This is a genomic window from Streptomyces shenzhenensis (assembly GCF_003688995.1).
Taxonomy (GTDB): domain Bacteria; phylum Actinomycetota; class Actinomycetes; order Streptomycetales; family Streptomycetaceae; genus Streptomyces; species Streptomyces shenzhenensis_A.
In genome coordinates, this window is the sequence record NZ_PENI01000012.1 from 1 (window position 1) to 115,343 (window position 115,343).

The 115,343-nt window shown below is 71.3% G+C and carries 88 protein-coding genes, 1 tRNA gene and 2 pseudogenes (1 of these 91 running past the window's edge); 48 read left to right on the forward strand and 43 right to left on the reverse strand.

Features of this window, described 5'->3' with window-relative positions; translation table 11 throughout:
• Positions 1 to 220 precede the first annotated feature (220 nt).
• Complete coding sequence (locus CTZ28_RS47070; protein ID WP_220795362.1) at positions 221 to 658, reverse strand: NAD(P)-dependent oxidoreductase; 438 nt, start codon at positions 656 to 658, stop codon at positions 221 to 223.
• A gap of 25 nt (positions 659 to 683) precedes the next feature.
• Positions 684 to 944: pseudogene (locus tag CTZ28_RS49560) on the reverse strand (NAD(P)-dependent oxidoreductase); the annotation flags it as partial.
• Here CTZ28_RS49560 and CTZ28_RS48380 point away from each other — a divergent pair.
• The gene (locus tag CTZ28_RS48380; RefSeq protein WP_121891113.1) at positions 826 to 1,200 is read left to right on the forward strand and encodes an SDR family NAD(P)-dependent oxidoreductase; all 375 of its coding nucleotides are present in this window, start codon (positions 826 to 828) and stop codon (positions 1,198 to 1,200) included. The pseudogene CTZ28_RS49560 and the gene CTZ28_RS48380 sit on opposite strands and share 119 nt — an antisense overlap.
• A gap of 81 nt (positions 1,201 to 1,281) precedes the next feature.
• Here the strand turns inward: CTZ28_RS48380 and CTZ28_RS19680 are convergent, their stop codons facing one another.
• From CTZ28_RS19680 to CTZ28_RS19690, 3 genes are all read right to left on the reverse strand, one after another.
• The gene (locus tag CTZ28_RS19680; protein WP_121890958.1) at positions 1,282 to 1,524 is read right to left on the reverse strand and encodes a hypothetical protein; all 243 of its coding nucleotides are present in this window, start codon (positions 1,522 to 1,524) and stop codon (positions 1,282 to 1,284) included.
• Between the two features lie 45 nt (positions 1,525 to 1,569).
• Complete coding sequence (locus CTZ28_RS19685) at positions 1,570 to 2,709, reverse strand: inorganic phosphate transporter (RefSeq protein ID WP_121890959.1); 1,140 nt, start codon at positions 2,707 to 2,709, stop codon at positions 1,570 to 1,572.
• A gap of 224 nt (positions 2,710 to 2,933) precedes the next feature.
• Positions 2,934 to 3,905, reverse strand: coding sequence for an alpha/beta hydrolase (locus tag CTZ28_RS19690; protein WP_121890960.1), 972 nt, complete (start codon positions 3,903 to 3,905; stop codon positions 2,934 to 2,936).
• Between the two features lie 416 nt (positions 3,906 to 4,321).
• Here CTZ28_RS19690 and CTZ28_RS19695 point away from each other — a divergent pair, with 416 nt between their 5' ends.
• The 5 genes from CTZ28_RS19695 (at position 4,322) to CTZ28_RS19715 (ending at position 10,093) form a co-directional block, all read left to right on the forward strand.
• Positions 4,322 to 6,196 carry an amidohydrolase gene (locus CTZ28_RS19695; RefSeq protein WP_259471713.1) on the forward strand — a complete coding sequence of 625 codons (1,875 nt, stop codon included), beginning with the start codon at positions 4,322 to 4,324 and terminating at the stop codon, positions 6,194 to 6,196.
• Positions 6,197 to 6,335: 139 nt separating this feature from the next.
• Positions 6,336 to 6,998, forward strand: coding sequence for a hydrolase (locus tag CTZ28_RS19700; protein ID WP_121890962.1), 663 nt, complete (start codon positions 6,336 to 6,338; stop codon positions 6,996 to 6,998).
• 54 nt (positions 6,999 to 7,052) lie between these two features.
• Positions 7,053 to 7,577 (forward strand): DoxX family protein, encoded by a 525-nt coding sequence (locus tag CTZ28_RS19705; protein WP_121891114.1) that lies wholly within the window; start codon positions 7,053 to 7,055, stop codon positions 7,575 to 7,577.
• Positions 7,558 to 8,295 carry a YoaK family protein gene (locus tag CTZ28_RS19710; protein WP_121890963.1) on the forward strand — a complete coding sequence of 246 codons (738 nt, stop codon included), beginning with the start codon at positions 7,558 to 7,560 and terminating at the stop codon, positions 8,293 to 8,295. The genes CTZ28_RS19705 and CTZ28_RS19710 overlap by 20 nt, the downstream gene beginning before the upstream one ends.
• A gap of 64 nt (positions 8,296 to 8,359) precedes the next feature.
• The gene (locus CTZ28_RS19715; RefSeq protein ID WP_259471697.1) at positions 8,360 to 10,093 is read left to right on the forward strand and encodes an MFS transporter; all 1,734 of its coding nucleotides are present in this window, start codon (positions 8,360 to 8,362) and stop codon (positions 10,091 to 10,093) included.
• A gap of 109 nt (positions 10,094 to 10,202) precedes the next feature.
• Here the strand turns inward: CTZ28_RS19715 and CTZ28_RS19720 are convergent, their stop codons facing one another.
• The 4 genes from CTZ28_RS19720 to CTZ28_RS19735 form a co-directional block, all read right to left on the reverse strand.
• A complete protein-coding gene (locus CTZ28_RS19720; protein ID WP_121890964.1) occupies positions 10,203 to 10,691 on the reverse strand; it encodes a (2Fe-2S)-binding protein in 489 nt (162 codons plus the stop codon).
• Positions 10,688 to 11,620, reverse strand: coding sequence for an FAD binding domain-containing protein (locus CTZ28_RS19725; RefSeq protein WP_121890965.1), 933 nt, complete (start codon positions 11,618 to 11,620; stop codon positions 10,688 to 10,690). Before CTZ28_RS19725 ends, CTZ28_RS19720 begins: the two co-directional genes overlap by 4 nt.
• Entirely contained in the window at positions 11,617 to 13,893 is a 2,277-nt protein-coding gene (locus tag CTZ28_RS19730) for a xanthine dehydrogenase family protein molybdopterin-binding subunit (RefSeq protein WP_183154474.1), read from the reverse strand. Before CTZ28_RS19730 ends, CTZ28_RS19725 begins: the two co-directional genes overlap by 4 nt.
• Before the next feature lie 201 nt (positions 13,894 to 14,094).
• Positions 14,095 to 15,027, reverse strand: coding sequence for a pirin family protein (locus CTZ28_RS19735; protein WP_121890966.1), 933 nt, complete (start codon positions 15,025 to 15,027; stop codon positions 14,095 to 14,097).
• Positions 15,028 to 15,072: 45 nt separating this feature from the next.
• On the opposite strand from CTZ28_RS19735, the gene CTZ28_RS19740 reads away from it, so the two are divergent.
• The 5 genes and pseudogenes from CTZ28_RS19740 to CTZ28_RS19760 all read left to right on the forward strand — a co-directional run bounded on the left by CTZ28_RS19740 (position 15,073) and on the right by CTZ28_RS19760 (position 19,027).
• Positions 15,073 to 15,270 carry an SsgA family sporulation/cell division regulator gene (locus CTZ28_RS19740; protein WP_121890967.1) on the forward strand — a complete coding sequence of 66 codons (198 nt, stop codon included), beginning with the start codon at positions 15,073 to 15,075 and terminating at the stop codon, positions 15,268 to 15,270.
• Between the two features lie 160 nt (positions 15,271 to 15,430).
• Positions 15,431 to 15,820 (forward strand): annotated as a pseudogene (locus CTZ28_RS19745) (Dps family protein); the annotation flags it as partial.
• A 61-nt stretch (positions 15,821 to 15,881) separates the two neighbouring features.
• Positions 15,882 to 17,249: a cytochrome ubiquinol oxidase subunit I gene (locus CTZ28_RS19750; protein WP_121890968.1), complete on the forward strand. Its 1,368-nt coding sequence runs from the start codon at positions 15,882 to 15,884 to the stop codon at positions 17,247 to 17,249.
• Complete coding sequence (locus CTZ28_RS19755; protein WP_121890969.1) at positions 17,242 to 18,498, forward strand: cytochrome d ubiquinol oxidase subunit II; 1,257 nt, start codon at positions 17,242 to 17,244, stop codon at positions 18,496 to 18,498. Before CTZ28_RS19750 ends, CTZ28_RS19755 begins: the two co-directional genes overlap by 8 nt.
• Before the next feature lie 85 nt (positions 18,499 to 18,583).
• The gene (locus CTZ28_RS19760) at positions 18,584 to 19,027 is read left to right on the forward strand and encodes an ATP-binding cassette domain-containing protein (protein WP_310887615.1); all 444 of its coding nucleotides are present in this window, start codon (positions 18,584 to 18,586) and stop codon (positions 19,025 to 19,027) included.
• On the opposite strand, the gene CTZ28_RS19765 is transcribed toward CTZ28_RS19760, so the two are convergent.
• A complete protein-coding gene (locus tag CTZ28_RS19765; protein ID WP_121890970.1) occupies positions 18,984 to 19,607 on the reverse strand; it encodes an FMN reductase in 624 nt (207 codons plus the stop codon). The genes CTZ28_RS19760 and CTZ28_RS19765 overlap by 44 nt on opposite strands.
• Positions 19,604 to 20,701, reverse strand: a complete 1,098-nt coding sequence (locus CTZ28_RS19770; RefSeq protein ID WP_121890971.1) for an LLM class flavin-dependent oxidoreductase — start codon at positions 20,699 to 20,701, stop codon at positions 19,604 to 19,606. The genes CTZ28_RS19765 and CTZ28_RS19770 overlap by 4 nt, the downstream gene beginning before the upstream one ends.
• Positions 20,702 to 20,905: 204 nt before the next feature.
• Here CTZ28_RS19770 and CTZ28_RS19775 point away from each other — a divergent pair, with 204 nt between their 5' ends.
• Positions 20,906 to 21,766 (forward strand): NmrA/HSCARG family protein, encoded by an 861-nt coding sequence (locus CTZ28_RS19775; protein ID WP_121890972.1) that lies wholly within the window; start codon positions 20,906 to 20,908, stop codon positions 21,764 to 21,766.
• Between the two features lie 169 nt (positions 21,767 to 21,935).
• On the opposite strand, the gene CTZ28_RS19780 is transcribed toward CTZ28_RS19775, so the two are convergent.
• From CTZ28_RS19780 to CTZ28_RS19805, 6 genes are all read right to left on the reverse strand, one after another.
• Complete coding sequence (locus CTZ28_RS19780; RefSeq protein ID WP_121890973.1) at positions 21,936 to 22,166, reverse strand: hypothetical protein; 231 nt, start codon at positions 22,164 to 22,166, stop codon at positions 21,936 to 21,938.
• A gap of 26 nt (positions 22,167 to 22,192) precedes the next feature.
• Positions 22,193 to 22,642, reverse strand: coding sequence for a DUF5709 domain-containing protein (locus tag CTZ28_RS19785; RefSeq protein WP_183154486.1), 450 nt, complete (start codon positions 22,640 to 22,642; stop codon positions 22,193 to 22,195).
• Between the two features lie 151 nt (positions 22,643 to 22,793).
• A complete protein-coding gene (locus tag CTZ28_RS19790; protein WP_259471699.1) occupies positions 22,794 to 23,765 on the reverse strand; it encodes a helix-turn-helix domain-containing protein in 972 nt (323 codons plus the stop codon).
• Entirely contained in the window at positions 23,759 to 24,799 is a 1,041-nt protein-coding gene (locus tag CTZ28_RS19795; RefSeq protein WP_121890975.1) for an AraC-like ligand-binding domain-containing protein, read from the reverse strand. The genes CTZ28_RS19790 and CTZ28_RS19795 overlap by 7 nt, the downstream gene beginning before the upstream one ends.
• A gap of 73 nt (positions 24,800 to 24,872) precedes the next feature.
• On the reverse strand, positions 24,873 to 25,859 hold the full coding sequence (locus CTZ28_RS19800; RefSeq protein WP_121890976.1) for an alpha/beta hydrolase: 987 nt from the start codon (positions 25,857 to 25,859) through the stop codon (positions 24,873 to 24,875).
• A 69-nt stretch (positions 25,860 to 25,928) separates the two neighbouring features.
• Positions 25,929 to 30,221 (reverse strand): AAA family ATPase, encoded by a 4,293-nt coding sequence (locus tag CTZ28_RS19805; protein WP_121890977.1) that lies wholly within the window; start codon positions 30,219 to 30,221, stop codon positions 25,929 to 25,931.
• Positions 30,222 to 30,317: 96 nt separating this feature from the next.
• Here CTZ28_RS19805 and CTZ28_RS19810 point away from each other — a divergent pair, with 96 nt between their 5' ends.
• A complete protein-coding gene (locus tag CTZ28_RS19810) occupies positions 30,318 to 33,239 on the forward strand; it encodes an ATP-binding protein (RefSeq protein WP_259471700.1) in 2,922 nt (973 codons plus the stop codon).
• A 144-nt stretch (positions 33,240 to 33,383) separates the two neighbouring features.
• On the opposite strand, the gene CTZ28_RS19815 is transcribed toward CTZ28_RS19810, so the two are convergent.
• The 5 genes from CTZ28_RS19815 to CTZ28_RS19835 all read right to left on the reverse strand — a co-directional run bounded on the left by CTZ28_RS19815 (position 33,384) and on the right by CTZ28_RS19835 (position 44,478).
• A complete protein-coding gene (locus tag CTZ28_RS19815) occupies positions 33,384 to 34,133 on the reverse strand; it encodes a hypothetical protein (protein ID WP_259471701.1) in 750 nt (249 codons plus the stop codon).
• Positions 34,134 to 34,352: 219 nt separating this feature from the next.
• Positions 34,353 to 35,429 (reverse strand): M4 family metallopeptidase, encoded by a 1,077-nt coding sequence (locus tag CTZ28_RS19820; RefSeq protein WP_121890978.1) that lies wholly within the window; start codon positions 35,427 to 35,429, stop codon positions 34,353 to 34,355.
• A gap of 116 nt (positions 35,430 to 35,545) precedes the next feature.
• Complete coding sequence (locus CTZ28_RS19825) at positions 35,546 to 35,842, reverse strand: hypothetical protein (RefSeq protein WP_121890979.1); 297 nt, start codon at positions 35,840 to 35,842, stop codon at positions 35,546 to 35,548.
• Positions 35,843 to 36,077: 235 nt separating this feature from the next.
• Positions 36,078 to 43,013 carry a glycoside hydrolase domain-containing protein gene (locus CTZ28_RS19830; protein ID WP_121890980.1) on the reverse strand — a complete coding sequence of 2,312 codons (6,936 nt, stop codon included), beginning with the start codon at positions 43,011 to 43,013 and terminating at the stop codon, positions 36,078 to 36,080.
• Between the two features lie 622 nt (positions 43,014 to 43,635).
• A complete protein-coding gene (locus CTZ28_RS19835; RefSeq protein WP_121890981.1) occupies positions 43,636 to 44,478 on the reverse strand; it encodes a helix-turn-helix transcriptional regulator in 843 nt (280 codons plus the stop codon).
• Positions 44,479 to 44,602: 124 nt separating this feature from the next.
• On the opposite strand from CTZ28_RS19835, the gene CTZ28_RS19840 reads away from it, so the two are divergent.
• Together CTZ28_RS19840 and CTZ28_RS19845 are read left to right on the forward strand one after the other, a co-directional pair.
• Positions 44,603 to 45,343 (forward strand): SDR family oxidoreductase, encoded by a 741-nt coding sequence (locus tag CTZ28_RS19840; RefSeq protein ID WP_121890982.1) that lies wholly within the window; start codon positions 44,603 to 44,605, stop codon positions 45,341 to 45,343.
• Entirely contained in the window at positions 45,343 to 46,209 is an 867-nt protein-coding gene (locus tag CTZ28_RS19845) for an SDR family oxidoreductase (protein WP_121890983.1), read from the forward strand. Before CTZ28_RS19840 ends, CTZ28_RS19845 begins: the two co-directional genes overlap by 1 nt.
• Positions 46,210 to 46,312: 103 nt before the next feature.
• On the opposite strand, the gene CTZ28_RS47075 is transcribed toward CTZ28_RS19845, so the two are convergent.
• Positions 46,313 to 46,453 carry a hypothetical protein gene (locus CTZ28_RS47075; protein ID WP_183154475.1) on the reverse strand — a complete coding sequence of 47 codons (141 nt, stop codon included), beginning with the start codon at positions 46,451 to 46,453 and terminating at the stop codon, positions 46,313 to 46,315.
• A 15-nt stretch (positions 46,454 to 46,468) separates the two neighbouring features.
• Between CTZ28_RS47075 and CTZ28_RS47080 the strand changes: the two genes are divergently transcribed.
• From CTZ28_RS47080 to CTZ28_RS19885, 9 genes are all read left to right on the forward strand, one after another.
• The gene (locus CTZ28_RS47080) at positions 46,469 to 46,624 is read left to right on the forward strand and encodes a hypothetical protein (protein ID WP_183154476.1); all 156 of its coding nucleotides are present in this window, start codon (positions 46,469 to 46,471) and stop codon (positions 46,622 to 46,624) included.
• Between the two features lie 289 nt (positions 46,625 to 46,913).
• A complete protein-coding gene (locus CTZ28_RS19850; protein ID WP_121890984.1) occupies positions 46,914 to 48,272 on the forward strand; it encodes an MFS transporter in 1,359 nt (452 codons plus the stop codon).
• Between the two features lie 87 nt (positions 48,273 to 48,359).
• The gene (locus CTZ28_RS19855; RefSeq protein ID WP_121890985.1) at positions 48,360 to 49,166 is read left to right on the forward strand and encodes an alpha/beta fold hydrolase; all 807 of its coding nucleotides are present in this window, start codon (positions 48,360 to 48,362) and stop codon (positions 49,164 to 49,166) included.
• Complete coding sequence (locus tag CTZ28_RS19860; protein WP_121890986.1) at positions 49,163 to 50,794, forward strand: FAD-dependent monooxygenase; 1,632 nt, start codon at positions 49,163 to 49,165, stop codon at positions 50,792 to 50,794. The genes CTZ28_RS19855 and CTZ28_RS19860 overlap by 4 nt, the downstream gene beginning before the upstream one ends.
• A 20-nt stretch (positions 50,795 to 50,814) precedes the next feature.
• Complete coding sequence (locus tag CTZ28_RS19865; RefSeq protein ID WP_121890987.1) at positions 50,815 to 52,917, forward strand: hydantoinase/oxoprolinase family protein; 2,103 nt, start codon at positions 50,815 to 50,817, stop codon at positions 52,915 to 52,917.
• 11 nt (positions 52,918 to 52,928) lie between these two features.
• The gene (locus tag CTZ28_RS19870; protein ID WP_121890988.1) at positions 52,929 to 55,253 is read left to right on the forward strand and encodes a hydantoinase B/oxoprolinase family protein; all 2,325 of its coding nucleotides are present in this window, start codon (positions 52,929 to 52,931) and stop codon (positions 55,251 to 55,253) included.
• A gap of 83 nt (positions 55,254 to 55,336) precedes the next feature.
• Positions 55,337 to 55,981, forward strand: a complete 645-nt coding sequence (locus tag CTZ28_RS19875) for a TetR/AcrR family transcriptional regulator (protein ID WP_121890989.1) — start codon at positions 55,337 to 55,339, stop codon at positions 55,979 to 55,981.
• Between the two features lie 85 nt (positions 55,982 to 56,066).
• Positions 56,067 to 56,885: an alpha/beta fold hydrolase gene (locus CTZ28_RS19880; RefSeq protein WP_121890990.1), complete on the forward strand. Its 819-nt coding sequence runs from the start codon at positions 56,067 to 56,069 to the stop codon at positions 56,883 to 56,885.
• Positions 56,886 to 56,892: 7 nt separating this feature from the next.
• Positions 56,893 to 57,762, forward strand: coding sequence for a VOC family protein (locus CTZ28_RS19885; RefSeq protein ID WP_121890991.1), 870 nt, complete (start codon positions 56,893 to 56,895; stop codon positions 57,760 to 57,762).
• Positions 57,763 to 57,857: 95 nt separating this feature from the next.
• Here CTZ28_RS19885 and dmpG read toward each other — a convergent pair whose 3' ends face one another.
• The 3 genes from dmpG to CTZ28_RS19900 are packed head-to-tail and all read right to left on the reverse strand — an operon-like array spanning position 57,858 to position 60,643.
• Positions 57,858 to 58,868: a 4-hydroxy-2-oxovalerate aldolase gene (gene dmpG / locus CTZ28_RS19890; protein WP_121890992.1), complete on the reverse strand. Its 1,011-nt coding sequence runs from the start codon at positions 58,866 to 58,868 to the stop codon at positions 57,858 to 57,860.
• A complete protein-coding gene (locus CTZ28_RS19895; protein WP_121890993.1) occupies positions 58,865 to 59,827 on the reverse strand; it encodes an acetaldehyde dehydrogenase (acetylating) in 963 nt (320 codons plus the stop codon). The genes dmpG and CTZ28_RS19895 overlap by 4 nt, the downstream gene beginning before the upstream one ends.
• Positions 59,828 to 59,836: 9 nt before the next feature.
• Complete coding sequence (locus CTZ28_RS19900) at positions 59,837 to 60,643, reverse strand: 2-keto-4-pentenoate hydratase (RefSeq protein ID WP_121890994.1); 807 nt, start codon at positions 60,641 to 60,643, stop codon at positions 59,837 to 59,839.
• Between the two features lie 70 nt (positions 60,644 to 60,713).
• Between CTZ28_RS19900 and CTZ28_RS19905 the strand changes: the two genes are divergently transcribed.
• Entirely contained in the window at positions 60,714 to 61,463 is a 750-nt protein-coding gene (locus CTZ28_RS19905) for an IclR family transcriptional regulator (RefSeq protein WP_121890995.1), read from the forward strand.
• A gap of 85 nt (positions 61,464 to 61,548) precedes the next feature.
• Complete coding sequence (locus tag CTZ28_RS19910; protein WP_121890996.1) at positions 61,549 to 64,317, forward strand: helix-turn-helix transcriptional regulator; 2,769 nt, start codon at positions 61,549 to 61,551, stop codon at positions 64,315 to 64,317.
• Positions 64,318 to 64,404: 87 nt separating this feature from the next.
• On the opposite strand, the gene CTZ28_RS19915 is transcribed toward CTZ28_RS19910, so the two are convergent.
• The 3 genes from CTZ28_RS19915 to CTZ28_RS19925 all read right to left on the reverse strand — a co-directional run bounded on the left by CTZ28_RS19915 (position 64,405) and on the right by CTZ28_RS19925 (position 73,662).
• The gene (locus CTZ28_RS19915) at positions 64,405 to 64,956 is read right to left on the reverse strand and encodes an HdeD family acid-resistance protein (RefSeq protein WP_121890997.1); all 552 of its coding nucleotides are present in this window, start codon (positions 64,954 to 64,956) and stop codon (positions 64,405 to 64,407) included.
• A 266-nt stretch (positions 64,957 to 65,222) separates the two neighbouring features.
• Positions 65,223 to 66,443, reverse strand: coding sequence for an FAD-dependent monooxygenase (locus CTZ28_RS19920; RefSeq protein ID WP_121890998.1), 1,221 nt, complete (start codon positions 66,441 to 66,443; stop codon positions 65,223 to 65,225).
• A gap of 4 nt (positions 66,444 to 66,447) precedes the next feature.
• Positions 66,448 to 73,662, reverse strand: coding sequence for an amino acid adenylation domain-containing protein (locus CTZ28_RS19925; protein ID WP_121890999.1), 7,215 nt, complete (start codon positions 73,660 to 73,662; stop codon positions 66,448 to 66,450).
• Between the two features lie 322 nt (positions 73,663 to 73,984).
• Here CTZ28_RS19925 and CTZ28_RS19930 point away from each other — a divergent pair, with 322 nt between their 5' ends.
• The 4 genes from CTZ28_RS19930 to CTZ28_RS19945 all read left to right on the forward strand — a co-directional run bounded on the left by CTZ28_RS19930 (position 73,985) and on the right by CTZ28_RS19945 (position 75,894).
• The gene (locus CTZ28_RS19930) at positions 73,985 to 74,242 is read left to right on the forward strand and encodes a hypothetical protein (protein WP_147481169.1); all 258 of its coding nucleotides are present in this window, start codon (positions 73,985 to 73,987) and stop codon (positions 74,240 to 74,242) included.
• Between the two features lie 50 nt (positions 74,243 to 74,292).
• Complete coding sequence (locus CTZ28_RS19935) at positions 74,293 to 74,718, forward strand: DUF308 domain-containing protein (protein WP_121891001.1); 426 nt, start codon at positions 74,293 to 74,295, stop codon at positions 74,716 to 74,718.
• A gap of 64 nt (positions 74,719 to 74,782) precedes the next feature.
• Positions 74,783 to 75,487: an AI-2E family transporter gene (locus CTZ28_RS19940; protein WP_147481170.1), complete on the forward strand. Its 705-nt coding sequence runs from the start codon at positions 74,783 to 74,785 to the stop codon at positions 75,485 to 75,487.
• Positions 75,481 to 75,894: an alpha/beta hydrolase gene (locus CTZ28_RS19945; protein WP_259471702.1), complete on the forward strand. Its 414-nt coding sequence runs from the start codon at positions 75,481 to 75,483 to the stop codon at positions 75,892 to 75,894. The genes CTZ28_RS19940 and CTZ28_RS19945 overlap by 7 nt, the downstream gene beginning before the upstream one ends.
• A 130-nt stretch (positions 75,895 to 76,024) precedes the next feature.
• Here CTZ28_RS19945 and CTZ28_RS19950 read toward each other — a convergent pair whose 3' ends face one another.
• Positions 76,025 to 76,876, reverse strand: a complete 852-nt coding sequence (locus tag CTZ28_RS19950) for a helix-turn-helix transcriptional regulator (protein ID WP_121891003.1) — start codon at positions 76,874 to 76,876, stop codon at positions 76,025 to 76,027.
• Between the two features lie 157 nt (positions 76,877 to 77,033).
• Here CTZ28_RS19950 and CTZ28_RS19955 point away from each other — a divergent pair, with 157 nt between their 5' ends.
• The 9 genes from CTZ28_RS19955 (at position 77,034) to CTZ28_RS19995 (ending at position 85,952) form a co-directional block, all read left to right on the forward strand.
• On the forward strand, positions 77,034 to 77,912 hold the full coding sequence (locus CTZ28_RS19955; protein ID WP_121891004.1) for an alpha/beta hydrolase: 879 nt from the start codon (positions 77,034 to 77,036) through the stop codon (positions 77,910 to 77,912).
• Between the two features lie 91 nt (positions 77,913 to 78,003).
• Complete coding sequence (locus CTZ28_RS19960) at positions 78,004 to 78,393, forward strand: PPOX class F420-dependent oxidoreductase (RefSeq protein WP_121891005.1); 390 nt, start codon at positions 78,004 to 78,006, stop codon at positions 78,391 to 78,393.
• Positions 78,394 to 78,573: 180 nt separating this feature from the next.
• Positions 78,574 to 78,816 (forward strand): hypothetical protein, encoded by a 243-nt coding sequence (locus CTZ28_RS19965; protein WP_121891006.1) that lies wholly within the window; start codon positions 78,574 to 78,576, stop codon positions 78,814 to 78,816.
• Positions 78,817 to 78,971: 155 nt separating this feature from the next.
• Positions 78,972 to 80,450 carry a glycoside hydrolase family protein gene (locus CTZ28_RS19970; RefSeq protein WP_121891007.1) on the forward strand — a complete coding sequence of 493 codons (1,479 nt, stop codon included), beginning with the start codon at positions 78,972 to 78,974 and terminating at the stop codon, positions 80,448 to 80,450.
• The gene (locus CTZ28_RS19975; protein WP_121891008.1) at positions 80,447 to 81,796 is read left to right on the forward strand and encodes an ABC transporter substrate-binding protein; all 1,350 of its coding nucleotides are present in this window, start codon (positions 80,447 to 80,449) and stop codon (positions 81,794 to 81,796) included. Before CTZ28_RS19970 ends, CTZ28_RS19975 begins: the two co-directional genes overlap by 4 nt.
• An 8-nt stretch (positions 81,797 to 81,804) precedes the next feature.
• On the forward strand, positions 81,805 to 82,761 hold the full coding sequence (locus tag CTZ28_RS19980; protein WP_220795363.1) for a carbohydrate ABC transporter permease: 957 nt from the start codon (positions 81,805 to 81,807) through the stop codon (positions 82,759 to 82,761).
• A 5-nt stretch (positions 82,762 to 82,766) separates the two neighbouring features.
• Positions 82,767 to 83,660, forward strand: a complete 894-nt coding sequence (locus CTZ28_RS19985; protein WP_121891119.1) for a carbohydrate ABC transporter permease — start codon at positions 82,767 to 82,769, stop codon at positions 83,658 to 83,660.
• A 68-nt stretch (positions 83,661 to 83,728) separates the two neighbouring features.
• Positions 83,729 to 84,847, forward strand: coding sequence for a glycoside hydrolase family 172 protein (locus tag CTZ28_RS19990; RefSeq protein ID WP_121891010.1), 1,119 nt, complete (start codon positions 83,729 to 83,731; stop codon positions 84,845 to 84,847).
• 67 nt (positions 84,848 to 84,914) lie between these two features.
• Positions 84,915 to 85,952, forward strand: a complete 1,038-nt coding sequence (locus tag CTZ28_RS19995) for a LacI family DNA-binding transcriptional regulator (RefSeq protein WP_220795365.1) — start codon at positions 84,915 to 84,917, stop codon at positions 85,950 to 85,952.
• Between the two features lie 695 nt (positions 85,953 to 86,647).
• On the opposite strand, the gene CTZ28_RS20005 is transcribed toward CTZ28_RS19995, so the two are convergent.
• From CTZ28_RS20005 to CTZ28_RS20015, 3 genes are read right to left on the reverse strand one after another with little or no spacing between them, the layout of a single operon-like run.
• Positions 86,648 to 87,553 (reverse strand): carbohydrate ABC transporter permease, encoded by a 906-nt coding sequence (locus CTZ28_RS20005; protein ID WP_121891012.1) that lies wholly within the window; start codon positions 87,551 to 87,553, stop codon positions 86,648 to 86,650.
• On the reverse strand, positions 87,550 to 88,425 hold the full coding sequence (locus CTZ28_RS20010; RefSeq protein WP_121891013.1) for a carbohydrate ABC transporter permease: 876 nt from the start codon (positions 88,423 to 88,425) through the stop codon (positions 87,550 to 87,552). The genes CTZ28_RS20005 and CTZ28_RS20010 overlap by 4 nt, the downstream gene beginning before the upstream one ends.
• Positions 88,426 to 88,442: 17 nt before the next feature.
• Positions 88,443 to 89,783 carry an ABC transporter substrate-binding protein gene (locus CTZ28_RS20015; RefSeq protein ID WP_121891014.1) on the reverse strand — a complete coding sequence of 447 codons (1,341 nt, stop codon included), beginning with the start codon at positions 89,781 to 89,783 and terminating at the stop codon, positions 88,443 to 88,445.
• A 366-nt stretch (positions 89,784 to 90,149) separates the two neighbouring features.
• Between CTZ28_RS20015 and CTZ28_RS20020 the strand changes: the two genes are divergently transcribed.
• The 3 genes from CTZ28_RS20020 to CTZ28_RS20030 all read left to right on the forward strand — a co-directional run bounded on the left by CTZ28_RS20020 (position 90,150) and on the right by CTZ28_RS20030 (position 94,126).
• On the forward strand, positions 90,150 to 91,151 hold the full coding sequence (locus tag CTZ28_RS20020; RefSeq protein WP_121891015.1) for a LacI family DNA-binding transcriptional regulator: 1,002 nt from the start codon (positions 90,150 to 90,152) through the stop codon (positions 91,149 to 91,151).
• Between the two features lie 91 nt (positions 91,152 to 91,242).
• Positions 91,243 to 92,622, forward strand: coding sequence for a glycoside hydrolase family 172 protein (locus CTZ28_RS20025; RefSeq protein WP_121891016.1), 1,380 nt, complete (start codon positions 91,243 to 91,245; stop codon positions 92,620 to 92,622).
• Between the two features lie 22 nt (positions 92,623 to 92,644).
• Positions 92,645 to 94,126, forward strand: coding sequence for a glycoside hydrolase family 32 protein (locus tag CTZ28_RS20030; protein WP_121891017.1), 1,482 nt, complete (start codon positions 92,645 to 92,647; stop codon positions 94,124 to 94,126).
• A 512-nt stretch (positions 94,127 to 94,638) separates the two neighbouring features.
• On the opposite strand, the gene CTZ28_RS20040 is transcribed toward CTZ28_RS20030, so the two are convergent.
• Positions 94,639 to 95,343, reverse strand: coding sequence for an SDR family NAD(P)-dependent oxidoreductase (locus tag CTZ28_RS20040; RefSeq protein WP_121891019.1), 705 nt, complete (start codon positions 95,341 to 95,343; stop codon positions 94,639 to 94,641).
• 78 nt (positions 95,344 to 95,421) lie between these two features.
• On the opposite strand from CTZ28_RS20040, the gene CTZ28_RS20045 reads away from it, so the two are divergent.
• Positions 95,422 to 95,826, forward strand: a complete 405-nt coding sequence (locus CTZ28_RS20045; protein WP_121891020.1) for a winged helix-turn-helix transcriptional regulator — start codon at positions 95,422 to 95,424, stop codon at positions 95,824 to 95,826.
• Here CTZ28_RS20045 and CTZ28_RS20050 read toward each other — a convergent pair.
• From CTZ28_RS20050 to CTZ28_RS20070, 5 genes are all read right to left on the reverse strand, one after another.
• A complete protein-coding gene (locus CTZ28_RS20050; RefSeq protein ID WP_310887617.1) occupies positions 95,811 to 97,289 on the reverse strand; it encodes a glycoside hydrolase family 32 protein in 1,479 nt (492 codons plus the stop codon). The two genes, CTZ28_RS20045 and CTZ28_RS20050, sit on opposite strands and share 16 nt — an antisense overlap.
• A gap of 48 nt (positions 97,290 to 97,337) precedes the next feature.
• Entirely contained in the window at positions 97,338 to 98,210 is an 873-nt protein-coding gene (locus tag CTZ28_RS20055; protein WP_121891022.1) for a carbohydrate ABC transporter permease, read from the reverse strand.
• Position 98,211: 1 nt separating this feature from the next.
• On the reverse strand, positions 98,212 to 99,138 hold the full coding sequence (locus CTZ28_RS20060) for a carbohydrate ABC transporter permease (RefSeq protein ID WP_183154477.1): 927 nt from the start codon (positions 99,136 to 99,138) through the stop codon (positions 98,212 to 98,214).
• Between the two features lie 83 nt (positions 99,139 to 99,221).
• Positions 99,222 to 100,523: an extracellular solute-binding protein gene (locus tag CTZ28_RS20065; protein ID WP_259471703.1), complete on the reverse strand. Its 1,302-nt coding sequence runs from the start codon at positions 100,521 to 100,523 to the stop codon at positions 99,222 to 99,224.
• A gap of 144 nt (positions 100,524 to 100,667) precedes the next feature.
• Entirely contained in the window at positions 100,668 to 101,702 is a 1,035-nt protein-coding gene (locus CTZ28_RS20070) for a LacI family DNA-binding transcriptional regulator (protein WP_259471704.1), read from the reverse strand.
• Positions 101,703 to 101,967: 265 nt separating this feature from the next.
• Between CTZ28_RS20070 and CTZ28_RS20075 the strand changes: the two genes are divergently transcribed.
• Entirely contained in the window at positions 101,968 to 104,898 is a 2,931-nt protein-coding gene (locus CTZ28_RS20075) for a GH32 C-terminal domain-containing protein (protein WP_121891025.1), read from the forward strand.
• A gap of 73 nt (positions 104,899 to 104,971) precedes the next feature.
• On the opposite strand, the gene CTZ28_RS20080 is transcribed toward CTZ28_RS20075, so the two are convergent.
• The 4 genes from CTZ28_RS20080 to sucC all read right to left on the reverse strand — a co-directional run bounded on the left by CTZ28_RS20080 (position 104,972) and on the right by sucC (position 109,050).
• A tRNA-Leu gene (locus tag CTZ28_RS20080) sits at positions 104,972 to 105,056 on the reverse strand.
• A gap of 193 nt (positions 105,057 to 105,249) precedes the next feature.
• Positions 105,250 to 106,812, reverse strand: a complete 1,563-nt coding sequence (locus tag CTZ28_RS20085; RefSeq protein WP_121891026.1) for an aldehyde dehydrogenase family protein — start codon at positions 106,810 to 106,812, stop codon at positions 105,250 to 105,252.
• Between the two features lie 195 nt (positions 106,813 to 107,007).
• On the reverse strand, positions 107,008 to 107,907 hold the full coding sequence (sucD, locus tag CTZ28_RS20090) for a succinate--CoA ligase subunit alpha (protein WP_121891027.1): 900 nt from the start codon (positions 107,905 to 107,907) through the stop codon (positions 107,008 to 107,010).
• Between the two features lie 15 nt (positions 107,908 to 107,922).
• Positions 107,923 to 109,050: an ADP-forming succinate--CoA ligase subunit beta gene (sucC, locus tag CTZ28_RS20095; RefSeq protein WP_121891028.1), complete on the reverse strand. Its 1,128-nt coding sequence runs from the start codon at positions 109,048 to 109,050 to the stop codon at positions 107,923 to 107,925.
• 144 nt (positions 109,051 to 109,194) lie between these two features.
• On the opposite strand from sucC, the gene CTZ28_RS20100 reads away from it, so the two are divergent.
• The 4 genes from CTZ28_RS20100 to CTZ28_RS20115 all read left to right on the forward strand — a co-directional run.
• Positions 109,195 to 110,877 carry a thiamine pyrophosphate-binding protein gene (locus CTZ28_RS20100; protein ID WP_121891029.1) on the forward strand — a complete coding sequence of 561 codons (1,683 nt, stop codon included), beginning with the start codon at positions 109,195 to 109,197 and terminating at the stop codon, positions 110,875 to 110,877.
• An 11-nt stretch (positions 110,878 to 110,888) separates the two neighbouring features.
• The gene (gene frc, locus CTZ28_RS20105; RefSeq protein WP_121891030.1) at positions 110,889 to 112,121 is read left to right on the forward strand and encodes a formyl-CoA transferase; all 1,233 of its coding nucleotides are present in this window, start codon (positions 110,889 to 110,891) and stop codon (positions 112,119 to 112,121) included.
• Between the two features lie 4 nt (positions 112,122 to 112,125).
• Positions 112,126 to 114,327 (forward strand): acetate--CoA ligase family protein, encoded by a 2,202-nt coding sequence (locus CTZ28_RS20110; RefSeq protein ID WP_259471705.1) that lies wholly within the window; start codon positions 112,126 to 112,128, stop codon positions 114,325 to 114,327.
• Between the two features lie 116 nt (positions 114,328 to 114,443).
• Positions 114,444 to 115,343, forward strand: partial view of an OFA family MFS transporter gene (locus CTZ28_RS20115; RefSeq protein ID WP_121891031.1) — the 5' portion only. The gene runs 489 nt beyond the window's last position; only the first 900 of its 1,389 coding nucleotides appear in the window; its start codon is at positions 114,444 to 114,446; the stop codon falls past the right edge of the window.

The window sequence follows — 115,343 nt, forward strand, 5'->3', positions numbered from 1 at the left end:
GGTGCCGGGCGGCGAAGCGAGGCAAGCCACGAGACGGCAGCCGCCTGATAGCCACACCCAGCACCCCTGGGCGACCCAACCCTACGAATGGCTCGACCAACCCGATCAAGACGGTAGAGCCGCCTGACGGCGGTGCGAGCGGCACCGACCCCAGAGGCAACAGCAGCAGGCCCGGCTCCGGGAGCGGCGCCCCGCTGAGCCGGCCCGCCTCACACCCGGCCTATACGAGGTCGAGGAGGGGTTCCCCCGCGAGGGCCCGGCGTGCGCGGGCGACGGCGCCGTCCTGCAGCGCGCCGAGTGATGTGGCCGAGCGCCAGGCGATGTGCGGCGTGAGGATCGTGTGGGGTGCGTCGCGGAGCACATGTTCCGCGGGCAGCGGTTCCTCCGCGAAGACGTCGAGCGCCGCGCCGGCGATGTGTCCCGAGCGCAGTGCTTCGGCGAGTGCCTGCTCGTCGACGAGTCCACCGCGCGAGACGTTCACGACGACGGCACCGCGGCGCATACGCCGCAGCACCGCACCGGACACCAGATGGCGTGTCCGGTCGGTGAGCGGGAGATGGAGGGAGACGACATCCGACTCTTCCAGGACCTGGGGCCAGCGGTGCGGCGGGAACCTGGGAGAACGACGCGAAGGGGTCGTAGGCGTGTACCCGGGCACCGAGCCCGGCCCATGAGCCGGCGACGATCCGGCCTATGCGTCCCATGCCGACGACGCCCACCTGCAGTTCGGTCGACTTGGGTGTGTCATAGGCGAGTTGCCCGGCCCATCGGCCGTCCCGGACGGCCGCCTGCCCCTGCGGGAGGCGCCTGCTCAGGGCGAGTCCCATGGCGAGGGCGTGGGAGGCCACTTCCTCGGTGGAGGCGTCCGGGACGATCGAGACCGGGACGCCGGCCGCCGCTGCCGCGGCGACGAGTTCGAGCCGGAACTCCTGCGCGGTGCGCATGATGACGCGCGCCGCGGCTCTGGAGTACGTCTCCGACGGCATCCGGGTCAACGCCGTGTCACCGGGCCTGGTGATGACGCCCATGGCCGAGGAGGAGGGCGAGGAGTCGAACAGGGCGTTCGCCGCCGCGACCCCCATGCAGCGCGGCGCTCGCCCCGAAGAGGTCAGCTACGGCGTCCTCTTCCTCGCCAGTGACGAGGCCAGTTACATCACCGGCACCGACCTGTTCATCGACGGCGGCTACACCGCGCAGTGAGCCCGGGCCGGGCCCCTGGGCGACTGCGCGGTCTCCCCCGCCCTGCCGCGGCAGGCGCGGAGCAGCGCCCGGCAGCGGCCCTCAGCCGGGGACGATGAGGTCGATGCCGTACGCGGCCACCGCCAGGCACGCGGCGAAGCACAGCACCGCGGCGCCCGCGGCCACCCGCGCCGGTCCGCCGCCCGCCGCACCGCCACGCAGGCCGCGCAGGCCGCCAGCGCGGCTCCAGGCCGCGATGGCGAGCGAGAACAGCACGACCACCGCGATCGTGACGCCGAAGCTGGCCAGGGACACCTCCCCGAGGTTGTCCCACCTGATGTCCATCTCGCGCTCCTTCTGCGCCTGCGGGAACCCTGCGGACCGCGGTGATCACAGGGCGGACGGGCCGGTGAGTGCGTGTTCCCGGGGCGGCACGTCGTTGACGTTGTCCGGGTTGACCGGGCGGCGCCGGGACAGCACATAGAAGCCGGTCGCGGCGGCCACGGCCACACCTGCCACGACGGCCACCCCCAGGTCGCCCTGGTCGGCCACCCAGGCCGCGACCCCGCCGACCGCCGCCGCGGCCGGCAGCGTCAGGACCCAGGACACCGCGATCCGCCCGGCGACACCCCACCGCACCATGGCCAGCCTGCGGCCGAGCCCCGAACCCAGGATGCCGCCGGTGCACACCTGTGTGGTGGACAGCGCGAACCCCAGGTGCGACGAGGACAGGATGACCGCCGTCGCCGTCGTCTCGGCGGTGAAGCCCTGCGGGGGCTGGATGTCGGTCAGGCCCTTGCCCATGGTCCGGATGATCCGCCAGCCGCCCACGTACGTGCCCAGGGAGATCGCCATCCCGGCGGTGAGCACCACCCACCACGGCGGCTGTGCGCCGTGCGGGAGGAAGCCGGTGGAGATCAGCGCGAGGGTGATGACGCCCATGGTCTTCTGTGCGTCATTGGTGCCGTGGGCCAGGGCCACGAGGGAGGCCGATCCGACCTGGCCCGCGCGGAAACCCCGGTCGACCCGGTGCCGGGCGGTCCGCTGGGTGATCTTGTAGGCCAGATACGTCGCGATCAGGGCCACCCCACACGCCAGGATCGGTGAGGCGATCGCGGGAACCACGATCTTCTCCAGCACCTGGGCGAACTGGATGGCCGAGCCGCCCGCGCCCACCCACACCGCCCCGATCAGTCCGCCGAACAGAGCGTGCGACGAACTGGACGGCAGCCCGAAGAGCCAGGTCGTCAGGTTCCACAGGATCGCGCCGACCAGACCGGCGAAGATCATGACCAGGGAGACCCTGGAGTCGTTGACGAGCCCGTTCGAGATCGTCGAGGCCACCTGGGTGGAGAGAAAGGCGCCGGCGAGGTTCAGCACACCGGCGACCGCGACGGCCACGCGGGGCTTCAGCGCCCCCGTCGCGATGGAGGTCGCCATGGAGTTGGCGGTGTCGTGGAAGCCATTGGTGAAATCGAAGGCCAATGCCGTCAGGACGACCGCGATGAGCAGGAAGGAAAAGCTTTCCACCGCCGACGGCCTCCCACTCGGTAGGTCGTACGAGTAGCTGAACGTCCGTGTGACCGCATGTCTTTCGCTATCCATCCTGACGGGGCCGCCGCGGCCCGCAACCCGAGCGCCCGGCCCCGCGTGCACCCGGTCGGGCACGCCAGGTGATCAAGGACTGGCGCGGCGGCCCGCCCGCGACGAGGGCCACGGCCCCGAGGCCGTGGCCCTCGTCCGTTCCCCCGGACTCAGGCCGTGTGCAGGGCCGCGTGCAGCGTGCGGACGGCCAAGGCGATGGCGGCTTCCGCGGCGTGGGTCTCACGCAGGGCGTTCAGCATCACGAAGTCGTGGATGATGCCCTGGAAGCGCACCGCGGTGACCGGCACACCCGCCGCGCGGAGCTTGGCGGCGTAGGCCTCCCCCTCGTCGCGCAGCACGTCGGCCTCGCCGGTGATGACCAGCGCCGGGGGCAGGCCCTGCAGCTGCTCGGTGGTGGCGCGCAGCGGGGAAGCGGTGATCTGCGCCCGCTCCGCCTCGTCGGTCGTGTACTGGTTCCAGAACCACTGCATGCCGTCGCGGCGCAGGAAGTAGCCGGTGGCGAACTGGTGGTACGAGCCGGTGTCGAAGCTCGCGTCGGTGACCGGGTAGAACAGCACCTGCTGGGCCAGCGGGATGCCGCCGCGCTCCTTGGCCATCAGGGTCAGCGCGGCCGTCATGTTGCCGCCGACCGAGTCACCGGCGACGGCCAGCCGGGTGCCGTCGAGGTCCTTGGTGGCGCCCTGCTCCACGACCCACTGCGCGACGGCGAAGTTCTGCTCGATGGCGACCGGGTAGCGGGCCTCGGGCGACAGGTCGTACTCGGGGAAGACGACCGCGGCGTGCGCGCCGACGGCGAGTTCGCGCACCAGCCGGTCGTGGGTGTGGGCGTTGCCGAAGACCCAGCCCGCGCCGTGGATGTAGAGGATCACCGGCAGGGTGCCCGCGGCGCCGGCGGGCCTGACGATGCGGGCGCGGACGGCGCCCGTCGGACCACCGGAGACGGTGATCCACTCCTCGTCGATCGCCGGCTTCTCGATCTCGCCGGACTGCACCTCGTCGACGGCCTTGCGCCCCTCCGCCGGGGTCAGGTCGAAGAGGTAGGGCGGGTTGGCGGTTGCCTCCGCGAACGCGGCTGCCGCGGGTTCCAGCACCGGCTCGACCGGCGCGAGGGCATCAGACATGTACATCTCCTGCGATTTCGTCGGGCGCGGCGGTCGTTCCCGGGAAACGTTCCGGATCGTCACGCTGGACATTCCGGCGCCGCTGTTCCGCACGGTAAGTCCCCGGTGCGCGGGCCGGTTGTCCGCAAGCGCACGTCCTGTGTCCCCACAGCGCACGGGGTTTCCCGGCCTGTCCGGCGGTCGCCGGGCGAGCGATCCACGGCGCCCGGCAGCCCGTGCGCTGTGCGCGAGGGTCCGGTGCGCTGACGGGACACACGCCGGCGTGCGCCGCGCCTAGCGTCGGCTCGGCGTCGCGGCTCTCCCCGGAATCCGACGGCGAACACGCACGCCGCCATCGCTCTTCACGTCCGCCGGGCCGGAACACGGCGGGCATCGAAGTCGCTCCTACCGGAGGGGGTCCTGCACACGTGTCTCCAATGCCGGTCGGCGGACTGGTTCCCCAGGCCACCGACGATGCCGCGGAGCTCGTCGTCCGCAACGCAAGAATCCATACCGGGGATCCGCACCGTCCGCGGGCCGAGGCGCTCGCCGTCAAGGACGGTGTCATCACGGTCGTCGGTGACGACCAGGACGTGGCACCGCACATCGGAGCCGCCACGAACGTGGTGGACGCGCTCGGCCGGCGGATGGTCCCGGGGCTCAACGACGCCCATCTGCACGTCATTCGTGGCGGGCTCAACTATGTGCTGGAGCTGCGCTGGGACGGGGTCCCCACGCTGCGGCAGGGCCTGGCGATGCTGCGGGACCAGGCCGCGCGCACCCCGAAGGGCCAGTGGGTGCGGGTGGTGGGGGGCTGGTCGGCCGAGCAGTTCGCCGAACGGCGGCTGCCGACCGTCGCGGAGCTGAACGCCGCCGCCCCCGACACACCGGTGTTCGTCCTGCACCTGTACCAGTCCGCCGTCCTCAACCGGGCGGCGGTGAAGGCCGCCGGATACGGCAAGGACACCCCCGACCCCAGAGGCGGACAGATCGTGCGCGGGCGGGACGGGGAACCGACGGGCATGCTGCTGGCCGCGCCCAGCGCCCTCGTCCTCTACTCGACCCTGGCCAAGGCGCCGGTTCTGGCGGAGGCGGACCAGAAGATCTCGACCCGGCACTTCCTGCGCGAACTGAACCGGTTCGGACTGACCTCGGCGATCGACGCCGCCGGCGGGTTCCAGAACTTCCCCGACAACTACAGCACCGTCATCGAGCTGGCGAAAGCGGGCCAGTTGTCGTTGCGCATCGCCTATCACCTCTTCCCGCAGACCGCGGGCCAGGAGATCGCCGACCTCGCCCGCTGGATCGAGATGGCCCGTCCGGAGGACGGGGACGCCTGGCTGCGCCTGAACGGTGCGGGCGAGAATCTCATCTGGGCGGCGGCCGATTTCGAGAACTTCAACCAGCCGCGTCCCGAACTCGGGGACTACGAGGCGGAATTCGAGAAGGCGGTGCGGCTTCTCATGGCGCACGGCTGGGGATTCCGGCTGCACGCCACCTACGACGAGACCATCCGCCAGGACCTCGCGGTCTTCGAGAAGCTGGCCGCCGAGGGGCTGTTCCCGGTGGGGAACCGGTGGTTGTTCGACCACGCGGAGACCGTGTCCCCGCAGAGCCTCGACCGGGTCGCCGCGCTCGGCGGCACCGTGTCCGTCCAGAACCGGCTGTCGTTCCAGGGCGAGGCGTTCCTGCGCCGCTACGGCCCCGGCCGGGCCGCCGACGCCCCGCCGATCCGGGCGATGCTGGAGCGCGGGCTGGCCGTGGCCGCCGGCACGGACGCCACCCGGGTGTCCACCTACAACCCCTGGGTGGCCCTGCACTGGCTGGTCGGCGGCCGCAACGTCGGCGGCCTCGTGCTCCGTCCGCGGTCCAACCGGGTCGACCGGCAGACCGCACTGCGGATGTTCACCCGGGCCGGCGCCGAGCTGACCGGCGAGGCGGAGGTCAAGGGCGTGCTGCGACCGGGGTGTTACGCCGACCTCGCGGTGCTGTCCGACGACTACTTCACCGTGCCCGAGCCGGAGATCGCACACATCGAGTCGCTGCTCACGGTCACCGGCGGCCGGATCGTCTACGCCGCCGGCGAGTACGAGGGGCTCGACGAGGAACTGCCGCCCGTCAGCCCCGGCTGGAGCCCGGTGGCCCACTTCGGCGGCTACCAGGCGTCGCGGCCGTACTCCGCAGGTGTGCGCCAGGCCGAGTCGCTCGGCGAGGCCGTCGCCGAGTCGGAGCAGCACCGCGCGTGGCGCGTACGGCGCGGTCTGTTCCCGGAGGCCGGCGACACACCCTTCGACCCCTGCTTCGCCCTCTAGGGCCTCTCGTCGAACTCCTGGAGGGGGCCGGGCCGCGGGCCGGCCGCTCCGGGACACCGCTCAGCGAACCGTCCACCGGGCGGTTCCCGCCCGACGCGGACATCCGTCCGCGCCACCACTCATGGAAAGGCACCCTCTCATGGCCGACATCGCCGAGGTCACCGCGTCCCCCAGCCCCGACCTGCTGACGCCCGACAACTGTGCGGTGCTGTTCGTGGACCACCAGCCGCAGATGTTCTTCGGCACCGGCAGCGGCGACCGCACCGCGATCATCAACTCCGCCGTGGGGCTGGCCAAGGCGGCCAAGGTGTTCGACGTCCCGGTCGTGCTGAGCACCGTGGCCGCCGAGTCCTTCTCCGGGCCGATCATGCCTCAGCTCGCGGAGGTCTTCCCCGGCCAGGAGATCGTCGACCGCACCACGATGAACGCCTGGGAGGACCCCGCGTTCGTCGAGGCCGTCAAGGCGACCGGCCGCAAGAAGATCGTCATAGCCGGGCTGTGGACCGAGGTCTGCGTCGTCCTGCCCGCGCTGTCCGCCCTCGCCCAGGGCTACGAGGTCTACGTCGTCACCGACGCGTCCGGCGGCGTCAGCCCGCAGGCCCATGAACACGCCGTCCAGCGCATGATCCAGGCCGGCGCCGTCCCGGTCACCTGGGTGCAGGTGCTGCTGGAGCTGCAGCGTGACTGGGCCCGCGGCGAGACGTATGTGCCGGTGACCGAGGTCGTCAAGCAGCACGGCGGCGCGTACGGGCTCGGCCTGGTGTACGCCCAGGCCGTCATCGGCGCCCACGCCGCCGGCTGATCCGGGCCTGCGCAGACGGCGGTCAAGGACCGATTTAGGAACAGGCAGGAAGTGATGGACGCGGGACTGTTGGTCCTCCGGCTGGTGGCGGGACTTCTCATCGCCGGCCACGGAGTACAGAAGGTGAGCTTCCGGCTGGGGGGCCACGGCTTGGCAGGCGGAACCGAGGAGTTCCGTCACGACGGGTTCCGCGGCGGCCGGCTGACCGCTGTCGTCGCGGGAGGCAGTCAGATCGGCGCCGGCCTGTTCCTGGCCGCGGGTCTGCTCACGCCCCTCGCGGCGATGGCCGCCATGGGCGTGATGACGGTCGCGGGCACCGTCAAACGGCCCAAGGGCCTCTGGGTGCAGAACGACGGCTACGAGTACCCGCTGGTCCTCGTCGTCGTCTCCGCGGCGCTGGCCCTCACCGGGCCCGGCCGGTGGTCCCTGGACGACGCGCTGGGCGTCACTCCGTGGCCGCTGTGGGTCGCCCTCGCCGTGATCGTGATCGGACCCGTCAGCGGGCTGCTGACCCGCCTGGTGCTGCGCCGTCAGCCCGCGACCTCGGAAAGGAAGCCCCATGCGCAGACTGCTGACTGACGCGGCCCGCACGCTGGCACCGCCCCGCGAGGACCGCCATGGCCCGCTGCCTCCGCTGATGCTGACGCTGACCGTGGTCACCGGTCTTGTCGACGCGGTGAGTTACCTGGCGCTCGGACGTGTCTTCGTCGCCAACATGACCGGCAATGTGGTGTTCCTCGGGTTCGCGCTTGCGGGCACCCCCGGCCTCTCCGTGCTCGCCTCCGTCGTCGCCCTGGTGTCGTTCCTCCTCGGCGCGCTGGCCGGCGGCAGGCTGGGGACCCGATTCGCCGCGCACCGCGGACATGTGCTGCGAGCGGCCACCGCCGTGGAGGCGGCCCTGGTCGCCGTCACCGTCGCCGTCACGGCCGTCGCCGGTGGTCAGGTCACCACGGGCGTCCGGTACACGCTGATCGTGTGCCTCGGGCTCGGTCTGGGTCTCCAGAACGCGGTCGCCCGGCATCTCAAGGTGCCCGACCTCACCACGACCGTGCTGACGCTGACCCTCACGGGGCTGGCAGCGGACTCCGCCCCTGCGGGCGGTGCGGCGCCCGGGCCCGGCCGCCGGACCCTGTCCGTGCTGGCGATGCTGTTCGGCGCCCTGGTCGGTGCGGTGCTCGTCCTGCACGGCCATCTCGCGCTCACCCTGGGCCTGGTCCTGCTGCTCCTGCTGCTCGTCTCCGTGGTGACCCACCGCCTGTCCGACACCGATGCCGACTGGATACGGCCGCCGTCCTGAGGAAGCGGCACCCGTACCCACCGGACGGGCGGCCCTGCGCCGGCGGGGCGCATCCCGTGCGCTCGTGGTCAAGAGCCTGCCCTCTGCCGGCCGTACGGTCACCACCGACTGTGCCCCCGACCCGGTCTGGACGAGCATGAGCATCCCGACGTCACCGCCCGCACCCGCCGCGACCGACTCCCCGTGGGCACCGCTCGCGGCGCGCCTCTTCCGGGCGCTGTGGATCGCCCAGTTGGTCTCGAACACCGGCAGCTGGATGCAGACGGTGGGCGCCCAGTGGCTGCTGGTCGGCGACGGCGCCGCACTGGTCACGCTCGTGCAGACCGCCTCCAGCCTTCCCGTGGTGCTGCTGGCCCTGCCCTCCGGTGTGCTCGCCGACCGCTTCGACCGGCGTTCGGTGCTGCTCGCCGCCCAGTTCGCGATGCTCGCGGTGTCCGCTGTGCTGGCCGTGCTGGCGTTCACGGACGCCCTGTCGCCGACGGCGCTGCTCGTCCTCACCTTCCTGCTGGGGTGCGGCACCGCGCTGATGGGCCCGGCGTGGCAGGCGATCCAGCCGGAACTGGTGGAGCGCCGGCAGCTCGGTCAGGCGGCGGCCCTGGGCGCGGTGAACATGAACCTGGCCCGCGCCGTCGGTCCCGCACTCGGCGGGGCGGTGGTCGCGGCGGCGGGCGCCGGCTGGGTCTTCGCCTTCAACGCGGTCTCCTACCTGGGCATCGCGGCCGTTCTCGCCGTGTGGCGGCGCCCGAGCGCGGACGCCGCCCCTGCCGCGGTCAACGAGGGGATGCTGGCCGCCCTGCACGCCGGCCGCCGCTATGTGTGGAACGCGTCCGGTGTGCGCCGAGTCCTCCTGCGTACGCTCCTGTTCATCCCCGGCGGCGCCGCGCTGTGGGCCCTGCTGCCCCTGACGGCGAGCAGTTCCCTCGGCCTCGGCTCGGGGGGATACGGGCTGCTGCTCGCGGCGGTGGGCGTGGGGGCGGTGGCGGGGGCCTTCGCACTGCCCCGGGTGCGTCGCACGCTGGGTGCCAACGGCACGCTCGCAGCAGGCGCCGTGGTGTTCGCCGGGGTACTCGCGGTCCTGGCGCAGGTCCGCACACCGTGGCTGGTCGCGGTCGCCCTGCTGCCCGCGGGCCTCGCCTGGATCGCCGTGCTGTCCACGCTCAACGCGGCCGTGCAGACGCGGCTGCCCGGCTGGGTCAGGGCCCGGGGACTCGCCGTCTATCTCCTCGTCTTCCAGGGCGGTCAGGCGCTGGCGGCGCCCCTGTGGGGTGTGGTGGCCGCCTGGGTCGGTCTCAGCGCCTGTCTGCTGATCGCCGGTGCCGTGATGCTGCTCAGCGCCGCCAGCGTGCGCCGGTGGCCGCTGTACGACGCCGCGGAGATCAACCCGTCGCCGTCCGACCACTGGCCCACTCCTCCCCTGGTGTTCGAGCCGGGACAGGCGGACGGACCGGTCCTCGTCACCGTCGTCTACCGCGTCCCCGCGGACGACCGGGCCGAGTTCACCGACCGCATGCACCGTGTCGCGGCTTCCAGGCGCCGTACCGGTGCCCTTGACTGGGGCCTCTACCAGGACGGCAACGACCCGGAACGCTTCGTGGAGACGTATCTGGTCGTCTCCTGGGCGGAACACCGCGCCCAGCACCATGTGCGGCTGACGGCCACCGACCGCCGCCGCGAGGAGCGGGCCCGTGAGCTCCTCGCCCCCGGGACCGTGCCCGAGGTGACCCATGCCTTCGACACCGCGTCGGGTCCCGTGGTGCCGGACCGGGCGGGCCCACACGCCCCGAGCCACGACACCTGAGCCCACCCGTCAGCACGCAGCGCACCGATACCCGCCGCGGTCGTGCATGCCGCCGAGCGGGTCGCGCGGCAGCCGGTGGGCGTGGACGTCGATGGCTCCGGCCCGGATGTCACCGTTCATGAGCTTGCTCCCGCTGCTCCTGGGCGGCGCGTGTGATGGCGCGCCGGATGGGTTCGTAGCCGGTGCACCGGCAGATGTTGGAGCCGACGACCTCGGCGACGGCATCGGGCTCGGCGCCCAGGTCGGGATCGGCCTCCAGCGCTGCCGCGGCCGCCATCAGGAAGCCGGGTGTGCAGAAGCCGCACTGGAGGGCGTGTTCGGCCGAGAACGCCCGTTGCAGCGGGTGGGGTGCGCCGTCGGGTCCCGCGAGGCCCTCGACCGTACGGACGGAGCCGCCGTCGCACTGCACGGCAAGCACCAGGCAGGAGCGGACCGGCCGGCCGTCCATGAGGACGGTGCAGGCCCCGCAGATGCCGTGCTCGCAGCCGAGGTGTGTACCGGTGAGGCCCAGGTCGTCGCGGAGGACGTCGGCGAGCAGGCGCCGGGGCTCCACGTCGAGGGGGTGTCCGGTGCCGTTCACCGTGAGCGTGATCTTCATCGGTGGTCTCCCTCGGGTGCGGCGAGCCGGGCGCGCAGGTCCGTCGCCGCCTCGCGCAGGGTTCTGCCGACCAGGACGGCGACGGCCTGCCGCTTGTACGCGACGTCGGCATACGGTTCGGCGACCGGCACGGCGTCCTCCTGGGCGGCGACCCGGCCGGCGCGGGCGAACGGATGGGTGTCGGGGAGCCGGCGCCCCGCGGGCAGCGGGCCGAACTCGGCGCCGAGCAGCGTCCGTTCGGCGGCGCGGGCGCGTACCGGGCGGTCGGCGGAGTTGACCAGTCCGATCCGTGCGTCGCCGATCACGCCGTCGTGCACCGTGAGGGCCGCCGCGACGGCGACCTGGGCGAAGCAGAAATGGGTACGGCGGTGCTCGATGAAGCCGACCCCGGTGTGCTCGCCGAGCAGCGGCATACGGACGGCGGTGATCAGCTCCCGCGGCCCGCGTGCGGTGCGGTACGGCCCGAGGAAGTAGTCGCGGGCCGCGAGGGCACGGGGTCCTTCGGGGCCGGTCACCTCCACGGTGGCGTCCAGGGCGACCCCGACGGCGCACCATTCCGAGGCGGGATGGGCCCAGCCGAAGCTGCCGGCCATGGTTCCGCGGGAACGGATCGGCGGATGGGCGATGTTGACCACGGCCCGGGACAGCAGGGTGCCGAGCGGGCCAGGTACGGCATCGGCCGCTTCGAAGGCCGCGTGCCGGATCAGGGCGCCGACGCGCAGTTCGCCGTCCTCGACGCTCATGCGGTCGAGTTCCGGGATGCGGTTGATGTCGACGACGAGCTCCGGCCGGCTGCGTTGCAGGTGCATCTCCAGGATCAGGCTCTGTCCGCCGGCGAGCACCTGGGCCTCGCGCCCGGGGTCGCCGAGTGCCTCGACGGCCTCGGCGACCGTGCGGGGCGCCACGTAGTCGAAGGTTGCGGGTTTCACCGGGTGCCTTCCTCGTGTTTCGGGGCCCGCGCCGCGCGCCAGACGCGGTCCGGGGTGAGCGGCATCTGCAGCAGGTCGGGGTCGGCGATCCGCAGGGCGTCGGCCACGGCGTTGACAAGGGCGGCGGGTGTGCCGATGCAGCCCGACTCCCCCGCTCCCTTGGCGCCCAGCGGGGTGCCGGGGCTGGGGGTGCGGGTCTCCTTGACGACGATGGGCGGGATCTCCGTGGACGTCGGGAGCAGGTAGTCCAGGAATCCGTCGGCCAGATTCGGTACCCCGTCGGCGCCGAACGTCATGCCTTCGTAGAGGGCCTGGCCGATGCCCTGCACGGCCGATCCGACGGCCTGCCCGTGCACCACCGCGGGGTCGAGGACCACTCCGCAGTCGTCGACGGCCACGAGCCGCAGGACGTGCACGGTGCCCAGGTCCGGATCCACCTCGGTCACCGCCGCGTGCGCTCCGAAGGGGAACGCCATCCCGGCCTCGTACCGGTCCTCGACGCGCAACGGGCCGGTGGACTTCACCAGATCGCCGAGGCCGGTGGCCGCCGCACCGTCGTGGGCGGGGTGCACGGTGCCGTCCGCCCATTCGATCTCGTCGACCGGCAGGCCCCACAGGTCCGCCGCCCGGGCGCGGGCCTCCTCGATCAGCCGGGTCGCGGCGTGCTGGAGCATGGCGCCGGCGACCTGGGCCGACCGGCTGGCGAAGGAGCCGAGGCCGTCGGGCTGTTCGTCGGTGTCGCCCTCGACGAGGCGTACCTGTGCGTCCGGGATGCCGAGGACCGTGGCGACCAGGGCGGGGAAGACGGTCTCGTGCCCCTGGCCGGTGGAGGCCGTGCCGCAGCGGGCGGTGACGGTGCCGTCCTCGTGCGCCTCCAGGCTGCCGAACTCGTGCAGGCCGCCGGGCTCTCCGCCGGAGCGCTCCACATAGCAGGAGACCCCGATGCCGAGCGGCAGCGCGTCCGGGTCCGCGCGGCGGCGGGCCTGCTCCGCGCGCCATTCCTCGTAGCCGAGTGTCTCCAGGGCCAGGTCCAGGGCGGCGGCGTAGTTCCCGCTGTCGTAGCGGCGTCCGGTCGGTGTCGCGTACGGGAAGGCGGCGGGCGGGATGAAGTTGCGCCGGCGCAGCTCGATCGGGTCGATTCCGAGCCGGCGGGCGAGCAGGTCCATCGTCCGCTCGATGGCGCTCGCCGCCTCGGGGCGGCCGGCGCCCCGGTACGGATAGGTCACCATGGTGTTGGTGAGCACCGAGCGCACGGTCGCGTGGACGTGCGGGGTGGTGTACGCGCCGGTCGCCATCCACGCCGTCTGCATGGGCAGTCCCACGCCGAGGTGCGGGTAGCCGCCGATGTCGGCGTCGATCGTCAACTCGTAGGCGAGGAGCCGGCCTTCGGCGTCGGCGGCGAGGCGGACCGACTGGTCCTGTCCCCTGCCCCGGGTGGCGACGAACATCGACTCCCGGCGGTCCTCGATCCAGCACACCGGCCGCCCGAGCCGCACGGCCAGGTGGGCGACGACCACGAACTCGGGGAAGGTGGCGCTCTTGGACCCGAAGGCGCCGCCCGTGTCGGGGACGACCACCCGGATCCGGTCGGTGGACCAGCCGAGCAGTGCGGCCAGTTCCCGCCGCAGCCGGTGCGGCATCTGGTGCCCCGACCACACGGTCAGCCAGTCCCCCTCGGGTACGGCGAGGACGGCGCGGCATTCCATGGGGCTGGGCAGCAGCAGTTGCTGGCGGTACCTGGCCTCGACCACGGCGGCGGCGTCCCGCCAGACGGACGGGTCGATGGGCTGTCCCGCCTCGCCGCGCAGGACGGTGTTGCTCAGTCCGTCGAACAGGCGGACGGAGTCGTCCAGTGCCGCGGCGGGTGTCACCACGGCGGGCAGCGGGTCGATCGTGGCGGTGACCTCGGCGGCCCCGTCCTCGGCCCGGTACCGGTCCGCTGCGAGGACGACCGCGAGCGCCTCACCCGGGTAGCGCACCCGGTCCTTCACGAGGGCGGGCCACTCCCGGCCGGCGACGGCGTCCTCCGTGGCGAGTCCGGCCAGCAGGGTGTAGGGAACCGGGGGGAGGTCCGGCAGATCGGCGGCCGACCAGGCGCCCGCCACCCCGGGCACCTCACGGGCCGCCGTACAGTCGACGGCTCGTAGTGCGCCGTGGGCCACCGGGCTGCGCACGAATGCGGCGTCCAGACATCCCGGAACGCTGATGTCGGCGACGTACCGGCCTTTCCCGGAAAGCAGCCGCTCGTCCTCGCGCCTCGTCCATTGCTCCACAACAACACCCCGTTCGTGTCTTTGCGGGAATTGACGTCATTCCGGCGGAACACCACACCCGTGTCACCACACGCGTGGAATTCAGCCGCTTCGACATTAACCGGGGCGGAAGCGGCGGAGCGAGCGACAGGCGGGCCCGTGCCGTGCGGACGGAAGTGGTGCGCCGCCCGCACCGGCCGGCGGCCGGATCCTCGGCCGGGGTCAGTGATCCGTCGGATTCCTGCGCGGTTTGATGCTCGCGTGGGGCAGGACCGGCGCGGGAAGACGGTCGCCGGGATAGCCTTCGACGGCGCCGAAGCGTTCGGTGGAGTTCTGCCAGTCCTCGCGGGCTTTCACGATGTCCTCGTGGCTCCGGCCGATGAAATTCCACCACATCACGATCTCCTCCCCGAACGGCGCTCCGCCGAGCAGGACCGTCCGTGCGGGGCCGTCCGAGTCGTTGGTCAGCGTCAGCGTCTCGGGGCCCGGGTGGACGTAGCCCAGTTCGGCGGAGCGCAGGGGGACGTCGGCCAGCCGGACGTCGCCCCGGTCGACCAGGAGACCGTGCTCGAAGCCGGGGTCCACGGCGAGGGTGACGGCCGCGTGGGGCGCGAGCACGATCTCGGCGCCGAGCAGGGGGGTGAAGGCCGGCACCGGTGAGGTGACGCCGACGAGCGAGCCCAGGAAGACCCTGATCTCCGCCCCGTCGAGGTGTACCGGTGCGGGGACGTGGTGCCGGAAGTCGCGTGCGGTGTGCCGGTGCTCCTCGGGCAGCGCCACCCACAGCTGGACGCCGTGCAGGACGGTGGTCCGCGGGGTGGAGACCTCCGAGTGGGCGATGCCGTGTCCGCCGGTCATGAGGTTGAGCTCACCGGGCCGTACGAAGGCGTGGCTGCCCAGGCTGTCCCGGTGCTCGATCTCCCCGCTGAACAGCCAGCTGACCGTCTGGAGTCCGGTGTGCGGATGCGGGGCGACGTCCATGCCGCCGGTCTCGGAGACGTCGTCGGGACCGTAGTGGTCCGCGAAGCACCAGGCCCCGATCAGGGTCCGGGCGCGCTGGGGCAGCGTACGCCGCACGGTCATGGCCCGTGGGCCGCCGAGGGGCACATCGCGCGGGGTCAGCACCTCGACGGGCCTCGTCTCGACATTGCTCATGATGGACCACCTCTCAGCCGAGTAATTGTTTCACATTCAACCATCATGGGGTACCGGGCCCACCCGCGCGTCCGCATCCTGCTCAGGAGCCGGCACGGGGCGGCGGTCCTCAAGATCGCGCCCCGCGCCGTCACGGCCTTTCTGCACCGCGCCGACACGCTGGTCCCACCGGGCACCGAACACCGCCACCTGGACCTGGACCTGCACCACATCGTCCACCGGCTCACGGCCGGCAGCGAGTGACCCACCGGCCCGTCCGGAACCCGGTGCGCTGACGGACACCTGCGCGTGCGCTCCCGGGCAACGCGGCCGCCGGTCCGGCCCCTAGCGTCGACCGCGCACGTTCGGCACCACATCGCAGGAGGCACGTCATGACCACCGGCTCCACGCCCACGGGCAGTCAGCCATGGTTGCACCGCGCGGCGCGACCTTCTACCAGCTCCACCTGCTGCTGGACAAGCACGCGGGCGAGCAGCTGGAACTCGTCGACACCCTCGCCGAGCGCGTCCAGACCCTGGGCGGCGTCGCCGTGGGCGATCCCCGGCACATCGCCGAGATCACCTCGATTCCGCGCCCGCCGGACGGTGTGGAGGAAGTACCGGCCATGCTCTCGCGGCTGCTCGAGGCCCACGAGGTCATCCTGACGCAGGCCCATGACGCGGCCTCCCGCACCGCCGAACTGGGCGACGACGGCACCAACGACCTGCTGGTCTCGCAGATCATCCGCACCGGCGAACTCCAGGCCTGGTTCCTGGCCGAGCACCTGGTCGACACCCCGCTGGTGCGTTCCTGAACCAGGCCCGACCACCGACGGCGCCGACACCTGTCAGGACCGCCGCTCCCCGGGAGTACCCATGGCTTCGCCCGCCGTCGTCGAACTGTCCCGATGGCAGTTCGCGATCACCGCGATCTTCCATATGACCTTTCCCGCGCTCACCGTCGGGCTCTCCGTGCTGCTCGCCGTCGTGTACACGGTCCACGTACGCACGGGAAACCCCCTGTACCTGCAGATCTTCCGGTTCTGGAAGAAGATCTTCGCCGTCGGTTTCGGCCTGGGCGTCGTCGCGGGCACGGTGATGACCTTCGAGTTCGGCCTGAACTGGGGCACATACGCCCACGCGGTCGGCCCGGTCGTCGGGGTCACCATCGGGATGGAGGTGATCACCGCCTTCTTCCTGGAGGCGGGGTTCATCGGCCTGATGCTCTACGGGGACGGGCGGATCCGCCCGCGCACCATGGCCCTGGCCAGCTGGACGGTCGCCTTCGGAACCCTGCTGTCCACCACCTGGATCCTGTCGGCGAACAGCTGGATGCAGGACCCGGTCGGCTACCGGAAGGCCGACGGCCAGTTCCAGGCCGAGGACTGGGCGCGCATCCTGTTCAACCCCGCCTTCGCCCACCGCTTCCCGCACATGCTGCTGGCCGTGCTGATCAGCGCGGCCTGGTTCGTCGCCGGCGTCTCCGCCTGGTACCTGGTCAAGCGGCGCGCCTCCGCCGAGCCCATGGCCCGCCGCTGTCTGTCCCTCGCCCTCGGCGTCCTCGGTGTGCTGATGCCGGTGCAGCTGTACGTCGGGGACGGCACGGCGGTGTTCATGGGCGAGCACCAACCCCCCAAGCTGGAGGCGTTCGAGGGCAACTGGACGAGCGACAACAACGGCTACAACCTGCTCGTCGTCCCCGACACGGACCGGGGCGAGAACCGCTTCCACCTCGCGATCCCCCGTCTCGGCTCGGTCATCGCCCAGGACCTCGGCGGGACGAGGACCACACCGGGACTGCTGCAGACCCCGGCCGACGAACGCCCCAGCATGTGGACCGCCTTCTACGGCTTCCGCGCGATGTACTTCACCGCGCTGCTCATGTTCGGCACGGCCTTCGCGGGCGTGGTCCTGCGCATGCGGCGGCGCCTGTTCGACTCACCGCGGTTCCTGCGCTGGCTGGTGTGGATGACCCCGGCCGGGATCATCGCCATCACCGGCGGCTGGATCGTCGCCGAGACGGGCCGCCAACCATGGGTCGTGTACGGGCAGTTGCGCACCGCGGACGCGGTCTCCCACCTCTCCACGGCCGAAGTCGCCGCAAGTCTCGCCGGCTTCGTGCTGCTCTACGTCACCCTGCTGGCCGTCTGGGCCCGCTACATCGTCCGTACGGTCAAGGCCGGCCCCGAGGCGCTGCCCGCGGGACCCGCCTCGCCCGACGTACCGGAGGCCCGCGTTGCTTGAGTACGCCGCCTACGCCCTGGTCCTCTTCTCGCTCGGCATGTACGTCGTCCTCGACGGCTACGACCTCGGCGTGGGCATGCTCAGCCTGGCGGCCGGGCCCGAGCGCCGGCGGGAGTACGGCGAGATCGTGGCCACCGCCTGGGACGCCAACGAGAGCTGGCTGATCCTGGTCGGTGTCGTGCTCTGGGCCGGTCTGCCCGGCGCCTACGCCGTGCTGCTGCCCGGTGTCTACCTGCCGCTCATCGGCATGCTGATCGCGATCATCCTGCGCGGACTGGGCCTGGAGCTGCACAGCGCGGCCGGCCGCTACCGGCGGGGCTGGGCCCTGTTGTTCGGCGGCGCCTCGCTCGCCGTCACCGTGTGCCAGGGCCTCGTCCTGGGCGCCGTGCTCACCGGCCCGCACCTGCGGAACGGCGCCTTCGACGGCGGGGCCCTCGACTGGTTCAGCCCCTACGGCGTGCTGTGCGCCCTCGGCCTGGTCATCGTCCATCTGCTGGCCGGGGCCGCCTGGCTGCAGGACAAGACCGAGGGGTGGTCGCGGTCGCGGGTCCGCCGCGTCGGACGGTCCCTGCTGCTCGGCGCCGGGGTCATGGCACTGGTGCTCGGCCTGGCGCTGCGCAGCGCGGACCCGCAGCAGTTCCCGCTGCACCAGCCGGTGCGGGCCGTGCTGTTCTGGCTCGCCGTCGCCGTCGCCGCGGCGGCCGGTGCCGTCGCCTGGTACGGCTTCGGCCGCGGCCCGGACTGGCGGCCGTTCGCGGCCGTGGCCACCATGACGGCCAGTGGGCTGCTGGGACTGGCGGCCCTGACCGTGCCGGTCGTCGTACCGCCCGGTCTGACCGTCCATCAGGTCGCGAGCCCGCACTCCTCCCAGCTCTTCCTGGTCCTGGGGGTCGGCCTGTGCATGCCGTTCGTGCTGGCCTACAACATCTACGCGTGGCACAGTTTCCGCGGCAAGTACCGCGCTCCGGTGGACAGTCCCGTACCGCCGCCGCCCGCCAGGACCCGCACGCCCGCACCCGCTGCCACCGGCGATCCGCGGACACTCGTGCGCCGCGTCCTGCTGACGGTGCTCGGTGTCCTGGCCGCGGCCCTCCCCCAGGATGTGTTCGGCGGCGTCTCCGCCCTGATCGGGCCGATCGGCGTCACGGTGCTCGGCTGCGCCGCGCTGGCCGCCTGGATCGTCGGCGACCACCGTGACGCCCGCGCCGGCTGCTTCGACGCGGACACCGGGGCGGAGACCCGCTCGTGAGCGGCACCGCCGTACTCCCGGACGCACTGGCCGCGGAGCGGACCGAGGACCCGGTCCCCGCGACGACTGGCTGGCCGACGACACGGTGGCGGCCAATCTGCGGCAGGCGGCGCCCGCCGCCGGCACCGCCGCCCTGCGGGCCGTCCTGGAGGTGGTCGGCCTCTCCGCGCTACCGCTCGACACCTCGGTGGGCCCCGGCGGGCGCCTGCTGTCCCAGGGGCAGCGACGGCGCCTCGCCACCGCGCGCGCCGTACTGCGGCGTCCCGCGGTGCTGCTGCTCGACGAGCCCACCGCGGGGCTGGACCGGCCCACCGCCGAGGCGCTGCTGACCGCGCTGTTCCGGGAGCTGCCCGAGACCTCGGTGGTGATCGCCGTACAGGAGCAGCACCTCGGCCTGCCGGCCCGGCAACCGACCGCGGTCGTCCGCCTGGGCGGGACCGCGGACCGGTCCGACGGCGGTACGGCAGCGCCTCTCGGGGCCGGGCTCAGTCGAAGCGCAAATCGGAAAGCTGCCGTTCGAGCGCAGTGACGTCGTCCTCGGGGTCCTCGGATGCCGGCCCGGCAGGACGCGCGGCCATCAGGGCGGCCAGCTCGCCGCCCGCCCGCCGGATGCGCCCGGGCAGTCCGTCCGTGTACGCGTCACCGCCCGACCCCCAGTCCTCGGACGCCGCGTACACCGCGGTCGGCACGACGGCCGCGCGCAGGTAGGAGAACAGCGGGCGCAGCGCGTGCTCCAGGACCAGGGAGTGGCGGGCCGTACCGCCGGTCGCGGCGATCAGCACCGGCTTGCCGGTCAGGGCCGCCGGATCGATCAGGTCGAAGAAGGACTTGAACAGTCCGCTGTAGGAGGCGGTGAACACGGGGGTGACCGCGATCAGGCCGGCGGCGCCCGTCACCGAGTCGATCGCGGCGGCCAGCGGGGGCGGTGGGAAACCGGTCACGAGGTTGTTGGCGACGGGGACGGCCAGTTCACGCAGTTCGACGACCTCGGTCTCCAGGTCGAGGCCCCGGGTGGCGAGTTCGCCGCCGGCCGCCTCGGCGAGACGGTCTGCCAGCAGCCGGGTGGAGGACGGGGTGCTCAGCCCCGCGGACACGGCGACGAGCTTCATGCGGCGCTCTCCCCCTTCGAGGCCGCCGCGGCGGCGACCCGGGCCGCGTGCGTCGGCGCGTCCGGCACCTCGGCGGGGCGCCCCTTCGCGAACTCCTCGCGCAGCACGGGCACCACCTCCTCGCCGAGCAGGTCGAGCTGCTCCAGCACGGTCTTCAGGGGCAGGCCCGCGTGGTCCATCAGGAACAGCTGCCGCTGGTAGTCGCCGACGGTCTCACGGAAGGACAGCGTCCGCTCGATGACCTGCTGCGGGGAGCCCACCGTCAGCGGAGTCTGCTCGGTGAAGTCCTCCAGGGACGGTCCATGGCCGTAGACCGGGGCATTGTCGAAGTAGGGGCGGAACTCCCGCACGGCGTCCTGCGAGTTCTTCCGCATGAAGACCTGACCGCCGAGACCGACGACGGCCTCTTCGGGGCTGCCGTGCCCGTAGTGGGCGTAGCGCCGCCGGTACAGCTGGACCATCCGCCGCGTGTGCTCGGCCGGCCAGAAGATGTTGTTGTGGAAGAAGCCGTCGCCGTAGTACGCCGCCTGGTCGGCGATCTCCGGCGAGCGGATCGAGCCGTGCCAGACGAACGGCGCCACGCCGTCCAGCGGGCGGGGCGTGGCGGTGAAGCCCTGCAACGGGGTGCGGAACGTGCCCTCCCAGTCCACCACGTCCTCGCGCCACAGCCGGTGCAACAGCCCGTAGTTCTCCCGGGCGAGCGGAATGCCCTGCCGGATGTCCTGCCCGAACCACGGATAGACGGGCCCGGTGTTGCCGCGCCCCAGCATCAGGTCGACCCGGCCGTCCGCGAGGTGCTGGAGCATCGCGAAGTCCTCGGCGATCTTCACCGGGTCGTTGGTGGTGATCAGGGTCGTGGCGGTGGACAGGATCAGCCGCTCCGTGCGCGCGGCGACGTAGCCGAGCATCGTGGTCGGGGACGACGGCACGAACGGCGGGTTGTGGTGCTCGCCGGTGGCGAAGACGTCCAGGCCCACCTCCTCCGCCTTGAGTGCGATGGCGACCATCGCCTTGATGCGTTCGTGCTCCGGCGGAGTACGGCCTGTGGTCGGATCGGTGGTCACGTCCCCGACCGTGAAGATGCCGAACTGCATGGGTCCCTCTTCTTCCGGCAATCGTGTGCGGTGGGGAACGCTAGGCGCCGGCCGGCCACTCGTCATGACTGTGCGTGCACGGGTACGGGCCCTTCAGCGCCCTCCTCCCGCATGTCGGCACCGTGCGCTGTCGTCCGGCACGGATGATGGCCGCCGGGGCCGGCTGCCGATCCGCTGCCCCTGTGCTGGGAAAGGAGCTCTTCGATGGTCGATGAAGTCGATGAATCGGTCTTGGTGCTTGCGGCGACCGGTGGACAGGGCCGGGCGGTGGTCGACGCGCTGCTGGCCCGTGGGGCCCGGATCAGGGCGCTGGTCCGCGACCCCGGCCGAAGTGCCGCGCGGGAGCTGGCCGGCCACGGCATCGACGTGGTGGCGGGTTCGCTGAGCGATCGAGGATCGCTCGCCGCTGCCATGCGGGGGGTGGCCGGTGTCTTCGCGTTCACCACGCCCTTCGAGGCCGGTGTCGAGGCGGAGGTGGCGCAGGGGCGGGCCATCCTCGCCGCCGCGAGGCAGGAACGCGTGCCGCATCTCGTGTTCAGTTCGGTCGCCGGGGCCGACCAGGACAGCGGGGTACCACACTTCGAGAGCAAGGCGCGCATCGAGGCGGAACTGACCGCGGGCGATGTCGCGTACACGATCCTGGGGCCGACGTACTTCTTCGACAACGCGCTCGGTGGCGCGCGGCGCATCCTCGACGGCGTTCTCGATCTGCCGCTGCCGCCCGACCGGCCGCTGCAGCAGCTCGCCCGGCCCGACCTCGGCGCGTTCGCGGCGGAAGTGCTGCTCAACCCCGCTCCGTACCTCGGGCAGCGCATCGAACTGGCCGGCGACGCCCCCACGCCCACGCAGATGGCGGCGGCGCTCGGCGCGGCGCTGGGACGGGACGTCCGCCATGAGCGCGTACCGCTGTCGGCCATCGGCAATCCGGACATGCACGCGATGTGGGCGTTCCTGAACGGGCCCGGCTATCGCGTCGACCTCCCCGCGCTCCACGCCGCCCACCCGGAGATCCGCTGGACCGGCTTCGCCGACTGGGCACAGCGCACCTGGTCGGCGGCCGGCTGAACCGACCGCGCGCCCGCGTCGCGGGATTCACCCCGGGCGGCCCCTCGGGCACGCGCCCGGGTCCGGGCGCGGCGCCGCCGTCGGCCGCGTGAGGCTTCGCGTGCGGCGCTCGGCCGACCGGGGTGCCGCCGCGGACGACGCCGCCCGGAAGCACCGGGAGCGCCCCGAGCTAACGCGGCTCCACGCCGAGATCCGTGTCGACGTCATAGCCCGGTTCGCCCTGGCCGGCCGTCGGATGAGCGATGTCGGCCGCCAGGTCGAATGCCGCCCCGTCGATCGCGTTCTCCAGCGCGGACTCCTCGTGCTCGGACCGAACACGGCGATGATGCTCGGTCACCTTTTCCACGAGGTGCCGAAGATGCGGGTGCCGGTCAGCCGGATTCGGCTCTGCCGTGTCCATGCGGTGGTCCTCTCTGCGGGCAGGAATCAGCGGGTCCCGGAATCGGGAATCACATGCATCGCGGCCTCTTCCGCCGACGCACCGGCGCCGTCCAGGCCGATGTCGGATGCAAAGAGGTCGGACTCGGTGTTCTCGTGGCTGCCCTCGTCCGGCGCGACGAGGCGGCCGGCGCGCTCGTCGCCGACCTCGTGGTCGCGGGGCTCACCGGCCATGCCCCAGGTGTCCCCGATACCGTCGCCCTCGGGGACACCGACGTCGGGCACCTCCTCGGCGAGGCGCTCGTCCAGGCTCTCGCCTCGCCACCGCTCCGCCGCCGTGACACCGGTGTGCTCCACGCCCCAGGGTTTCTCCGGGGGCGAATAGCCCTCGTCCAACGCCTCGTCGCCGCCTCGGTGGTCGAGGGTGTCCGACGCGTCCAGCAGACCGGCGTCGTCCTGCACCTCCGACCCGTCGGGCTGGTAGACGTCGTCACCCATCGTCTCGCCGGTCAACTCCGGTCACCGTCCTCGTCCGGTTTCGGGTCCTTCCACCGGAACCCCGCGAACCGAAGGGTAGGCGGCGGGCCGGGGAGCGATCGTGCTGACAGCGCCCCGGTTCTTGTCGTTCCGGGAACAGCGCGCCCAGGTGTCAGGTCTCCTGCTGCGCACGGCGCCACTGCACCGGCGACATCCCGTATGCCGCGCGGAATGTCCGGCTGAAGTGGGACGGGTTGGTGAAGCCCCAGCGTGCGGCCACCGCCGCGATCGACCTGTGGGCCGCGCCGTACTGGGCGAGTTCCTCGCGTGCCGCCTCCAGCCGCTGCGTCCGTATCCAGGCGTTGACCGTGGTGCCCTGCGTCTGGAAGAGCCGGTGCAGATAGCGCAGCGAGATACGGTGCCGGTCGGCGATGTCCTGCGGAGTGAGTCCGGGGTCCTGCAGCCGGTCCTGGACGGATGCCGTGATCCGCTCCCACAGCGCCGGCGCGGGCCGCCTGCCCACCTGTTCCAGGGCCAGGGTGCCCAGGACCTCCGCGGCCATCCGCGCGAGTTCGCCGCGGCGGGCCGCACGGGCCCCGGCGACCTCGTCGACGAGCCCGCACAGCAACGGCAGCAGCAGAGCCGCCGCGCCCCCACCGGCCTCGTCCACCACGGTGGCCGTCAGCGCGGACAACTGCCCTTCCTCCAGCCGGAGCAGGGCCCGGGGCAGCATGAGGACCCGGGCCCGCTGCCGCCTCGGCAGCACGATCCGGTACGGGCGCCGCGCGTCGTGGAACGCCAGCAGTCCGGGCCGGAGCTCGGCGGTGCGGCCGTCCTGCAACAGCAGTGCGGTGCCCTCCAGCTGCAGACGCGCCAGGATGTGCGTGCGGTGATCGGCGGCCACCGAGCGGGCGCTGCGCAGGATCGTCCCCGGGCCGGACTCCTCCGTGGCGATCTGGAGGGCGCCCAGGCGCTCGGCGGTCAGTTCGGCGGCCCACGGGCGGCCGCCCTCCACGGCGACCTCGACGTCCACGAAGACCTCGGACAGCGCGCGTTCCCAGGCGGCGACGCGGTCGTCCGGAGGCAGGCCCCGGGTGGCGAAGGACACCCCCTGGCCGGGGACGGTCAGCGATCCCGTCAGCACCGCGCCTCTCCCGCCGCGCGGCTCGCCCGCTCCCGGTCGAGCCACTCCGAGGGAGACAGGCCGAAGGAACTGCGGAAGGCCCTGCTGAACCGGGCGGCGCTGGTGAAACCCCAGCGTCGCGCCACCTGGCCCAGGCTGACGGATCCCGGTGCCCGTACGGCGAGCTCCCTGCGGCACTCGTGCAGGCGCAGTTCGCGGATCCACCGGCACACGGTGGTGTCCTCGGCCTCGAACAGCCGGTGGAGATAGCGGACCGAGATGTCGTGGGCGTCGGCGATGGCCCGGGGGGCCAGGCCGGGGTCCGACAGGTGCCAGCGGACGAAGGTCTTGATCCGCAGCAGCAGCACCCGGTCGGCATCGGGCAGGACGGCGGGGTCCTCGCCCAGTCGGTCCGCCGCCGTGATCGCCATCAGGTCGATGACGCTCTCGGCCAGTCGCTCGGCCACCGGCGCCGCGTATGTCTCGGAGGTGTCCGCCAGCCGTTCCAGCAACGGGGCGAGAAGGGCGGGCAGACCGCCGCTCGGGCGCACGGCCGACCCGGTGAGCTGCCGTAGCTCGGCCTCCGACCGCCCGAGCAGGGCCCGCGGCACCGCGAAGATCTTCAGCCGGAAGCGTTCGGGGAAGGTGGTGCGAAAGGGCCGGACGGTCTCGAAGAACCCGATGTCGCCGGCCCTCAGCTCCGTGGTGCGGCCGTCCTGTTCGACCTGGGCCCGGCCGGTGCTCTGGACCGCCACGAAGACGTCCCGCCCGTCGCCGCGTGCGATGAGGCGCGGCGACCGGTGGACGCGGCCCGGGTCGCACTCCACCGTGGTGATCCGCAGGTCACCGAGGTGGCCGGTGCGCAGGGCCGCGTCATAGGTACGGCCTTCGGTGGCGATGTCCATCCCGACCAGGGTCGCGAGCACGGCATCGTGCCAGAAGTCCAGGCTCTCGCACGGCGGAACCGAACGGGTGCTCAGCACGCGGGCTCGCGGACTCGCGAGGGGCGCGGGGCACCGGCGTCTCTTCTCGGCGGAGTCGATGACGGTTGGCATGCTTCGAGCATGCCGGGGCGGCGCCGGCCGGCGCATCAGTCGGTCGACTGGTCCCCGGCCCGCGCCGCGTGCCTCAGTGCATCCGGGCCCGCAGGAAGGCGCACCCGGTGCCGAGAGCCGCCCGAGTGGGCGCGCTGTCGTGCAGGGTGTGCAGCGCCACGAAGTCATGGATCGTGCCGAGGAACCGTACGGCGGACGCCTCGACGCCGGCCGCGCGCAGGTTCCGCGCGTACTGCTCGCCCTCGTCCCTGGCCACGTCGGCCTCGGCCGTGACGACCAGCGTCGGCGGCAGCCCCACCAGGTCCTCTCCCGGTGCCCGCAGGGGTGCGGCGGTGGGCTCGTCCCGCAGTGCCGGGTCCGTGATGTAGCGCTCCCAGTACGCGCGCAGCGCCCGGCGGGTGAGCAGATAGCCGGTGGCGAACTGCCGCTGCGAGGGGCTGTCGCAGCGGGAGTCGGTGAGCGGGTAGTAGAGCAGTTGTGCGCTGAGCCGCGGCCCGCCCCGGGACTTCGCCAGCATGGTCACCGCGGCGGCCAGCGTGGCTCCGGCGCAGTCACCCGCCACGGCCGGCCGGCGCGCGTCCAGACCGAGCTCGTCGGCCTGGGTGACGGCCCAGGTCAGCAGGGCGTAGCACTCCTCGAGCGCCACGGGATAGCGGACCTCGGGGGTACGGCTGTACTCGGGGACGACGGCGCACACGCCCGCGCCGTCGACGAGTTCGCTGATGAGGCGGGCATGGGTCTGCGCGTCGCCGAGCGTCCACCGGCCGCCGTGGAGGTACAGGAGCGCGGGCAGCGGGCCGGTCGCGCCGGCCGGGCGGACGGTCCAGAATCCGAGCAGCCCGGAGGGGCCGATGGCGGCCACGCGGTAGACGGCCTCCACGTCGAAGTCCTCGAACCGGTCCACCTGGGTCTCCCGCAACGCCTGCCGCGCCGTCTCGGGCCCGAGGTCGTCGAGGGACGGGGGTGCGGCGGACGCGGCTACGACGCGCTGCACCACGGGGTCGAGGAGGACGGCAGCGGGGGAATCACCGCCCGGTCGGTGCCCGGGGACTCCCGGCATCACGTACTCCCCTCCGGCTGGGCCGCACTGCTCGTCGGCAGGTCCGCACGGAACCGGCCGGTCTGCGCCTCACCTGTCCTGAAGGAGGTCACGCAGTTGCTGGCGACGGCTGATGCCGAGCTTCGGGTAGACGTTGTACAGGTGGGAGCCCACGGTACGCGGCGAGAGAAAGAGCTGTTCACCGATCTCACGATTCGAAAGGCCGCGCGCGGCCAGCTGGACGATCTGCCGCTGCTGTGCCGTCAGTTGCTCCAGCAGGCCCGAGGTGTCGGGGGTGGGTGCCGCTCCGCTGGCGCGCAGTTCACGGGCGGCGGACGCGGCGAGGGCGCCCGCGCCGAGACGTTCGGCGGTTTCCAGCACGGTGGTCAGCTGCTGGCGCGCCTCGCGTGTCCGGCGGCAGCGCCGCAGCCAGATGCCGTAGCCGAGGCGGGCGTGGGCGCGTTCCCACGGCCATCGGTTCGCCTCGTGGTTGACCAGGGCGAGGTGGAAGTGCTGCTCGGCGTCCTCGTCCGGGTCGACCAGGGCGGTGGCGTGGTGCAGGAGCAGCGTCATCCTGGTGCTCGGGCGATCCCCCTGCGCCGCCCGTACCCGGGTGAGCACCGGCATGACCTCGTCGGACCGGCCGACGCGCTGGGCCGTGACCGCGAGTTCGGCGATGCTCCGGGGCGACAGGACGGGGTGCAACGGCGAACCGTCGGCGGTGAACAGCTCGCGCAGGTGTCGCCAGCCGCCGTCCCAGTCCCCCAGCCCGATGGAGGCGAGGCCTCGCGCGCGCAGCAGGCGTGCGTGGGTGGCCCGGTTCTCGTCCAGGCAGACGCCGCGCCAGACCGCGGGCGTGAGCCAGGGCTCCGGTGGGACGGTTCCGCGGAGCGCCTGCAGCGCGAGGGCCTGCGCCTGAAGATCCGCCTGCAGACGTGGCAGGCGCAGCACCGTGGCCTCGGCCGTGGCCTCCTGGATCAAGGTCTCCGCCTCGGTGAACCAGCCGATGCTCAGGAAGGTGTCCACGAGGGCGAGGACCGTCCAGCCGCGGACGCCGAAGGCACGGGAGGTTCGCAGCTGGGTGTCTCTCTCGCGGAACTGGCCCAGGTACACGTCCGCCTCGTCCGCGAGGTAGGCCGCCGAGAGAACCGCGGTCCGGCAGGCCGGACCGTACGGCCGACGAGGGCTCGCGGACTGCGCCCGAGCCACCGCACTGACCAACACGTCCAACGCCTGCTGGGTACCCGCCCCATCGAGACACCCCAACAACCCAACCCCGGCCGCCCCCCACCGCACGCCACGATCGGTTTCCCGGACGGGACCGCACTCCCAGGCGGGGCCGGTCTCTTGGGCGGGGTCAGTCCCCCAGGCGGGCTCGGTTTCCCCGGCTGGGCCGGTCCTCCGGGCGGGGCCACTCTCCCTGGCAGGGCCGGTCTCCCCGGCGGGGTCGCTTTCCCGGGCTGGGCGGGCCTCCCCGACGGGGTCACTCTCCATGACAAGGCCGGTCCCCCGGACATGGTCGGCCTCCCGGGCTGGGCCGGTTCCCCCGGCGGGGTCCGTCTCCCAGACCGGGTCGGTCTCCCGGGCACGATCGGCCTCCCCTACTGGGTCCGTCCCCCAAGCCGGGTCCGTTCCCCGGGCGGGGTCCCCGGCTGGGCCGGTCCCCCGGGCACGATCGGCATCCCAAGCTGGGCCGGCCTCCCCCTCCCATACGGAGGCGCTCTCCCTGGGGCCGGTCCTCCGGGGGTGGTCGGTTCCCCAGGCCGGGCCAGTTTTCCGAGCAGGGTCCGTCTCCCAGACGGGGTCGGTCTCCCGGGCACGGTCGGGCTCCCAGGCTGGGTCCGTCCCCCAAGCTGGGCCGGTTCCCCAGGCGGGGTCACTCTCCCAGGCTGGGCCAGCCCCCCGGACACGGTCGGCATCTCCGGCGGGGCTAGTCCCCCAGGCCGGGCCGGTTTCCCGGACAGGGTCGGTTTCCCGGGCGGGGTCGGTCCTCCGGACGGGCCCACCCTCCCTGGCAGGGCCGGTCCCGCGGGCGCGGTCGGCCTCCTCGGCGGAGCCGCTCTCCCAGGCTGAGGCGGTTCCCCGCGCGGGATCACTCTCCCTGGCAGGGCCGGTCCCCCAGGCAGGCCCGGTTTCCCCAGCGGGGCCGGTGCCCCGAACACGGTCGGTTTCCTGGCCGGGGTCCGTCTCCCCCCGGGCGGGGTCGGTCCCCCAGGCAGGCCCGATTTCCCCAGCGGGGCCCGTGCCCCGAACACGGTCGGTTTCCTGGCCAGGGTCCGTCTCCTCCCAGGCGGAGCCGCTCTCCCGGGCCGAGGCGGCCTCCCCGGCAGAGGGATCACTCTTCCTGGCTGGGTCGGTCCCCCGGGCAGGGCCGCTCTCCCTGGCAGGGCCGGTCCCCCAAGCGGGCCCGGTTTCCCCAGCAGGGCCGGTGCCCCGAACACGGTCGGTTTCCTGGCCAGGGTCCGTCTCCTCCCAGGCGGAGCCGCTCTCCCGGGCCGAGGCGGCCTCCCCGGCAGAGGGATCACTCTTCCTGGCTGGGTCGGTCTCCCAGGCACAGCCGGTCCCCCGGGCGGGGCCACTCTCCCTGGCGCGGTCGACCTCCCTGGCGGGGCCGGTCCCCCGGGCGGGGCCGCTCTCCCTGGCGGGGCCAGTCCCCCGGGCGCGGTCGGCCTCACCAGCGGGGCCGGTCCCCCACGCAGGGTCGCTCTCCCTGGCGGGGTCGGTCCCGCAGGCTTCGGCAGCCTCCCCGGCGGGGGCCGTCTCCCAGGCTTCGTCAGCCTCCCCGGTGGGGGCCGGCTCACGGGCCCGAGCCCGGGCGTGCAACGTGGTCAGGGTTGTTCTGTGTTCTGGCAGGCCCGACTGGGCTGCGATGGCCGCTGCCATTGCCGTCACCGCCAGTGCGACGGGCCGGCCGACCGCCGGGAACTGCTCCGAGGCGTCCACCAGCAGGTCGAAGGCCGCCCGCTGGGACGACTCCAGGGACAGGATCGAGGCCAGGGCACCGGCCGCCGCGCAGACCAGTTCCGGCTCCCCGGAGTCCTGGACGAACCGGCCGTACAGGTCCCGCACCCAGCCGGGATCCCCCACCGCCTGCGCTGCCCCCAGAGCCGCGGCCAGCCGGCGGGCGCGCTCCCGCCGCCCCGGGCTGAGCCGGGCCGCCTGCTCCAGGGCACGCGCAGTGCCCAGGACGTCCCCGTGCCGCCACGCGGAGTCTTCGAGCGCGGTGGCCACGGACTCGCTGGCCCGCAAGGTGGCGGCGGCCAGATGGCGGGCCCTGTTCTCCGGCCGCGTGACGGTCTCGGCGAGGTCCCGATGGGCCTGCTGCCGCTCGCCCGCGGGACGCCGGGAGAACGCGGCCGACCGCGCCAGCGGATGCCGGAAGTCCAGACGGTCCTCGACCAGCGTGACCAGGCCGGCCGCCTCCGCCGGGGCCCACACCGCGAGGTCGTCGGTGTCCAGGGCGGCCATGAGGGTGGCGACGCTCTCCCCCGGCCCCGCGGCCGCGGCGTACAGCAGGGCCCGTCCGGTCTCAAGGGGAAGCGCGTCGAGCCGTGCCGCGAAGGCGTGTGCCGTCGACGGGCGCAGCGCAGGTGCCCCGCCGACGCCTGCCGGCCGGGCGGCCATGGGCACCCGGCGGCTCAGTTCCACCAGGGCCAGGGGGTTGCCTTCGGCCTCCTCCAGGATCTCCAGCCTGCGCCGGCCGGCGGGCGCCGCGGGCTGTCGGTCCAGCAGGGCCGCGGCCGCGGGGGCGCTCAGCGGGCCCAGCTGCAGGCTCTCCATGGCGGGCGGCAGGCCGGGCGGTGCCGCCTCGCCGCACGCGGTGAGCAGCACCCTGACCGGGCGGCCGGCCAGGAGCCGGATGCCCGCGCAGAGCGCGTCGAGGAAGGCACGGTCGCAGGCGTGGACGTCGTCCACGCACAGCAGTACCGGCCGGGACGAGGCGAGCCGGCCCAGCAGCGCCAGTACGGCGGCCTGCACCTGCGCGTCGTCCGGCGCGGTGTCGTGGAGGGCGGGGTTCAGGGCGGCGCTCAGCACCTCGCCGTGCGCGGCGGGCAGGCCGGGCAGCTCGTCCAGGACCGGTGCCAGCAGCTGCTGCAGACAGGCACGGGCGTGCCGCTGGTCCGCCGCCCAGCCCTGCGCGGACAGGACGAGCGTGCCGTCGTCGGCGGCCAGTTCCCGGGCATGGCGCAGCAGGGTCGTACGCCCGATTCCCTCCTCCCCGAGCAGCAGCAGCGCCTGCGGGCCGCCGGGCCTGCGCGTCACGCACTGGAGGATGCGCTCGATCTCGCCGTCCCGGCCCAGTGGACGCGAGGCCGCCGTGCGGCAGGCTGGTCGACGGGCGGCTTCCTCGCCCGCCGCCGACCGGGATGGGGGGACGTTCATGCGTGTACTCCGGACCTGCTCGGCTGCCCAGGGCTGTGGACCTGTTCCCTGGCCGGGTCCATCATCGGGAGCACGGGACCGCGGCGCTTCTGTCACATGACCAGTCTTCCGCCGTTTCCGGTGCCGGCCGGCACCGGAGTCGCGGGCGGCCGGCGTACCGCAGACCGCGAGCCGGCGGCCGGTACGGACCCTGTCGTCCGCGGCTGGCAGGATGACCAGCTCATGGTCACCGGCTGGAGGAGAACGACCGTGGTGCACATCGGCCCCGATTACCCCGCCGATCCGGGCATCCTCGGCAGGGCCGCCGAGCTGTCCCGCCTGGAGGGCCTGCTCGGGTCGGTGGACGGCACCGGCCCGCAGGTGCTGGTGCTGGTCGGGGAGCCGGGAGCGGGCAAGAGCACCCTCGTCGACTGGACGGCCGAGCAGGGCCGGGCCCGGGGCCTGCGGACCCTGCGGGTGCGGGGCAGCGAGGGCGAGGCCGGGCTCGGGCTCTCGGGCGTCCACCAGCTGCTGCATCCGCTGCTCCCCGGTGACGCGCTGCCGGCTCCGCAGCGGGCGGCCCTCGACCGTGCCTTCGGCGTCCCGGCGACACCGCACGAGGCGGCCCTCGACCAGATGTCGCTGTGCATCAGCGTGCTCGCCCTCATCGACGACGCCGCCGCACGCCGGCCGCTGCTCCTGCTCGTGGACGACGTCCAGTGGCTCGACCTCGGCTCGGTGGACGTGCTGGGCTTCCTCGCCCGGCGCCTGGAGGGCAAACCGGTGGTGCTGCTGCTCGCCGCCCGCGAGGAGGCCGTACCGGCCCGCTTCGACCGGGACTTCCCCCGGGTGACCGTGGGCCCGCTGAGCAGGACGGCGGCAGGTCTGCTGCTGGACGCGCAGCCGCACCCGCCCCGCGGCAGGGCCCGCACCCAGATACTCCAGCAGGCCGCCGGCAACCCGCTGGCCCTGATCGAGCTGCCCCGGGCCCTCACCCGGGGCCGGACCGGCACGGGCCAGGACGGCGGGGCGGCGCTGCCGCTCACCGCACGGCTGGAGAACCTGTTCGCCGCCGACCTCCCCGGCCTGCCCGAGCCCACGCGTGAGGCACTGCTCCTGGTCGCCGCCGCCGGCACCGGGCACCTCGCCGACCTGCTGCGCGCCGCCCCGGCGCTGGACGTCGTCCGGGCGCTTGACCCGGCGGAGCGCGCCGGGCTGGTGCGGATCGAGGACGGTCAGGTGCTGCTGCGCCACCCGCTGGTGCGCTCGGCCGTCTACCAGGCGGCTTCCTTCGCCGAGCGCCGGCACGCCCATCTCGCCCTGGCCGCCGCGCTCGCCGGGGAACCGGACCGCCGGGCCTGGCACCTGGCCGCCGCCGCGACGGACCAGGACGCGGAGGTCGCCGACGCCTTGGCGGAGAGTGCCGAGCGCGCGCGTGCCCGGGGCGGGTACGCGGCGGCCGCGTCCGCGCTGGAACGCGCCGCGGAGCTGACCCCGGAACCGACGCTGCGCGCCCGGCGTCTGCTGATGGCCGCGCAGGCGGCCATGTACGCCGGCCATCCGCAGTGGGTCAGCGAGATCAGCGGCCGGGTCGGCGACCTGACCGAGGACGCGCGGCTGCGTGCCGAGGCCTCGCTCCTGGGCGGCTGGGCCCTGGGCGTCACGCTCCGCCACGAGGAGGCGCTGACGCTGCTGCTGGGCGTCGCCGAGGCCACCGCCACCTCGGCCCCGAAGCTGGCGCTCGGCGCCCTGAGCACCGCCGCGACGTCCGTGTACAACTCCGGGATGCCGTTCCACCGGGCCGAACTGCGGCGGATCGGCGCGCTGATCGATACGGCCGACGATCCGGCCGGGCTCGCCTGGTCCGCGGCCGTCATCGACCCGCACCGCCAACGGGTCCGGCTCCTGGGGCTCTTGAAGGATGCGCTGGCCGTCGTGTCGGAGGACTCCCTGGGGGACCTCACGGCGCTCGACGGCGCGGCCTGGATCCTGGACGAGACCGAGCAGGCCGTACGCATGCTCGGGCGGACCCTGGACGTCATACGGCGGGCCGGCAGCGCGGGCACCAACGCGACCATCACGCAGACGCTCGCTCTCGCCCTGTTCGAGAACGGTTCGTGGACGGCGGCCCAGGACGCGGCGGACGAGGCGTTCTGGATGGCGACCGAAGCGGGAGCCGACAACGTGACCCTGGGCTCCTGCATCCTCCAGGCCACCCTGCGCGCGCTGCGGGGGGACCATGCGACCGCGCGGGAGCAGGCCCTGGAAGCCGTACGGGGCGTGGATCTGCGCAGGTCCCTGAGCCTCCAGGTGCGGCACCGGCACGCCCTGGGAATGGCCGCGTTCGTCGCCGGTGAGCACGCCGACGCCTACGAGCAGTTGCGCGCGACGTTCACCCGCGACTTCCGCCCGGCCCCCGTCCACTACCACGCCTCGCTCTACTGTCTGGGCGACCTGGCCGCCGCGGCGGTCCGTGCCGGCCGGCGGGAGGACGCGCGCTCGGTGGTCGAGGCCGTCGAACACAGCCTGGAACCCGACAGGTCGCCCCGGCTGGCCGCCGTACTCCACCGGGCCGCCGCCCTGCTGAGCGACACCGAGGACGCCGAGAAGCACTTCGCCGCCGCCCTGGCCGATTCCGTCACCGACTGCTGGCCCTTCGAGAAGGCGCTCACCCAGCTCGACCTCGGTGAGTGGCTGCGCCGACGGCGCCGCAGCGCCGAGGCGCGCCCGCACCTCAGCGCGGCACTGGAGTGCTTCCAGCGGCTCGACGCCCGGCCCTGGGCCGATCGCACCGCCGCGGAACTGCGGGCGGCGGGTGCTCCGGTGGCGGCGACGACCAGTGCGGCGGGCGAACTCACCGCGCAGGAACGGCAGATCGCCGAACTGGCGGCGCAGGGCCTGACCAACCGCGACATCGCGGCCCGGCTGTACCTCTCGCCCCGCACCGTCGGCTACCACCTGCACAAGATCTTCCCCAAGCTGGGCATCAGCGCACGGGCACAACTCCGCGACGCCCTTGCGCAGGATCCGCCGCAGTGACCGGTTGCGGGGCATTCAGGACGGAGTAGCGTTGACTGAACGGATGCTGCCTGACCTGGAGGTAGGCAATGTTTGTCCGACTGCTGCGGCGTCGTGTGCCGCGTAGCCTCGTCCTTCTCGGCAACGGGCGGTTGATCCGAGGTTTCAGCGGCAGCCACTACGACGGTCACGGATACCAGGGCTGACGCCGTCCCCAAGTCGAAAGGCCCCGCCGCAGTATCTGCTCCACTGCTCGGCATCGGCGCGCCACTGCTCGCGGAGCCGGTCCTTCGCGCTCAGCGGGACCCGTTCCCCCATGGCGTGGAACTCGGCGCCGAGCAGGTAGAAGCCGACGTCGCTGTGGTTCTCGAGGCTGATGTCGACCGGCACGGCGAATTCCCTGCGGTCCTGACTCAGCACGGGCTTCCCCACGGTCATCTTCACGAGGGGCTTCGCCCCGCGCTGGTACGGCTGGTAGAGGTACTGGTAGCCGAAATTGGCCACCGCGAGCCCCGAGGAGACGACCAGTGCCGCGGCCACCCGCTTCGGAGCGGGGATCACGACCGATGTCCGCCACACCGCGAAGACGGCCCATGCGGAACCCGCGGTGAGCACGCCCCACAGCACCCGGTAGAACGTGGAATCGCCGTCCTTGAGTGTCTCGAACAGGAGCATGGCGTTGGTCAGCAAGGCCGCGACCGTGCCGATCAGCGCGACCATTCCGGAGTAGGGGAAGCTGTTCCTGAACCAGTGGTCCACGACCGCGACGGCGCCCAGCAACGCGGTGGCCGCGACCAGGACGAGGATGGCACCGGTGATGCGGCCCGTGTAGGTCAGTGCCTCGCCGAGGTCTTCGATGCCGAGCCGAGCCAGCAGCAGCGCTGTGAGAAGGAGAACCAGCGTGATCACTACCATGGCTGCCGGTGACCGTCCGGTGCGCTTCGGGATCCGTCGCACCGGCGGGTGCCCCGCGCGAGGCCCGCGGGGAGGCCTCATGTGATCACCTCCCGACGCCGCAGGCCGTGCGCGAGTACACCAACTGGACCCACGGGATGTCTCCTTCGACCGTCACATCGCGGAGCACCATCGTCCGCGACGATCATTCGGATCACCAGCGGGACGACTCCGGACGGCCTACACCCCCGTGGGTACGCCGACCGCGTCCCATGCCTGGAGTACCGCATCGTGCTCGTGCGGCCCGTAGGTGCCGGCGGTGTCCACCGTCAGCCGTGCGAAGGACGCGAAGTCGGCGTCGCCGACGAGCATGCCGCCGGTGAGCACGTCGTACCAGATGCGGCCGGCGCGATCCCAGGCGTGGCCGCCGAGCCGGGTCGCGGCGAGGTAGAAGGCGTGGTTGGGGATGCCCGAGTTGCTGTGCACACCGCCGTTGTCGGCGAAGGTCTGCACATAGTCGTTCATATGGGCGGGCTGCGGATCCTTGCCGAGTTCGTCGTCGTACGCGGTGCCGGGCGCCCGCATCGAGCGCAGCGCGACGCCGTGTACCCCGGGGCGCAGCAGTTCCTCCCCGATCAGCCAGCTCGCTTCCTCGGCCGTCTCACCCTTGGCGTACTGCTCGACCAGGGACCCGAACACGTCGGACAGGTGCTCGTTCAGGGCTCCGGACTGACCGAGGTACGCCAGGTTGGCGGTGTACTGGGTGACGCCGTGGGTGAGCTCGTGGCCGATGACATCGGGGGACTGAGTGAAGTCGCCGAAGATACGCCCGTCCCCGTCGCCGAAGACCATCTGCTCGCCGTCCCAGAAGGCGTTGTCGTAGCCTCGGCGGAAGTGAACGCTGGCATCCAGCGGGAGGCCGGACCCGTCGATGGACGAGCGGGACAGGGTCCGCAGATAGAAGTCGAAGGTGGCTCCGAGGCCGTCGTAGGCGTGATTGACCGAGGTGTCCGGTACATCGGCCTCGCCCTCCCGGCGTATGCGTCTGCCGGGCAGCTCCTGCCGGTGCTCGACGTCGCACACGGTGCGGTCGGGGTGGTCGGGGGCGCGCCTCGGCGGGGCGGCGGTCGGGCCGATCTCGGCCGTCAGCCTCCGTTGGACGCGTTGTGCCGCGTCGAGCGCAAGGGTGTGACGGGCGGGCTCGTGCACGGCCGGGTCCTCAGCTCGGGCCAGCCGGTTGAGCAGAAACGGTGGCACGATCGCACACGGCGTCACAGCCGCGGACCTGAGGGAGGAGCCTCGGATGTCGTGGGTCATGGCAGGTGCTCCGATCGGTGCGGATGGCGCACCGCGCGTGCTGTAGAAACAGTTTCCGTCCGCCGCCAGGGGCCTGCAACTCCGGCCCTGCGGGCGCGTCGAGCACCCATCGGTTGTCACCTGTCGTGCGGCTGCGCGGGCTTCGTCCAGTCGGGGTCGGCCCAGCGGCCCGGCTCCGTCGCATCGGGCAGATCCGGGCGGTACGCGGGGTCCCGCTCCCGGCGGAGCCGGACGCTCGCGTGCACCAGGGCATGCTCGGGTACCCGGCGCGAACGTCGGCCGGCGAGGATCCAGAGCGGGCCGTTGTGGTGGATGGCCGCGGCGGCGAACTCGTCGGTCACCGCACAGGTCTCGGCATACGCGCCGGGGCGGAGGAACGTCCGGCCCGCGGTGCCGAGTGCCCCCGTTCTCATCGTCCGCCCGGGTCCTGAGGTGCGCGAGCCCGAGGGTCCGGGTGGGACCGCGGGCACGGCGCCCGCCCCTCGCGCAGGTCCCGCGAGAGATGCCCGCCGCCCGGGGGTGGAACGGCGAACCGCCGCCGCCGTGAACGGACTTGCCGTCATGGCGGCGGCGGTGCGCCGTACGAGGATCAGCGGGATCCCGCCGCGGCCCTACGGGGCACGGCGGGTCCTGCGGTCATGTCGTGGCCTACGCCCAGGGGATCCCCCGGGTGTCCGCCCACTCCGTCGCCGGCGACCACAGTCCGGCGCCACCGGCGGAGCCTGCTCCCTGGCCTCCGCGGCCCCACGTGCCGGGTCCTCCGGCGCCACCGTCACCGCCGTGACCACCGGCCGCGACCGGCCGGTGATCGCGGTCCGTGCGCTGGAACCCGACCGTATAGGTCCGGGTGACCGTACCGCCCGACGAGGTCACCGTGATGGTGCGGGTGGTGAACCGGGAGTTGGCCGACGAGAGGGTGGAGCTGCCGTCGGTGACCTTCACCCGCGCGCCGGGCTCGGCCGGCACGGCGGAGACGGCCGGGATCCTCGCGTTCTTCGGCCAGTCGACGACGTACGTGGTCACGTCGGGATCGAACCCGTCGATCGCGACGCCCCCCACGGTGATCGCGTCGGCGTCCGCGACACTGCCCTTCGTGGCGTCCGAGAAGTTCGTCACCGTGACCGACCCGTCGGTGTCGACGACCACGTCCGCCGCCATCGCCGCCGCCAGGTTGATCCGCTGCCAGCTCGCCTCGCCGTCCGCGGTGAGGTCGAGCGGGTACCCGGAGTCCGTCGCGGTCTGCTCGAGGATCTCCGTGCGCTGCTCGGTGGTGAGGTCCGGGAAGGCCGTGGTCAGCAGCGCCGCCGCGTCGGACGGCGTCTTGAGGGTCTGCCCAGCCTTGCCGACCTGGGAGAACCCGTAGGTCAGACGCTGCGTGTACAGGTCGACGCCCTGCGCCGTGCTCAGCCCGGCATAGGAATCGCCCTCGCAGGCCGCGAGCGTGTCGCCGTACCCCTCCTTCGCGCACTGCGCGAGCAGTACGTTCTCGATCTCGGTGTGGGCCTGCAGCAGCAGCTTCTCGAATTCGGGGTCCGCCCACCGGTGCGCCACGGTGGCCTGACCGGTGATCCGGCCGCCCATGACGTCGAGCGGGTAGTGGAACCCGAGGACGATGCGGTTGTTCCCGTACTCCGAGGTGCGCGCGAGGATCGACGGTGCCAGCTCCGGCAGCAGCGTGGCGAGGATCGTCCCGGCCTCGTAGCCACCGTAGGTGTGACCGCTCGGGTACGAGCCGCTGGTGGCGAGGCCGGAGTACGAGCCGTCCTGCGACTCGTACACGGCACCGCCGTCGCCGACGAACCCGAGCCGCACGTACGGGCGCAGGTAGGAGTAGTGGTCCTTCGCCGCGTCGTGGGTGTCGAGGCTCTGCGCGACGCGGGAGAACAGTGCGCTGGTCTTCGGCAGTTCGCCGCCCTTCAGGGCGTCGAGGTAGATCGGGCCGAGCCGGGACCCGAGGCCGTCGGCCATCGTGACGGTGGCGCTGTTCGTCGCGTCCACCTCGGCCCGGTCGACCTCCTTCTGTGTCGCCGCGTTGTTGATGCTCACGGCGATCTTGTCGTTCTCCGCGGTGAGCGGGGTGCCGCCGCTCGCCTTGGTGTTGGCGCCGAGGATGTCGGAGCCGAGGTTGTCGATGCCGCTGAGCAGCTTGTTGAAGTAGTCGCTCGTCGGCCACGCGTCCGACGCGTAGGACGCCTTCAGTGTGTCGTCCGGGAAGGGGGACGGCACGTAGGTCGCCGGGGTGTCGGTGGCGGCGGTGTCCGTCGCGTTCGCCGAGGCGGTCGTGTCGGAGTCGTCCGAGGTTCCGGCCAGGGTGACCGCGGTCACGGTGGCGGTGTGAGCCTTCGCCCTGCTCGCGGTCGTGAGCAGCGCCGTGTCCGTCGTGGCGGACAGGTGTGCGGTGGTTCCGTCGTCGAGGGCCACGGTGTAGCCGATGATCGGGAATCCGCCGTCGCCGGCGGCCCGCCAGTTCACCCGGACCTGCTTGCCGTCGGTGAGCACACCCGTCACGGTCGGCGCCTGCGGCGTGCTGCCGCCGGTGACCGCGGGTTGCGTGGCGGCGCTCGGGTGCGAGGCGCCGACGGCGTTCACCGCCCGGACGCGCGCCGTGTACGACGTGCCGGCCCGCAGCCAGGTGAACGTCGCGCTGCGGCTCTCCGGATCGTGGATCTTGATCTGGTGGCCGTCGTCGAGGGTGATCCGGTAGCCGGTGATCGGCGAGCCGCCGTCGTCCTCGGGCGCGGACCAGGCGACCGTCACGCTCGTGCCGGACGCGGTCGCCGACACGGCGTCAGGTGCGGTCGGTACCGTCCTGGGCTTCGTGGTGAGCGCGGACAGGGCGCCGTTGAGGGCGTCGTACCGCGCGGTGAGGGTCTCGTCCGTCGCGGTGTCGTTCGCGACCGCGGTCTTCGCCTCGGCGAGTGCCTTGGTGAACGCCGACCACGACGAGTCCGTGTAGCGCGCGTCGTCGAGGGACGACGCGGTCGCGACGAGGTCCTCCAGCTTCAGCCTCGGAAGGGGGATCAGCTGTTTGGCGGCGAGGGTCAGGCTCCGGGTCTGTGTGTCGACTTCGAGCTGGGTCGCGTTGTCGGCGGCGACGAGATCGCGGGCGGCGGCGAGTTCACGCCGGTACACACCGAAGTCGATCGTGTCGTACCGCCCCGAGTCGCCGGAGAGTCCCTCGTACTGGTCGATCGCCTTGCGCAGGGCGGACGTGTCCGTGACGGCGGGCGTGTCGACGTGGTTGAAGGTGATCCGGCCCAGGTTCGCGACGTACGGGTGCGAGGAGTCGGGGTTCGTGGTCAGCCGCAGGTGGACGCCGTGCGTGCCGGTGATCGTCTTCGGCAGCGTCAGGCTCGTCGTCCCTCCCGACGACCATGAGCTTCCCGTGACCGGCAACGGGATCGTCGCGTACGGGGTGCCCGGATCGGCCGCGTCGAAGGAGTCCAGGTAGAGCTGGACGGCGGAACCGGTGCCGCAGCGGGCGGAGTTGTTGACGTAGGTGATCGTGACGGTGTTCTTGGCGGAGCCGCCGAAGTCGATGTCGCCGTAGTCGAGCCAGGCTCCGTTGTAGGTGCCGCCGAGGTTGGTGGCGGAACCCGCGCCGCTCCAGCCGGCCGGCTCGCTCTTGAGCCCGCCGCCGCTGTTCGAGCGGAACGCCGTGGCGTCGAACCCGACCGGGGCGGCGGTCTCCCGCGTCAGGGTCAGCGAGTAGATGTTGGCCACGTAGGGCTGGGCGTCCGTCTGCGTGCTGGAGACGAAGTTCGCGTACATGTTCTGGACGCCGGTGAAGACGCCCGGGTCGAGCTGCACGGTCGTGGTGGCGACGGTTCCCCAGCCCGATCCGGTGTAGTCGAGGGGAATGTCGACGCGCTTCGCGCCGTCCTTCGAGCCGAGGTGCAGTTCGATGTGCGAGTCCGACGCCGCGCGCGAACGGGGCTTGTCGTAGCTGACGGTGATGGTGTCGGCGCCGTCGCGGAGGTTCGTGTCCTTCCACTCGGCCCACGCGCCGTTCGACACGTTCTCGAAGATGCCGTTCGAGACCTTGAGCGGGAGCGAGCCGTCACCGGTCGCGGTGCTGTTCGCCGCGGTCAGCGTGGCGAGCGTGGTCGAGGGGGACGACGCCACCGGGTTGGGCGAGAACTGGTACCAGTCGAAGTTCGACACCCACTCCTGGCCGGACGGGGCGTGGAACACGAACGTCGCGCTCGACGCGCGCAGCAGGGCGTCCGGGTCGGTGACGGCGGCCTGCACCGTGGTGTAGTACTGCCAGCCGCCGGTTCCGGGGAGCGAGACGGTGGCGACGACGGGGCCATTGGCGTCACCGGCGTGGATGTCGACGCTGCTCGGCTTCGCGGTCGTCGCCTGCGAGTTGGCGTAGCGGACCGAGATGCTCCGCGGGGCGACCCCGCCGAAGTCGAGCTTGTTGTACCGCTCCCACGATCCCTCGGTGACGCCGCCGAGGTCGCCGTCCGAGTAGTAGGCCTCGGCCTTGAGGCTGGGGCCCTCCATCTGGTCGGGGTCCTCGGCCTGCAGGACGGCGTAGCCGCCCTCGTCGATGGCGAGCGCGTCGATGGCCGACTGCAGCGCGTCGTGCGCGGCCATGATCGTGCCCGTCGCGGAGCCGGGGTTCGCGAGGACGGTCCGCGCGCGTTCGAGCGCTGACCGGAACAGCGTGTAGGAGCCGTCGGAGTAATTGCCGCTGCGCACCAGGGACGCCTGGTCGGCGAGTGCGCCGAGGCTCTTGCGCTGCACCGCGGCGGCGGAGATGACGAGCGGGTCGGTCGGGGATATCCCGGTGCCGCTCACCGTCGAGGCCGGCGCTCCGTGGGCGAAGGCCGCGTCGCGGAACGTGATGCCGAACCGCGCGTCGACCTTCGTGGTGCCGGTGAGCGACAGCGACGCGCTGCGCGAGCCGGTGACGCGGAGGTCCGCCGTGACGCCGTCCGGCAGACCGGTCACGGTCGCCGCCCCCGACTTGGTGAGGCTGGTTCCCTTGCGCGCGGCGAACGACGCCGGTCCGGACAGGGTGAGCTTCACACTCCCGTCGACGGTGCCGTCGGCGGCGGTGTCGACGGTGCCCGGGCGGGCGGAGACGACGGTGTTGCCCTTGCCCGTTCCTGAGCCGCCGTCACCCTTGTCGGTGCTCAGCGAGTACGCGGGCTTCGTGTCGGCGCCCCAGTCGGAGGGCTTGGACCCCATGGTGAAGGCCAGGGTTCCGCCGGAGATGATCTGCGAGTAGTCGAGCCAGGTGTTCGTGAACCGCTTGCCGTTGAGGGTCGCGCTCTGCACGTAGTAGGAGCTCGGCGACACGCCGCCGGCCTTCACCGTGAACTTGGAGCCGTTCGCGTAGGTGATCGTCGTGGAGTCGAAGAACGGGCTGCCGATCTGGAACTGGCTGGAGCCGGCGGTCACCGGGAACAGCCCCAGGGCGGCGGCGACGAACATGGTCGACATGGTGCCGGCGTCGTTGTCCATGGTCGGCAGGAAGCCGTTCGGGGCGAGCTTGTAGACCTGGGTGCGGACCGGCGGGGTGAACTCGCCACCGGAGCTGGGGGCTTCGTTCGTGGAGCCGGTCGCGATGTAGCGGTTCCAGGTCGTGCCCGTGTAGATGGCACGCACCCACTTCTGCGTCAGGCTCGGCTCACCGACGTAGTTGAAGAGGTAGGGAGCCTGGAGGTCGATCTCGTTCGCGTTGGAGTGCAGCATGGTCGAGCCGTCGTCGGCGTCGGAGTCCTCGCCGAACATGTGCTCGATCGCGGCCTTGCCGGCCTTCTCGCCGCCCATGGCCTGGACGAGGCCGTCCATGTCGTACGCGTCGTACCAGTGGTACTGCCACAGCGTGCCCTGGTAGAGCTTGGCCGCCTCGAACTTCTCGTAGTCGGCGCTCTGCCAGTCGCCGTTGGCGGCACGCGGGGTGAGCAGACCGACCTCGGTGCCGTCGGCCGCGGTCCAGGCACCGGCCTTGACAAGGTTGTCAATGGCCATGGCGGACTGGGTGCGCAGCTTCTTCGCGTCCGCCGTCCTGCCGAGCGCGTCGGCGATGACGGAGAGCGCCCACTGGTCGTAGCCGCGTTGGACGGTCGTACCGGGGTCACCCGCGATGTACCCCTGCCGCAGCTGCGTCCCCGTGTAGTACCCGGAGTACGACACCAGCGCCGGATACGCCTCGTCGAGCCGGTCGAAGTTCTGGTAGCCCTTCGACACCGCGTCGGCGATCACCACGGCCGAGCGCTCCCAGCGCACGGTCGGGACCGAGTGGGTGAGGCTGCCGAGGCTCTTGCCCGAGGTGCGCGCGTCGGCGAAGAGCACGATGAGCGACTGCACCATGTCCCGGTAGGTGGCCGGGTCGATATAGGCCTCGACGGAGTACTTGCGGAAGTCGTCCCAGGTGGACCAGCCGTCGTAGTAGGTGAAGCCGTTCGTCTTGTGCACCGCTCCGTCGGCTCCGCGGTACGTTCCGCTGGTGCTGGTGGCGTTCACCGGCAGCGCGTACATGCGGTACAGGTGCGTGTAGAACTGCTTGGTGAGCGTCGACCCGGGGTCGGACTTCGCGGAGGACCGCACGTCGACGGCGCCGAGCGCGTTGTTCCAGTCCGCCTGCGTCCGCGCGCGTGCCTGGTCGAAGGTGAGGCCGCCCACCTCGTTCTGCTGGTCGGTCGCGGCCTGCTCCGCGCTGATCGGCGAGAGCGTGATGCGCAGTTCGATGTCGTCCCCTGCGGACTTGTCGAACCCGAGGATGGCGCCGGTGTCGGTGCCGTCCCGCTTGGTCGCGTCGCTCAGTGCGCCGTCGTCGCCCCAGCTCTGCAGGGAGGTCACGGGGACGTTCGTGGTGGCGTTGTAGTACAGCCGGTACGAGGCGCCGTTGAACGACCCCGCGATGAGCCCGGTGATCGAGGTGGTCCCGTCCGGGAGCGTCGCCGCGTTCATGGTCGCGCGGGTGCGGCTGGTGAAGTTGTTCGCGAGGTCGAGGACGAGTTGGGGGTTCGACCCGGAGGGGAAGCTGTACCGTTCGAGCGCCGTGCGTGTCGTCGCGGTCACCTCGGCGTCGATGGTCCCGGAGTCCTGCTTCACCGAGGACCCGGTTCCGGAGACGGCCCCCAGCCCCACCTGGTAGTAGCCGGGCGTCGCGGTCTCGTCGTCGTGGCTGTATGTGTGCGCGTACGTGCTGGTGGCGGGGCGCTTGTCGTACTGCACGGACGTCGGCACGACCAGCAGGTCGCCACCGCCTCCCGAGCCGCCGACGCCGTCGAGGTTCGTGGTGGTGAACCCGGCGATGTGGTCCTCGTTGTAGTCGTACCCGGTGTGGTTGCGGCCCGGCGTGGTCATCGGGTTGACCTTGGCCAGGCTGTGCGGCGCCTGGGCGCCCGGCAGGTCGTTGCCGTCGTCGCCTGCGGTCGACACGAACGGGTCGACGAGCTTCGTGTAGTCCGTACCGCCGGGCGTGCCCGCGGACTTGGCCGCGACGGGCACTGCTGCGGCCGCGCCGCCCGTCAGCGCGGCGAGGCCGAGTGCCCCGGCGAGCAGCGCGGCGACCGTCGTACGCAGGGGCCGGCGATGCCGGCGGGTGGTTCTCGGCGGAACCATGCGGGGGAACGGAACATGGGGTCTTATGGGCACGGAACCTCTCCAGCGTCGCGACACACACGCACGGTCCGGCCTCGCCGGGGACAACGCTGTCAGCGCGAACACCGGGAGCGTGCACACTCGGGGCAAGACGGCAGTGGACACACGGGAGCGCACCCCCGCGTTCACGACCGCCGACATCACATACGGAGAAAGCGGACGGCGGGCGAACAAAACTCGTACGGGAGGTACGCGTCGGCCACCGCGAAGGCGACGCACCGGCCTCACGCACGGCGGTCCGGGCGCGGACGATCGTCGCCGGCACCGCCGACGTGGGCGTCGGCCACGCGAGCACCGCCGCACGGAAACTGACTGTCCCGAAGCCGGTCAAGCCGTTCTCAGCCTCGGCGCCATGAAGTCGCTTCGCGAGGGCCTGTTCGGCATGCTCGGCCGCCTGCGCGGGGCGACGGGCGGCCGGAACCCGTCGATCGCCTGGCCGAAGAATGCCTCTCGACCCGAACTCCGGCCATCCATCCCCCCGTCGGCAAGGCGCGGGCCGCGCTGTCCGTCAGCTCTCACCGCAGCGTAGCCAGCGACCCGGCCGGTCCGCGACCGGTTCGGCACACAGCCGTCCCAAGCGCCCCTACCGAGCGAAGTTCTGTGTGCCGAGAACGGCGAGCAGTTCGAGTTTGGCGACCGAGTCGGTGCCGACGGCGGGCGTGAACCACAGCAGCCGTTGCCGTCCGTCCTCGCTGTACAGGTTCAGGCAGTTGACCTCGAGAAGCCCGAGATCGGGGTGGATCAGGCGCTTGCGGTCGTTGCGCCGGAACTCGACGTCATGCCGGGCCCATGCGTCGGCGAACTCCGGGCTGCGGGCGGAGAGTTCCGTGATCAGTGCGGTCACTTCGGGGTCGTCGCCGCGGCGCCGTGCCGTGGCCGCGCGCAGGTCGGCGACGAAGGCATGCGTGTGGTGGTCGTGGTCCTCGGGCGGGTAGATCGCCCGCGCCGCCGGATCGGTGAACCACCGGTACAGGAAGCTCGCGGTCCACCCGGTCGTGGCGGGTGGCGGGCCGAGCAGGGCGTTGGCCAGCCGGTTCTGGACCAGCGTGACACGCAGGTCGGTGACCACCTGAGCCGGTGTGCTGTCGAGGCGGTGCAGCAGGTCCAGCATGCCCGGATGGACGTGGTCGGCCGGACCGCCGGACGGGGGCAGCGGGCGACCCGCCAGCGCGAAGAGGTGATCGCGCTCGTCCCGGCTGAGGCGCAGTGCTCGGGCAAGGGCCGCCAGCATCTGCTCGGACGGCTGGGCGCCGGCCCCGCGTTCGAGCTCGATGTAGTAGTCGACCGAAGCCCCCGTCAGCTGAGCGACCTCCTCGCGGCGCAGACCCGGCACACGGCGGCGGGGTCCGGCCGGCAGACCGACGTCCGCGGGCCGGATCCGGTCACGGCGCGACTTCAGGAAGGCGCCCAGTTCGGAAAGATTCACACCACCAGTCTGATCGGCCCGTTCACCACGTGCCAGGGGACGCCGACCCCTGGGTCGTCGGCCACTGGATGCCCCGGAGCTGCGGACTCATCGTGGAGGGCGTACCGAGCAAAGGAGCAGACCCATGAGTGGGAGCAACCCTCGCGTCGCCATCGTGACCGGCGGCTCGCGTGGTATCGGCCGCGAAGTGGTGACCCGGCTGGCCGCGGACGGCCTGGCCGTCGTCGTCGGCTACGCCGGGAACAAGGACAAGGCAGAGGAGGCCGCCGACGCCGTGCGGCAAGCGGGCGGCCGGGCCGTCGCCGTGCGGGCCGATGTGGCCGACGAGAACGCCGTGACCGCACTGTTCGACACGGCCGAGGAGGAGTTCGGCGGCGTCGACGTGGTCGCGCACGTGGCCGGCAAGATGGTGTTGCAGCCGCTCGTCGACTTCGACCTGGCCGTGCTGGACGACATGCACCGCACCAACATCCGCGGCACGCTCGTCGTCGCCCAGCAGGCAGCGCGCAGGCTGCGTCCCGGCGGCGCGCTGATCACGTTCTCCTCGTCCATCGTCGTGCAGGCCACGCCCGCCTACGGCCCCTATGCGGCGAGCAAGGGTGCGGTCGAGGCGCTGACTCTCATCCTGGCCCGTGAACTGCGTGGCCGGGACGTCACGGTCAACGCCGTGGCCCCCGGCCCCACCGTCACCGACCTGTTCCTCGAGGGCAGGGACCAGGCGACGATCGACCGGCTGGCGTCCCTTGCCCCGCTGGAGCGCCTGGGCACGCCCGCCGACCTGGCGGGGGTGGTCTCGTTCCTGGCCGGCGCGGAGGGCCACTGGATCAACGGCCAGATCATCCGGGTCAACGGAGGAGCCATCTGATGATCATCGTCATCACCGGGGCGTCGAGCGGTTTCGGCAAGCTCACCGCCGATGCGCTGCGCGAGGCCGGGCACACCGTGTACGCCGGCACCCGGCATGAGCCCGGGCCCGGCGAGATCCGGCTCGACGTGCAGTCGCAGCCCTCGGTGGACGCCGCGATCGACCGGGTCCTCGCCGAGCAGGGGCACATCGACGTCCTGATCCACAACGCGGGACACATGTCGCTCGGACCGGCCGAGGCGTTCACCACGGAGCAGCTGGCCGAGCTCTACGACGTCAACGTACTGGGCACGCAGCGAGTGAACAGGGCCGCGCTTCCGAGCATGCGGGAACAGGGGCACGGCCTGCTGGTCTGGGTCGGCAGTGCCAGTACACGGGGCGGGCGGGTTCCGTTCCTGGGCCCGTACTTCGCGGCCAAGGCGGGGATGGACACGCTGGCCGAGAGCTACGCGCGCGAGCTGATCAAGTTCGGCATCGAGACGACCATGGTGCTGCCCGGTGCCTTCCCCAGTGGCACGAACCACTTCACGCACGCGACCAGGCCGGCCGACACCGAGTGCGCGGCGGCCTACGACGAGCCGTACGGAGAAGTGCGCGACAAGATCTTCCGCAACCTCGCGGGCCTCTTCCCGCAGGGCCGCTCCGCCTCGGAGGTGGCCGACGAGATCGTCCGGGTGATCGGCCTGCCGCCGGGCAGCCGCCCGTTCCGCACCCACATCGACCCGATCCACGACGGCAGTGAGGTGGTGACCCTCGTCCACGACCGCATCCAGCAGGAGATGTCCTACCGGATCGGGATCGAAGAGCTCCTGTCTCCCGACCAGCGGCGCCCCGAGACACCGTCCGGAACGGCGACGCCCTCCTGAACCAGAACACACGCACGGAGGCGGCCGGCGACCATGCCCGGGACCGGCCCGCCCGATGCCACGGTTGCCGAGAGCGCCCACCGCGGCGACGCGTTCGGCGTTCTCATCGGCCGCCTCCTTGGCGCCGCAGGCGGCGACTGACGGGGAAGAGCTTGGCTCCCTGCGCGGAGAGGGCCACGACGGGGCCGTCGGCCGGGTCGCCCACGGTCCGTCCGATCAGCATGCCGGCCGTCAGGCCGACCATCGCCGCAACGTGGTGATGCTGACCGATACCGGCCGCCACACCCTGCGGGCGGCCATCGCCGCCTGCGAGGAGGCCGAGCATGCGCGGCTCGCACCGCTCACCGCCCAGTCCGCGGCACACCTGCGTGAAGCGCTGGGGACCGTCGTCAGTCAGTCACGCCCACACGCATAGCAGGCGGAGTATCACCACTGCGCGGCCCGGCCGGGCGGGCCGGCACCCCTCTCCGGCCAGTGAATCCCAGGCCGCACCCCCTCCTCAGCCAGGCGCTTTCGCAGGACCGTGGCGAACGGACAGCGAAGCGCGGACGGAATCTGGTCAACGCATCACCGAGCTTGTAGAGTGAGCGTTCCATACACGGAGTGGGCGCTCCGTTCTCAGCATGGCTTCCACCGTCAGCTCAGCTCACGGGCCTTCCCGCGCGGGAGGGTCCGATCATGCGTCGCAACGAAGCGAGGTTCCTATGAGCGTTCTTGAGCAGGTCAAAAAATCGCCGATGAGTCGCGCTCAGATCAGGGCGGTCGTCCTGTGCCTCGGGATGAACCTGATCGACGGGTTCGACCTCCTGGCGACCTCCTTCGTCAGCCCGGCGATCACTCGGGAATGGAAGCTGTCCCCGTCGCAGGTGGGATTCCTGCTCAGCAGCGGCCTGGCGGGCATGGCCTTCGGAGCGCTGTTCCTCGCCCCGCTCGCCGACCGCATCGGTCGCCGCCGCTTGACCCTCATCGGCCTCGCGGTGGCTTCGCTGGGCATGCTGAGCGCGGCCGCGTCACAGGATTTCGGCCAGCTCATCGCCTGCCGGCTGGTGACCGGCTCGGCAGTGGGGGTGATGGCGGCCAGCTTGCCCGTGCTCGCCTCCGAGTACGCCAACAACAGACGCAGGGGCTTGGCCGTCGCACTGATCACGACGGGCTACGGCCTGGGCTCGGTCATCGCCGGCATCGCGACGAGCCTGCTGCTCAACTCGTTCGGCTGGCGATCGGTGTTGGTGCTCGGCAGCGTCGCCACAGCGATCCTCTTCGCACTCGGACTGCGCTTCCTGCCCGAGTCGATGGACTACCTCGTCGCCTGCCGTCCCCGTGACGCCCTGGCCAGACTCAACCGCATCCTCACCTCGATGGGCCATCCCCAGGTCGACGAGCTGCCCCGCAAGGAGCTGACGTCGCGCAAGGCGGCGGTCGAAGCGCTGTTCCGCGGGCACAACGCACGTCGAACGGTGCTGGTCTGGGTCGCGTTCACCGCGGCGATGATGGCCTTCTACTTCGCGAGTTCCTGGACGCCCAGTCTGCTGCTGCAGGCGGGTATGTCCAGTCAGCAAGGCATCAGCGGTGGCGTGCTCTTCAGCCTCGGCGGCGTCATGGGTGCGGTGTTGCTCGGGGTGTCGGCATCCCGTGTCGAGCCTCGCCGGCTGACCGCTGCCTACTTCTGCGCAGCCGCACTCGCGCTCGTTCTCTTCTCGGCGTCGCTCGGATCCCTGGCCGGCGCGCTGGTCGTGGCGGTGCTCGTCGGTCTTCTGCTCAACGGCTCGGTGTCGGGCATCAACGTCATCGTTCCGACGCTCTATCCGGCCGAAGCCCGTGCGACGGCGCTTGGCATCGCTGTCGCCGTGAGCAGGCTCGGTGCCGTTCTGGCGCCACTGCTCGCCGGCTTCCTGCTGCAGGCCGGCTGGGCTCCGGGGGCGATGTTCCGGATCTTCGCGATACCGGCCCTGATCGGCGCCCTGGCGATGATCCTCCTCGTCCGCGGAGCACAGGTCCACCGCGATGCGAGGGGCTCGTCGGTCTCACTCGAAGCCACCGGGAGTACGGCGACACGAGCATGAGTGGTCAGGCCCACAGGTCTGGCCACCTCGTATCGCCGCAGACTACGTACCTTGCACCAGTGCGATCCATACAGGAGAGGCGGTCGGATGTCGGCCACATCGGAGGATGCCGCCCAGCCGGGCGCGCGTACCGGGCGGGGTTCTCCCCTCGTTCTGCTCCACGGCGGCGGGCCGGGTGTCGACGCCGCGAGCAACTGGGCCACCGTGCGCCCCAGGCTCTCGGCCCGATTCCGCTGCCTTGCCCCCGACCTGCTCGGCTTCGGCACACAGCTCACCGGCGGCGCGGCGGGCGCCGGCGGGCTCCAGGGGCCACGGGCCTGGGCACGGGCCCGCGCCCGACAGGTCCTGGATCTGCTCGATCGCCACGGTCTGGAGCGCGTGCACCTCCTCGGCAACTCGGCCGCGGGTGGCGCCGCTGCGCTGGCCCTCATGGCCGAGGCGCCCGAACGGATCGAGCGCGCGGTCCTCATGGGCGGCGCGGGCACCGGACCGCTGCCCCGTGTCGTTCCCTTCTACGGCTCACCGACGAGGGAGTCCATGCGTGCCACGCTGGGCCGTCTGGTCGCGGACGAGGGCGCCCACCGCGAACTCCTCGACGGCCTCGCCGGCCTCCGGCTGGAACAGGCCCTGCGCCCCGGCGCCGAGGCGGCCTTCCGGTCCATGTTCACCGAGGTCGCCGACGGACCGCCCCCCGCCGACCTCGCGAGGATCGCCACCCCGGTCCTCGCCCTGCACGGGGAGCGCGACCGGGTCGCACCGGTCGATGTCTCCGCGCGTCTCGTCGAGGCGCTGCCCTGCGGGCGCCTCGAGATCGTGGCGGGGGCGGGCCACTGGATCCACGTCGATCGACCGGACGAGTTCTGCACCCTGGTAGGGGAGTTCCTGAGCATATGAGACATCACACCAGCAGCCATGAGGACCGGGCCGATGTCCTCATCGTCGGCGCCGGACCCACGGGCCTGACCCTCGCCATCGATCTCGCCCGGCGCGGCGTGGCCTGCCACGTCGTGGAGGAGACCGAACGGCGGGCTGTCAATCCCCGCTGCAACACCACGTCCGCCCGGTCGATGGAGATCTTTCGACGGCTCGGGCTCGCCGACGACATCCGGCGGGCCGGTCTCCCCGAGGACTACCCGATGTCCATCCAGTACCGGACGACCCTGCGGGGCGAGGAGATCTTCCGCATCGACCTGCCGTCGGCCGGCGAGGTGCTGGCCGGTGCCGGCAGAGACCGCTGGCCCACGCCGGAGCCGCAGCACAGGATCTCGCAGCTGTTCCTGGAGCCCATCCTGGAGCGGCACGCGAGCAAGCTCCCCGGGCTGACCCTCGAACGCGGTACCCGGCTGGTCGAGCTGCGGCAGTACGAGGATCACGTCGAGGCGGTCGTGGAGTCCGCCGGCACCACCCGGGTCATCCGCTGTTCCTACGTGGTCGGCTCCGACGGGGCCCACAGCGCGGTCCGCCGCCAGTTGGGGATCCGCTACCAGGGCGTCGACGCGATCCAGAAGTTCGTCTCGACGTTCGTCCGCTCCAGCGAGCTCGGGCGCCTCGCCGCACCCGACCGGGCCTGGACGTACTGGACCTACGGCCGTCGACTCGCGTCCCTGATCGCCATCGACGGGGACGAGCTGTGGCTCCATCACGTCGCCTTCGATCCGGGCCACGACACCGACCACGAGGATCCCGAACGGCTCCTGACCGAGGCCGTGGGCGGGGAGGTCGAGCACGAAGTCCTCGGCGTGGTCCGGTGGACCGGGCGCCAGCTGGTCGCGGAGCGCTACCACGACGGTCGGGTGTTCCTGGCCGGGGACGCCGCCCACATCTGGATCCCTGTCGGGGGGTTCGGCATGAACGCCGGGATCCAGGACGCGGCGACGCTGAGCTGGATGCTCGCGGCGGTCCACCACGGGTGGGCGCCCCCGGACCTGCTGACCGCGTACGAACGGGAACGCAAGCCGGTGGGAGAGCAGTTCGCCGGCGCCGTGGGCTCGGCCGCACGCGCGTCTCTCGCGGACGTCTCGCCGGACATCCACCTGCCCGGCCAGGACGGCGAACGGGCACGTGCCGAGCTCGCTGACCGGCTCGCGGTGACGGAGCCGCACCGCTACTCGCCCGACGGCTTCAGCTTCGGCTACCACTACGCGAGTTCACCGCTGGTGGTCGGGGGCGAGGGGCAGGCCGTCATCAGCATGGGCGGATACCGGGAACGAGCACAGCCCGGATTCCGGCTGCCGCACAGCTGGCTCGACGACGGCCGGTCGGTGCTCGACGTGCTCGGGCCCGACTTCACCCTGCTGCGGACCGACAGCACCGTCGATGTGGAGCCCTGGACCGACGCGGCACGTGAGCGAGGGATCCCCCTCACCGTGGCCGACCTGCCCGCGCGATGGCCCGACCGCTATCCCACGGCGCTGCTGCTCGTCCGTCCCGACCAGCACATCGCCTGGATGGGCGGAGCGGACGCCCGTCCTGACGAACTCCTGCACACAGTCACCGGGCGCCTCGCCGCCCACCAGCGGTAGCGAACACCGGGAGAAGGCACATGTCATACGCACTGGGCATCGACGTCGGCGGCACGTTCACCGACGCCGTCGCCTCCGACGGTGCCGGCCGGATCGTCTCGGCCAAGACGCCGACGACCCCGCCGCACCGTGAGGTCGGCGTCATGCGCGCGATCGAGGACCTGGCGGGTGAGCTGGGCATCGGCGTCGGCGAACTGCTCTCGCGGACCGACTACATCGCCCACGGCACGACCGCGTCGATCAACGCCCTCGTGCAGGGGACGGTGGCCGACGTCGGGCTCATCGCCACCAAGGGCCACCGGGACGCGATCTACATCATGAACGCCGAGGGCCGCACTCTCGGCCGGTCGGCCCACGAGATCCAGGACACCCTCCGGCAGCGCAAGCCCGCGCCGCTGATTCCGAAGCACCGCGCGCTGGAGGTCACCGAGCGGATCGACCACGCCGGGAAGGTCCTGGTCCCGCTCGACGAGGACGAGGTCCGCAGCGTCGCACGGTCGCTCGTGGACCAGGGTGTCGAGGCGATCGCCGTCTGTCTGCTGTGGTCGTTCAAGAACGGCACCCACGAACAGCGCGTCCGCGAGCTGATCCACGAGATCGCCCCGGATCTGTACGTCACGCTGTCCTCGGAGGTCAGCCCGCGCATCCGCGAGTTCTCGCGGACCTCTACGACGATCATGAACGCCCAGATCGGGCCCCGGCTGCGTATGTACCTCACACCGCTGCAGAAGCAACTGGAGGAGGGCGGGCTCAAGGGGCCGCTGCTGGTCATGCAGAGCGAGGGCGGCACCATCACGGCCGACCGGGCACCTGAACACGCCATCACCACGGTCGGGTCCGTCCTGTCCGGCGGCGTCATCGGCGGGATGCGCCTGGCCGAGCAGCTCGGGCACCGCAACGTCATCACCACGGACGTCGGCGGCACGACCTTCCTGGCGGGGCTGATCGTCGACGGGGAGCCGGTCATGGCGCCCGGCTCCATCGTGAACCAGTTCCCGATCAACGCGGCGACCATCCGTGTGCACACCATCGGGTCGGGCGGCGGGGCACTCGCGTCCGTGGACGCCGGCGGAAACCTGCGGCTGGGCCCGCAGAGCGCCGAGGCCGTCCCCGGCCCCGCCTGCTACGGCAACGGCGGCACCCGGCCCACGAACACCGACGCCAACCTGGTCCTCGGCATACTCAGCGAACGCGGGCTGCTCGGGGGCAGGAAGCCGCTCCGGATGGACCTGGCGCGCGAGGCGATCCGCGAGCACGTGGCCGAACCGCTCGGCCTCACGGTCGAGGAAGCCGCCATCGCCATCCACGAGGTGCAGAACGCGCAGGCGGGAGACCTCCTGCGCCGGGCCGTCGTACAGGCCGGCTACGACCCCCGCGACTTCGTCGCCTACGCATTCGGCGGTGCCGGACCCGCCCACTGCGCCGGCTACTGCCAGGACCTGGGGGTGAGCGAGGTCGTCGTACCGCTCGGTCCCGTCGCGTCCGCCTTCTCCGCCTACGGGCTCGCGGCCTCGGACATCGTCCTGAGCGCCGAGCTCTCCGATCCGTCCGCCTTCCCGGTCGACCACACCAGGCTCGAATCCCACTACGCCCGGCTGGAGGCCGACCTGCAGCGCGCCCTCGACCGGCAGCAGGTGAAGTTCCACGACGTGACGCTGCAGCGAGAGATCGACCTGCGCTACTCGATGCAGGTCAACGAGCTGGCGACGGCCATCCCTGACACGGAGTTCACCGAGCGCACCGGTGACGAGATCCTCGAGCGCTTCGAGGAACAGTACGAACGCATCAACGGGCCCGGAGCCGGCTACCGCGAAGCCGGCGTGCAGGCGATCACCTACCGCGTGCGGGCCAAGGCCGGCCTCGGTTTTCCCGTCGTGCTGCCGGACGTTGCGCCGGGCGACGGTCCCGACCCCGCCGACGCCCTCCTCAAGGAACGCTCCGTCTGCCTCGACTCACAGATCGGCTTCGTGCCCACCCCCGTCTACGACTATGCCCGGCTGCGGGCGGGCCACGAGATCGTCGGGCCGGCGATCGTCGATGTGCCGACCACGGTGGTCGTGGTCCCCGCCGGCATCACCGGCCGCGTCGACCGCCTCGGCAACCTCGTGCTGAGCTACCAGTGAGGACAGCTTCCATGACATCCAGGATCCCCGGGGCGGACGAGTTCACCAGCCGGCCCCTGCCGCGCGAGGAGCTGCTGCGGCAGGTCTCGCCCTCGCTCCCGCTGCACCGGATCGACGACGAGCAGGCCGGCCGGGTCAACGCCCTGACCTATGAGGTCGTACGGCACCGCCTCTGGGCGATCACCCAGGAGATGGGTGAGACACTGCGGCGGATGTCGGGCTCGCACGTCGTCACCGAGTCCAACGACTTCAACTTCTCCATCTGCGACGAACTCGGCGAGCAGGTCCAGGTCGGCGCCTACAACGTGGGCCTCATCGGCTCCATGGACCTGGCCATCGTGTGGACGCTGCGCAACCGCAGTGACAATCCGGGCATCGCCGAGGGCGACATGTTTCTCTGCAACGACCCGTGGATCGGCGGCGGGCTGCACCAGAACGACGCCGCGGTCCTGGCCCCGATCTTCCACGAGGGCAAGCTGTTCGGCTGGACGACGGCCATCGCCCACCAGGTCGATCTGGGCGGGCCGCGCCCGGGCTCCTTCAGCCCGTCGGCCCAGGACGTGTTCGGCGAGGCGCTCCCCACCCCGCCCATCAAGGTCGTCCGGGACGGGGTGCTGCAGCGCGACGTCGCCGACGCCTGGGTCCGCAGGTCACGGCTCCCGCACCTGGTGGGGCTCGATCTCCGGGCCAAGATCGCCGCCAACAAGAACGCGGCGGAGCAGATCCTCCGGCTCATCGCCAAGTACGGCGCCGACACCGTCAAGGCCGTGATGCGCCGGATGATGGACGACGCCGAGCGCCGGCTGCGGGCCAAGCTCGAGACGCTGCCCGACGGGACCTGGACCGCGGTGGGCTACCAGGAGCAGTCGCAGACCGGTGACCGCGGCCTGCATGCCATCAAGGTCGCGATGTCCAAGGAGAAGGACCGGCTCGTCTTCGACTTCCGTGGGACCGCCGGGCAGACCGGCATCATCAACTGCCCCTATCCGGGGCTGCGGGCCGGGATCGTCTTCACGATGCTGCCCTTGCTGGCCGGGGACATACCGTGGGCGGCGGGCGGGCTCATGCGCTGCTTCGAGATCGTCACCGACGAGGACACCCTCACCAACGCGTCGTTCCCAGCGGCCGTGGGCAAGGGGCCGTTCGGACCGGCGTGGGGATCGGGCAACCTGGTCGCCGAGGTGCTGGCCAAGATGCTGGACGCCGAACCCGCGCATCGCAGCGACGTGCAGTCGATCTGCAACGGCACCACCGACCTCTGCGTGGTGTCCGGCGTCGATGTCCGGGGCGGTGGCAGCAAAGGCTTCGTGTCGCCCATTTTCGACGTCATGGCGGGCGGCTACGGGGCTCAGGTGCACCACGACGGCGTCGACACCGGCGGTCGGCTCATCATCCCCGCCGCGCGGGCACCCGACGTAGAGATGACCGAGTACCTCTATCCCCTCGTCGCCCTGTGGCGCCGTGAGCAGACCGACTCCGGCGGGCCGGGCCGGCAGCGCGGTGGGATGAGCGGCTCGGTCTGCTACGTGCAGCACCCGGACCAAGTCGGGGCGATGGCACTGGTCGTGTCCGGGACCGGCAAGGTCGCGAACCAGAACGTCGGCCTGGCCGGGGGTTATCCGGGCAACTCCCAGCTCGACCTGGTGGTGCGCGGCATCGACGTGCCTCAGCTCGCCGGGGCGACGGCCGTCCCCGCTGGCCTGGACGAGCTCGGTGGCGACATCGAGGTGCTGCCCTGCGAGGGGGAGTCGGCTCTCCGCCCCGGTGACGCGCTGTACCTGCACTGGCAGGCGGGCGGCGGGTACGGCGACCCCCTGCTCCGCCCGGCCGGGAACGTGCGCGACGACGTGCTGCAGGCCCGCGTCTCGGTGACGGCCGCTCGGGACGTCTACGGCGTCGTGCTCGGGGAGGACGACGAGGTGGACGTGACCGCGACCGAGGAGACACGCGACAGGCTCCGGCACCGGCGCGCAACCGGCTCCGGCCTGACCGGCACCCGGCCCGCGCCGATCGGCGCGCCGGACCTGACCGGGGCCCGTCGGCTCGACGACAACCTCGCCGTCCTGGACTCGCCCGCGGGCAGGACCGTCGTATGCGCCCACTGCAGCACGGAGATCGGGCCACTGGCCGGCGGGGCGTTCGTCGCGGCGCTGGCCCGCCGCGACGCGGCCCCGACCGACGCCGGCCCGCACATCTGGCGCGACCCGTCGGTGTACGTCGACGCCGAGGTCGTCTTCCGCCAGCTGTTCTGCCCGGGCTGCCTGACCGCGGTGCACTCCCGTGTCGTCCCCGTCGACCATCCGCTGCCCCTCGACGACTACCGGAACTGGACGTGACGGCCGGAAAGCCGGTCGCGCTGCGGGGCCGTACGGCCTCGGGCTGTTCAAGTCGTGCGCCGTGCCGGACCTATCATGGGCCGGTGGCAAAGGGAAACAGATCCGAATCGTCCACCGCCGGCTCGAACAGCCGGGACGTCGTTCTGGACGCGGCTCGGACTCTCATCACGAGCAGAGGGTACGACGGCATGTCCATCTCGGACCTGTGCGCGCAGTCCGGGCTGCCACCCAGTTCGATCTACTACCACTTCGGGAACAAGCTCGGTGTCCTGGCGGCACTGCTCGAACGCACCTTCCACGACTTGCACACCTTGTTTCCGAACCCGTCCTCGTTCGACGAGCTCGCGCCGCTCGAACGCTTCGAGCGATGGGTCACAGGGGCGTGCAACGCCCTTGACCAGCGGCCCGATTACCTGCGCCTCCTGCTGGCCATCAGCGTCGGCCCGCACAAGGACACCGAGACGGTGCGGAACACCGTGCGGCGCATCCGCGACTACGCTCACGCGTCCTGGGTGGAGGCGCTCACCCCCATCTTCGCGCCGGACGGCGGCGAGGACGACAAGGCCTTCGTCGACCAGTTGGCCGTACTGGGGCGGGCCATCACCGACGGGCTGTCGGTGACCAACAGCTTCGACGGCATGTCATACAGCGCACACATCACCCCCTTTGTCGCCCTGGTCCGCAGCCACGCGGAGCAGCGAGGACGCGGCAGCGCGCGCGACTCCTGACGCAGGCGCCCGGCGCCGAGCCGGGCGCACCCCTCGCAGTAGTATAGTGAGCGTTCCATACACTCCTTGGACGGAGGTACTAGACGTGACGAGCGCGTTGGATGTCGGGGACGGAGAACTCGCTTACACCGAATTCGGTACCGGCAGCCCGGTGGTGTGGCTGCACGGCTCCGGGCCGGGCGCCACGGGCATGAGCAACTTCGGCGCGAACCTGCCGGCCTTCGAGGACCACCGGAACATCGTGGTGGATCTTCCGGGCTGGGGTCGCTCGCCACGGCCCGCGACGGACGAGCCGCTGCTCTTTCACGCGGCGGAACGAGTGTGCCGCGCGATGACGGCCCTCGGAATCGACCGAGCCCATCTGGTGGGCAACTCCTACGGTGGCGGTGTCGCGATGCGGATCGCCATGCGCCACCCCGATCGGGTGGACCGGCTCGTGCTCATGGCACCCGGCGGAGTCCTCCCCGAGGACGCGCCGCCCTGGCCGGTCGGACTCGAGCACCTCTTCGCCTATATGACGGCCGAGAAGCCCGCACGCGAGGAAATGGCCCAGTTCGTACGCCTCATGGTGTACGACGAGGCCCTGGCGACCGAAGCCCTCATCGACGAGCGGTACGAGTCGAGTCTCCGGGCTCATCCCGAGCTGCCGATACCCCCGAACTTCGGTGATCTGACCCCCGACCTGGCTCTCATCGCCGCGCCCACCCTCCTCGTGTGGGGGCGGGAGGACCAGACCGTCCCACTGACCTGGGCGCCTGCGATCCTCCGCGGCATCCCCGACGCGGAGCTGCGCGTTCTGCCGCACTGCCGGCACTGGGTGCAGTACGAGCGCGCGCCCGAGTTCAACCACATTGTTCGTGAGTTCCTGCAAGGCGGAGCCGCTGCCGCCGCGTCGGAGGGATGACAACGCCATGGGCATCCGCAAACTGGGCTACATCGGCCTCAATGTCGCCGACCCGGACGCATGGGCCGACCTCCTCGGGCGCACACTGGGAATCGGTGTCACCGCCGACAAGGTCGGCACGGAGGAGGTGGCCCTGGCCGAGCTCGACGAGTTCAAGTACCGCCTCGCGCTTCATCCGTCTACGGAGGACAGCCCGCGCGAGGTGGGCTGGATCGTCGATTCGCCGCGCGAGCTCGACAGAATCACCCGCCGGCTGCTGGACGCGGGCTTCGCGGTCCAGGACGGATCTGCGGAGGAGACGGCGCTACGCGGTGCCACCCGGCTTCGGTGGTTCACCGATCCCGTCGGTTACCGCGTGGAGTTGGCGATCGGTGAGACCAAGGTGCGTACCGGTCCGGCCCGTCCGGCCGACGCGCGTCCCGGCGCCACCGGTCTCGGCCACTTCGTCCTGGCCGGCCCCAAGCTCGACGAGCTCCGCGAACTCTACGAGTCCGTACTCGAGTTCAGGCTGACCGACTATCGCGCGCCCGGCCTGTACTTCCTTCGCTGCAACACAACCCACCACAGCATCGCGCTCGCGCACGCGGAGACGCCGTCCATCCACCACATCGAGATCGAACACGGCTCGATCGACGACGTCGGACGCGCCTACGACCGGGCCCAGGCCCATGGGGTGCCGATCTCGATCAGCCTCGGCCGGCACATGAACGACAAGGCGATCTCGTTCTATGTGAGGAACCCCAGCGGGTTCCACCTCGAGATCGGATGCGGTGGCATCGACGTGGACGAGGACTGGCTCCCCCATGATTTCGGGACGTCGGACGTCTGGGGGCATCACCACACCGACGTCAACCCCTTCGCCTCCCCCGCATCATGACGACCGAGAACCTGCGCTGAGGCCGCGACCAGAACCGGGTCGTCGACAACACCGACGACCCGGCAGTGGCGAAGGCGGCTTCCCAAGCGGCGGGTCTACCGGGCGGACGCGAGGGTGAGAGCGATGTCGATGATCATGTCTTCCTGTCCGCCGACCAGGCGCCGCCGGCCGCACTCCATCAGGATGTCGCGCACATCGACGTCGTACCGCCGCGCGGCGACCTCCGCGTGCCGCAGGAAGCTGGAGTAGACGCCCGCGTACCCCAGTGTGAGGGTCTCGCGGTCGACCCGGACCGGTCGGTCCTGGAGCGGCCGGACGATGTCGTCCGCGGCGTCCTGCAGCGTGAACAGGTCGCAGTTGTGCTTGAGGCCCGACAGGCTCGCGACCGCGATGAACGCCTCGATGGGGCAGTTGCCCGCCCCCGCGCCGTGTCCGGCGAGCGAGGCGTCGACGCGATAGGCGCCGTTCTCGACCGCGACCACCGAGTTCGCGACGGAGAGCGAGAGGTTCTCGTGGGCGTGGATGCCGATCTCCGTGGCCGGGTCGAGGATGTCGCGGTAGGCCCGCACCCGGGCGGCGACGTCGTTCATCGTCAGCCGGCCGCCGGAGTCGGTGACGTAGACGCACAGGGCACCGTACGACTCCATCAGCTTGGCCTGCCGGGCGAGTTGCCCGGGCTCGGCCATGTGGGAGAGCATCAGGAAGCCGGAGACGTCCATACCCAGTTCGCGGGCCGCGGCGATGTGCTGGGCTGAGATGTCGGCCTCGGTGCAGTGGGTGGCCACGCGCACCGAGCGGACGCCGAGGTCGTAGGCGCGCTTGAGTTCATGGATCGTGCCCACGCCAGGCAGCAGCAGGGTGGTGAGGCGGGCGTTCTCGAGGACCGAGGCGGCGGCCTCGATCCACTCCCAGTCGGTGTGGGAGCCGGGGCCGTAGTTGACCGAGCCGCCGGCGAGGCCATCACCGTGGGCGACCTCGATCGCGTCGACGCCGGCCGCCTCCAGTGCCACAACGATGCGTGTGACGTCGTCGGGCGTGATGCGGTGCCGGACGGCGTGCATCCCGTCGCGGAGGGTGACGTCCTGTACGAAGATCGGGGTGCTCACTTCGCGGCCTCCTTCGCGGCGGCGATCTTCTCGGCCATCTGCACGGCGGCCGAGGTCATGATGTCGAGGTTCCCGGCGTACGCCGGTAGGTACATGCCCGCGCCCTCGACCTGGAGGAAGAGTGACACCTGGTGGGTCGGCCGCGCGTGCGGTCCGTCGGCCAGCAGCGTCCCGACCGGCTGATCCGCCGGAACCTCGCCGATCTGGACGTCCTGGACCAGCTGGTAGCCCGGGACGTACGCGGCGACGTCGGTGGCCATCTTCCGGACCGACTCGGCGATCTGCGCCTTGGCGGTCGTACCGTCCTCCCCCTCGGGCAGGGTCACCAGCGCGAAGACGGTGTCACGCATCATCAGCGGCGGCTCGGCCGGGTTGAGGATGATGATCGCCTTGCCGCGCCGGGCGCCGCCGACCCGCACGATCGCGGCGGAGGTCGTCTCGGTGAACTCGTCGATGTTCGCCCGCGTACCGGGGCCGGCCGACTTGGCGGCGATCGAGGCGACGATCTCGGCATACGCCACCGGGACGACCCGGCTGATCGCGGCCACGACAGGGATCGTGGCCTGACCGCCGCAGGTGACCATATTGACGTTGGACGCGTCGAGGTGTTCGTCGAGGTTGACGGCGGGGACGACGTACGGCCCGATCGCGGCCGGTGTCAGGTCGATCATCCGGATTCCCAGCGGGCGCAGCTTCGCGTCGTTGTGCTGGTGCGCACCGGCCGAGGTGGCGTCGAAGACGATGCCGATCTCGTCGATCTGCGGCGACTTCAGCAGTCCGGCCACGCCCGCGGCGGTGGTCTCGAACCCGAGGCGCCGGGCTCGGGCCAGACCGTCGGAGGCCGGGTCGATGCCGACCATGACTCCCATCTCGAGGTGGTGCGCAGTGCGCATGATCTTGATCATCAGGTCGGTGCCGATGTTGCCCGACCCGATGACGGCGACCTTGGTCCTGTTCATCGTCGCTCCTTATCCGGAGAAGGCGACCGACACCGTGCCGAGGCCGGTGACGGTGGCGTGTACGGCGGAGCCCGGCGTCACGGGACGCATCGGGCCGAGGGCACCGGAGAGGACGACCTGGCGCGCGCGGAGCGGTTCACCCAGTTCGCGGGCCCGGCGGGCGAGCCAGACGACGGCGTTGACCGGGTCGCCGAGGCAGGCGGCACCGCTGCCGGTGGAGACGGTCTCGCCGTCGACCGTCATCGTCATCTCCGCCGCGACGGGGTCGAAGTCGGTGAGCGCCACCCGGCGCGCGCCGAGCACATAGCCGCCGGCCGAGGCGTTGTCGGCGACCGTGTCACCGAAGCTGATGTCCCAGTCGGCCACGCGGCTGCCACAGATCTCGATCGCGGCGACGGCGTGGCCGATGGCCTTGCGCACCTGGGCGGCGTCGAGCGGTCCTTCGGCCAGGTCGGCCTCGAGCACGAAGGCGATCTCGGCCTCGACCCGTGGCTGGAGGATCGCGCCGGCCGGCACGGCCGAGCCGTCGGCGTAGGCCATGTCGTCGAAGAGGACGCCGAAGTCGGGCTGGTCGACGCCGAGTTGCTGCTGCACGGCCGCGGAGGTGAGGCCGATCTTCCGGCCGACGACCGTGGCGCCTGCCTTGATCCGCTCGGCGGTGAGCTGCTGCTGCACGGCGTACGCCGCTTCGACGTCGTCACGGCCGATCAGGTCGCGCACGGGCGCGGCAGGGTGGCCGGTGGCCGCGGCCTCGCGGAGCCGGGCCGCCGCTGCGGCAATGCTGTCGGTGCCGACAGCGGGCTGGTTCTGGGGCATGGCATCCAATCTGTGCCATGGGCGGGGCGAGCTCCACGGTGGCGTTCCACTCAGCGGTACGCTCTTTGCCATGGAGGACAGCAACACCGTCCTGGGCAAGGCATTGGCGATCCTGCGCGCGTTCGGCCCGGCCGACTCCGTGCTGCCGCTCGCCGAGTTGGTCCGGCGCACCGGGCTGGCCAAGGGCACCGCCCACCGGGTCGCCGGAGCCCTGGTCCACCACCGGCTGCTCGACAAGACCGAGCACGGTTACCGGCTCTCCGGCGGCCTCTTCGAACTCGGCCTGCGCGCGGCCACGGAGCGCACGCTGCTGGAGCTGGCGATGCCGTTCCTGCAGGATCTCTACGAGCGCACCCATGAGACGGTGCACCTCGGCGTGCGCGAGGGCCATGAGGTCGTCTACCTCGCGAAGATCGGCGGGCACCGCCAGACCAGGGCCCCGTCGCGCACGGGCGGCCGGATGCCGATGCACTGCACCGCGATCGGCAAGGTGCTGCTCGCCCACGCCGGGGAGGACGAGTGGGCCGCCGTGCTGACCGGCCCGCTGGAGCGTCGCACGCCCCGTACGGTCATCGCGCCGGGCCTTCTTCGCAGGCAGCTCGACACGGCGCTCGAAACCGGTGTCGCCTACGAACATGAGGAGTCGGCCCCCGGCCTGCTCTGCGTGGCAGCGCCGGTCCTCAGGCCCGACGGGTCCACGGTGGTGGCCGCGATCAGCGTGATGGGCCCGGTCGGGCGCTTCCGTCCCGAGTCCCACGAAACCGCTGTGCGTGCGGCGGCGACGGCACTGGGCTCCACCCTCGCACGCCGCCGGCCGTGACACCGCCGGCGGATCGAACCATAGGATCAGCGCAGATGACCCCGTCCCCGGCGTCTGCCCGGGCCCCGAGGAGTGCTGCCGCGCCATGGTTCACGAGCTGCCGGATGCGTTCCCCGCCGCCGGCGGTGGTGTGCCGTTCCTCGGGCGCGCGGAGGAACTGGCCGTGCTCCGGAGCGTCGTCGACCGGGCAGAGGCCGGCCACGGCGGAGCACTGGCGGTGCGTGGTGAGGCGGGTGTCGGCAAGACCTCGCTCCTGCGGGAGGCGGCGAACGCGGTCGTAGGGGCCCGGGTGAGCCGGGTCGCGGCGATCGAGTCCGAGTCGGACCTGCAGTACGCGGGCCTGCAGTTGCTGCTCTCCCCCTTCCTGCACGGCCTGCCCGCCCTGCCGGCCCCGCAGCGCCTGGCGCTGACCACGGCGTTCGGCATGGAAAGCGGCTCACCCCCGCAACGCTTTCTGATCGGTCTGGCCGCGCTCTCCCTGCTGGCGGACGCGGCGGCCGGAGGAACCGTCGTGTGTGTCGTCGACGATGCGCACTGGCTGGACCGGGAGTCGGCGGACGCCCTCGCCTTCGTCGCGCGGCGCGTCGCCTCCCACCGGATCGCCCTGCTCTTCGGCGTCCGCGACACGGAAGCCCCCGACTCGCTGTTCGCCGATACGCCGGAACTGCGCCTGGAGGGGCTTCCGGCAGACGTCGCGAGGCGTCTGCTCGGCGGAGTACGCCTCGACGATCGTGTCGCGGACCGGCTGGTGTCCGGTACCCGCGGCAATCCGCTGGCTCTCCTGGAGCTGACCAGGGAACTCACCGCCGGGCAGCTCTCGGGCGCGGTGGCGCTGCCCGACCCGCTGCCGGTCGGCCGCCACCTCGAAGAGGTCTTCCGCAAGAGACTCGGAAAGGTTCCCCCGGACACCCGCACCCTGCTGCTCGTGGCCGCGGCGGAGACTTCCGGGGACGCGCACCTCGTGTGGCAGGCCGCGAACAGGCTGGGGGCGGGGCGCGCGGCGGCGGTCGCGGCCGAGGAGAGCGGGTTCCTCGTGCTGAGTTCCGGCATCGTGTTCCGGCATCCGTTGATGCGCTCGGCCGTGTACCACGGTGCCTCGCCGCAGGAGCGCCGGCTGGTGCACGAAGCGCTCGCCGCCGAGGACGACGACCGGGAACGGCGGGTGTGGCACCGGGCGCTCGCGGCCCTCCACCCGGACGAGGACATCGCGCGCGACCTCGAACAGGCGGCCGGACGTGCGGTCGCCCGCGGCGGCTACGCCGCCACGGCCCGCCTGCTGAACCGAGCCGTGCAGCTGACGACGGACGAGTCCCGGCGGCCCGGCCGGCTGCTGGCCGCCGCACGGGCGACGCTGGACAGCGGCAACCCGAGCGGCGCAGACACACTGCTCCAGCAGGCGACGCCGCTGCTGTCGCCCGGAACGGGGCGGGCGGACCGGCTCCGTCTCCTGGCCTCGATCCGCTTCGCGCAGGGGCAGGTACGGGAGACGGTTCCGCTGTTGCTGGAGGCGGCGGAGCTGCTGCTGCGGCATGACGAGCGAGCGGCCCGTGACACCCTGTTCCAGGCCATGGAGGTGGCCACCTGGACCGGCAAGGCCGACATGATGGCCGTCGCACGGGTCGTACGGACGCTGGAACCCGTCGATCCGGACACCGCGTCGCCTGTCGATCTCCTCACCGCGGCGCTGACGGCCCGGCTGCTCGACGGGTACGAGGCCGCCTATCCGCTGTACCGCCGCTGCACACGGAGCCTGCTCGCCACCGAGGACCTGCGTGGCTTCAATCTGGGCAGCATCGCCGCGAGCGAGATGTGGGATCTGGACGGCCTGCTCGCACTGACCTCCCGATGGATCGAGCTGGCCCGGGCGCAGGGTGCCCACGGAGCCCTCTCCCTGGCGCTCCTGCTCCGCGCGATCCCCGAGCTGTGGCGCGGCAACTACGCGGCCGCCCGGGAATTCGGCCAGACCTCGGCCGACCTGTCCGACCTGACGACCGGGCAGCAGGGCAGAACGGGCAGCGGTATCGAGCTGCTCTACTGCATGACCGGACCCGAGCGGGCCACACGGGAGACGGCCGCGGCCCATGTGCGTGAGGCGACGGCCTCGGGCCGGGAGCACTACGGCACCCTCGTCCCCCGGCTCGCGCTGTGCCAGCTGGAGGTGGGTCTGGGCAACTATCCCGCCGCCGTGACCCACGGACTGCGTGTCTTCACCGCCGACACACTCGGGCCTACCTGCGCCAATGTGTTGCCCGAACTGATCGAGGCGGCGCAGCGGTCCGGGGACACGTCGACCGCCCAGGCCGCGCTGGAGCGGCTGCGCACGGCGGCGACCGCAAGCGGCACACCCCTCGCCCTGGGCCTGCTGGCCCGCTCACAGGCGCTCGTCGCGCGGGACGACGAGGCCGAGGAGCACTACCACGAGGCGATCCGTCAGCTGGAGTCGTCCGCCGCCCGGCCGCAGGCCGCCCGGGCGCATCTCGTCCACGGCGAGTGGCTGCGCCGACAGCGCCGGCGGCGCGAGGCACGCGACAGCCTGCGCACGGCTCACGAGCTGTTCGACGCGATGGGCGCCGACTTCTACGCCCGGCGGGCACGGATCGAACTGGCCGCCGCCGGCGAGCGGTTGCCGTTCGCTGAGGCCGATGCCGCGGCTCGGCTCACGCCGCAGGAGGCACGCATCGCGCGGCTGGCCTCGACCGGCGTGCCCAACCGGGACATCGCGGCGCAGCTCTTCATCAGTCCCAGCACGGTCGAGTACCACCTGCGCAAGACGTTCCGGAAGCTCGGTGTGACATCCCGCGGGCAGCTGCGCGACGCACTGGCGGCACATGGGGTGCCCGAAGACTCGATGTGACGTCGGCGTGCGGGGAGCACGACGAAGCGCCCCACCGGACCATGGGTGGAGCGCTTCCGCGGCGCGGCAGCCTGGGTTTCTCGTCGCTCAGGCGCCCGTCGGACCGGCACCGCGTGTGTCCTTGAGGAGGCGCCGTTCCTGAAAGGACACGACGATGACCGTGGTGCCGTAGAAGAGTGTGAACAGTCCGAACACGGTCGCCAGGGACACCGCACCGATGTCCGGACGGACGAAGAGCACGAAGGCCAGCGCGACGGACAGCAGGCCGCTCAGCACGAACTGGGCGCGATGGCCGGGCGTTTCTCCTCGCCGGAAGGCCAGAGCGATCTCCAGGGCACCCGTCGCCAGGGCCCACGCGCCGATCCAGATCGTCAGGGCGAGCGCCGTGATACCGGGCCACGCCAGCGCGACCACCCCGGCCGCGACCGAGAGCAGGGCCAGCAGCAGCCAGCCGAACACAGGCTCCACCCGGTCGCTGCTGAAAGCCCGTGCGCCGTCCGTCGCCGCGGCGAGGAACGCGTAGACCGCGAACAGAATGACGAAGGCGCCGATGGTGATCTCGGGCCAGGCCACGGCCACCACTCCGACGGCGACGGCCAGCAGGCCACGCCAGAGCAGTGCGTTGGGCGAGGTGAGCATGATGATCTCCCAAGGGTGAAGGGTGCCTGGTTCCTGACACGAGTGGAGAAGGCACGACCGTGCTCCCGACCTTGCTCAGGTCGTCTTCTCGCTTCGAACCTAGGGCTGCCGACAGGGGCGGGCATGCGTCATCCGACTGGACTCGTCACGGGATGACGTAGGTGGGCGCGCAGAGGCGCCATCCGCCACCGGCCTCATCCGGGCGCCGAGGCCCAGCACCTCCGCGAGGGGCGGGGGTGCTGGGCCTCGGTCACCACCGGCGTCTGTCACTCGCTCCGCGGCATCGGTGCCCGGCTGTCGGTTCCGGTCACCGGGCCGGCGGGGGCCGGAAAGGCCAGGGCCGACTCCAACTGCCGCGCCAGCACGGACTTCGGGGCCAGCCGGAAGAAGGTGTCGCGCAGGGTTCGGGCGATCGGGTTCTCCAACTGTTCGAGGTCGCTGAGCCTGCGGGAGGCGGTGACCATCGTCCTGGCGCGTGTCCGCCGCTGGTCCTCGTAGGCGCGCAGGGCGGCCCGGGGGTCGTGCGGGCTGCGCGCGAGCGCGTGGGCGAGCACCACGGCGTCCTCGATCGCCATGCCCGCGCCCTGGCCGAGGCTGGTGAGCATGGGATGGGCCGCATCGCCCAGGAGCGTGACGGGGCCGTCGCCCCAGCGTTCCAGGAACGCGCGGTCGTGGGAGGGGACGGCGAGGATGTCCTCCTCGGGGGTGCGGCGGATGATCTCCCGCACCTCCTCGGCCCAGCCGGCGTACGCGCGGACGATCTCGCCTTTGTCGCCCTTCCAGTCACGGGAGCGGGCGGCCTCCATGTTCTTGGTGCCCCACCAGTAGTAGTGGCCGTGGCCGATGTCGATGAGACCGAAGCGCTGGCCGCGCCCCCAGTAGTGGCCGACGTACCCGGGGCGCAGGCGGGGATGGTCGAAGGGGGCCAGGGCGAGCCAGCACACATAGCCGCTGTCCCGGGACTCCTCCGGCCCGGCGAGCTGCCTGCGCACCGCGGAGCCGAAGCCGTCGGCACCGATGAGGATGTCACCGCGGGCGCTGCTGCCGTCGTCGAAGTGGACGGTGACCCCGTCGTCGTCGGTCTGGTAGCCGGTGGCCGTGGTGCCCAGGGACAGCGGGATGTCGCCCGCCGCTTCGACGAGTACGCGCTGCAGCGCGGCGCGGCTGATGTTCACGCAGCGGGCGCCCAGACGTTCGCTGACCTCGGGCAGCGGCTGTTCCCGGATCACCCGGCCGCGCCGGTCCATGATGGTGAAGACCTCGATGGCCCTGCCGTGCTCCTCCAGCGGGAGGGTGATGCCGAGGGAGGCCAGCGCGTTGACCGCGTTGGTCATCACGGACAGGCCGGACCCGGCGGCGCGCAGCTCGGTGGCGCGCTCGTGGACGTGGACGTCGACGCCGATGCGACGCAGGGCGCCGGCGGCGGCCAGCCCGCCGATGCCGGCTCCGACGACGATGGCGGTGGTGCGTGGGGTCACGGTTCCCATGTGCTCAAGCTCCCCTGGCCGAGTCGGTGGCGGCGGCGTCGGGCCGACGGCTGATCAGGTCGCCCACGGTCTCGGCGACGTGTTCCACGTACGGTTCCTTCATGATCGACAGATGGTCTCCGGGGACCTGCACGACTTCCACCCGGCGGCCGGTCAGCAGGCTCCAGCCGTTGTCGGTGTCCCGGTAGCGGCTGCCCACCGAGTCGTGCATCGACCGCAGTACCTCGGGCAGCGGGTCCCTCGCCCGGATCAGAGTGAGGTCCACCCCGGCCGCCTCGGGCGTGTAGGCCAGCGCCGCGCTCCAGTTGGACTCGTACACGCGGAACAGCCGCTCGACGACGGCGGACGTGCTGCCCGCGGGGAGCACCCCGGAGCGTGCCGCGGCGTCGGCGATGAAGGCGAACTTCTCGTCCAGCCCGGTCAGTTCCGTAGGGATCTCCAGCACCGGGGACCGGCCACCGAGCGTCAGCAGCATCTCCCAGAAGAACCAGGTCAGCAGCTGGTCGTCGCTGTGGCGCGGCCGGTCGCCCGGGGTCGCGGCGACGGTGTCGAGCACGATCAGGCCGGCGATCCGCTCGCCGGCCGCCGTCAGCTGCCTGGCCATCTCGAAGGCCACGAAGCCGCCGAAGGACCAGCCGCCGATGGTGTAGGGCCCGTGCGGCTGCACCCGCCGTAGCGCGGCGACATAGCTGTCCGCGAGCTCCCGCATGGAGCGCAGTGGCGCCATGCCCGGGTCGGCTCCCGCGGCCTGAAGCGCGTACAGCGGTTGATCGGCCGGCAGGTGGCGGGCGAACGGCAGGTAGCACAGCACATTGCCGCCCATGGGGTGGACCAGGAACAGGGGCGGACGGGTGCCCTCGGGCCTGATCGGCACCAGCGGGTCGAAGGCCGGCACTGCGGCGTCGCGGCGCAGGCGGTCCGCCAGTCGGGCCACGGTCGGGGCGGCGACGAAGTCCGACAGCGAAACGGTGACGCCGTAGCGCTGTTCCACGCGCACCACCAGCCGCATCGCCGTCAAAGAGGTGCCGCCGAGGTGGAACATGTTGCTGTGCACGCCGACGCTCGGCAGCCGCAACAGGTCGGCGAGCATCTCCGCCAGTGCCCGCTCGTACTCGTCCCGCGGCGCGGTGGTGTCGGCCGCGGCACCGGTGTCGGCGGCGGCGAGCGGGACGCGGCGCAGCGCGGCGTCGTCCCGCTTGCCGCTGGGGGTCAGCGGCAGGGCCGGCAGCCAGGCGAATCGCGAGGGGACCAGGTGGTCCGGCAGGGTGTCCCGCAGCCGGGCCCTGAGTCCGTCCAGGTCGGCGCGGTCCGGGTCACCGGTGAGGAAAGCAGCGAGGAAGGCGTCGCCGCCTTCGGTGTGCCGCGCGACGACCGCGGCTTCGCGGATGCCGGGGTCGTCCTCGGCGAGGCGGGTGACGGCCAGTTCGGCCTCGGCGGGCTCGACCCGGTAGCCGCGGATCTTCACCTGCGTGTCCGCCCGGCCGACGCAGACGATGTCTCCGCCGGGCAGGGTGAGCGCGAGGTCGCCGGTGCGGTAGAGCACCTCGTCCGCCGTGCCGAACGGGTGCGGGACAAACCGTTCCCGGGTCAGGTCGGGCCGTCCCAGATAGCCCTGTGCCAGGCACGCACCGCCGAGGTACAGCTCTCCCTTCACCCCTGTCGGTACCGGACGCAGCCTGGAGTCCAGCACATGGGCCTCAGCGCCGTCGATGGCCCGGCCGACGGGCGGCAGCGCGGGCAGGGCCGTGGGGTCGCCGGTCATCGCGAAGGCGGTCACGACATGGGATTCCGTCGGTCCGTACTGGTTTTCCAGCAGGGCTCCGGGCAGCGCGGCGAGCAGGGCGCGGATCTCGCCGGTCACGCGCAGCTGCTCGCCCGAGGAGATCAGCACCCGCAGCCGGCGCGGGGCCAGGCCCAGGGCGGCCGCCGCCTCGGCGAACTGCTGGAGGGCGACGTAGGGGAAGAACACCCGCTCGATCCCCTCGCGATCGGCCCTGCGCAGCAGGGCCGGCATGTCGCGCCGCTCGGACTCCGTGACCAGGTGCAGTGTGCCCCCTCCGCAGAGTGTGGAGAAGATCTCCTGGAACGAGACGTCGAAGCTCAGCGGCGCGTACGCCAGCGTCGCGCCGCCGACGGCGCCGCTGTCGCGCCGGTTCTGCCAGGCCACCAGGTTGGCCAGGCCGCGGTGCGGCATCGCGACCGCCTTGGGCGTGCCCGTGGAGCCGGAGGTGAACAGCACGTACGCCATCGCCTCGGGGCCTGGCTCCGCCGGGTCGAACGCGTCGGGCACCTCCTGTGTGAGGGACTCCGCGGGCAGCACCGGGGCCCCGGCACCCACCAGCGCCACGTGCCGCCGCTCGGCGATGATCCGGAACGGTTCCGCCTGCCGGATCATCGCGGTGATCCGCGCCTCGGGGAACGAGGTGTCCAGTGGCACGACCGCTGCCCCCGCCATGAGGGTGCCCACGATCGCCGCGACGGTCAGCGGTGAGCGGTCCATCGCGATGCCGATGCGGGCGCCCGGGATCAGGCCGTCGGAGAGCAGCCGGTGCGCCACCGCGCGGGCGGCTCCGCCCAGCCGTTCGTACGTCCACCGCTGCCCGTCCATCACCACGGCGGTCGCGTGCGGAGTGCTCGCGGCCTGCTCCAGGAACCGCCGTACCACGCTGTGCCGGGCGTCCTCGCCGGACTCGGCCCGCACTGGCGGCGGCGCGAGGAAGGCGAAGTCAGGCTCCTCGTGAGGGCGCTGGGTCATGCGGCGCAGCAGCGCGATCAGCGACTGGGCCAGCAGGTCCGCCTGGTCGGGGCTGAAGGCGTGTCCGGCGCAGTCGACCCGCAGCCGCACCCGTGCGCTGTCGGGGTCGGTGTAGACGTTGACCAGCAGGTCGAAGTCGGTCTCCTCCCAGGCGCGGAAACCCCGCAGCCGGACGCCGGACAGCGCCAGCACCGGATCGAACTGGCGGAAACGTACGTAGTTGAAGGCGGTGCGCACCACCGCCGCGCCGTGGTCCGCCTGGATGGCGCTGAGCGGATAGCGCCGGTGCGGATACCCCTCCTGCTCCTGCTGGAACACCTCGCGCACCACCTGGAGCCAGCTGGCGCCGCGTTCGCGCAGCCGCACGGGCACGGTGTTGAGGAACAGACCGGCGATCCGGTCGGCGCCTGCCATGTCCGGCCGCCCGTGCGTGATCGTCCCGGTCGTCACGTCGTCCGTCCCGGCGAGCAGCCGAAGGGCCAGGCAGTGGGCGGCGAGGAAGACGGCCTTGACGGGCAGCGCGTTGTCCCGCGCGAGTTCCTCCACGCGGGCGGCGAGTTCGTCGGGCAGCTCCACGTCGCGGACGGTCTGCCCGATCTCGCCCGGCGCCCGGTGGGGGCGCAGCGTGTCCAGCCGCAGGGGCTCGGCGCCCGCGAGGAGCTGTTGCCAGTGGTGCCGGCTCTCCCGCGACGCCAGGGCCTGCCGCTCGGCGCGGACGAAGTGGGCGGCGGACGGCAGTGCGCCGTCGTCCACCGGGCCGATGGGACGGCCGAGCCGGTGCGTGTAGTCCTGGAGGAGTTCTGCCAGCAGGTTGGCCACGCTGCCGCCGTCGAGGAGCGCGTGATGGAAGCTGAGCACCAGCTCCACGGTCTCGGGCCGCGGATGGGCGCGCAGCCGGTACAACGGGGCCTGTTCCAGGGCGTAGTCGTGGTGGCGGCGCTCCTCGACGTACCGCGCGATCTCGGCCTCGGCAGCGGCTTCGGTGGAAGTGCGCAGGTCGAGGACGTCCAGCCCGCCGGGCGCGGCGGCGTGGACGATCTGGACGGGTTCGCTGTGGTGGGCCAGGTCGAACGAGGACCGCAGGCTGGGGTGTCGCTCCCTCAGGGAAGCGAAGGCGACACGGAACGCCGCCTCGTCCCACGGCATCTCCAGGCTGTAGCGGAAGACGTCCCGGTAGACCGCCGAGCGCTCGCCCCGGTTGCTGTGGTAGAGCAGTCCGAGCTGAAGGCGGGTCAGGGGGTGGGCGTCCTGTGCACCGGCCAGCCCGGCCCGGTCCACGCTGGGGATGAGGGCGAAGGGTGCCAGGCCGGGATCGGCGGCACGGCGGCCGGTTCCGATCCGGGCGGCGAGTGCCTCGACGGTGGGGTGGCGCACCAGGTCGGTGAGGGAGAAGTGCAGGCCGCGCCGCTCGGCCTGGGCGCGGATGCGGAGCATCGTGATCGAGTCGCCGCCCAGCGCGTAGTAGTCGTCATCCACGCCCACCTGTTCCAGGTTCAGCACATCCGCCCAGACGGCGGCGAGTTCCGCCTCGACGGGGTTGGCCGGCGGCCGGCTCGCCGGGCCTGCCGCGGTGCCGCGCGGGGCGGGCAGCGCCGAGCGGTCGGCCTTGCCGTTGGGGGTCAGTGGGATGTGGTCGATCCGCTGGAAGGCCACGGGGACCATGAACTCGGGGAGCCGTTCACCCAATCGCTTCCGCAGCTCGCCCGGCGCGTGCTCCTCGTCCGCCACGTAGTAACCGACGAGGTACGTGCCTCGGCCGGGCTCGGTGCGGTCGATCACGAGGGCGTCGCGCAGCCCGGGGACGGTGGCCAGTGCCGCGGACACCTCGCCGGTCTCCACCCGGTTGCCTCGGATCTTGACCTGGTCGTCGTCACGGCCGAGGTATTCCAGAGCGCCGTCGGCCAGCCACCTCGCCCGATCACCCGTCCGGTACAACCGGCCGCCCGAGGTGAACGGGTCGTCGACGAACCTCTCCCGGGTGAGCCCGGGACGGTTCAGATAGCCGCGGGCGACCTGGATCCCGCCTATGTACAGTTCGCCGGGCACGCCGACGGGCTGCGGCCGGCCACGTCCGTCCAGCACATACAGCTGTGTGTTGTCCACCGGGCGTCCGATCGGCACCCGGCCGACCCGCTGCCCGGGTTCCACCGGGCAGTCGTACCAGGACACGTCGACGGTGGCCTCAGTGGGCCCGTAGAGGTTGACCACGGTGGGGGCGCGCCGCGCGTCCTGGCCCAGGACGCGGTTGAACTGCTCGACCCTGGCGGGTGGCAGCGCCTCACCGCTGCAGAAGACGTACCGCAGCGACCGGCCCTCGGCGAGCGCCGGGGAGTCGTCGAGCACCTCCAGCAGCGGGCCCAGCATGGAGGGCACGGAGTGCAGCATCGTGACCCGGTGCTCGCCGACCGCGCGCAGGATCTGCTTGGGGTCCTTCTCCCCGCCCGGCGGCAGCAGCGCGAGCCGTGCCCCCTGGGCCGCCCACCAGAACAGCTCCCACACCGAGACGTCGAAGGACACCGGCGTCTTCTGCAGCAGGGTGTCGCCTTCGCCGATCGGGTAGGCGCGCTGCATCCACGCCAGGCGGTTCACCACCGAACGGTGTTCCACCATGACGCCCTTCGGGGTACCCGTCGAACCCGACGTGTAGATCACGTAGGCGAGGTCACGGGCGGTGGCCAGCGGCTCCAGTGGAGCGGCGGACGGCTGGGACTCCACCAGCTCCGCCATCCGCCGCACCCCTGTCGCCTCGGCAGCGGCTCCGGGCGCGGTCCCGTCGACCAGGACGATCTTCGCCTCGCTGTCCTCCAGCAGGAACCGGATGCGTCGGTCCGGATAGCCGGGGTCCACCGGAACGTAGGCGCCGCCGGCCTTGAGCACCGCGAGCAGCGCGACCAGCAGCCGCGGACCGCGCTCCAGCACGACGGCGACCCGGTCGCCGGGCCCGACCCCCTCCGCACGCAGGGCGCGCGCGAGCCGGTTGGCGTGCGCGTCGAGCTCTCCGTAGGTCATGGACTGGTCGGCGGCCGGGCCCACCAGGGCGATCCGTCCGGGAACGCGCGCCGCCTGGGCCTCGAACAGGCCGTGCACGGTCGCCTGTTCCGGGAGCGCGACGACCGGCCCGCGGCTGCGGCCCTCGGTGAGGTCGGCGTGTTCCTCGGGCGTCAGCATGGGGAGGGCGGCCACCGGCGACCCGGCGTCGTCCAGTCCGCCGAGGATGAGGGACCGCAGATGCCCGGCCACGGTCTCGATGGAGAAGTCGTCGTCGAAGACGTCCGCGGCACAGAGCAGGTCGACCTGGGCGTCCCCGCCGCCGGCGGGGGCCGTCACATAGACGTTGAGCACGTCCTGGTCGTGGCAGCTCGCGTTGGCCAGCGTCATCTCCCGCACGACCCCGGGTAAGTCCTCGGGCCTGGCGGGCTCGTGGAAGGAGAACGTCACGTCGAACAGCTGGCGGACACCGGATTCGTCCTTGGCACGAGGCAGCCCGCGCAGCAGGTCGCCCAGCGACAGCCGCCCATGGCGCAGCAGCGGCAGCACCGCGTCCCGCACGTGGCCGGCCAGGTCGCCCAGCGGCGTCGAGCCGGTCGCCCGCAGCCGCAGCGGCATGGTGTTGGCGAAGTCGCCGACAACCTTCTTCTGTGCCCCCCACCGGTTGGCGAGCGCGATGCCGAGCACCACCTCGTCGCTGTCCAGGACACGGGCGAGATAGCCGCCCAGCACAGCGGCGAGGTAGCCGAACGGCGTGTGACCGGCCGCGCGGATGCGCTCCAGGATTTCGCCCTCGATCACGAAGCCGTGCCGGGCGCTGCGCCGGCTGCCGGAGGCTGCCTTGCGTGTGAACAGCGCGGGCACCGCACCGTCGAGGGCGGCGCGGTGGAACTCCTGGTCGTCCCGGTACGCCTGGGAGGCGCGATAGTCGGCTTCCTTGACCACGAACGGCAGATAGCCCGGCGGCTTGTCGGCCGGCGCGGGACCACCGGCCGACGCGGCACCGTAGTGGTGGAAGATCCGGCGGTCGAGCAGCGGCCCCGAGAAGCCGTCACCCAGCAGGTGATGCACTTTCAGGTGCAGATGGGTCACCGTCGGGCTCTCCACCAGCAGCGTGGCCTCGACCAGGGGGCTGCGCCGCAGCGGGAAGGTCCGGAACAGAGCGCGCTCCATCCACGCGGCGCACGCCCCGGCAGGGTCAGGGCTGTCGGAGAGGTCGACCTCGGTGACCGCGAGGGGTTCCTCACTCAGCCACTGGTACGGTGTGCCGTCCTCGTCCTCGTCCAACCGCAGCCGGAGCGCGTCGAAATCCCAGCCGGTCCGCTCGATGCTGCGCACGAGCAGAGCCCGGTCCACATCCCCTTCGAGCCGCTCGTGCAAAATGCAGTTGAACTGAGGGTTGTCGGGTAACAACGAGCATGCCACCCAGATGTCCCGCTGATACGATGTCAAGTCATAGCGCTCGGCGACCGTCATGAACAAACCCCTTCCGGGTGTGACGCATCAGGTGTCCGCCGGTCCGCGAGTTCTCGCTCCGGCACGCAGCCGATGACACAGCTGGTATCACTGTGGCCAGTTGGTGACCCCGCGCGGATCTGTCATATGACTGAGGTCGAACGACCGTCAAGTTACTGATAGTCCTTCATGTGCCTCGTCGCCTAACGTCAGTCGACGAGTCCCGCGCCCACCTTGGGGCACACCTCGCTCCCGTGCCCGCACGTCCGCACGGGTTCACCAGCCCGGCGGTCCGTCTCTTCGAGGCACCGTTCTCAGCGATCTCCTACTCCGGGGAGTACCCATGCGCAGAAGTCCTCGTCGTCAGCTGAAATGGGCCGGCGTGGTGGTCGGTGCCGCCGCCCTGGCGGCGGCAGGGTGGCTGTCGCCCGTCGCCGAGGCCGTCTCCACCGGGCAGGCCACGACGAGCAAGCCGACCGTCGTTCTCGTACACGGCGCGTTCGCGGACGCGCCGGGCTGGAACAGTGTGGCCGAGTTCCCCGACCCCGGCGCGGTCACCGGACTTGTCGGGAAGGCCGCGGCCTCGACCGCCGGCCGGTGATCCGAACAGGTCCCTGCCGGAAACGGTGTCCCTAAGGGGGCCTGCTCACCTTGCTGTACGACGCCGCATGGCAGGTCCGGCTCGACGCGGGCATCGTGGCCGTCGGCGCGGGAGCTGCCGTGCTCACCTGGCCCGGGGCCACTCGCCTTGTGGTCGGGGTGGTGTGCCTCCTCGACCCGCACCTGTCGGTGCTCCTGCTGATCTGGTGGACCGGCTGCGGCCGGCTGCTGGGCGGTGTCGGACGGATCGTCGCCGCCCGGCGCACACCGGGACTGCGCCGTCGACGCCGGCGCACCGCCGCTGGAACGTCGAGCGTGGCGGCCGGTGCGCTGCTCCTGGCTTTTCCGGTCGTGTCCGTGGACGTACTCACCACGGCCGCCGGCGGCTGGCTGATCGCCGTGGGGTGCGCCGAGGCCCTGCACGGCGTCGTGCGGCGCTACCGCCTGCCGGCCGGGTCCCCCGACCGCACGCTCTGACACTTCTCACCCTCAGAGACAGGAACTATTCGCGACCGTGTGTGCCAACCATGCCAACCAAGACATGACGGCCCCTCAGAACGGCCGGGAGGGCTCTCACGCCTCCGGCGCGGCGCGTCAGGGCATGCCGCCCTGGCTCCCCAAGGCGATCGCCATCGGCCTCGCCCTCACGGCAGTGTTCGACGTGACCGTCTGGGCGGCACGCCAGCTCGTCGGTTTCGGGGTGATGCTCCTGATCTCCTTCTTCCTGGCCATGGTGATGGAACCGGCGGTGAGCCGGCTGGAAGCACGGGGGCTGAGCCGGACACCCGCGACACTGATCGTGTTCGCGGTGACGCTGGCAGCGATCGGCGGCTTCTCCGCCGCCATGGTGACGCTGCTGATCGACCAGGCCACACAGGTCTCCGGCGAAGTCCCCGAGCTGTTCGACACCCTTGTCGACCGGGTCAATCGCACCTTCCACACGAACATCACGACGGAGCGCCTGCTGCGCGGTTCGGGGAATGTCGAGACCTCCGTGCGCCAGGCCGCCGATCATGCCTGGGGTGTCTCCACGACCGTGATCGGCGGTGTCTTCGAGGTGTTCACGATCGCGCTGTTCGCCAGGGTGGGCTGCGCACGATCTGGGCCGCGTATCCGCACGGCATGGAAGCCGCCGACGCCGCACTCGGCCCGGCCGAGGAAACAGGCCTCATTATCGATCCCGCCCCCTTCCGAGGGGTGCTGCCCCTGCCGGTCTCCGCCCTGCGCTCGTCGGCGCCCGTGCTGAGCAACCCCGCCAACCGGCATCGCGCCGTTCCGCTCACGTTCGAGCAGTTCCGCTACGCCTTCGCCAACGCCGTCAGCGAGGAGGAAGCCAAGGAACTCTTCGAGACGTTCGCCGTCCCGGCACCCGGCGCCCCGGTCTTCCAGGCCGCCACCGCCAACTTCAACCCCTGGACCGAGGCCAAGGTCGACACCGACAACCCCGACCGCGGCCCCCTGCTGATCATCTCCGGCGAGAAGGACCACACCGTCCCCTGGGCCATGGCCAACGCCTCCTACAAGAGACAGCTGCACAACCCGGGCATCACCGAGATCACCGAGATCACCGGCCGCGGGCACGCGCTCACCATCGACAGCGGCTGGCAGGAAGTCGCCGAGACGGCACTCACCTTCGTCCGCCGCTTCACCTGACGGGACCGCCCGGTGCCCGCGCCGACACCACGGGCACCGGGCCGGCATCGGCGGGTTGACGACTGACGATACGGCTGTGGTGGCTCAAGGGCGCGTGACACATGTCGATGGCGCTCGACGCGGCCGGAACTCATGTGTCGGAGTCGGTGGAGACGGCGCGGGCGAGCCGGCGCAACGCGTCCAGGCTGTCGCCGTCCGGCGCGGTCATGACCATGAGCAGCTGCTCTTCGTCGAGGGTGCGCAGCACCTGCCAGTCGAGGGCGTAGTCGCCGGTGTCGGGGTGGGTGAGGTGCTTGGTGCCGGTGGTCTGGTAGCTGGTGTGCTGTTCGGCCCACCAGGTGCGGAAGTCGGCGTCGGTGAGGGAGAGTTCACCGATCAGGGCGGAGATCCTGGGTTCGCTGTGTCCGTCGGTGGTGGCGCGGACGAAGCCGACGCAGATCCGGGCCAGGGGTGGCCAGTCGGTGTAGCGACCGCGGATCCGGGGGTCGAGGAAGAGCATGCGCAGGAAGTTGCGTTCACGGCGGGGCACCTGGGCGAAGTCGCGGAAGACGGCGGTGGCCAGCGCATTCCAGGCCAGGATGTCCAGGTGGCGGCCGAGGACGAGGGCGGGGCTGTCGCGCAGGTTGTCCAGCAGTCGCTGAAGCTGGGGGTGGACCCGTTCAGGCCCGGTCTGTCTGCGGGGGCGCCGGTCGGTCTTGCCGGCGAGTTGGAAGAGGTAGTTGCGTTCGTCCTCGCCGAGGCGCAGGGCGTCGGCCAGAGCGTCCAGGACACCCGGGGAGGCGCCGGTCAGGCGGCCCTGTTCCAGGCGGGTGTAGTAGTCGGTACTGATCGAGGCGAGCTGGGCCACCTCCTCGCGGCGCAGGCCCGGGACGCGGCGGGACTGCCCGGGCGTGGACAGGCCGGCGTCCGCCGGGTCGAGGCGGCTGCGGTGCGCTTTGAGGAAGGCGGCGAGTTCCCTGGGACGGTCTGTGTGTGCGCTCATGCCGCTCATCGTCTCCCATGGAAAGACGGGCATGAAGGGGCATCACGAACCTAGGAAAACTCCTTCCTAGGAAGACTCTTTCCCCTGGTCACAGTGGTGGGAGGGCCGAATACTCGATACCGAGCCCGAGAGAACTTCCCCTGAAAGGCAGTCAGCCATGCGTATCGACGTCACCTTCGACAGCCACGGCAACCGTCTGGTCGGCCACCTCTACCTCCCTGAGGGGCGTACCGGAGCGGTTCCGGGGGTCGTCGTGGTCGGAGCCGCCTCCGGCACCAAGGAGCAGTCCCCGGCGGCCTACGGCACGCGGCTGGCCGAACTGGGGTATGCGGCCCTGGCGTTCGACCACACCAGCTACGGCGACAGCGAGGGCCTGCCCCGCTTCGACGAGGACCCCTACGCCAAGTCCGAGGACATCAAGAACGCGGTGACGTTCCTCGTGGGCCGCGACGAGGTCGACCGGGAGAGGATCGGGGCGATCGGTGTCTGCGGCGGAGGCGGCTACGTCCCCTACGCGGCCGTCGCCGACCAGCGGATCAAGGCGGTCGCGACGGTCAGCGGCCTGCCCGATCTGCGCGCCACCATCACCAGCGGCTACGCGGGCGACTGGCGCCGGACGATGGGCGCCGCCGCCCAGGCGCGTGAGGCGTACGCACAGGGCGCGGAACCGCAGTACGTGCCCTTCATGCCCGATGGCGACGGCGGTGAGTGGGTCAACAACGGCAAGAAGTTCTACCTCACCGACCGCAACCAGGACCCGGCCTGGAACAACAAGATGCTGCTGTGGTCGTACGACAAGATGGCCCAGTTCTCCGCCCTGGACACCATCGAGCTCCTCGCCCCCACCCCGCTGCTGCTCGTCGCCGGCACCGAGGCCGAGACCCTCCAGCAGAGCCAGGCAGCCTACGACGCCGCCCAGGAGCCGAAGGAACTCTTCCTCATCGAGGGCGGCACGCACTTCGACTTCTACGACCGGCCCGAGTTCGTCACCCCCGCCGTCACCAAGATCGACAGCTTCCTGCGCGCCCGCCTCTGAGCAACACCCCACGCCCCGGCAGATACGTGACCGGCCGCGTGCCGCAGACACGGCCGCCCTTCCGACCACCCGGATCAGGAGCTCACTCGACATGGATGTCAGCGCACTGGAGAGCCTCGGCGCGGGCAAGTACCTGCTCGTCACCAGCTACCGCAAGAACGGCACCCCCGTCCCCACCGCCGTCTGGGTCGTACGCGACGGCGACACCCTCGGCATCTGGACCACCGCCGACTCCTACAAGGTCACACGCATCCGTGCCCGCGGCGACATCCTCGTCGGCCCCTGCGACCTGCGCGGCAACCCCCTCGGCGACCAGATCCCGGCCACCGCCGAGATCTGCGGCCCTGCCACCACCGGCCGCTATCGCAAGCTCATCGCCCGCAAGTACGGCCTCACCGGTCGCCTCACGCTGTTGACCAGTCGGCTCCGCAGAGGCCCACAGGGTTCCACCGGTATCCGCATCACCCTCGACCAGCGCTGAAGCCTCGGAGCCGGCACGCGAGTTGATATCCGCTCCATGAGTCGCGCCGGTCCCCGGAGGCTTGGGTGGTGGGTGACCGGCCGGTGGAGTTGCAACCCGCAGGATGCCGGGTTCGTCCCACGGCCGATCCGGTGGAGAGGCGGGCAGACCCCCGGGACCTCGACACTGCACCGGCGGCTCGTGCGGGACCACGGATCCCGGCCGGCCTCCCCGTCGTCCGGCGTGCACCGGGCCGGGCCCCACCGGATGACCCGGCGCCCGACCGGCACCGCCGCCACCGCCCTGCGCACCCCGGCCGACCCGCAGGGCACGCCTGAGCAGGAGGCCGAACTCACCGGCCGGGCAAGCACGTTGACGGCCGAGATCGACCGGCTCACCCCTCCCGCCCGAGCGACATCGAGCACGATTCTGCTCGTTCGCTGAGAACCGTCGGAGCGCCGCGACCGTTCCGCAGCCTGTGAAGTACCGGGGAGGACCGCCGGAAACAATCTGAGGCTAAGCGCTTCACCTCTTGGCATCGACGTTGTAGCGTGCTCGCCACAAGCCGAAGCAAAGCGCTTAACTTAGGAGAGCGAAACGTGCAGAGCGCACCGATCCTGTTCCGGCCGCCAGGTGGGTGGGTTGGGGACGTGATCCCCTACTTCTGGGACGGCCGCTACTGGCTGTTCTACCTGCATGAGACGCGCACCGGGGCCTACGACGCCGGCACCTCGTGGCACCTGGCGTGCACGCGCGACTTCGTGGACTTCGACTACCGGGGCGAGGTGCTGCCGCACGGCGGCCCGCAGGAGCAGGACCTGCACGCGTACACCGGCTGTGTGATCGAGCACCAGGGAACCCACCACCTCTTCTACACCGGATACAATCCGGCCGTCCGGGATCCGGCGACGGGGGTGCCGCTCCAGGCGGTGATGCACGCCGTCAGCGACGATCTGCTGACGTGGACGAAGCTGCCGCAGGACACCTTCTACGCTCCGGCGGACCGCTACGAGCCCGGCGACTGGCGTGATCCCTTCGTCTTCCGGGCGCCGGGGGCGAGCGAGTTCACCATGCTGCTGGCCGCTCGCACCACCGAGGGGCCGGAGCGCCGCCGCGGCTGCGTGGCGCGTGCGGTCTCCTCCGATCTGAGCACGTGGACGGTCACCGAGCCCTTCTCCGCGCCGTCCCGGTTCGTCACCCATGAGTGCCCGGACCTGTTCGATCTGGACGGCCGCTGGTACCTGCTGTACTCGGAGTTCTCCGAGCGGTTCACGGTCAGGTACCGGATCGCACCGTCGCCGCACGGGCCGTGGCAGACGCCCAGCGACGACGGGATCGACGGCCGGGGCTTCTACGCGGCCAAGACGGCGGGTGACGGCGGGCGGCGATACGCCTTCGGGTGGATCCCCACCCGGCAGGGGCTGCGGGACGACGGCGCCTGGGAGTGGGCCGGAGACCTAGCCGTGCACGAGATCACCGCCCGGGACGACGGAACCCTGGCTGCCGGGATGCCGCATAATGTCCGAGCAGCGTTCGATGTCGCGCTCAAGATGCCGGCCCCGCGGCCGGTGACCGGCCACTGGTCGCTGGGCGACGATGCCGTCGCATGCACTGCGCCCGACTCGCTGGCCACGCTGTGGGCCACGGAACTGCCCGCCCGCTGCCGGGTGACGACTACCGTGTCGTTCACCCCCGGCACCCGGGAGTGCGGGGTTGTGCTGCGCGGCAGTGACGATTGTGACTCCGGCTACTTTCTGCGGCTCGAACCGTCACGGCAGCGGATGGTCTTCGACCGCTGGCCACGCCCCCAGCTGGGAGCACACCAGTGGCAGATATCCGGAGACGTACCCCATGCGGTGGAGCTCGAACGCCCCGCGCCGCTCGCCCCGCAGACCTCGCACCACCTGGAGATCCTGATCGACGACACGGCCTACGTGGCCTACCTGGACGGTGAGATCGCGATGTCGGGGCGGATGTACGACCGGCGGACCGGGGGCCTCGGGCTGTTCGTCGGCGACGGTGAGGCCCGCTTCACCGACACCGCTGTGTACGTGCGCACGGAAGGGGACGACGGATGAACGCGCGGCGCGGGCTGTGGTCGCTCGCGGGCACGATGGCCTGCTTGCTGGTCGCGGTCACCGGGTGCGGCACGTCGGCAGGATCTCCGGCGGCGGTGCGGGGGTCCGTCTCCGGGCCGATCGAGCCGCACACGATCACCTGGCTCAATGCCAGGCCCAGCGACGGCCCCGTGATCAAGGCTGTCGCCGACGTCGCGGCGGAGTACGGAAAGACGCATCCGGGTTTCAAGCTCGACATCATCTCCACCCCGGACCGGCCGTCGTATCTGCAGAAGGTCGTGACTCTCGCCGCCGCGCGAAAGCTGCCTGAATTCTTCGATGTGGACGCCACTCCTTTCGCCGAGAAATTGCGGCGGCAGAACCGGCTGGTGGACGTCGGGAACCTGCTGGATGAGTTCGGCGCCAAGCACAGGTTCCGGCCGCTCGCCCTCGACTACCAGAAGTTCGACAACGGTGGTGTCTACGGACTGCCGCTTGAATTCGCGATGGAGCACTTCTGGTACAACAAGTCTGCCTTCGCCGAGGCGGGAATCGAACCGCCCAGGACACTCGACGAGTTCATCGCCGACTGCAAGCCGCTGCGCGCGAAGGGGTACATCCCGATAGCCCTGGACGGCAAGGACGGCTGGCCGCTCGAACGCTATCTGGCGTACTACCCCTTCCGCCTCCAGGGGAACGCCTTCGTCAAGAAGCTCAAGAGGGGCGACGCGAAGATGACCGACCCCGCCGGGAAGGCCGGGGCCGACTTCATCGCGCGGTTGGGCGCAGCCGGCTGTTTCGCGAAGGGATTCTCCTCCGCCGGATACACCGACGCCACGGACCTGTTCACCACGGGCAGGGCCGCTGTGATCAACGACGGCACCTGGGACCTGGGGCTGCTGGCCACCGATACCCTTCCCGCGTCGCTGCGCAACGACGTCGGCTACTTCAAGCTCCCCACCGCCCAGGGCGCCGCCACGGGCACCGATGACTACGTCGTCAGCTCCGGTATCGGAATGGCGGTGAACTCCCAGAAATTTGACCCTTTGGTGAAGGATTTCCTGAAGTACCTGGTCTCCCGCTATCCGGCGAAGTATGCGGCAATGGGCCAGCTCTCGCCCACCATCGATACGCCGACGGCGATTCCCGGCAACGCGACGCCGGTCTACGGACAGGTCATCCGCGAGGCGGAGCGGTTGGGCACCCGGACGGCGAAGCCGTGGGACACCGAACTCGATCCGACCACCAACAATGTCGTACAGCAGAATCTCGTCCTGCTCGCGCAGGGAAACATGAGTCCGGAGGCGTTCATGAAGAGCGTCGACCAGGCCGTCACCACGAACTCCCCCCGATACTTCAGCAAGTGAGGTCCGCCATGAGCAGAAATGGGAAATCACCGGGCGGCGGCCCTCGTAACCGCTCCCTCAGACACGGAAACGGCGGTGTGCTGCCGGGGCGCAACCGCCGGGCGGCGGCGGTCTTCCTGCTGCCGCCGCTGCTGGTCTACCTGGCGACCGTGGCCTTCCCCATCGGCGAGTCGCTCTTCCTGAGCTTCTTCCAGTGGGACGGCATCACCCGAATGAAGTTCATCGGGCTGGACAACTACCGGCAGCTGCTCACCATCGACAGCACCTTCCGCAGCGCCGCGGTGCACTCGCTGGTCTATCTCGCGGTCAACCTGGTCATCCAGCTGGGCGGGGCGCTGCTGGTCGCGAACGCCCTGACGTACCTGCGGCGCGGCCAGGACACCCTGCGGGTGCTGTACCTGCTGCCCGCGGTGCTGTCCACGGTGGCCATCGCGCTGCTGTTCCAGCGCGTCTACTCCGCCGAGCCCGAGGGCGTGATCAACCAGGTGCTGGGCGCGGTGGGGCTGGGCGACCTGTCCCGGCCCTGGTTGTCCGACGTCCACACGGCGCTCGTCGCGGTGTCGGTTCCCGAGGGCTGGCGGTTCATGGGTCTGTACACCGTGATCCTGCTGGCCGGCCTGCTCACCGTACCCCGTGAGGTCGAGGAGGCCGCCCGGCTCGACGGCGCCTCGGAGACGCGGATCTTCTTCCAGATCCGCCTGCCGCACCTGCGTCCGGTGTGGCTGACCACCCTGGTCATGGCGACCACCTACGGCCTGCGCGGTTTCGACGTGCCCTACCTGCTCACCAACGGAGGCCCCGGCGTGTCGACCGAGTTGCTGACCACCTACATGTACAAGACAGCGTTCACCAGCACCGACTACGGCTACTCCAGCGCCATCTCCGTGTTCATCGTCGCGGAGTGCGTGGTGGCTGTCGGCATCATCGTGGCGCTGCTGCGACGCAGAGGAGAGGCGCTGCTGTGAGCACCATGATCGACGTACGAGGTCCGGCCGCCGGCCCGACCGCGCCCGCTCCGCGCCGCCGCACCGCACGCCGGCACCCGTTCAGTGCGTCCAGGCTGTCCAAGGCACTCGTCACCCTGGTGCTGCTGCTCCAGGTGTACCCGTTCTTCTGGCTGGTCACCACCAGCCTGCGCCCCGCGAAGGACTTCGCCGCAGGCAACCCCTTGGCCGTCACCACGCACCCGATCCTCGACAACTTCGCTCGCGCCTTCGACAACGGCGACATCCCCCGATTCCTGCTCAACAGCGCCCTGATCACCGGGGTGTCGGACCTCCTGATCGTGGTCCTGGGCATGATGGGCGCCTACGCACTCCAGGTGATCGGGTTCCGCTTCAGCCGGCTGGTGCTCGGACTCTTCCTGCTGGGCATTGTCGTGCCGGTCCAGGTCGCACTCGTGCCGCTGTTCATCAACTACACCGATGTGGGCCTGCTGGACTCCTACCCCTCGGTGATCCTGCCGCTCGTCGGCTTCGCCCTGCCCATGTCGATCTTCCTGTTCATGAGCTTCTACACGTACGTGCCGAAGGAAACCTACGAGGCGGCCGCACTCGACGGCTGCGGGCCCTACCGGCTCTTCTGGTGGATCACCACACCGATGTCGTTGGGGACGGTGGCCACGGTCGTGTTCGTCAACACCATCTTCATCTGGAACGACTTCATCTTCGCCAACACATTCATCCTCAGCACCGGCAAGAAGACCGTCCCGCTGGGTCTGCAGAGCTACCTCGGCTCGATGGGCTCCACCGACTGGACGGCCACCTTCGCCGCCGTCTCCGTCACCGTCACCCCGCTCGTCCTGGCGTTCCTGGTCTTCAACAAGGCCGTGGTCCGCGGTCTGTCGGGCACCACCCGCGTCTGATCCGCGGCCCCCGTTCCCGCGCGCCGCACTGCCGCGCCCCGCTCCCGCGTCTTCACCCGAGGATCACCATGTTCCCCTTCATCCCGGCGCTCACCCCCTGGAACACCGGCGGCCGAGTCCGCAGCCGCTCGGTGACCGCCGAGAACCCCACCGGCGCACAGGCGGCCGGCGGCACCGCGGTCTCACCGCTGGGCCCCGGCCGCAAGGGCCGCCCCTGCGTGCCGCTCGCCCCCGAAGAAACCCTGACCCTGGCCGATGTCCAGGGGCCGGGTGTGATCACCCACATCTGGCTGACGGTCCCCGATGGCACGGAAGCGGGTCCCTTCGTCCTGCGCGACCTGGTGCTGCGCGCCTACTGGGACGACAGCCCGCACCCGGCCGTGGAGGTCCCGCTCGGCGACTTCTTCTGCAACGGCTTCGCCACTCGGGCGGACGTCGTGTCCCTGCCCATCGCGGTGCTGCCCACCGGCGGGATGAACAGCTACTTCCCCATGCCGTTCCGCGACCGCGCCCGGCTGACGCTGACAAGCGAACATCCGGGACCGATCGAGGCGGTCTTCTTCCAGATCGACTACCTCCAGTACCTCCCGGCCGACGACGACCACCTGCTGACCGCCGCGCCCTACTTCCACGCGCAGTGGCGCCGCACACCGGTCACCACGCCCGGCCAGGACCACGTGATCCTGGACGGGGTACGGGGACGGGGGGCCTACGTCGGAACCCACATCGGCGTCGCCGCGCTGGAACGCTTCTGGTGGGGCGAGGGCGAGGTGAAATTCTTCCTCGACGGCGACACCGACAACCCGACGATCTGCGGCACCGGTCTGGAGGACTACGCCGGCGGCGCCTGGGCCTTCCAGGACGTGCTCGCGCCCGGCGCCGAGCACAAGGTGGCGGTCTACAACTCCCCGTACCAGGGCCACCCGCAGTATCTGACGGCCGACCCGACCGGCTGGTCGCCGTACGCCACACCGTCCGTACCTCAGCACGGCCTCTACCGCTGGCATGTCCAGGACCCGGTCTACTTCGACCACGACCTCAAGGTCACCGTGCAGCAGATCGGCCATGACGGGCGCCGCCTCTTCGAACGGAGCGACGACGTATCATCGGTCGCGTACTGGTACCAGGACACTCCACAGGCCTCACGGAACCCTCTGCCGTCGGCGGCCGTGCGCCGCCCGCGCTGACACGGTGCCCGTGGTGCCCCGCAGGATCGACGCGGACGAGCCGCAACAAACAGGTCGGAGGTCGTGGGTGGCACGGGCACCCCGCAGGAGGACCGGGCGCATCACCATGCAGGAGGTCGCCACCCGGGCCGGGGTCTCCCTGGCAACGGCCTCCTTCGCCATCAATGGCACAGGCGCCCGCAAGGTCTCCGAGGAGACCAGGCACCGCGTCCAGGCCGTCGCGGAGGAACTCGGCTACCGGCCCAACGCCATGGCGCAGAACCTGAGCCGGGCGCGTTCGTCCTTCATCGGCTTCATCACCGACTCCGTCGCCACCACCCCGTTCGCGGGAGAGATGATCCGCGGCGTGCAGGACGCCGCCCGGGAACACGGCTACGTGATGCTCATGGCCAACACCGAGTCCGACCCCCGTACCTTCCACGACGTGGCCAGCATGATGCTCGACCACCAGGTGCACGGCGTCGTCTACTCCACCTGGTATCACCGCCAGGTGTCCACGCCCACCGGTCTGAGCGGCATTCCCGTCGTTCTCGCCAACTGCTACACCCGCGGCGACCGACTCCAGTCCTTCGTCCCCGACGAAGCCGGCGGTGGCCGGGCCGCCACCGAGATCCTCACCGCCCACGGCCACCGCCGCATCGCCTTCATCAACAGCGACCTGTCGGCACCCGCCACCACCGGACGCCTCCGCGGCTACCGCAAAGCCCTGCAGGCCGCCGGCATCCCCTTCGACAAGAACCTGGTTCTCACCACCACGCCCGAACAGGAAGGCGGGTACACGGCCGGCCTGCGCTTGCTGCAACTCGATCCCCGGCCGACAGCCGTCTTCTGCTACAACGACCGCGTCGCCATGGGCCTCTACGACGCCCTGCGCACCCGCGGGCTGAGCATCCCCCAGGACATGGCTGTCGTCGGCTTCGACAACCAGGAAGTCATCGCCGCACACCTGCGCCCCGCCCTCACCACCGTGGCCCTGCCCCACTACGAACTCGGCTACCTCAGCCTGAAGTGGCTCCTGCGCGAAGGCGCCCCCACCACCGGTGAGGCCCCCGAGCCGACCCGCACCCTCGTCCCCTGCCCGACCGTCGAACGCTCATCCACCTAGCAGGCCGCCCCAGCACGGTGCCGATCACATGGCGGCCTCCGCCTCCGCGGCAGCGATTCCACCGGTGGTGACGATGGGCCGGGAGACGGCTCGGGCAGCCCGACCGGGGCGAGGGGCCGGGGCGGCATGAGGACGGCCGAGCGGCCGCCGGGGCAGCGGCCTGCACGGTCAGCGCGTCGACACCGGACTCAGCCACCCGACGTGCCTCGCCGGCCGAGGTCACGCCCCGCAGGACGGTGCTCCCGGCCTTGCGCAGGGCGCCGGCGACCGGGCGGTACGCGTCGTCGGAGACGGGGACCGGATGGGGCGAGCGAGTTGACGCCGAATGCGCCGCCTTCCCTGCACGTGGCCGCCGGCCAGGAAGCCCAGGACGCCTGCCCGGGCGGCGGTGACCAGTTCGGGTGTGGTCGGTCCACCGGGCTCGGCTTCAGTTGGCTGCTGCCTGTTCCACAAGCCGCGTATCGCCGTATGCTCCGAGCACTGCGCTCCGGCCCGCCTCGGCCGGCTGAACCGGACCGACGTCCAGCACTGGCCGCTGGTCGTCAACACGGTCAGCGGTACCACAGCGCCCGAAGCAGATCATCGAAGGTCGCCCAGCGCCGGACCCAGCACCCGGCGCTCCGCTTCGTCCCGCTCACCGACGCGCCGGCCGGCCCCGTCAGCCCGAGGGTCGGGGACCGGTCGGGCGGGCCGGGTCAGCGGACGGCGCCCGCGGTCATCCCCGCGATGACCTGTTTCTGGAAGGCCGCGTAGATCGCCAGCTGCGGCAGCAGGACGAGGACGGCGGACGCCATCATGGCGCCGTAGTCGACGCTGTAGACGCCCTGGAACTGGGAGACACCGAGGGAGACGGTGGTGAGGCCGGGGTCGTTGATGAGCGTGACCGCGAACGGGAATTCGTTCCAGACGTAGATGACGTTGAGGATGGCGAGGGTGGCGACGACCGGCCGCATGAGCGGGAAGACGACTTTCCAGGCCATCCGCCACAGCCCGGCTCCGTCCATCACGGCGGCCTGCTCGATCTCCTCCGGAAAGTCCCGCAGGAACCCGGTCAGCAGCAGGATGTTGAAGGGGATCGTAACGGCGATGTACGGCAGGATCAGCGCGAAGTAGGTGCCGAACAGGCCGAAGGTGATGTCGAGCCGGTACACCGGGAAGAGCAGGACGTAGACGGGGACGGCGAGGCCGGTCAGGAAGTAGAAGCGCAGGGTGTTCTGCGTGCGGCGCCTGCCGCTGCGGAAGACCATGCGGGTGAGCGCGAAGGCCGCCAGGTAGGAGATGACCAGGCCGATCGTGACCGAGACGACGGCCAGGATCAGGGTGTTCCTGTACATCACCAGCAGGTTGAGGGTCTGCAGGGCCTGCGCGTAGTTGGCCGTGGTGAGGTGTGTCAGTGAGAACGGGTGGTTGAGGATGGTGTCGTTGGTCCGGAACGACAACAGCGCGATCCACAGCAGCGGGAACAGGATCACGAAGGTGATCAGGTAGGCGGTCGCCGAGACGATGATCCTGCCGCGGCGGCGGCGCCGCGGTGCGGGCGGGGTGTCGCCGGGGGCCGGCGGAGACGGGAGCGACATCTTGACCTCGCTGTCGATGCTCAACGGGCTTCTCCCTTACGGCGATTGCCCAGGAACGTGGCCGCGGAGGCGAGCGCACCGACCACGAACACCACAACGGCCAGAGCCATGCCGTAGCCGTACTGCTGGGTGGTGAAGGTGATGTGGTACATGTAGCTGACCATGACCTCGGAGAGGTGGACGGGACCGCCGCCGGTGAGGGCGTAGACGAGTTCGAAGACCTTGAAGACGCCGGTGACGACGAGGGCCGTGACGATGCCGAACGTCTCGCGCAGCATGGGGATCTGGATGTGCCGCAGTTGCTGCCAGCGGCTCGCTCCGTCGAGGCTGCTGGCCTCCATCACGTCGCGCGGCAGCATGCGCAGGCCGGCGTAGAAGATGGTCAGGACGAAGCCGATCTGCTGCCAGAGGTAGACGAGGCCGATCGCGTACGGGCTGAGTGTGGGGCCGCCTATCCACTGTGGGTGGGCGGGCACGCCGATCGCCAGCAGGAAGGCATTCACCAGGCCGATCTTCGGGTCCAGGAGGAAGATCCAGATCAGCCCGACGAGGATCGGCGCGATGATGGCCGGGGCGAAGACGAGCGCCCGCAGCGCGCCGCTGCCCTTGACCCGGCCGCCGAGCAGGACCGCGAGCAGGAAGCCCAGCGGGATCAGCAGGAACAGCGCGATACCGAGGACGATTCCGGTGTTGCGCATCGAGGTCCAGAAGGCGTCGTCCTGCGCCATCTGCCGGTAGTTGGCGAGGCCGGCGAAGCCGTTGGCGGAGACTCCGTCGAAGTCGGTGAAGCTGTAGTACAGCGAGTACAGGATCGGATAGATCATGTACACGCTGTAGATGATCAGCGCCGGCGCGATCATCAGGGCGAAGTGCCGGCGTGTGGTGAGCCAGTTCATGGGATGACCGCCGGAACCTACTTGATGGTCTTCTGGACGTTCTGCACGGCTTCCTCGGGGCTGAGGCTGCCGCCCATGACGCCGTAGAAGCTGTCGTACATGGCGCTCGCGGTGGCCGCGGAGACGACGAGGTCGGGCTGTGCCCCGGGGCTGGTCCAGCCGGGCCTGGAGGCTTCGGCCAGTACGGCGGTGAAGACCGAGTTCTTGGTGGTGTCGATGTCCGGCTGGTACGTCGTGACCGGCGGCTGGGCGTTGTCGACGAGGATCTTCTGGCCCGCGTCGCTGTAGTAGAACTGGATGAACGCCTGCACCGCGGCATACTTCTTCTTGTCCTGCTCGACCTTGGCGCTGACGACGAACGGCGCCGAGGGCACGTTCATGACGAGCTTCTGGTTGCCGACGCCGTCGGAGAACGTCGGTCCGGCCCAGAAGCCGGTGTCCTTGCCCACGGTGCTCTTCTGGATCTTCGCCGCCTCCCAGATGCCCGCGTCGAGGAAGGCCGCCTTGCCGGAGGTGTAGGAGGCGACGGCCTGGGCGTAGGTCTGGGTGTTCATGTTGGTGGGGAAGGCGCCGGCCTTGGCAAGTGCCTCCACGTGCTGGTACAGGCGCAGGAAGTCGGGGTTGTCGTAGCCGGCCCGGCCGGACAGGATGTCCCGGTACTTCGACTCGTAGCCGAAGCGGTCGAGCATGGTCAGGAAGGCCCAGACACTGAACGAGGAGTTGTTCGCGCCCTGCGCGATGGCCACCACGCCGGCCGTCCTGAGCTTCTTCACCGCGGCGACCAGCTCGTCGAAGGTCACCGGAACGGGGATCCCGTGCTCGTCCAGGATGGCCTTGTTGTAGTAGAAGCCGGTGATCAGCGCCTGGTACGGCAGACCGTACTGGACGGTGCCGGAGCGGAAGCCCGCGAGCATGCTCGGCGCGAACTTCGCCCTGAGGCCGTTCTCGGCGAGGATCGGGGTCAGGTCCAGCAGGTCGCCGTTCTTGACCATGGTCTTGGCGAGGGAGTCGTACACCCAGAAGATCTCCGGCAGGGTGCCGCTCTGGGCGGCGATCGTCATGCGCTGCTGGTGCTGGTCGACCGGCTGGCCCTCCAGCTTGATCTTCATGTCGGGGTGCTTCTTGTTGAACTCCTGCACCAGCTGCCAGGTCGCCGGGTCCTGGGTCCTGCTGTCCGGGTTCTGCATGGACAGCGTGATCAGACCGTCCGACGACGATCCGCCCGCCGTGTTCACCGCCGAACCGCAGGCCGTGGCGGTGACGAACATGGCGCTCGCGGTGGCGGTGAGCAGAAGTCGGCGCGAGATGCCCGAGGGCCGTCTCGACGTCAGGGGCGCGGGCTGAGAGGAGGTCGCCATGGTGCTGCTGCCTTCCGGGAACTGGGTGGGGAGGCGGAACCGGCGTGGGGGTGACAGGGCTCCGGGGAGATGTTCGGTAGGGGGCAGGCCGTCTGTTCCGGCATGGATGTCCGGTGTGCTCGAATGTCCGGCATCGGAGCGGCTCTGCGATCGTTGACGCAAACGTTTCGATGAAAGGTGCCTCGCGAGTTCCGGCATGTCAATACCGTGTGACAGAGAAGTTTCCCCGAGGCGACCACTCTGTGCTGGCCACAGCCATTGACTGTCCATGTGATGACATGCGAAGGTCTGCGCAATCGTTTCGATGAACCGGGCCGGACCGGACCACGGATCCGGTCCGACGACCTGAGGAGGCGGCGAGCGGCAGTGGCCACGATCTCCGACGTTGCACGGATGGCCGGCGTTTCCACGTCCACCGTGTCGCACGTCATCAACGGCACACGGCCGGTCCGCGACGAGACCCGCGGCCGGGTCGAGCAGGCGGTCAGGGCCACGGGCTACCGGCGCGACAGCCTCGCCCGCGCACTGCGCCGCTCACGCACCGACTCCATCGGGCTCATCGTCACGGATGTGTCCGAGCCGGCCTTCGCGGCGATGGCCCGCGGTGTCGAACGGGAGGCCATGGACGCCGGCCTCACGGTGCTGCTGGCCAACTCCGGCGAGGACGCGCAGCTTGAGGCACGCGCGTTGGAGGTCCTCGCCGAACGCCGGGTCGACGGCCTGCTCATCGCCCCCGTCGCCCGCTCCCACCGGGAGACGATCACCGCGGTCATCGACCGGGGCACGCCGGTCGTCCTGATCGACCGGCTGGGCGGCGTCAAGGCCGACCAGGTGGGCGCCGAGAACACGGCGCCGATGCGGGAACTGGTGCTGCACATGGCCTCCCACGGTCATCGGCGGATCGCGCTGGCTGCCGGCGACACCGGTGTCTCCACCATCGCGGAGCGGCGACGCGGTTACCTCGAAGCACTCGACGAGGCGGGCCTCGACGTCGACGACGCCCTGATCGTCACCGGCAGCGGCCGCGCAGCGGACACCCGCGAGCGCACGACGAGCCTGCTGCGGCAGCACCGGCCGTCGGCGGTGGTCGCCGCCAGCACGGAAACCGCGGTAGGTGTGCTCGCGGCGGCGAAGGGGCTGGGTCTGACGGCTCCGCAGGACTTCGCCTTCGCCACCTTCGACGGCTTCCCGCACACCGATCTGTTCCGGCCCGGCATCACCGCGGTCGCCCAGCCGGCCCACGAGATCGGGGCCACGGCGATGCAGCTGCTGCTCAGCCGCATCGACGGCAGCCTTACGTCCCGTCCCCGGACCGTCCGCCTGGAGCCCGAGATCACCTACCGGGAGTCCTGCGGCTGCCCGGCCTGAGCCATATCCACCACAGCAAGAGGGCGGCGGGAGAGGTCGAGTCTCCCGCCGCCCGAGTTCAGCGAACCATCACTGAAGGGATCAGTCTCCCATGCCCTCGCACGCCCTCGAACACCTCACCCGTCCCACCCGCGCCCGCACCGCCCGTGTCTCCAGCTGGGACCAGCGCGGCCGCAACCAGGACTACTGGACGACCCCCGCTCACTCCAGCCGTGTCCTGGCGGACCTCGAAGGCCCGGGCCGGATCACCCACATCTGGATGACCCAGTTCTGCCGCCGCACCCTCGGCCCCGGCCTGATCGATCCGCTGGAGGCCGACACCGTGGCCCCGGTGATGGAGATCCACAACGCGCTCGGCGTCAACTGGGAGGAGCCGGACCCGGACTACTACCGCAAGGTCCTCATCCGGATCACCTGGGACGACGAGGAGGAGCCCGCCGTCCTCGTCCCGCTCGGCGACTTCTTCGGCATCGGCCACTGCATGCCCAACAGCTACCAGTCGGCCCTGTTCACCGTCTCCGCCAAGCCCGAGGAGTCCTTGGTCTTCGGCGGCAGCGCGGCCCTGAACTGCTGGGCACCGATGCCGTTCGGCAAGCGCGCCCGCATCGAACTGGTCAACGAGAACGACCTGCCCGTCCAGCAGTACTTCTACATCGACTACGAGCTGTTCCCTGAGGAACTCCCCGAGGACACCCTCTACTTCCACGCCCGCTGGAACCGCAGCAACCCGTGCAACGGCTGGGCCCCGGACATCCAGACCAACAGCCCCGAGGTCAACATCGTCGATGTCACCGGCGAGGACAACTACGTCATCCTCGACACGGAGGGCAAGGGCCACTACGTCGGCTGCAACCTCTCCGTCCTCCACCGGCAGGGCAGTTGGTGGGGCGAGGGCAACGACATGATCTGGATCGACGACGACTTCCTGCCCGACGGCGCCACCAGCTGGCCGCCCTCCCTGCACGGCACCGGCACCGAGGACTACTTCAACCATGCCTGGGGGATGCAGAAGAACGCCTACCTCTACCACGGCGCGATCCTCCACGAGGCCGACGTCCCCGGCTACTCCGTCAACTACCGCTTCCACGTGGCCGACCCGATCCGTTTCGAGGAACGCATCCGGGTCTCCATCGAGCACGGCCACGGCAACCACCTCGCCGACGACTGGGCCTCGACCGCGTACTGGTACCAGACCCTGCCCTCCCCGAAGGCCACCATCCTGCCGCTGGAACAGCGGCTCCCCGTGCGCCCGGCCGGCCGGCCCATGCCGGTTCCCGCCGCGCGTTCCGGGGCGGTCGCCGAGGAGATCGCCGTGATGCGCGAGCGGTACCAGGCTCGCTTCGAACGCCACATGCGGCATTGGGAGGAGCGCACCCGGCAGCGCGGCGAGCGCTCGCTGCAGGAGTCCGAGAACAACATCAAGCAGGCCGCCGCCGTCCGTCGCCGCTACGACGAGCGCACCGACGGCTGACCGGCCAGGAGAGGCGCACCCCGTGCCCGTGTCCGATCCGCACTTCCCCGCGGCCCACCTCCGCCCGCCCGTCAACTGGATCAACGACCCCAACGGACTGGTCTTCCACGACGGCCACTACCACGTCTACTTCCAGTACAACCCGCACAGCGCCCGCCACGCCGACATGCACTGGGGCCACTTCCGCAGCCCCGACCTCCTCCGCTGGGAGCTCCTGCCGGTGGCGCTGGTCCCCACCCCGGGTGGCGACGACGAGGGCGGAGTCTGGTCCGGCAACGCCGTCAGCACCGACGGCGGGCTCATCGCCTTCTACTCGGCCAAGCGGGACGATCGCTGGTGGCAGCCGGTCGCCTCGGCCGTCTCCCACGACGGCGGACTGACCTTCGCCAAGCACCCCGGCCTGCTCGTCCCCCAGCCGGCCGAGGGCACCTCGATGTTCCGCGACCCTTACGTGTGGCGGGACGGCGACCGCTGGCGCATGCTCGTCGGCGCCGGCCTCGCCGACGGCCGGGGCGCGGCACAGCAGTACCTGTCCGACGACCTGGAGCACTGGGAGTACGCCGGTCCCTTCCTCGCCCGCGCGCCCGAGCCGCTGCCCGGCGGCGCGGACACCGAAGAGGGCTGGGAGTGCGTGCAGTACGCCGACTTCGGCGACGGCCGCGGCGTGCTGTTGCTCAGCGCCTGGGACCCGCAGGGCGGCGCCTCCCACAGCGCGGCGTACCCGGGCCGCGACCACGGCCTTCACTTCGCAGCGGACGCTCCGCAACGCCTGGACCACGGGCCCGAGTTCTACGCCCCCGCGCTGCTGCACGCCCCGGACGGCAGGTGGCTGATGTGGGGCTGGGTCTGGGAGGCCCGCGACGCGGTCCAGGTCGGCGCCCCGAGCACCTGGACGGACGAGGTCGGCTGGGCCGGGATGCTCAGCCTCCCCCGCGAGGTGACCCTGGGCCCGGACGGCAGCGTCCGCCAGCGCCCCGCACGCGAACTCGACGCCCTGCGCGGCCGGCCGGCCCTCCGGGCGAAGGGCCAGGTCACCGCCGACGCGCCGGATACCCTGGGCGTCACCGGTCGCAGCTTCGACCTGACGGCCCGCCTGCACCGCGGCGCCGCCGGCGGCGCCGCGGCCGGCCTGCGCCTGGTGACCTCGCCCGACGGCAGCGAATACCTGGACCTCGCCCTCGATGCCGCCACCGGTGAACTCGTCGTCGACCGCGCCCACGCCTCGGGCGAACCACGAGCCCGGGGCGGCTCCTGGCGCATCCCGCGCACGACCGAGCCGGGCGGGTTCGCCGAGTTGCGCGTCATCGTCGACCGCTCGATCGCCGAGATCTTCCTCGGCACCGGCGAGTCCCTCACCCTGCGCTTCTATCCCCTGGGTGAGGAGCCATGGCGCCTCCAGGCCCGGGCGACAGGGCCCGGGACCACGGAGTTCGAGGCCCAGGTGTGGCAGTTGAACCCGCTCGGCATCCAGGACAGGAGCGACCGCCGCGGCGGGCCGGCATGACGGCCTCCCCGGGCGCCGTAGCCGTCGGGGAGAGCCTCGTCGGCCTGGTCCGGCGCACCGGTACGGACGCGATACGGCCCCTTCCCGGCGACGGCCCCGCCACCGTGGCCATCGGTCCGCGCCGGCTCGGCAACGTACGGCCTCCACGCCCGCGAGCGGCTGCACGGACCGCGCACTGCCCGCCCGTGACCCGCACCCGGTGGTACTGACCCGCGACGTACAACCTCCACACCCGCGACCGGCTGCACGGACCGCACACTGCTCGCCAGTGGCCCGCGCCTGGTGGTGCTGACCCGCGGCGCCCAGCCCCCGCCCTCGGCGAGCCGCGCGCCGCGGTCGTCGCCCCTGGCGCGCCCCGTGCGGGCGTACCCGTGCCCCGGCGACCGGCGCCGTGTCGGCCGTGGCCCGCTGCACACCACCTCGGCCGGCCCGATCGTTCCCACGGCCTCCCAGGCCCCCGCTGCCGGTGGGCCGGGGTCCGCACCGCGCGGGCAGTGCGGACCCGGCACGCCTCAGATGCCGACGGTGGCCTCGAAGGAGGTGCGTTCCTGGGCGAGCCGGTACCAGCGGTCGGCCAGGACGTCGGGGTCGCCTTCGCCGGAATCGGGGATGATCGGTACGCCGATGCACAGGTGACCGACGTAGACGCCCTCGTCGGCGAGGTCGTTGTGCAGGCCCTGCGCCCAGGAGCGCAGGCCGGCGAGGGCAATGCCGGAGTTGCTCATCTCCGGGAGGGGGCGGATGGCAGTGGTGCCGGTGGTGAACAGCAGGGCGCCGTCGCGTGCCTCGCGCATGGCCGGCAGGACCGCGGCCGCCGCGGTGAGGGCGCCGCCGACGAGCATGTCGAACATGGGGCGCACGGATTCCCGGGTGGTCCGGGCCGCGGAGGTGAACCCCAGTGCCGCCAGGTCGGGCACCTGGCCCGCCTCGCTGGGGAACGTGGGTGCCGGGTTGTAGGAGAGCACACCGATCCGTCCGAGCTCGGCGGCGGCCGTGTCGAGCGCGACGGTCAGGCTCTCCTCGTCGGTGACGTCGGCCGGGTAGGCACGGGCGGTGACGCCCTCGGCCGCGAGAGAGTCGGCGATGCCGCGAAGCTTGCCGGCGTTACGGGAGATCAAGGCGACCGGGTGGCCGGCGGCGCCGAAGCGACGGGCGACGGCGCGACCCAGGCCCGGGCCGGCGCCGACGACAGCCACCGTGGAAGACGTCGAAGACATGCTGCTACCTCGCTTGGTTACGATGAGTGCGTAACCACACCGTAGAGATGTGTCGGGACCCTCACAAAAGGCACATGGATGTTCGCAGAACACACCGTTGACACCAACGACGTCACTCCCCCACCGCACCCGTGCGAGACATGGCCCGACAACGGCCGCGGCTTCCGGGAGACCCTCGACCGGATCGGCGACAAGTGGTCGGTCCTGGTCATCGGCATCCTCAGTGGCGGCCCCCTGCGGTTCAGCACCCTGCACCGACGGGTTCCGGGCATCTCCCAGCGCATGCTGACGCTCACCCTGCGCCATCTGGAACGCGACGGAGTCGTCTCCCGCGCCGTCTACGCCGAGGTGCCCCCACGAGTCGAGTACCGGCTCACCCCACTCGGTGAGAGCCTGCGTGCCACGGTCCACGCGCTCGCCCAGTGGGTCACGGACCACCATGAGGAGATCGAGAACGCGCGCCGGCGCTACGGCTCCGTATGAGAGCGCCTCCGGAAGCGGTGGGCGTGGGCATCGGCCGTGCCCTGCATGGTGTAGGGCCGCAGGCCCCACGCCCCGACCGCGTAGCCGAGGTGGCCCCCGCCTGCGGCACGTGCTTCGATCCGCCAAGGGCTGCCGCCGGTGGGGTAGAACCGCAGGGTCAGCGTCCGGCCCGACGGCAGGTACAGCTCGGCGACGGACCGGTCCACGACCAGACGCAGTTCGATCGGGTCGTCGCACGTCGTCTCCGCCTCGGGGCAGGGGATGCGGTAGGTACCGCCGTGTGCGCGGGGGTCGAGGGAGGCGTGGTCACGGTCCACGACGAGTTCGCCGGCGGCCGGGTCGACCCTGATGTCCAGGTACTCGGCGCCGTCGGCGGAGGTGACCACCCGTAGGCTCCCCGCCGCGCCGGCGCCACGAGGTTCCAGACGAGCGGTCAGGTCGAAGCTCCCGCCGACCGTTCCCAGGACAGCCGTTCCGGAGGTCACACCGGCAGCGGTCACCGCGCGTTCCCCTCGCAGACCGAGCAGTTCCGCCGCCGGTCGCTGGCGTACGGAGCCGTCCTCGGCGAGGGTCACCTCACGCGGCAGTGTCAGCAGCCCGGCCCAGCACACCTCGCGCACCCACTCCGGGTCACGGGCCTCCCACGACCAGCCCCACAGCAGCCACCGGCCGTCGGGCGCGGGCAGAAGTGCCGGGGCGTAGAAGTCGGGGCCGTGGTCGAGCAGTACGGGGGCGTCGGCGAGGAAGCGGCCGGCTTCCTCGCGCCCCGGGTGGACCACGGTGCGGCGCGGTCCCCGTTCCGGGTCCCAGACGCTGAGGATCAGCGCGCCGCGGCCGTTCGCGTGCAGGTACTGGGGGCATTCCCAGCCGAGCCCGGTGTCGGCGCCCGGTGCCACCGGCTGCGGGGTCCGGGCCAGGAACGGCCCCCGGTAGTCCCAGTGTTCCAGGTCCTCGGACTCGTACAGCAGGGCCGCAGCCCGGCCGTCCGCCTGGGCCGAGCCGACCAGCATGCGCCAGCGGCCGGCCTCCCGCCACACGTACGGGTCGCGGTACATGGTCGCGCCCGCGGGCGGTTCGGGGATCAGCAGGCTGCCGCGCGGTGTCCAGGTGACGCCGTTGTCGCGGGACTCGGCGGTGGTGACCGGCTGTGCCCAGCGGTCGGTACGGAAGGCCGAGTAGAAGGCGACCATGCGGTCCCCGTCGGAGACGGCGTTGCCGGAGAAGCAGCCGTCGGCGTCCTCGCCGCCGGGCGTGGGGGTCAGGGCGAGGGGCAGTTCCTCCCAGGTGAGCAGGTCGGGGCTGCGGAAGTGGCCCCAGTGCATGTTCGCGTGTTCGGGTCCGTACGGGTTGTACTGGAAGCACACGTGGTAGTGGCCCTCGTGGAAGGCCAGCCCGTTGGGGTCGTTGATCCAGTTGCGGGGCGGGCGCAGGTGCGCGACGGGCAGATGGGGATCTGCGGGCATGACGGACACGCAGGGAATCCTTTCCATGGGGAGGTCGAAGGGGTGCAGTCAGCCCTTGACGCCGGTGGAGGCGATGCTGTTGACGAACGACCGTTGGAAGGCCATGAACAGGGCCAGGATCGGCACAGTGATCATGGAGGAGTAGGCCATGATCTGGCCCCAGCCGACGTTGAGCTGGAAGAAGTAGGAGATGCCCACCATCACCGGCCGCAGTTCCTCGCTCTGCACGACCATGAGCGGCCACAGGTAGGAGTTCCAGGCGGGCAGGAAGGTGAGGATGGCGACGGTGGCGACGGCCGGTCCGGACAGCGGCATGACGATTCGCCGGTAGATGGTGAACCAGCCCGCGCCGTCCATGATCGCGGCCTCGTCGATCTCCTTGGGGACGCTCCGGAAGTACTGGTGGAAGAAGAAGATCGAGAAGGCGTTGGCCACGAACGGCACGATCTGCACCTGATAGGTGTCCATCCAGCCGGTGGTCCACTCCGGATGGAAGCCGTTGACACGGAGCAGCGGAAGTTGGTTGACCCACCACACCAGTGGCAGGGCGAAGGTCTCGAACGGCACGATGAGCGTGGCGATGACCGCGGTCAGGACGACCTTGCGGCCCGGCCAGCGCATCCGTGACAGCGCGAAGGCGGCCATGCTGTTGACGATGACGCCGAGGGCCACGGTGACCGACGAGATGATCACAGAGTTCAGCAGGAACTGTGCCGCCGGGACACGCTCGAACACGCCCGTGTAGTTGTCCAGGGACACGGCGCCGACCGGGAGGAAGGCACGCAGGGAGCCCAGGTCGCCGAAGATCTGGTCGTCCGGCTTGAACGAGGAGACCAGCATGAAGACGAGCGGGAGCGCGAAGACAAGGGCGAGTACGACCCGGCCGGCGTGACCGCCGAGGTGCTTCAGGAAGGCGGTCATGTCAGTCCTTCTCCCGGGTCAGGAAACGCTGGACGAGGGACACGGTCAGGACCAGCACGAAGAAGATCAGCGACATCGCCGCCGCGTAGGCCGTCTGCTGCTGGTCGTAGCCGGTGTGCACCGCCTGGTGGACAACCGTCGTGGTGGAGTCGAGTGGGCCTCCCTGCGTCATCACCCTGATCTGGGTGAACAGACTGAACGCCGCGATGGTGATGGTGACGAGCACGAACGTGCGGGTGGCACGCAGTCCGGGCCAGGTGACATGGCGGAAGCGGTGCCGGCGGGTGGCCCCGTCCAGATCGGCGGCCTCGTACAGCTCGGCGGGAATGGTCTGCAGGCCCGCCAGCCAGATGATCATGTGGAAACCTACGCCCTGCCACACCGACATCAGGATGATGGCGGGCATGGCGGTGCGCGGGTCGCCCAGCCAGTCCGGGCCCTGGACGTGTCCCAGGGTGAGTGTCGAGATCACGTGGTTGACGAGGCCGTCCTTCCGGTAGAGGAAGGTCCACAGCAGGGACACGACGACCATCGAGGTGACGACGGGCAGGAAGTAGACGGTGCGGAAGAAGATGACCCCGCGTACCTTCGCGTTGACCAGCAACGCAAGCGCCAGGGCGAGTCCGGCCTGCAGCGGGACGACGATGGCGGCGAAGTACGCCGTATTGCGCAGGGACTTGTAGAAGACCGGATCCTGGAAGAGCAGGGTGAAGTTCCGCAGGCCCACGAAGCGGGCCGGGGTGGGCGAGATGAGCCTCGCGTCGGTGAATGCCAGGGCGAAGGCGAGGACGACCGGTACGGCGAGGAAGACGATCAGCAGTACGACGGCCGGTGCGGCCATGCCGAGGGCGGTGAGGCTCTCACGGCGACGGGTGTGTGTCGTTCGGGTTCGGCGAACCGTACGCAGCCGGCCGAGGGCTGCGATCATGGTGGTCACGGTAGCTCCAGGGATACCGGTCCGGTTCGGGCGCGCGGGGAAAAACGGTCGGGGCCCGCACCGGACCGGGGTGGTCAGCCGGCGTAGTGGTTGTTCGTCCTGAGGTTGTTGTCGATGTCCTTCGCGCCCTGGCCGAGCGCGTTCTCGGGGTCGGCCCCGGCCAGGATGTCCTGGGCCGCCTTCTCGAATTCGGTGGAGATGTACGGGTAGGCCGGGGTGACCGGGCGCACCACCGCGAACGTCCGGGCGTACTCGACGAGTTCGTTGAACTTCCCGCCCGGCTGGTAGCCGTCGACCTGCCTCGCGGCAGCCTGAGTGGCCGGGAGAGTGCCGGTGGCCTTGGCGTAGTCGACGAAGTACTTCGTCTGGCGGGCGAACGTCAGCCACGCCTGGGCGCCGTCCTTGTCGGAACAACTGGAGCTCATCGCCCACTGCCAGGAGGCGCCACCGATCTTGGGTCCGTCGCCGAAGTCGACCGGCGGGATGATCGCCAGGTCGTCGCCGAGCTTGTCGGCGTTCTTGGCCGCGTTCCAGCTGCCGTCCCACTGGATGGCGCTCTTCCCGGCCAGGAAGTCCTTGTTGGGGTCGGCCCCGGACTTCTTCGCCATGTAACCGTTGGACACCAGCGAGCGGAACCAGGTCGCCCACGCCACGGAGTCCTTGCCGTCGAATGTGCCCGAGGCGGTCCGGTAGCCGTCGCGGTCGATCAGGTCGCCGCCGAAGCTCTGCATCTGCGGGGAGTACGCGTACGACCACCACTCACCGCTGCCGCCCGTGCCCATCTCCAGCGGGTACTCGAATGTCCCGCTCTTCTTCAGCTCGGCCAGCGCCGCGTCGAACTCGTCCTTCGTCCAGGGCTCGGCCATGCTCGGGATGCGGATGCCGTACTCGTTCAGCACCGATCTGCGGGCGAAGAAGGTGAGGGCGACGTCGTAGAAGCCGTACGCGTAGACCTTGTCCTGGTAGCGGGCAACCGTGCTGGCCAGCTGGTCCGACAGCGGTACTTCACCGCCGGAGACATCGATCGGGGCGAGGTAGCCGCCCCACGCCCAGTTCGCCACGTTGGGGCCGTCCACATCCAGCAGACAGGGCAGCTTACGGGCCGAGGCCGCGGCCACGACGGAGCTGTTGTAGTCGTTCTGCGGGAACGCCTGGAGCTTGACCTCGTACGTGTCCTGGGAACCGTTGAAATCCTTGATGATCTTCTTGACGACGTCCAACTCGGCCGAGTTGCCGGCGTTGTGCGTCCACAGGGTCAGCGTGTTGCCGCTGGCTCCGGACGTACTGCCGCCGTCGCCGGACGCGCATCCGGCGACCAGCGCGGTCGCCGCCAGGGCGGTTACACTCGCACAGGCGAGGCGCCTGGTTCTGAACACCACGAGGTTCCTCCATCTCACTGAGACGGGTCTTGCCGGACCCGGCTTGGCGACCGGTTGCGACGGTCGCTGTTCTTGGTGGTCGTCCCGCCGCCCGGAGGTCTCGGCTCCGGGCGGCGGGACGGCCTTTTTCGCGTGCCGGCATCAGCCCGCTGCGGGGGCGCCGATGGAGGCACGTTCCTGCAACGGCATGGGCACACGGTGTACGACGGCTTCGAGCGGCCCGCTGCGCAGGATCAACTCCACGGCGAGCCGGCCGAGTCGGTAGTGGGGCAGCTTGAGCGTGGTGAGCGCAGGGCGCAGCACGGAGGCGATGTCCTGGTCGTCGAAGGAGACCACCGACACATCGCCGGGCACCGACAGCCCCGCTTCGCCGAGCGCCTGGTAGGCGCCCATGGACACCCGGTCGGTCAGACACACCAACGCCCGTGGGCGGTGGCCCGCGGCGAGCAGCGCGGTGACCTCCCGGTAGCCGTCCGGCGTGTTCCAGTCGCACTCGATGACACCGTCCAGGCGGGCCCCGCTCGCCCGCAGGACCTCCTCCAGGCCACGCATGCGCTCGTTGCCGGCGATGATCCCCTCGGGTGTGGCCGGGACGGTCTGGTGTCCGCCGATCGCCCAGATGCCCCGGGTGTGACCGGCCGCGAGCAGGGCACGGGCCGCGTCCCGGCCGGCCTCGAGTTCGTCCGGGACGACGCAGGGCGCATCGAAGCCGGGGGCCAGGCAGTTCAGCAGGACCACCCGGCGCCCGTACAGCTCCTTGGGCGGGGTGACGTACCGGGTGAACATGGTCGCGTAGATCACCGCGTCGACCTGGCGGTCGAGCAGCGCGTGAACCAGTGCCGACTCGGCGGCACGGTCGCCGCCGGCCTCCGTGATGAACAGCAGGTGGTCGCGTTCCCTGGCGGCCTCGAGGGCACCGCGGATCACTTCTCCCGCGAACGGTGTCGTGGTGATCAGGTCGGACACGAACCCGATGGTCTGGGTCGACTTCGTCCGCAGGCTGCGTGCCGTGACGTTGGGGCGGTACCCCAGCTCCCGGGCGGCCTCCAGCACGCGGTCGCGGGAGGCGGCGGAGATCCGCATGTCGGTGCGGCCGGAGAGGGCGAACGACGCGGTGGTCGGCGAGACACCCGCCCTGCGGGCAACGTCGGCCATCGTCACGCGGCGTTCGGACATCAGCGGCTCAGCTCCGTTTGTTAAATCGGATTAGCAAGGTTGCGACGAGAGTGATGCGCTCGTCGGCCGATGTCAACACCCCGGACATCTCGAACCCTCCACGGAGGGCATTTGCCGATATATGTCCGATCTCTGGGTGACGCAACGGTAAATCGCTGCGCGTTAGCTCTTGCTTTAGCCGATACGGGACGCGAACGATGCCGAGCCATCCGCTCAAACCGATTTGGCACAGCGTCGAGCCTGCCGCACGCCCCAGGAGACAGCCATGAGAAGAAGAACGGCCCTCAGTGTCGTGTCGGCCGCCGTAGGCGGCACGATCGTCCCCTTCGCGTTCGCTTCCGCTCCCGCCGCCGCGGGGAGCCGGGCGCTGCCCGGAACGCCCACCGCCCGCTGGGACTTCGACGAGCGTGCCGGCACGGTCACCCGCGAGGCGGTGTCGGGCACCGCGGATCCTGTCGCCCACGTCTTCGACGACGCCCGCTACAAGCCCGACAGCGATCCCCTGCGACGCCGTGGCGTGCGCGGCCGGGCGCTGTACTTCGACGGCTGCTCGACAGTCGTCACCGCACAGGGCCCCGGCGACCTCGACGCCTCCGGCGGCCTCACACTCGACGTGTGGATCGCGCCGTACGCGTACGAGCACGGCATCGACGGCAAGCCCCAGGCTCTGGTCGACCAGCACGACCCCGACGCGAAGAGCGGATTCCTGCTGGGCCTGCGCCGCTTCGGGCAGATCGTCTTCCAACTCGGCTTCGGGGACGACCTGATCGAGGTACAGGGTTCCCCGGACCAGCCGGCTGCCAAGGGCCGGTGGACGCACGTAGCGGCGACCTACGACCCGGCCGCCCGCCGTCTGCGCGTCTACCGCGACGGCCGGCTGATCGGCACCGCGACCACCCCGGGCAGGGCCCCCGTGCTCGCCGCGGGCAAGCCGCTGCTCATCGGGCGGCACAACCGGTCCACGCTGCTCAACGGCGAGTTCCGGGCCAACATGTACCTGGGGCTGATGGACAGTCTCGTCATCCGCCCGGGCACCCTGGACGATCCGACGGCCCACAAGGAGCACTCCGACGCGATCGCGGCGCTGCCCGGCCGCCGCGTGCCCCGGCCGGACCTGGTCCAGCACCGGTCCCGGTACGACGGGGACCGGCACCGCCCCCAGTTCCACATGCTGCCGCCCTGGCACTGGATGAACGAGCCGCACGCGCCTGTGTACTTCAAGGGGAAGTACCACATCTTCTACCAGCACAATCCGTTCGGCCCCTACTGGGGACAGATCCACTGGGGGCACGCCGTGAGCACCGACATGGTGCACTGGCGTGACCTGCCCATCGCCCTCGCTCCGACCGCGGGCGGGGTCGGCCCGGACGGCTGCTGGTCGGGCTCGGCCTGTGTCGACGGAGACCGGGGGCCGGTGCTGTTCTTCACCGGCGGCGACGACCGGCTGCCCTACCGTCAACGGACCGGGCTCGCCGTGTCGGCGTACGCCACCGACGGCGACCCGGACCTGCCCGCCTGGACGACGAGGGCCGAGCCGGTCACCGAAGCCCCGGCAGGTCTCCCGGCCGGCCCCGGCACCGCGTGGGCGGAGAACTTCCGTGACCCGTTCGTCTGGGAGGAGGACGGCGTCTGGTACCAGCTGGTCGGCAGCGGCATCGTCGACCACGACGGCTCGCGGGTCACCCGGAAGCACGGGGGAACCGCCCTCGTCCACACCGCCCGCAGGCCCGAGGGACCGTGGGAATACCGCGGTCCCCTGCACTGGAACGACCTGGCCGCACAGCCGGAGCCCGGCGAGGTGTGGGAACTGCCCGTTCTCCTTCCGCTTCCCGGCCCCGGTGGCAGGCGCAGCGGCAAGCACATCCTGCTGATCAGCCCCTGGTGGGAGGGGTTCAACCGCAACGCCGTCAAGCACACCTACTACTGGATCGGCACCTTCGACAAGCGTGCGTGCCGCTTTCTGCCCGACCACGACGAGCCCCGCGAGTTCGACTTCGGGGAGCACTTCACCGGCCCCTCCGGCTTCGTCACCCCCGACGGCCGATCCGTGCTCTTCAGCATCACCCAGGACCGCCGGAGCGAACAGCAGCACGCCCAGTCCGGCTGGGCACACAACGCCGGAATGCCCGTCAGCGTCTCGCTCCGTGCGGACGGCCGCCTCGGCGTCGAACCGATCACCGAAGCGGCCGGCCTGCGAGGCGAGCGGCTCGCCCGGATCCGGCAGACCTCGGTCCAGGAGGCGAACCGGCGGCTCGCCGACGTCTCCGGCGACCTGCTGGACATCAGCGCCGTCGTCGATCCGCGGGGCGCCCGGACGATCACCCTGGCGGTGCGGGCCTGCGCCGACGGCACCGAGGAGACGCTGCTCCGCTACGACACGGCCGAGCGCCGCTTCTGGATCGACCGCGGCCGCTCCAGTCTCGACCCGGACGTCCGCAAGGGCGTGCACGGCGGAACCGTCGAACTGGACAGCGGGCGGCTGCGGCTGAGGGTCCTGCTCGACCGTTCGATGGTGGAGGCCTACGTCAACGGCGCCCACAGCCTGACCAGTCGGGTCTACCCCACCAGGAAGGACGCCACCGGCCTGCGCCTGACCGCCGAAGGAGGCGCCGCCCGCGTCCTGGAGCTGGACGTCTGGCGGATGAACGGCGCCTACGACACCCCTGTCGTCCCAGCCGCCTACGACCCGCCCCGCCCGACGGACGTCGACGCCCTGCCCAACCACGACTTCGGCACCGGGGACCTCACCGGGTGGACCGTCGTCTCGGGCACGGCCTTCAGCGACGCCGGCGTCACCACCCGCACCGACTGGGGCTGGGGCGGACCGTTCTACCAGGCCGAGACCCAGGACGACGCCGGCCACCATCTGTGGGGCTTCGACCCGGAGGCGGGCGGCGACGACGCCACCGGTGTGCTCCGCTCCGCCACCGTCGTCCTCGGCGGAGACGGCCTGGTCGACCTGCTCGTGTCCGGTGGCAATGACCCCGACCGGCTCTACGCCGCCGTCGTCCGCGCCGCTGACGGCACCGTCCTGGCCAGGGCGACCGGCCGCGGGGTCGAGCAGTACCGCCGTGTCGTCCTCGACCTGTCCGAGCACATCGGCGAGCGGATCTACGTAGAGGTCGTCGACCGGACGACGGGCGGCTGGGGCCACATCAACGTGGACGACGTCAACGTTCCCGTCCGCCGGCAGTGACACCTGCCGCGCCAGCTGGTCACGCCACAGCCCGGAAAAGCAGAGAACCCCACATGAGTGGGGTCTCAACCGGTGTCCGAGGGGGGACTTGAACCCCCACGCCCGTTAAAGGGCACTAGCACCTCAAGCTAGCGCGTCTGCCATTCCGCCACCCGGACCAGGTGTCCGTCGCCTTGCCGGGGGTGTTCCCCGTGGCGACACGGACAACAATACCAAGGTTTCGGGGTGCCTTTCACCTGCGTTTCCGTGACCTGAGCGAGGTCCGGCGACGCGGTCGGCGGCACCCCGGCCCGGGTCACGGAGTGTGTCCGGGCGGGCACGTGCGGGATCGTGCGGCGCCCGGACGCGGGGTCACGGCATGAGCTGGTAGTCCGGGAAGTTCCCGGGCAGGCGCTCGCCCGCCGGGCCCTGGGTGACCGCGCGGACCAGCAGTTCCCCGCCGACGAAGGCGCCGCGCCAGGACGCTCCGAAGCCGCCGAACAGCTCGTCGCGGTCGCCGCGGGAGCGCGGCTTGCCGAGGCCGGTCTTGAACGCGCGGATCTGCGGTGCCAGCCGGTCGTAGGTGGCCCGGTCGTCGGTGGCCAGGGTGGCCACCAGCGCGCCGTTCGACGCGTTCATGGCGGCCAGCAGCTCCGCCTCCGTGTCGACCAGGACGATGGTGTCGACCGGCCCGAAGGGCTCCGCGTGGTGCAGCGGGGAGGAGGGCGGCGGGCCCAGGAGCGTCACCGGCTGGACGTAGGCCGAGGTGTCCTGGCCGGGCAGGAAGCGGGCGTCGGCGGCCCGGCCGCGGTGCAGCGGTACGGCCCCGCGGTCGATGGCCTCGGTGACCTGGTCCTGGAGTTCCTTGGCCTTGGCCGCGTTGATCAGCGGACCGAAGTCGAGCGCGGGGTAGGCGTCGCCGGGGTGCTCGACCGCCAGCGGGTGGCCGACCCTGACGGTGCGGACCGCGGGGAGGTACGCGGCCAGGAACTCGTCGAACAGCGCGCGCTGGACGACGAAGCGGGGGTAGGCGGTGCAGCGCTGCTTGCCGTAGTCGAAGAGCTTGGGGACGACGGCGCTGAGCGCGGCCCAGTCGGAGTAGTTCCAGATGCCCCAGGTGTTCAGGCCCTCTTGTTCAAGTACATGCCGTTTCCCCAGGTCGGCGACGGCGGTGGCGACGGCGGCGCCGGTGTCGCGACCGCCGACGAAGGAGACGCAGCCGATCTCGGGCGCCCGTACCAGCGCCGCCGAGAGTTCGCCGCCGCTGCCGCTGACGAGGGTGACGGGGATGCCCTCGCGGGCGGCGAGCGCGGCGGCCAGGGTGAGGCAGGCGACGCCGCCGTCGGTCGGGGTCTTGGCGATGACCGCGTTGCCGGCGAGCGCCTGGACCAGCATGGCGTGCACGAGGACGCTCATCGGGTAGTTCCAGCTGGCGATGTTGGACACCGGTCCGGCCAGCGGGGCCCGGCCGGCGAGCATCGGTTCGATGCCGTCGACGTACCAGCGCACGCCGTCGATGGCTCGGTCGACGTCCGCCTGGGCGAGCCGCCAGGGCTTGCCGATCTCCCAGACGAGCAGCAGGGCGAGCAGTTCGCGGTGCTCGGTGAGCGCGTCCAGGGTGGCGGCGGCCCGGGCCCGGCGCTCGTCGAGGGGGATGTGCCGCCAGGCGCGGTGCTGGTCGAGCGAGGCGCGGACGGCCCGCTGGGCGGTGGCCGGGTCCAGCCGCGGGGCGCCCGCGATGGGGCTGCCGTCGACCGGGCTGGTGGCGGGCAGTGCGCGGCCGTCCGGCTGCCAGGCGGCGGCCCAGAGGTTGCGGACTCCGTCGTCCCGGAACGCCTCGGGGGCGACGTCGAGGCAGCGCCGCCAGGCGTCGTTCCAGGCGGTGCCGGACTTGAGGGTGAGGGTGGGGTGGTTCGTGGTGGGGCTGGTTGCCATGGGGTCGGCTCCGCTCTCGGTGCACGATCGGGCGGGGTGGGGCAGGGGCGGCTCCCGTGCCCGTCCCCCGCGTCCCGGCCCGCCCCGCCGCGCTGGGGCGGGGCGGACGCGGGTGGTGCGGGGGCGCGGGCACGGGGCGCGGGGCCGTGCCGGGGACGCCGGATGCGTCGGACGGCGCGGGACGCTCGGTGCGGCTCAGCCGCGCACGGTGTCGCCGCGTACCTCCAGTGTCTCCAGCACCAGCCGGGCCGTCTCGGTGGGCGTGCCGCCGACCCGGACGCCGGCCGCCTCCAGGGCCTCCTGTTTGGCCCGGGCGGTGCCGGAGGAGCCGGAGACGATCGCGCCCGCGTGGCCCATGGTGCGGCCCTCGGGGGCGGTGAACCCGGCGACATAGCCGACGACGGGCTTGGTGACGTGTGCGCGGATGTACGCGGCGGCGCGTTCCTCCGCGTCGCCGCCGATCTCGCCGATGAGGACGATCAGCTCGGTGTCGGAGTCGTCCTGGAAGGCGGCCAGGCAGTCGATGTGGCTGGTGCCGACGACGGGGTCGCCGCCGATGCCGACGCAGGTGGAGAAGCCGGTGTCGCGCAGTTCGTACATGAGCTGGTAGGTCAGCGTGCCGGACTTGGAGACCAGTCCGATGCGGCCGGGCTTGGTGATGTCGGCGGGGATGATCCCGGCGTTGGACTGGCCGGGGGTGATCAGGCCCGGGCAGTTGGGGCCGATGATCCGGGTTCCCTTCGTCCGGGCGTGGCCGGTGAAGGCGACCGAGTCGTGGACCGGGATGCCCTCGGTGATGACGACGGCGAGCCCGATGCCGGCGTCGGCGGCCTCCAGCACGGCGGCCTTGGCGAAGGCGGGCGGCACGAACACGACGGTGACGTCGGCGCCGGTCGCCTCGATGCCCTCGCGGACCGTGCCGAAGACGGGGACGGCGCGGTCGGCGAAGTCGACGCTCCGCCCCGCCTTGCGCGGGTTGACGCCGCCGACGATGTCGGTGCCCGCCGCGAGCATGCGGCGGGTGTGCTTCATGCCCTCGCCGCCGGTCATGCCCTGGACGAGAACCTTGCTCTCCTTGGTGAGGTAGATGGCCATGGCGTCCCTGTCTCCTTAGGCGGCGGCGAGCCGGGCGGCGCGGTCGGCGGCGTCGTCCATGGTGGTGGCCTGCTGGATCAGCGGGTGTGCGCGGTCGGCGAGGATCGCCCGGCCGCGGGCCGCGTTGTTGCCGTCGAGGCGGACGACGAGCGGCTTGGTCAGCCGGACGGTGTCGAGTGCCTGGACGATGCCGTCGGCGACCGCGTCGCAGGCGGTGATCCCGCCGAAGACGTTGACGAGGACGGCCGTGACGGCCGGGTCGGACAGGATGACCGACAGTCCGTCCGCCATGACCTGCGCGGAGGCCCCGCCGCCGATGTCGAGGAAGTTGGCCGGCCGGGCGCCGCAGCCCGCGACCACGTCGAGGGTGGACATGACGAGGCCGGCGCCGTTGCCGATGATGCCGACCTCGCCGTCGAGCTTGACGTAGGTGAGGCCGCGGGCGGCGGCCACGGCCTCCAGCGGGTCGTGGTGCTCGTCCTGCTGTGCGCCCCAACGGGCCTGCCGGAAGCGGGCGTTGTCATCGAGGGTGACCTTGCCGTCGAGGGCGAGAAGCCGGCCCTGCCGGGTGCGTACGAGCGGATTGACCTCGACGAGCAGGGCGTCCTCGCGGACCAGCACCTCCCACAGCCGGACGAGGACGTCCACGGTCTGCGGGGGCAGTCCGGCCGCCGCGGCGATCTCGGCGGCCTTCGCCGAGGTGACACCCTCGGCCGGGTCGACGGGGATGCGGGCGACGGCCTCGGGCCGGGTCGCGGCCACCTCCTCGATCTCCATGCCGCCCTCGGTGGAGGCGATCGCGAGGAAGCCGCCGGTCGCACGGTCGAGTACGTAGGAGACGTAGAACTCGGCCTCGATGTCGACGGGTTGGGCCAGCATGACGGTGCCGGCAGTGTGGCCCTTGATGTCCATGCCGAGGATCTGACGCGCGGTCAGCTCGGCGGCGGCCGGGTCGGCGGCGAGTTTGATGCCGCCCGCCTTGCCCCGGCCACCGGTCTTCACCTGCGCCTTCACCACGGCCCTGCCGCCGAGCCTGCGGGCGATCTCGCGGGCCTCCTTGGGCGAGTCGGTGACCTCCGCCCTCGGCACCACGATGCCGTGTTCCTCGAAGAGTTCCCTTGCCTGGTGTTCGTACAGGTCCATCACCGGCTCCTGTCTGAAAGTGCCGCACGCCCCCTGGACACCACCCACCGGATGCGGGATAACAAGCTTCATACAGTATTCGTCGACTGTATGCAATGTACCGCGAGAGCGTTCCAACCCCCTACGAAGGGACAGGACTTCGCCATGCCCGACGACACCCAGGACGTGATTTCCGGTGGTCATCTCGTTGCCAAGGCGCTGAAGGCCGAGGGGGTCGACCGCATCTACACCCTGTGCGGCGGCCACATCATCGACATCTACGACGGCTGCGTCGACGAGGGCATCGAGGTCGTCGACGTACGCCACGAGCAGGTCGCCGCCCATGCCGCCGACGGCTACGCGCGCATCACCGGCAAGCCGGGCTGCGCGGTCGTCACCGCCGGCCCGGGAACGACCGACGCCGTCACCGGTGTCGCCAACGCCTTCCGCGCGGAGTCCCCGATGCTGCTGATCGGCGGTCAGGGGGCCCTCACCCAGCACAAGATGGGCTCGCTCCAGGACCTGCCGCACGTCGACATGATGACGCCCATCACCAAGTTCGCGGCGACCGTGCCGGACACGGCGCGCGCGGCTGACATGGTCTCGATGGCGTTCCGCGAGTGCTACCACGGCGCGCCCGGCCCCTCCTTCCTGGAGATACCGCGCGACGTCCTCGACGCCAAGGTCCCGGCCGGCCGGGCACGCGTGCCGCGGCCCGGCCACTACCGCGCCTCGCCGCGCTCGGCCGGCGACCCCGAGGCGATCGAGCGGCTCGCCGACCTGCTCGTGCACGCCGAGAAGCCCGCGATCCTGCTCGGCAGCCAGGTGTGGACGACCCGGGGCACCGCGGCCGCCATCGAGCTGGTCCGCACCCTCAACATCCCGGCGTACATGAACGGCGCAGGCCGCGGCACCCTGCCGCCCGGCGATCCGCACCACTTCCAGCTGTCGCGCCGGTACGCCTTCTCCCACGCCGACGTCATCGTCATCGTGGGCACGCCCTTCGACTTCCGCATGGGCTACGGCAAGCGGCTGTCGCCGGACGCGACCGTGGTGCAGATCGACCTCGACTACCGCACCGTCGGCAAGAACCGGGACATCGACCTCGGCATCGTCGGCGACGCCGGCCTGGTGCTGAAGTCCGTCACCGAGGCGGCCGGCGGGCGGGTCGACGGGGGCGCGGCGCGGCGCAAGGAGTGGCTCGACGAGCTGCGCGCGGCCGAGCAGACCGCCCTGGACAAGCGGCTGCCCAGCCTGAAGTCGGACGCCTCGCCGATCCATCCGTACCGGCTGGTCAGCGAGATCAACGACTTCCTCACCGAGGACTCGATCTACATCGGCGACGGCGGCGACATCGTCACCTTCTCCGGCCAGGTCGTCCAGCCCAAGTCCCCCGGCCACTGGATGGACCCGGGCCCGCTGGGCACCCTCGGCGTCGGCGTCCCCTTCGTGCTGGCGGCCAAGCAGGCCCGCCCGGACAAGGAGGTCGTCGCCCTCTTCGGCGACGGCGCGTTCTCGCTGACCGGCTGGGACTTCGAGACCCTGGTCCGCTACGACCTGCCGTTCGTCGGCATCGTCGGCAACAACTCCTCGATGAACCAGATCCGTTACGGCCAGGCCCAGAAGTACGGCGTGGCGCGCGAGCGGGTCGGCAACACCCTCGGCGACGTCGCGTACGACAAGTTCGCGCAGCTGCTGGGCGGTTACGGCGAGGAGGTCCGCGACCCGGCCGACATCGGGCCCGCGCTGCGGCGCGCCCGCGAGTCCGGGAAGCCCTCGCTGATCAACGTCTGGGTCGACCCGGACGCGTACGCCCCCGGAACCATGAACCAGACCATGTACAAGTGAGGTGAAGTCCGGTGACCACCAAGGCACTCGACGGCATCCGCGTCCTGGACATGACGCACGTGCAGTCCGGGCCCTCGGCGACCCAGCTGCTCGCCTGGCTCGGCGCCGACGTCGTCAAACTGGAGGCGCCGACCGGTGACATCACGCGCAAGCAGCTGCGCGATCTGCCGGACGTCGACTCCCTCTACTTCACGATGCTCAACTGCAACAAGCGGAGCATCACCCTGAACACCAAGACCGAGCGCGGCAAGGAGATCCTCACCGAGCTGATCCGGCGCTCCGACGTCATGGTCGAGAACTTCGGGCCGGGCGCGGTCGACCGGATGGGGTTCACCTGGGACCGCATCAAGGAGATCAACCCGCGTATCGTCTACGCCTCCATCAAGGGGTTCGGCGACGGCCCGTACACCGACTTCAAGGCGTACGAGGTCGTCGCGCAGGCCATGGGCGGGTCGATGTCGACCACCGGCTTCGACGACGGGCCGCCGCTCGCGACGGGCGCCCAGATCGGGGACTCGGGGACGGGTGTGCACGCCGTGGCGGGGATCCTCGCGGCGCTGTTCCAGCGGGAGAGGACCGGGCGCGGGCAGCGGGTCAACGTGGCCATGCAGCACGCGGTGCTCAACCTGTGCCGGGTGAAACTGCGCGACCAGCAGCGCCTCGCGCACGGCCCGCTCGCCGAGTACCCCAACGAGGACTTCGGCGACGAGGTGCCCCGCTCCGGCAACGCGTCCGGGGGCGGCCAGCCCGGCTGGGCGGTCCAGTGCGCGCCGGGCGGCCCGAACGACTACGTGTACGTGATCGTGCAGCCCGTCGGCTGGAAGCCGATCAGCGAGCTGATCGGCCGGCCCGAACTGGCCGACGACCCCGAGTGGGCGACGCCGCAGGCGCGGCTGCCCAAGCTCGGCAAGATGTTCCAGCTGATCGAGGAGTGGTCCTCGACGCTGCCCAAGTGGGAGGTGCTGGAGAAGCTCAACGCCCACAACATCCCGTGCGGGCCGATCCTGTCGACGAAGGAGATCATCGAGGACGACTCGCTGGTCGCCAACGAGATGGTCGTCACCGTCCCGCACCCCGAGCGCGGCGAGTTCGTGACCGTGGGCAGCCCGCTCAAGCTCTCCGACTCCCCCGTCGAGGTGGTCGCCTCACCGCTGCTCGGCGAGCACAATGCCGAGGTCTACGTGGGTGAACTCGGCCTCGGCGACGAGGAGTTGCGCCTGCTCAAGTCGAACGGAGTGATCTGACGTGATGGCCGAGGACCGGGTGCTGACGGTGCGGGCGCTGCTCGACGCGGTGCGCGCCGAGGGTCGCACCGCGCTGACCGCCCCGGAGGGCAAGGTCATCGCCGACGCGTACGGCATCGCCGTACCGGGCGAGGAACTGGCGACGGACGTGGACGAGGCGGTCGCGCACGCGGCACGGTTCGGCGGACCCGTCGTGATGAAGATCGTCTCGCCCGACATCCTGCACAAGACCGACGCCGGCGGGGTGATCGTCGGCGTCGAGGGCGCGGCGGACGTGCGGGCCGCCTTCCACCGGATCGTGGCGAACGCGCGGGCCCACGACGCCGCGGCCCGGATCGAGGGTGTGCAGATCCAGGAGCTGCTGCCCGCGGGGCAGGAGGTCATCGTCGGCGCGGTCACCGATCCGACGTTCGGCAAGGTGGTGGCGTTCGGGCTCGGCGGTGTGCTGGTCGAGGTGCTCAAGGACGTGACGTTCCGGCTCGCGCCGGTGGACGCCGACGAGGCGCTGTCCATGCTGGACTCGATCCGCTCGGCGGAGATCCTGCGCGGGGTGCGCGGACAGGCGGGCGTGGACCGGTGGGCGATAGCCGAGCAGATCCGCCGGGTCTCCCAACTGGTCGCGGACTTCCCGGAGATCGCCGAGGTGGACCTCAACCCGGTGATCGCCACGCCCGAGGGCGCGGTCGCCGCCGACATCCGGGTGATCCTCGCCGAGCGGCAGCCGCCACCGCGCCGGACGTACACGCGCGCGGAGATCCTCACCTCCATGCGGCGGCTGATGCAGCCGTCGTCGGTCGCCGTGATCGGCGCCTCCAACGAACAGGGCAAGATCGGCAATTCTGTCATGCGCAACCTCATCGACGGCGGCTTCGCCGGGGACATCCACCCGGTGAACCCCAGGGCCGATGACATTCTCGGCCGCAAGGCGTACAAGAGTGTCACCGACGTTCCCGGCGAGGTGGATGTGGCGGTCTTCGCGATCCCCGCCAGGTTCGTGGCCGCGGCGCTGGCGGAGGTGGGACGCAAGAAGATCCCCAACGCCGTGCTGATCCCCTCCGGGTTCGCGGAGACCGGCGAGCACGCGCTGCAGGCCGAGATCGTGGCGATAGCCGAGCGGTACGGCATCCGGCTGCTCGGGCCCAACATCTACGGCTACTACTCGACCTGGCAGGACCTGTGCGCCACGTTCTGCACGCCGTACGACGTCAAGGGCGGGGTCGCGCTGACCTCGCAGTCCGGCGGCATCGGGATGGCCATCCTGGGCTTCGCGCGCACCACCAAGACGGGTGTGTCGGCGATCGTCGGCCTCGGCAACAAGTCGGACCTGGACGAGGACGACCTGCTGACCTGGTTCGGCGAGGACCCTCACACCGAGTGCATCGCGATGCACCTGGAGGACCTCAAGGACGGGCGGGCGTTCGTCGAGGCGGCCCGCGCCACCGTGCCGAAGAAACCCGTCGTGGTCCTCAAGGCGGGCCGTACGGCGGCCGGCGCGAAGGCGGCCGGTTCACACACCGGGGCGCTCGCGGGCGACGACGCCGTGTACGACGACATCCTCCGCCAGGCCGGTGTCATCCGGGCGCCGGGCCTGAACGAGATGCTGGAGTACGCGCGCGCGTTGCCGGTGCTCCCCGCCCCCCAGGGCGACAACGTGGTGATCATCACCGGGGCGGGCGGCAGCGGGGTGCTGCTCTCGGACGCGGTGACGGACAACGGCCTGTCCCTGATGGAGATCCCGCCGGATCTGGACGAGGCCTTCCGGACGTTCATCCCGCCCTTCGGGGCCGCAGGCAACCCGGTGGACATCACCGGGGGCGAGCCGCCGTCGACGTACGAGGCGACGATCCGGCTCGGTCTTGAGGATCCGCGCATCCACGCCCTGGTCCTCGGCTACTGGCACACGATCGTCACCCCTCCCATGGTGTTCGCCGAGCTGACCGCCCGCGTGGTGGCCGAGTTCCGGGCACGCGGCATCGAGAAGCCCGTGGTCGCGTCGCTCGCGGGTGACGTCGAGGTCGAGGAGGCCTGCCAGTACCTGTACGAGCACGGAGTGGTGGCCTACCCGTACACGACGGAGAAGCCCGTCGCCGTGCTGGGCGCCAAGTACCGCTGGGCCCGTGCGGCAGAAAGGCTGCGGGCCGAAGGCCCTCAGGTAGGGCGGTGGCGGGAGACGGGCGGGCTTGTTGGGGGGCGGTTCATGAGCTGAGTGACGAAGGGGCGGCCGGCGGTGCGCGTCGGCCGGCCCCGGGACCCGAGCGCGCACGAAATGCATTGGACAGGGGGCGCTGGCCAAGAGCTTTCGACGCAAGGGGTGCTGAACAGATGACAACCACCGACTACTCCACGTCCGTCCCGTACCGGGAAGTGACGGACCGCAACGGCCGCATGTACCGGATCGGCGAGACCGATGTCGACATCATGGGCCGGCCACGCAAGTGGATGGTCATCCTGCCCTGGGTGGGCATGATGGGCATCAGCTCCGCGGAATACGCGTTCACCTCGGCGGAGGAAACGCTCCACGAGGCGCATCTGTGGAGCAGTGGACACATCTTCTGGCTGATGGGCGTCTGGGTGTTCTTCCAGGCGGCCGTGGCCTTCCCGGCCGGGCAGCTGCGGGAGAACGGACGGCTCCCCGCCCGCACGGCCATGCTGATCGGCGCGCTGGGCACACTGCTGGGCTATCTGGCACTGGCGTTCGCGCCGAACGTGTTCGTCGCCTATGCCGGCTTCGGCATGTGCAGCGGTATCGGCGCCGGCCTCGTCTACGCGACCTGCGTGAACATGGTCGGCAAGTGGTATCCGGAGCGCAAGGGCGGCAAGACGGGCTTCGTCAACGGCGGTTTCGCCTACGGGTCCGTGCCGTTCGTGTTCCTGTTCACCTCGGTGCTCGACCTGGGCAACTACAAGATGGTGCTCTCCGCGGTCGGCGTCGGGCTGTGCCTGGTGGTGGCCGCCTCGGGCTGGTTCTTCAAGGACCCGCCGAAGAACTGGTGGCCCGCGCACGTCGACCCGCTGAAGGCGACCGAGGATCCCCGGATCCGCCGGGCGCTGCTGAAGAACCCTCCGGCGGTCAAGCAGTACACCCCGAAGGAGGCCGCGCGCACCCCCGTCCTGTGGATGATGTGGTTCTGCCTGCTGTGCACGGCCGGCATCAACATCTTCGGCATCGCCTTCCAGGTGCCGTTCGGCAAGGACATGGGCTTCGCGGGCGGGATCGTGGCC

Bases quoted from the DNA above. Each gene is read 5' to 3' on its own strand.
- CTZ28_RS19695 (WP_259471713.1), top strand. From the start codon at position 4,322: ATGCCGGTCGGCGGACTGGTTCCCCAGGCCACCGACGATGCCGCGGAG.
- CTZ28_RS20060 (WP_183154477.1), bottom strand. From the start codon at position 99,138: ATGATCGCAGCCCTCGGCCGGCTGCGTACGGTTCGCCGAACCCGAACG.
- CTZ28_RS19830 (WP_121890980.1), bottom strand. From the start codon at position 43,013: ATGGTTCCGCCGAGAACCACCCGCCGGCATCGCCGGCCCCTGCGTACG.
- CTZ28_RS20015 (WP_121891014.1), bottom strand. From the start codon at position 89,783: ATGGCGACCTCCTCTCAGCCCGCGCCCCTGACGTCGAGACGGCCCTCG.
- CTZ28_RS19960 (WP_121891005.1), top strand. From the start codon at position 78,004: ATGGATGTCAGCGCACTGGAGAGCCTCGGCGCGGGCAAGTACCTGCTC.
- CTZ28_RS19915 (WP_121890997.1), bottom strand. From the start codon at position 64,956: ATGCTCACCTCGCCCAACGCACTGCTCTGGCGTGGCCTGCTGGCCGTC.
- CTZ28_RS19810 (WP_259471700.1), top strand. From the start codon at position 30,318: ATGACCAGTCTTCCGCCGTTTCCGGTGCCGGCCGGCACCGGAGTCGCG.
- CTZ28_RS19920 (WP_121890998.1), bottom strand. From the start codon at position 66,443: ATGGGAACCGTGACCCCACGCACCACCGCCATCGTCGTCGGAGCCGGC.
- CTZ28_RS19775 (WP_121890972.1), top strand. From the start codon at position 20,906: ATGGTCGATGAAGTCGATGAATCGGTCTTGGTGCTTGCGGCGACCGGT.
- CTZ28_RS19855 (WP_121890985.1), top strand. From the start codon at position 48,360: ATGTCGGCCACATCGGAGGATGCCGCCCAGCCGGGCGCGCGTACCGGG.
- CTZ28_RS20025 (WP_121891016.1), top strand. From the start codon at position 91,243: ATGCCCTCGCACGCCCTCGAACACCTCACCCGTCCCACCCGCGCCCGC.
- CTZ28_RS20045 (WP_121891020.1), top strand. From the start codon at position 95,422: ATGTTCGCAGAACACACCGTTGACACCAACGACGTCACTCCCCCACCG.
- CTZ28_RS20055 (WP_121891022.1), bottom strand. From the start codon at position 98,210: ATGACCGCCTTCCTGAAGCACCTCGGCGGTCACGCCGGCCGGGTCGTA.
- CTZ28_RS19740 (WP_121890967.1), top strand. From the start codon at position 15,073: ATGGGGTACCGGGCCCACCCGCGCGTCCGCATCCTGCTCAGGAGCCGG.
- CTZ28_RS19985 (WP_121891119.1), top strand. From the start codon at position 82,767: ATGATCGACGTACGAGGTCCGGCCGCCGGCCCGACCGCGCCCGCTCCG.
- CTZ28_RS19780 (WP_121890973.1), bottom strand. From the start codon at position 22,166: ATGGACACGGCAGAGCCGAATCCGGCTGACCGGCACCCGCATCTTCGG.
- CTZ28_RS20110 (WP_259471705.1), top strand. From the start codon at position 112,126: ATGGCCGAGGACCGGGTGCTGACGGTGCGGGCGCTGCTCGACGCGGTG.
- CTZ28_RS19865 (WP_121890987.1), top strand. From the start codon at position 50,815: ATGTCATACGCACTGGGCATCGACGTCGGCGGCACGTTCACCGACGCC.
- CTZ28_RS19940 (WP_147481170.1), top strand. From the start codon at position 74,783: ATGACGGCCCCTCAGAACGGCCGGGAGGGCTCTCACGCCTCCGGCGCG.
- CTZ28_RS19765 (WP_121890970.1), bottom strand. From the start codon at position 19,607: ATGAAGCTCGTCGCCGTGTCCGCGGGGCTGAGCACCCCGTCCTCCACC.
- CTZ28_RS19975 (WP_121891008.1), top strand. From the start codon at position 80,447: ATGAACGCGCGGCGCGGGCTGTGGTCGCTCGCGGGCACGATGGCCTGC.
- CTZ28_RS20050 (WP_310887617.1), bottom strand. From the start codon at position 97,289: ATGCCCGCAGATCCCCATCTGCCCGTCGCGCACCTGCGCCCGCCCCGC.
- sucD (WP_121891027.1), bottom strand. From the start codon at position 107,907: ATGGCCATCTACCTCACCAAGGAGAGCAAGGTTCTCGTCCAGGGCATG.
- CTZ28_RS19860 (WP_121890986.1), top strand. From the start codon at position 49,163: ATGAGACATCACACCAGCAGCCATGAGGACCGGGCCGATGTCCTCATC.
- CTZ28_RS48380 (WP_121891113.1), top strand. From the start codon at position 826: ATGGCGAGGGCGTGGGAGGCCACTTCCTCGGTGGAGGCGTCCGGGACG.
- CTZ28_RS19690 (WP_121890960.1), bottom strand. From the start codon at position 3,905: ATGTCTGATGCCCTCGCGCCGGTCGAGCCGGTGCTGGAACCCGCGGCA.
- CTZ28_RS19795 (WP_121890975.1), bottom strand. From the start codon at position 24,799: ATGCCAACCGTCATCGACTCCGCCGAGAAGAGACGCCGGTGCCCCGCG.
- CTZ28_RS47080 (WP_183154476.1), top strand. From the start codon at position 46,469: ATGCTGACCGATACCGGCCGCCACACCCTGCGGGCGGCCATCGCCGCC.
- CTZ28_RS19850 (WP_121890984.1), top strand. From the start codon at position 46,914: ATGAGCGTTCTTGAGCAGGTCAAAAAATCGCCGATGAGTCGCGCTCAG.
- CTZ28_RS20085 (WP_121891026.1), bottom strand. From the start codon at position 106,812: ATGGCAACCAGCCCCACCACGAACCACCCCACCCTCACCCTCAAGTCC.
- CTZ28_RS19785 (WP_183154486.1), bottom strand. From the start codon at position 22,642: ATGGGTGACGACGTCTACCAGCCCGACGGGTCGGAGGTGCAGGACGAC.
- CTZ28_RS19735 (WP_121890966.1), bottom strand. From the start codon at position 15,027: ATGAGCAATGTCGAGACGAGGCCCGTCGAGGTGCTGACCCCGCGCGAT.
- CTZ28_RS19895 (WP_121890993.1), bottom strand. From the start codon at position 59,827: ATGAACAGGACCAAGGTCGCCGTCATCGGGTCGGGCAACATCGGCACC.
- CTZ28_RS19925 (WP_121890999.1), bottom strand. From the start codon at position 73,662: ATGACGGTCGCCGAGCGCTATGACTTGACATCGTATCAGCGGGACATC.
- CTZ28_RS47075 (WP_183154475.1), bottom strand. From the start codon at position 46,453: ATGGTCGGCCTGACGGCCGGCATGCTGATCGGACGGACCGTGGGCGAC.
- CTZ28_RS19980 (WP_220795363.1), top strand. From the start codon at position 81,805: ATGAGCAGAAATGGGAAATCACCGGGCGGCGGCCCTCGTAACCGCTCC.
- CTZ28_RS19930 (WP_147481169.1), top strand. From the start codon at position 73,985: ATGCGCAGAAGTCCTCGTCGTCAGCTGAAATGGGCCGGCGTGGTGGTC.
- sucC (WP_121891028.1), bottom strand. From the start codon at position 109,050: ATGGACCTGTACGAACACCAGGCAAGGGAACTCTTCGAGGAACACGGC.
- CTZ28_RS20100 (WP_121891029.1), top strand. From the start codon at position 109,195: ATGCCCGACGACACCCAGGACGTGATTTCCGGTGGTCATCTCGTTGCC.
- CTZ28_RS19750 (WP_121890968.1), top strand. From the start codon at position 15,882: ATGGCTTCGCCCGCCGTCGTCGAACTGTCCCGATGGCAGTTCGCGATC.
- CTZ28_RS19800 (WP_121890976.1), bottom strand. From the start codon at position 25,859: ATGCCGGGAGTCCCCGGGCACCGACCGGGCGGTGATTCCCCCGCTGCC.
- CTZ28_RS19950 (WP_121891003.1), bottom strand. From the start codon at position 76,876: ATGAGCGCACACACAGACCGTCCCAGGGAACTCGCCGCCTTCCTCAAA.
- CTZ28_RS19840 (WP_121890982.1), top strand. From the start codon at position 44,603: ATGAGTGGGAGCAACCCTCGCGTCGCCATCGTGACCGGCGGCTCGCGT.
- CTZ28_RS19900 (WP_121890994.1), bottom strand. From the start codon at position 60,643: ATGCCCCAGAACCAGCCCGCTGTCGGCACCGACAGCATTGCCGCAGCG.
- CTZ28_RS19820 (WP_121890978.1), bottom strand. From the start codon at position 35,429: ATGACCCACGACATCCGAGGCTCCTCCCTCAGGTCCGCGGCTGTGACG.
- CTZ28_RS19955 (WP_121891004.1), top strand. From the start codon at position 77,034: ATGCGTATCGACGTCACCTTCGACAGCCACGGCAACCGTCTGGTCGGC.
- CTZ28_RS19870 (WP_121890988.1), top strand. From the start codon at position 52,929: ATGACATCCAGGATCCCCGGGGCGGACGAGTTCACCAGCCGGCCCCTG.
- CTZ28_RS19885 (WP_121890991.1), top strand. From the start codon at position 56,893: ATGGGCATCCGCAAACTGGGCTACATCGGCCTCAATGTCGCCGACCCG.
- CTZ28_RS19710 (WP_121890963.1), top strand. From the start codon at position 7,558: ATGCGCAGACTGCTGACTGACGCGGCCCGCACGCTGGCACCGCCCCGC.
- CTZ28_RS19705 (WP_121891114.1), top strand. From the start codon at position 7,053: ATGGACGCGGGACTGTTGGTCCTCCGGCTGGTGGCGGGACTTCTCATC.
- CTZ28_RS19825 (WP_121890979.1), bottom strand. From the start codon at position 35,842: ATGAGAACGGGGGCACTCGGCACCGCGGGCCGGACGTTCCTCCGCCCC.
- CTZ28_RS19680 (WP_121890958.1), bottom strand. From the start codon at position 1,524: ATGGACATCAGGTGGGACAACCTCGGGGAGGTGTCCCTGGCCAGCTTC.
- CTZ28_RS19905 (WP_121890995.1), top strand. From the start codon at position 60,714: ATGGAGGACAGCAACACCGTCCTGGGCAAGGCATTGGCGATCCTGCGC.
- CTZ28_RS19990 (WP_121891010.1), top strand. From the start codon at position 83,729: ATGTTCCCCTTCATCCCGGCGCTCACCCCCTGGAACACCGGCGGCCGA.
- CTZ28_RS20070 (WP_259471704.1), bottom strand. From the start codon at position 101,702: ATGTCCGAACGCCGCGTGACGATGGCCGACGTTGCCCGCAGGGCGGGT.
- CTZ28_RS19720 (WP_121890964.1), bottom strand. From the start codon at position 10,691: ATGAAGATCACGCTCACGGTGAACGGCACCGGACACCCCCTCGACGTG.
- CTZ28_RS20010 (WP_121891013.1), bottom strand. From the start codon at position 88,425: ATGAACTGGCTCACCACACGCCGGCACTTCGCCCTGATGATCGCGCCG.
- CTZ28_RS20040 (WP_121891019.1), bottom strand. From the start codon at position 95,343: ATGTCTTCGACGTCTTCCACGGTGGCTGTCGTCGGCGCCGGCCCGGGC.
- CTZ28_RS19805 (WP_121890977.1), bottom strand. From the start codon at position 30,221: ATGAACGTCCCCCCATCCCGGTCGGCGGCGGGCGAGGAAGCCGCCCGT.
- CTZ28_RS19700 (WP_121890962.1), top strand. From the start codon at position 6,336: ATGGCCGACATCGCCGAGGTCACCGCGTCCCCCAGCCCCGACCTGCTG.
- CTZ28_RS19815 (WP_259471701.1), bottom strand. From the start codon at position 34,133: ATGGTAGTGATCACGCTGGTTCTCCTTCTCACAGCGCTGCTGCTGGCT.
- CTZ28_RS19910 (WP_121890996.1), top strand. From the start codon at position 61,549: ATGGTTCACGAGCTGCCGGATGCGTTCCCCGCCGCCGGCGGTGGTGTG.
- CTZ28_RS19845 (WP_121890983.1), top strand. From the start codon at position 45,343: ATGATCATCGTCATCACCGGGGCGTCGAGCGGTTTCGGCAAGCTCACC.
- CTZ28_RS20075 (WP_121891025.1), top strand. From the start codon at position 101,968: ATGAGAAGAAGAACGGCCCTCAGTGTCGTGTCGGCCGCCGTAGGCGGC.
- CTZ28_RS19770 (WP_121890971.1), bottom strand. From the start codon at position 20,701: ATGCAGTTCGGCATCTTCACGGTCGGGGACGTGACCACCGATCCGACC.